Genomic DNA, 113,334 nt, shown 5'->3' with positions numbered 1-113,334 from the left:
GCTGCATCCGGTGACCGACGGCGGACCGCTGCCGTGGGAGTGACCCGGCCGCTGCACCTGCGCTGGTCGTCGCTCGGGCTCGTGGTCGCCGGGGGCGCGATCGGCACGCTCGCCCGCTTCCTCCTCTCGATCGCGTTGCCGGATTCCGACGGCGTGCCGCTCACGATCCTCGCGATCAACGTCGTGGGGGCGTTCCTGCTCGGGTGGCTGCTCGCGTTCCTCGCCGCTGCGGGGCCGGATGCCGGTGCCCGGCGCGGCTGGCGGCTCTTCGCCGGCACCGGGGTGCTCGGCGGGTTCACGACGTATTCGACGTTCGCCGTCGGCGCCGACGGGCTGCTTCTGGCCGACCGGATGTGGATGGGGGTGGTGTACGCGGCGGCGACGGTGCTCGTCGGAGCCGCCGCATCCCTCGCCGGAATCGCCCTCGGATCGCGCTCGCGGCGCGGAGCGGGCGCATGACGGGGTTCGGTGCGCGACGCTGCCCGTGCACCGGGTGCCGGGGATGAGCGGGCTGTGGGTGGCGCTCGCGGTCGCTCTTGCCGGTGGCGTGGGGGCGGCGTGCCGGATGGTGCTCGACGGCGCGGTGAAGTCGTGGACACGGGTGCCGTATCCGCTCGGTACGACGGTGATCAACGTGACCGGGTCGTTCCTGCTCGGGCTCGTCACGGGCCTCGTCGCCGGGCCCTGGGCCGCGATCGTCGGCACCGGTCTGCTCGGCGGGTACACGACGTTCTCGACGGCGAGCTACGAGACCGTGCGGCTCGCGCAGGCGGGGCGATGGCGTGCGGCCGCCCTGAACGCGTTCGGCATGCTCGTGCTCTCCCTCGCCGCCGCCGCCCTCGGCCTCTGGCTCGGTTCCCTCGCCTGAGGGCGCGCCGCCCCCGCCGCGCCGCGCCATCGCCCCGCCTGCCCGGTCGCCGCGCCGGACCCTCGCCGCGCCGGCCGGACCGTTCCCCTGTCGCAAATCGACCTTCCTTCGCACGGGGAAGGTCGATTTGCGACAGGTGAGCGGTCCCTGCGGGGTCCGTGCGACGAGCGGTCGGGGGGCGCTGGCGTCGCGTCGCGACGCGTCAGGAGGCGGGCGGCGTGGGCTCGCCCAGCGAGAGCATGAGCCGGTTCGCCCAGTTGAAGAACCCAGCACTCTGCACGACGTCGACGATCGCCTGGTCGTCGAGTCCGACGGCGCGCAGCGCATCGATGTGCGCGCGGCCGAAGTGCGTCGGCGTCGCGGTCAGCGCCGCCGCGGCCTCCACGATCGCCGTCCACCGCTCGTCCTGCTCCCCGTCGATCCCGAGGTCGAGCAGACGCTGCACGTCATCCCGCCGCGACGGCGCCTGGAGCGACGCGAAGCGAGAGTGCACGCTCGCGCAGAAGAGGCATCCGTTCGTCCGTGACGTCGCCGCCGCCGACAGCTCGCGCTCGGCGCGCGCGAGACCGGCATCCGTGTTGTAGAAGATGTCGTTGTCGGCGCGCGTGCGGGCGCCGAGCACGACCGGGTCGCGCACGAGCAGCCGGAAGTACGGGCTCCCGGCCCGCGACCGCTCTACGAGGGCCGTGTAGTCGTCGTCGGTCAGCTCCTCGACGGGTTTCGGCTCGAGCCACGGCACCCAGCCGAGCTCCTCCTGCGTGAACGCGTTCGGCGGCACGAGATCGGGGTAGCGGATCACCTGTTCTGCCATTCAGATCGCCTCCTTGAGGGCGCCGAGTCCCGCGACGACGCGCAGCTGGAAATGAGTGAAGGCCACGAGCTGCGACACGGTGACCACTCCGTCGGTGCTCCAGCCCGCGTCGAGCAGCGCCTGCAGCGCGTCGGGGCTCGCGTCGCGTGGCCGGAACGTGAGCAGATGCGCGTGCTCGAGCGCCGCGGCGAGGCGCTCGCCGACGGCATCCCGCAGGGACAGAGCCGCAGTGAAGCGCAGCCCTTCCTCGTCCTCGACGCTCAGCGGTCCTTCGGGGTACGCGCCGTACGGCCCGGTGGTCGTCGCCGCGGGGAGCGCGACGTCGATCGCGTCGGCGACGGATGCGTCGAGGTCGGCGAGAAGCCCGCGGTAGTGGTGTGCGAGCTGCTCGGCGCGACTGAGCCCCGCGACCCAGTATCCGATCGCGACGCGCTCGACGGCGCTCGCGCGCTGCAGGTCGGCCGGATCCGTGATGAGCGCGTCGTACGTGGTCTGCGCGTCGCCGCGGGCGACCGGCCGCTTGCGGCGCAGGTCGTCGAGCGCGCTTCCGGGCGCCGCGCCCACGAGCGTGTCGATGAGGTCAGACATGGCTCTCCTGGAGGCTCGCGGCGGGGTGCCAGCCGAGTGCCGGAGCCACCTCGGTCGCGATGAGCTCGATCGATCGCAGCAGCAGCTCGTGCGGAGGATCGACCGGATGCGCCTGGAACACGATGTCGGTCGCATCGGCGAGCACGTGATCCTCTGCAAGCTCGGCGATGATCTGCTCCGGAGTGCCGACGTGCAGATCGAGCAGCGTGCGCAGCTCGTGCGTGCCGGCATCGGCCGGGATGTCGATCCCGAAGATGCGCGCGCCCGTCCTCGAGCGGTCGATCCCGCGCTCGAGGAGCCGTTCGGCGGTCGCGTCGTCGTCGACCACGACGAGGTTGCGGGATGCGAAGACCCGCGGTGCGATCGCCGGGGGGAGGTTCTCGCGGTAGGCGTCCACGACGAGGCGCTGCGTGTCGGCGAGCGCCGAGAATCCGCTGCCGACGGTGTGCGGCTGCGACTTGGAGAGCATGAGGCCCGAGCCGGCGGCGCCGATGCGGGCGGCGCCCTCGGGCGAGAACGTCGCCTGCCAGATCGTGTCGACGAGGTCGGGCGCCGCCGGGTACAGCGCACCGCCGTCGCTCGTCAGCACGTCGCCGCGCAGCGCGGAGGTGAGCTGGTCGAGATGACGGGCGAAGATCGCGGGGCGGTCCTTCGGGTCGTGGCCGAACGGCGGGAACGAGCTCGGCGTGCCTCCGCTGCCCACCCCGAGTTCGAGCCGGCCGCCGGAGAGCAGCGACAGCACCGCAGCATCCTCCGCCACCCGCAGCGGGGCCTCGAGCGGAAGGGTGATGATGCTCGTGCCGAGCACGATCCGGGAGGTCAGCAGCGCCGCCTGCGAGAGGAGGACGAACGGCGAGGGGAGCCCGCCCTCCGCCTCGTGGAAGTGATGCTGCGCGACCCACGCGGTGTCGAAGCCGGCCGACTCCGCCGCCGAGATCTGCGCGAGTGCGAGGCGGTAGCGCTCGGCGGCGGGCACGTCGTCGAGCACCCGCGTGAAGAAGCCCAGTCGCTGTCGTTCGGTCATCGGTCACCGCTCTTTCCCAGGTACGCCTCCTGGATCCTCGGATCGCCGAGCAGCTCCTGCGCGGAGCCGGTGACGGCGATCTCTCCGGTCGCGAGGACGTACCCTCGACTCGCGATCGACAGGGCGAGCTCGGCCTGCTGCTCGACGAGGAGCACGGCGACGCCGAGTTCGGAGTTCAGACGCGCGATCTCGTCGAGCACCTGGTCGACGAGCTTCGGCGAGAGCCCCATCGTGGGCTCGTCCATGCAGATGAGGCGTGGCCGGCTCATCAGCGCTCGAGCGAACGCCAGCATCTGCTGCTCGCCGCCCGACAGCGTGCCCGCCTCCTGCCGGCGCCGTTCGGCGAGACGCGGGAAGTGCGCACGCATCCGCTCGATGTCCTCCGCGATGCCGGCGCGGTCCCGCCGGGTGTGGGCACCGGCGTAGAGGTTCTCGTCCACCGTCATCTGCGGGAAGACCCGCCGGGCCTCCGGCACGCTCGCGATCCCCGAGCGGATGCGCTTGGCGGTCGCACGGTGCGTGATGTCGTCGTCGGCGAACGAGATCGTCCCCGCCTTGACCCGGTTGAGCCCGAGGATCGTCTTCATCGTCGTCGACTTCCCCGACGCGTTCCCGCCGAGCAGCGACACGATCTCCCCCTCGCCGACCTCGATCGACACGCCGCGCAGTGCATGGAAGGGTCCGTAGTACACGTCGACGGCGTCGACGGCGAGCAGGGCGTTCACTCGGCAGCCTCTCCGTCGACGCGGCCGGCGCCGGCCGGCTGGTCGGCGTCGTCGTGCCGCCGCCGCCCGAGGTACGCCTCGATCACCGCCGGGTCACGCCGCACCGACTGCGGGTCGCCCTCGGCGATGATCCGTCCGCCGTCCATCACGATCACGCGGTCGGAGACCGTCATCACCAGGTCGAGCTTGTGCTCCACGAGCAGGATGGTCTGCCCCTCGGCCTTCAGCTCCAGCAGCTGGGCGAGCACCTCGGCCGTCTCGGACTGGTTCATCCCGGCCGTGGGCTCGTCGAGCACCAGCAGCTTGGGACCCAGGGCGAGAGCGCGGGCGATCTCGGTGCGTCGGCGGTTCGCGTAACTGAGCGTGTAGGCAGGTTCGTCGCGCCGAGGCCCCAGGCGTGCCTCGAACCGGTCGATCTCGGTCTCGATCACCGCGTCGATCCGTGCACGCTCGCGCCGTGCTGCCGGCGTGCCGAACAGCGCCACGAAGAGTTCGCCAAGCAACGGGATCCAGCGCAGGAGGAACACGTGCGACAGCCCGCGGAACGGCCGGTGCGCACGCAGCGTGGGGTGGAGGCCGACCTCGATGTTGTCGGCGACCGAGAGAGTCGCGAACACCCGGCCGTTCTGAAACGTGCGCGCGATGCCGTGTTCGGCGATGTCGACGCTGCGGGCCCGGTCGATGCGCGCGCCGTCGAGCGTGATGGTCCCGCCGTTCGGGCGCAGCGCCCCGGTCACGAGGTTCAGCGTCGTGGTCTTCCCCGAGCCGTTCGGGCCGATGATCGACACGACCTCGCCGGCGGCCACGCGGAACGAGATGCCGTCGACGGCCCTGAGCCCCTCGAAGTGGCGCTCGAGATCCGCGACATCCAGCAGTGCCTGACTCATGAGTTCCTCACCAGGATCCCTCCCGGCCGGAAGCGCACCACGAGGATGAGCACGAGGCCGTAGACGATGATCCGCCACTCCGGAGCGAAGCGCAGAAGCTCCATCGCGCCGATCAGGATGATCGATCCGACGACGGCGCCGTACGGCAGGCTGATCCCGCCGAGGATCACGATCGTGACGACGAGGAGCGACATCAGCATCGTGAAGATCGTCGTGTCGATGTACGTGTACTGGTGGGCCAGCAGCGAACCGCCCACTCCCGCGAAGAACGCCGACACGGCGAACGCGAGCGCCTTGTAGTCGCGCACCCGCACGCCCGATGCGAGGGCGGCCACCTCGTCGGAGCCCACTGATGAGATGACCCGGCCGAGGTGCGAGCGGCGCAGCCGCCACATCACGAGCAGCGTCAGCATCAGCAGAACGAAGTCGATGAGGTAGTACGCGAGGGGAGTGTTCAGCGGGATGCCGGCGAACTGCGGCACCGGGATGTCGTAGATCGCCTGCGGCGCCAGCAGCTGGATGACCGCGACGATCGCGATCCCGAGGCCGAGCGTCGCGATCGAGATGTAGTGCCCCTTCACGCCCCAGATGGGGGATGCCAGCACCGACGCGATGACGGCGGCGGCGAGCCCGGCGAGGGGGAGCGCCGCCCAGAACGGGATGTGCGCGTACACGCTCAGCACCGCCGAGGTGTAGGCGCCGATGGCGATCGGGCCCGCCTGGCCGAGTGCGAGAACGCCGGCCTGCCCCGCCGTGACCGTGAAGCCCGCCGCGACGATTGCGTAGATGAGCACCTGTGTGCCGGTCGTGAGGAGGTAGTTGTCGGCGACGAGCGGGATGACGACGCCGCCGACCCCGAGCGCCGCCCACCATACCCAGCGGGGGATGCGCAGCGGCCGCCCCTTGCCGAGGAACGTGCCGGTGAGCGGCTCGGTGGAGATGAGCGGCACTTTGCCGAGCAGGCCGCCGGGGCGCACGATCAGCACGACGATCAGGATGACGAAGACGATGATCTGGCGGGCGGCATCGCCGAACGCGTAGATCCCGAATGCCTCGAAGATGCCGAGGACGAATCCGCCGATCACGGCCCCGACGAGCGAGCCCAGCCCGCCGAGCGTGGCCGCCACGAACGACGTCATTCCGATGTTGAGACCGGATGTCGGATTCACGACCCCGATGTACAGCGAGAAGAAGATGCCGGCGAGCCCCCCGAGCGCCGAGGCGATGACGAACGACAGGTTCTGCACCGGTCCGACCGGGATGCCCATCTGCAGGGCCGCTTCCTGGTCCTGCGCCGTCGCGCGGATCGCCCTGCCGGTCTTGCCGTACTTGAGGAACAGCGACATCGCGATCATCACGGCGGCGGTGACGCCGAGCATGACGATGTCGGACGTGCCGACGCGCATGTTGCCGATGTGCAGATTCGAGGTGGGAAGCACCTCGGGGAAGACCCGGAACTGCGCCGTGAATGCGAGCTGCGAAGCGCTGTCGAGGATCTGCGCGACGGCGTACGTCGACAGCATGGCGGCCAGCGGCAGGTACTTCGCCAGCGGCCGCACCACCGAGATGTTGATGACGAGCCCGAGCGCCGAGCAGATCACGAGGACGAGCGGCAGCGCGATCCAGAACGAGAGCTCCAGCTTGACGACGAAGAACCACGCGAGCATCGCGCCGAGTCCGAAGAACGAGAACTGGGCGAAGTTGACGACGTTCATGACGCCGAACACGAGGGAGACACCGACCGCTCCGAGGGCGTACACATTCCCCCGGAGCAGGCCGGCGATCAGAGTATCGAGCATGTGCGTTGTGTCAGCGCCGCCGGCTCAGCCGTTGTACGCGACCCACTTCCCGTCGCTGAGGATCGTCGGGGTGAACTGCGGGTTCAGGATGCGGCGCGTGGCCGGGTCGAACGTGATCTTCCCGTAGACGACGCTCGGCACGTCCTTGATCTCGGAGAACCCCTTGAGGATGCCGGCTCGCGTCGTGCCGCCGGCCTTGGCCGCCGCGACGGCGATGTTCAGCGCGTCGTAGGCGCCGGCCTCGAAGTTCGTCACGTCGGCGTCGTTCGGATACTTCGCCTTGAACGCCTTCACGAACGCCTGCACGGCGGGATCGGTGCTGGTCTCGATGAACTGCGCCCCGATGACCGCGCCCTCCGCGTCAGGAGTCTCGTCGAACGACTGCTCGTCCTGGCCGCCGTAGAACGTGCCGTCGTAGCCGATCGCGCGCAGCTGGGTGACGAGCTTCGCGGCGTCGGGACCATAGCCGATGTGCACGAACGCGTCAGGGTGACCGGCGACGGCCTTGGTGAGCGACGGGCGGTAGTCGTCCGACGTCGGGTCGACGGCCTCCGCGTCGGTGACCTTCAGCCCGATCTTGTCGGCCTCGGCCTTGAACGCCTGGTAGGCCGGGATGCCCCAGTCCGAGGTGTTCAGGTACGTGAGGCCGACCGAGTCGACGCCCTGCTTCTTGATGTAGTCGGCCGTCCACACGTAGCTGTCGCTGGTCGTAGTCGAACTCGACCACTGATACTCGGTGCCCTTGTCGGTGAACTCCGGGTTGGAGTTGTTGAATCCGTACTGCAGGAGCTTTCCGGCGGTGTAGATGGGGGAGGCGGGGATGGACGCCGCCGACGAGTAGTCGCCGAACACGAGCACGACGTCGGAGTCGCTGACGAACTTCTGCGCGACGGTGACCGACTGCTTCGGATCGGACTGCGAGTCCTCGTACTTCAGGGCGACGGGGTGGCCGTTGATGCCGCCGGCGGCGTTGACCTGCTCGACCGCGAGGTCGAACGCCTGCTTGAACTGCTCGCCGTACTGTGCGTACTGGCCGGTCTGCGCGGCGGAGACGCCGAAGTAGACGGTGCTGTCCGCCGAGTCGGAGCCGCGGTCGGCGGCATCGGCGCCGGCGAGGCTGCAGCCCGCGAGCGTCATGACGGCCAGACCCGCGACGGCGGTCGTGAGCAGCGTGCGTCGGATGATGCGTGACATGGGAACTCCTTCTCGGGTGTTCCCACACCGTGCCAGGACACGGCGAAGGTCTGCTCGTGTGTGTCGCACCGCGACGCCGTGTGACGCTGGACGACGTCGTGTGACCGTTTGCGTCGTCATGCGGTGTCACGCGGGGGCGCACGCCGAGCGACGACCGGGGGGCCGGGTGTAGTGGAGGTCCAGCCGCTCGAGATCAGATCGGGGTGTAGAGGACGATCTGCAGATCGGGTCGGTCGGACGGCCGCAGCTGATGGTGCTCGTACGTCACGCTCGAGCCGTCGGGCAGGTGGAAGACCCGCTCGCGCGATTCGAATCCGCCGATGTCATACGACTCCCAACCGGCGCGGAACTCCGGGCTCGCCTCGCTCAGCGCCGCCACGAGGTGGGCGACCTCCGGCTCTCGCACCGCTTCGGCGCGGAACTCGGCGAGGAAGCGCCGGCTCGTGACATCCCAGTCGTCGAGCAGCGTGCGCACGTACGGATCGGTGAACACGAGCCAGAGGAGGTTCCGCTCGCCTGCCGGCGCGTCGGCGATGCGCGGATACAGCCGCTCGTACGCGGCGTTCCATCCCGCGAGCCCCCAGTCGGGTGCGAGGGCATAGGCGGGATCCGGCAGGGCGTCCATGAGCCGCTGCACGTGCGCCGGCGCCGGCTCGACGCGCGCCGGGCGCGGGGGCGCGTAGCCGGCCAGGGACAGGACGTACCGGCGCTCGGCATCCGTCAGCCGCAGCGCGTCGGCCACGGCGGAGAGCACCTGGCGGGACGGATGGATGTCGCGGCCCTGCTCGAGCCACGTGTACCACGTGATGCTCACCCCGGAGGAGACGGCGACCTCCTCGCGGCGCAGCCCACTCGTGCGGCCCCGCGCCGCCGGGGGAAGGCCGAGTGCGCGGCGGTCGAGCCGTTCGCGGCGTGAGCGCAGGAACGCGCCGAGCTCCTGGCGACGGGGGTCGGACATCTTCCCAGGGTAGTACTCGCAGTACCAGTACCAGCGCCGTCTGGTGACGCATCCCACTACCACCCGAGAATCGGATCATGCCCGTACTGCGTTCCCGCACCGTGACCCATGGCCGCAACATGGCCGGCGCACGCGCGCTCATGCGCGCCTCCGGCGTCGACGCCGCCGACTTCGGCAAGCCCATCGTCGCGGTGGCCAACAGCTTCACCGAGTTCGTGCCCGGTCACACCCATCTGCAGCCCGTCGGCCGCATCGTGAGCGAGGCGATCCACGCGGCCGGCGGCATCGCCCGGGAGTTCAACACGATCGCCGTCGACGACGGCATCGCAATGGGCCACTCCGGCATGCTCTACTCGCTGCCGAGCCGCGACATCATCGCCGACTCGGTCGAGTACATGGCGAACGCGCACCAGGCCGACGCGCTCGTGTGCATCTCGAACTGCGACAAGATCACGCCCGGCATGCTCATGGCGGCGCTCCGCCTGAACATCCCGACCGTGTTCGTCTCGGGCGGGCCGATGGAGTCGGGTCGTGCGGTGCTGCAGGACGGGACCGTGCGCACGCTCGACCTCGTCGATGCGATCAGCGAGGCCGTGAACGAGAACGTGTCGGATGCCGACATCCTCCGCATCGAGGAGTCGGCGTGCCCCACGTGCGGGTCGTGCTCGGGCATGTTCACCGCGAACTCGATGAACTGCCTCACCGAGGCGATCGGCCTGGCGCTGCCCGGCAACGGCTCGGTGCTCGCGACGCACACCGCGCGCCGGGCGCTGTACGAGCGGGCGGGGGCGCTCGTCGTCGACATCGCTCATCGCTACTACGACGGCGACGACGCGTCGGTGCTGCCCCGCAACGTCGCGACGCCTGCGGCCTTCGCCAACGCGATGGCGCTCGACATCGCGATGGGCGGGTCGACCAACACGATCCTGCACCTGCTCGCCGCCGCGCACGAGGCGGGCGTCGACTTCGGCCTCGACGACATCGACGCGGTTTCGCGGCGGGTGCCGTGCCTGGCGAAGGTCGCCCCGAACGTCGCCGGCGACCGCACCTATTACATGGAGGATGTGCATCGCGCCGGCGGCATCCCGGCGATCCTCGGCGAACTGCGCCGCGGGGGGATGCTCGACGAGGGCGTGCATGCGGTGCACGCGCCGTCGCTGGCCGAATGGCTCGACGCGTGGGACATCCGCGGGGGAGCCGCCTGTGACGAAGCGCGCGATGTGTGGTTCGCGGCTCCCGGCGGGGTCCGCTCCTCGTCGGCGTTCAGCCAGTCGGAGCGCTGGCTGGCGCTGGACGAGGATGCGGCGGCCGGCTGCATCCGCGATGTCGAGCACGCCTACTCGGTCGACGGCGGGCTCGCCGTGCTGCGCGGGAACATCGCGGTCGACGGCGCCGTCGTGAAGACGGCCGGTGTGGATCCGTCGATCTGGACGTTCTCGGGCCCCGCGGTCGTGTGCGAGTCGCAGGAGGAGGCCGTCGAGAAGATCCTGCACAAGCAGATCGGTGAGGGCGACGTCGTCGTCATCCGGTACGAAGGCCCCAAGGGTGGGCCGGGAATGCAGGAGATGCTCTACCCGACCTCGTTCCTCAAGGGCCGCGGCCTCGGCAAGAAGTGCGCGCTCATCACCGACGGGCGGTTCTCGGGCGGCACGTCGGGTCTGTCGATCGGACACATCTCCCCCGAGGCGGCGTCGGGCGGCGTCATCGCGCTCGTCGAGGACGGCGACATCGTGTCGATCGACATCCCGACCCGGTCGCTGACGCTGGACGTGCCCGACGAGGTGCTCGCAGAGCGCCGGGAGGCGCTGCTGGCAGCGGCCGGGTACAAGCCCCGCACCCGTGTACGGCACGTGTCGGCCGCGCTGCGCGCGTACGCGGTGCTCGCGCAGTCGGCCGACAAGGGGGCGGTGCGCGACGTCGACGCCGTCGAGCGTGCGATGGCGCGTGCGGCGGAGGTCGACGCGACTGCCGTCCCCGCCCGGGTCTGACCCAGGTCCCTGAGCGAGGACGCTTCGACTCGCTACGCTCGCTCAGCGCGGGTCTGCGCGACGAGTCGAAGGGCGCGCGCGGGCGCAGCGCCCTACCCTGAGCGTGTGCGTGTTCGGCTCCTTGCTCTCCCGCTGCTGGGGGTGGCGGCGGTGCTCGCCTGGGGCGAGTGGGTGAACTGGCGCGCGAGCCGGCGGGAGCTCGGCAGACGCGGCTGGGCACCCGGCTCCGAAGCCGTCGTCGTGCTGGGCTTCGGCAATCGCGGCGGCCGCGCCAACCTCGTCAACCGGTATCGCGTTCGTGCGGGCATCCGCTCTCGCGACCCACGGGCCATCCGCAGCACTCTCGTCCTGTGCGGGGGAGCCGTCGCCGGGCGCGTGCCCGAAGCGCAGATCATGGCCCGTTACGCCCGCGACGAGTGCGGTTACAGCGGACCGCTGCTGCTCGAGAGCGAGAGCACGACCACGCGGGAGAACGTCGAGCGTGCGATCCCGCTGATCGAGGCGGCGGGCAGCATCAAGATCGTCTCCGACCCGCTGCACGCCGAGAAGGGCAGACGGTACCTGAGGATGCTGCGGCCCGACCTCGCCGCACGGCTCGTCCGCGGCCGCGACTACCGGTTCGGCGAGCTGATGCTGCTGGGGCCGGTCGCCGCGGTCGCTGGGCTCGTCGGTCTGCGAAGAGTGCCGGCGCACGCCGGTCAGTGACCGGCGTGCGGACCGTGACCGCCGGTCGGCGTGTGGGTCATCTGCGCCGCGCCATCCGTCGTCGACAGCGCGGGGGTCACCAGACCCGCGACGAGCAGCGCGCCCGTGGCCATGCCCACCACCGCCGTCCACGGTCGCCCCGCAGCCGAACGTCGCAGCCTGCGGCGGCCGGCGATGGCCGCACCGGCGACGTCGAGAGCGGTCGCCGCCGCCGCGGCGAGCGGTGAGCAGCCCACCGCGATCGCGGCCGCTGCCAGCATGGTGCCGGCGACGGCGGCGACAGCGGCCGTCCGCGGAGCCACGGCGCGCCCGGTACGGAGGCTCACCGCGCCCCACGCCAGCTCGCCCGCGCCCTGCGCCATCAGCGCTCCCATCACGAGCAGCGCCAGCCATTGCGGTCGACCGACCGCGATCGACGCGCCGAGTGCGATGTGCAGGAGGCCGGCCCCCCAGGCGAACAGCGCCGGCCAGGTGCGGCCGAGGGCGTTCATCGTCACGCCAGGGCTTCGCGGGCGGTGTCGCGCTCGGCTCCCAGCCCCACGGCCAGCAGCAGGATGGCGCTGGCGAGGTGCAGGAAGTGGTCGAACGTGTTCAGCGCCAGGATGTTCGCCGCGGTGCCGACGAGGAAGAACCCGACGATTCCCAGCAGCAGATAGGCGGCGCCGATCACGACGTTCGTGATCTTCGCGGCCCTGACCGAGACCAGCCCGAAGATGACCAGCGCGGCACCGATCAGCAGATGCGCAACGTTGTGCAGCGGGTTCACCATGAAGATGCCGAGCAGCATCCCGCCCTTCGTGGCGAGGAACGAGACACCGCCGGTCACGGCGAAGCCGAGAAGGCCGACGAGGATGTAGACGGCGCCGAAGATCACGGCGATGAGGCGGTTCGGGGACGTGCGCATGGCTTCCTCCTTCTTCACGGCGGCGGTTGCCGCTCAGAAGGACATTCGGAGCCCTGTCGGAATCGGATTGCCCCGTCGGAATCGGATTCCGTCGGTCGGCGCGAATCGGATCGGCCCCGGCCGAAATGCGGAGAAGCCTGGAGGCGGATCAGTTCGCGGGTTCGACGGTGAGCTGCTCGGGCTCGGGGATGAGGCGGAGGCCCGAGAGTCCGTTCGCGATGGTGGCGAGCGCTTCGAGCCATTCGCGGTTGATGCTCGGCTGCCTGCTGCCGTGGTACTTGAAGACGAGCGTCGAGTTGCGGTTGATCCACACCGACGTGCGGCCTTCACCGGTGCTGCGGTCCTCACGCCACGTGAAGGGGAACGGCTCGTCGCGCCGCAGCTTGTCGGCGATCACGATCTGAAGGTGCGCGAGAGTGCGGTCCTCGATCTCGAATTTCACTCGGCCGTCGTAGCTCAGGTAGCCCATCAGTTGTCGCCGCTCTTTCGGGTGGGGGCGCTCGGCCGGAAGCCGTGGTCGATCCCCCACAGCACGGCGTTCGCGCGGTTGCTCACTCCGATCCGGCGATAGCAGGTGCGGATATGCGTCTTGACGGAGTTGACCGACAGATGCATGCGTTCGGCGATCTCATCGTTCGACAGACCCTGCGTGATCAGCGCGAGCACCTCGCTCTCGCGGAGCGTGAGGCCCTCCTCGCGACCGGGCCAGTCGTTCCCGACGGGCGAGACGGCACGACGCGGACGCGGATCCTCCGGCTGCCTTCCGGTGTGCACCGCAATCAGCGCTTCCACGAGCTCTGCAGCGGGCAGCTCTTTAGAGAGGTACGCGTCCGCGCCGTTGTCAAGAGAGGCCTCCACGAGGTCGGGATCGAGATTCCAGCTGTAGACGGCGACACGACTCACTCGGCCGTCCCTGACGAGGGTGCGGACGTCCTCGCCATCGCCGGGGAGCGCGGCGAACGTGTCGTACAGCGCGATGTCGACGGGTTCGCCCACCCCTTGCTGCACGTCCAGCTCGACGACCGCGACATGGTCGGAGTAGTTCCGCAGCATCGCGGCGACGCCCTCGACAACGACCTCATAGTCGTTGAGGACGGCAACCCGGATTTGGTCCATGGTGCCACTGTAGGCTGCGGGACCTCACCCGCCGGGGTGAAATCTGCGCGGGCGCCGGCTGACACGCGAGCGCAGGATGGTAATCCCGTGTTCGGCCTCCTGACAAGCCCCGCCACGCCGCTGCTTCTCGCCTCTATCGTGGACGCTCTCGGACACCAAGGAGTCGCCATGACCAGCACCACATCATCCCGGCATGGCGACGGAGCGAAGGGCCGGAGCGCGGGCGCCGACCAGCTCGTGGCCGAAGCCCCCCGCCTCCCACGAGTCGAGCAACCCGCGAAGGACCCCGACATCGACGCCGATCAGGGCTACGAGCTCGTCGACTTCGACCGCTATGTCGTGACGCACGAGAGCCGACCCGTCGGATACGTGGAGGTCGTCCCGCCCGTCTTCGTCTGCTACCTCGGGGCCCACTATCCGTTCGCGGTCGAGATCGCGCAGGCTTACGACTTCGCGGTGGCCGTCGAGACGGTGCGCAGCGCCGCCCTCGGCGCCGACTCCGCGGGCTCCGCCCCCGAGCAGCCGCGCGTTCGGTGACGGCCACCGAGGCCTGGCCCGGGGCCGCCTACCCGCTCGGCGCGCGCTTCGACGGTCAGGGCACCAACTTCGCGCTCTTCAGCGAGAACGCCGAGCGGGTCGAGCTGTGCCTGTTCGACGACGACGGAACCGAGGAACGCATCCCGCTGCGTGATGTCGACGGCTTCGTCTGGCATGCCTACCTGCCGACCGTGCGAGCCGGCCAGTTGTACGGATACCGCGTGCACGGCGCCTACGACCCGGCGACCGGGCTGCGGTTCAATCCGAACAAGCTCCTCCTCGACCCGTACGCGATGGCGGTCCAGGGGCACCCCGACTGGGGCCAGCCGCTGTTCGGCTACACGTTCGGCGACCCCGACTCGCGCAACGACGACGACTCGGCGACCGTCATGGTCAAGGGCGTCGTCGTCAACCCGTTCTTCGAATGGGGAGCCGACCGCGCGCCGCAGACTCCGTACGCGGAATCGCTCATCTACGAAGCGCACGTCAAGGGCCTCACGATGCGGCATCCCGAGATCCCGCCCTCGCAGCAGGGAACCTACGCGGGCGTCGCGCATCCCGCCGTCATCGACCACCTCCAGCGGCTCGGCGTCACGGCGCTCGAGCTCATGCCGGTGCACCAGTTCGTCGACGACGGCGTGCTGCGCGAGCGCGGGCTGTCGAACTACTGGGGCTACAACACCCTGGCGTTCTTCGCCCCCCACAACGCGTACTCGTCGGGCGGCGACCAGGGCGAGCAGGTGCAGGAGTTCAAGGCCATGGTGCGCGCCCTCCACGAGGCCGGCATCGAGGTGATCCTCGACGTCGTGTACAACCACACCGCGGAGGGCAACCATCTGGGGCCGACGCTGTCGATGAAGGGCATCGAGAACCCGGCGTACTACCGGCTGGAGGAAGACGACCCCCGCTACTACACCGATTACACCGGAACCGGAAACAGCCTCAACGTGCGCAGCCCGCACGTCCTGCAGCTCATCATGGACTCGCTGCGGTACTGGGTCACCGAGATGCACGTCGACGGGTTCCGGTTCGACCTCGCCGCGACGCTCGCGCGGGAGTTCTACGACGTCGACCGCCTCGCGACGTTCTTCGAGGTCGTGCAGCAGGACCCGGTCGTCTCGCAGGTGAAGCTCATCGCCGAGCCGTGGGACGTCGGCCCCGGCGGCTACCAGGTCGGGAACTTCCCGCCGCAGTGGACCGAGTGGAACGGCAAGTACCGCGACACCGTGCGCGACTTCTGGCGTGGCGAACCCCAGGCGCTCGCCGAGTTCGCGGCGCGATTGACCGGCAGCGCCGACCTCTATGAGAACTCGGGGCGCAAGCCCGCGGCATCGATCAACTTCGTCACCGCCCACGACGGCTTCACGCTGCGCGACCTCGTGTCGTACAGCGAGAAGCACAACGAGGCCAACGGCGAAGGCGGTGCCGACGGGGAGTCTCACAACCGGTCCGACAACATGGGCGCGGAGGGAGACACCGACGACCCGCAGATCCTGCGCGCCCGGGCTCGTCAGCAGCGGAATCTCCTCGCCACGCTGCTGCTCAGCCAGGGCGTGCCGATGATCTCACACGGCGACGAGCTGGGCCGCACCCAGCACGGCAACAACAACGGCTACGCGCAGGACAACGAGACGACCTGGATCGACTGGGATGCCGCCGACCTGCCGCTCCTCGAGTTCACGGCCGCGCTCGCCCAGTTGCGCCGCGAACACCCCGCCTTCCGGCGCAGCCGGTTCTTCGACGGCCGACCCGTGCGGACGGAGGAGGGCGCCCCGCTGCCCGACATCGTGTGGCTGCGGCCGGACGCTAGCCCCATGCAGCCCGAGGATTGGGACAGCGGATTCGGCCGCGCGATCGGCGTGTTCCTCAACGGTCAGGGGATCCGCGAGCGCGACCGGCGCGGGCAGCCCGTCGTCGACCAGGACTTCATCGTGCTGTTCAACGCGGGCGACGAGCCGCTCGAGTTCCACCTGCCCGACGCGCGGTACGGCGAACGGTGGGACGTCGTCGTCGACACGGCCGGCGAGCTCGACAGCGCCCTCCCCGTCGACGCGAGTACCGCGGTCACTCTGCCCGCGAAGGCGCTGCTCGTTCTCCGGGCCGCCGGCGCCGGCGATGAGGAGGTCGATGTGTCGGTGGATGCGTCGCTGCGCGAGAATGCTGCGTCGCTCCGCGAGAATACGCAGCGAAGCGGCGACACCGGTTCGCCCGAGGAGGGACGTCGGGCATGACGCAGCGACCCGCGAGCACGTATCGGCTGCAGGTGAACGGCGCGTTCACCCTCGACGACGCGGCGGAGGTCACCGGCTACCTGCGAGAACTCGGCGTGTCGTGGGCGTACCTCTCGCCGCTGCTCGCGTCGACGCCCGGCTCCGACCACGGGTACGACGTGGTGGACACCTCGCGCGTCGACGAGGCGCGCGGCGGTGCCGACGGGCTGCGCCGGTTCGCGGCCGCCGCGCACGAGGCGGGCCTCGGCGTCCTCGTCGACATCGTGCCCAACCACATGGGAGTGGCCGTGCCCCGCACGAACCCGTGGTGGTGGGATGTGCTGCGCCGCGGCCGCGATTCGCCCCACGCCGCGGCGTTCGACATCGACTGGGATCGCGGCGCCGGCCGCGTGCGTCTTCCCGTCCTCGGCACGAGTCTCGCGGAGGCGCTCCAGCGCGGCGAGATCCGCATCGACCTCGCTGGATCCGACGACGCGCCGGATGGCACGCTCCACTATTTCGACCACGTCCTCCCGCTCGCCCCGGGATCGAGCGGGAGCGAGGACGATGTCGCCGCCGTGCTCGACCGTCAGCACTACGAGCTGCGCTTCTGGCGGGATGAGGCGACCGACCTGAACTACCGGCGCTTCTTCGCCGTATCGGGGCTCGCCGCCGTGAAGGTGGAGGACCCCGACGTCTTCGACGCCAGTCACCGCGAGATCCTCCGCTGGGTGCGGGAGGGCCTCGCCGACGGGCTCCGCGTGGATCATCCCGACGGCCTCGCCGACCCGGGCGGGTATCTCGACCGGCTCGCGGATAAGACCGACGGCGCGTACGTGCTCGTCGAGAAGATCCTGGAACCGGGGGAGCAGCTGCCGGCCTGGTGGCGCACCGATGGCACGACCGGCTACGACGCGCTCGGCGAGATCGACCGCGTGCTCACCGATCCCGCCGGGCAGGGACCGCTCGACGAGCTCGACGCCCGGCTGCGAGAGGAGTCGGGTCTGCCGCCGACGCCGTCGTGGGCCGACCTCATCCACCAGACGAAGCGGATGGTGGCCGACACGATCCTCCGCTCCGAGGTTCTGCGGCTGGCGCGTTGCGTGCCCGAGGTGATCCCGCACGCCGACGACGCACTCGCTGAGATCCTCGCGTGCTTCCCGGTGTACCGCTCCTACCTGCCGGCGGGACGGGAGCGCCTGCGCGCCGCGGTGAGCGAGGCGACACGGCGCCGCCCCGAGCTCGCGGCGCCGCTCAGCGCTCTCGAGCCGCTGCTCGCCGACCCGGCGCTCGAGCTCGCGCGCCGGTTCGAGCAGACGAGCGGCGCCGTCATGGCGAAGGGGGTCGAGGACACCGCGTTCTACCGGTTCACCCGGCTCGGATCGCTCACCGAGGTCGGCGGCGACCCGTCACTCTTCTCCCTCTCCGTCGAGGCTTTCCACGCCGCGCGCCGCAGCCGCGAGGCGTCGTGGCCGTTCGCGATGACGACGCTGTCCACCCACGACACGAAGCGCTCCGAGGACGTGCGGGCGCGGCTGACGGTGCTCTCCGAGATCCCCGTGCGGTGGGGGCAGACGCTCGCCGAGCTCCGCGCCGTCGCCTCCACCGGCCACGGGCCGATGGACGCCCTGCTCTGGCAAGCCGTGATCGGCGCGTGGCCCGCATCGGCGGAGCGCCTCCAGGCCTACGCCGTCAAGGCCGCCCGCGAGGCGGCGGAGTCGACCGGATGGTGGGATCCCGACCTCGACTGGGAGGCCGGGCTGACCGACGTGGTCGAGGCGGCCCACGGCGATGCGCGCGCCGCCGTGGAGCGGTTCGTGCAGGAGATCCGGCCGGCCGGATGGTCCAACGGGTTGTCGGCGAAGATCCTGCAGCTGACAGGTCCCGGCGTTCCCGACGTGTACCAGGGGACCGAGCTGTGGGATGCGTCGCTCGTCGACCCCGACAACCGGCGCGCCGTCGACTTCGCGCTGCGCCGACGCATGCTCGGCGAGATCGACGCGGATCTCGCGCGCGGCGTCACGCCGCCGGTCGACGAATCCGGCGCCGCGAAGCTGCTGATCACCGCCCAGGCGCTCCGCCTGCGGCGCGACCGGCCGGAGCTGTTCCGGCTGTACCGCCCGCTCCCGGCCTGCGGTTCGGCCTCCGCCCACGTCGTGGCGGTAGACCGCGGCGGCGCCGTCGGCGTCGCCACCCGGCTCCCGGTCGGGCTCCAGCGGCGCGGAGGCTGGGGCGACACGGTGCTGATGATGCGCGACGTGCCGATGACCGACGTGCTGACCGGCCGCCGATTCACGGGCGGCGCCGTGCCGGTGGCGGAGCTGCTGGCGGTGTACCCGGTCGTGCTGCTCGCGGAGGAGCCGTGATCGAGGTCTGGGCGCCGCAGGCGCACCGGATGCGTGTGCGCCGTGTCGATCCCGACGGCAGGGCCGTGACGGAGGAGGAGTTGACGCCCACCGGCTCGGACGGATGGTGGCGGTGCGCGATGCGCCTCGCGGACGGCGACCGTTACGGCTTCCTCATCGACGAGGATGACCGGCTGCGCCCCGACCCGCGGTCGCGGCGGCAGCCCGACGGCGTGCACGGGGCATCCGCGGCCTTCGACCCCGGCGCGTTCGCCTGGACCGACGCATCCTGGACCGGCCGGCAGCTCGCAGGCGGTCTGATCTACGAACTGCACGTCGGGACGTACACGCCCGAGGGCACCCTCGATGCGCTGGGCGAGCGGCTCGACCACCTCGTCGACCTGGGCGTCACCCACGTCGAACTGCTGCCGGTGAACGCGTTCAACGGGGCATGGAACTGGGGCTACGACGGTGTGCTCTGGTACGCGGTGCACGAGCCGTACGGCGGCCCGCGCGCGTACCAGCGGTTCGTCGACGCGGCGCACGCGGTCGGGCTCGCGGTGATCCAGGACGTCGTCTACAACCACCTCGGGCCGAGCGGGAACTACCTTCCCGAGTTCGGCCCCTACCTGCGCACCGGGCGGCGCAACACCTGGGGCGACTCCGTCAACCTCGACGAGCCGGCCGTGCGCGAGTACATCATCGAGAACGCGCTGATGTGGCTGCGCGACTTCCACGTCGACGGACTGCGCCTGGATGCCGTGCACGCGCTGCACGACGATTCGCCCGTGCACATCCTCGAGGAGCTCGCGATGCGAGTCGACGCGCTGTCGGCGCAGCAGAACCGGCCGATCAGCCTCATCGCGGAGTCTGATCTCAACGACCCGCGGCTGATCCTCCCGCGCGAAGCCGGCGGCTACGGTCTGACCGCCCAGTGGTCGGACGACTGGCATCACGCCGTGCACGTCGCGCTGACCGGCGAGACGTCGGGGTACTACGCCGACTTCGCCGCCCCCGATGCCGTGGGCAAAGTGTCGGAGCGTGGGTTCTTCCACGACGGCGGCTACTCGAGCTTCCGCGGGAGGCGACACGGGAGTGTCATGCCGCCGGAAGTGCCCGCCTGGCGGCTCGTGACGTTCGCCCAGGATCACGACCAGATCGGCAATCGCGCAGCCGGCGACCGGCTGAGCGCGCAGCTGTCGCCACGGCGGCTCGCCGTCGCGGCGGTGCTGACGCTCACCGCGCCCGGCACCCCGATGCTGTTCATGGGGGAGGAGTGGGGCGCGTCGACCCCATGGCAGTTCTTCACGTCGCATCCCGAACCGGAGCTCGGCCGGGCGACGGCCGAGGGACGCATCGCGGAGTTCGCGAAGATGGGCTGGGATGCGGCACAGGTGCCCGACCCGCAGGATCCGGCGACGTTCGAGCGGTCGAAGCTCGACTGGGACGAGCCGGCGCAGCCCGCTCACGCCGACCTGCTGACGCTGTACCGGAAGCTGGCCGCATTGCGCCGGGCGCGGCCGGAGCTGACCGATCCCGACATGGCGGCCACCAGTGTGGAGGTGCTGCACGCCGAGAACCCATCCGACGAGCGGGTCTACCGCATCCGTCGCAGGGGCCTTTCCGTGCTGGTGAACCTGTCGCGCGAGCCCATGGATTTCGAGCTCGCGGCGGGCGACGTCGTGCTGCTGGCGACGGATCCGCCGGCGTCGAGCGCGGCCGACGCCGTGACGGTGTCGGCCGAGTCGGCGATCATCGTCGGGCCGCCGCAGGCAGGGACAGGGGGAACGGCCGATGAAGACTGATGCCAAGAAGTCGACGCCCGCCGGCGGCGCAAAGCGGCAGGACGACAAGAAGAAGAACCCGATCACGCGGTTCTTCTCCATCCTCGGTCCCGGCGTGGTCACGGGGGCGGCCGACGACGATCCCTCCGGCGTCGCGACGTACGCGCAGGCCGGTGCGACGTACAGCAACGGGCTGCTGTGGACCGTACCGGCGAGCCTGCCGCTGATGATGGCGGTGCAGGAGATCTGCGACCGCATGGCGCTCGCGAGCGGGGACAGCCTCGGCAAGCTCATCCGTCGGCGCTTCTCGCGCGCTGCCCGCATCGTGATCGGTGTGCTCGTGGTCGCGCTGATCTTCGCGAACGTGCTCAATCTGTCGGCCGACCTGATGGCGATCGGCGCGGGGATGAAGCTCGTGGGCGCGGGGCCGGCACCGCTGTGGGCGGCGATCGCGGGGGTCGCGATCGGGATCGCGGTGGTGTTCGGCTCGTTCGACTGGATCGCGCGCATCTTCAAGTGGCTGTGCCTGGCGCTGTTCGTCTACGTCGTGGTGCTTTTCGTCTCGCACGTGAACTGGGCGGATGTCGCGGCCGGGTTCATCGGGGCGCGGATCACGTTCGGCAGCACGGCGTACTGGGGGCTCGCGGTGGCGGTGCTCGGGACGACGATCAGCCCGTACATGTTCTTCTGGCAGACCGCGCAGCGCATCGAGGAGCTGCGGGAGGAGCCCGGCGGCGGCGATGACCATGCGGAATCGCTGAAGCAGCGCCCGCCGCGCAAGGCCCACCGACGTCTGCGCAGCGGCAGGGTGGACGTCTTCACCGGAATGGTCTTCTCGGTGCTGATCATGTTCGCGATCATCGTGGCGACCGCCGCCACCCTGGGCGCGCACCACAAGCAGGTGTCGAGCGCGGCCGAGGCGGCGAAGGCCCTCGAGCCGGTCGCCGGCAGTTACGCCGGCGTCCTGTTCGCCATCGGTTTCATCGGCTCGGGCATCCTCGCCGTTCCGGTGCTGGCAGCCGCCGGCGCCACCGGGATGGCGGCGCTGCTCGACAAACCGTGGGGTTTCGAGAAGTCGCCGCGCCGCGCGCCGCTGTTCTACATCCTGCTGGGCGTCGGGATGCTGGCGGGCACGGCGCTCGCGATCTTCGTGCACAACCCGATCCAGATTCTCGTGCTGTCAGCGATGGTGAACGGGATCGCGGCGGGGCCGTTCCTCATCATCATCATGCTGATCTCGTCGAATCGGTCGATCATGGGGAAGTACCGGAACGGCCACCTCGCGCAGACGGTGGGTTGGATCGCCACGGTCGTGATGTGCGTCGCCGGCGTCTACGGCACATGGTTCGCCATCACCGGCGGGTAGCGCTCCCCGAGGCGCGCACTATCGTCGGAGCGGAGGCTGGTTCTGCCGTTCGTCGGAGGGGGAAGGCGTGGCGCGCGTCGACACGATCATCGTCGGTGCCGGCGTGGCAGGGCTCACCGCCGCTCGGCTGCTCCAGGACGGCGGCCGCCGCGTCGTCGTTCTCGAGGCGCGGGACAGGGTCGGCGGTCGCGTGCACACCGACCGCGCCACCGGAGTCACAGACCTGGGTGCCTCGTGGATCCACGGTGTCGACGGCAGTCCGGTCGCGGCTGCCGCCGAGGCGTTGGGGATGCACACGGTGGAGTTCACCGTGGGCGGATACCAGCCCGACAGCCGGCCGATCGCGTACTACGCGCCGGATGGGCGGCGACTGTCCGACCAGGAGACAGGAGAATTCGCGGCAGACGTGCACCGGCTCGACGCGGTGCTTCCGGGGCTGATCGCGAAGTCGAGGGCGGACGACTCCTATCGAGACGTGACGGACGCCGCGCTCGCTCTGCTCGGGTGGGAGCCGGAACGCGAACAGCGGGTCCGGGAGTATCTGGAGCACCGTTCCGAGGAGCAGTACGGTGCGTGGATCGAGGATCTCGCCGCCCACGGCCTCGACGACGACGCGATCGACGGCGACGAGGTGGTGTTCCCCGATGGTTACGACGTGCTGCCGGCGCGTCTGGCCGAAGGGCTGGAAGTGCGTCTTGAGCATGTCGTCACCGTGATCGATTGGACGGATGGTGTCCGGGTGACGACGTCGCGGGGCGTGTTCGTCGGCGACACGGCGGTCGTGACGCTGCCGGTGGGGGTGCTGCAGGACGGCTCCGTCGAGATCGGGCCTGACCTGCCCGCCGTGAACGCCGAGGCACTGGGGCGACTGGAGATGAACGCGTTCGAGAAGATCGTCCTGCGCTTCCCGGCCCGGTTCTGGGACGACGACGTCTACGCGATCCGTCAGCAGGGTCAGGAGGGCCGGTGGTGGCACTCCTGGTACGACCTCACGGCCGTGCATGGAGAGCCCACTCTGCTGACGTTCGCTGCCGGGCCGGCCGCCCGCGGCATCCGGCGCTGGTCCGATGAACAGGTGGTCGAATCGGTCATGGCACAGCTGCGGCGGCTCTATGGCGACCGCGTCGTTCCGCCGATCCGCCTTCACCGGACGAGGTGGCAGGACGATCCGTATTCGCGCGGTTCGTACGCGTTCATGAAGGTCGGTGGGAAGACCGCGGATCACGACGACCTCGCGACACCCATCGGCGACGTTCTGCACCTGGCCGGCGAGGCGACCTGGACAGACGACCCCGCGACCGTCGCCGGGGCGATGTTCTCCGGCCACCGCGCCGCCGAGCGCATCCTCGGCCGGGCGGTCCCGATCGAGCGCATCTGGGGAGCGGATCGCTTACAAGTCGGTCCGTGAGTCGCTGTCACCTGTCGCAATGGCTGTACGTCCCTCATGCCCGGCGACCTTTGCGAGAAGAGTCGTCTCGGCAAGTTGCGCGATGCGCCTCGTGGCAGGGGAGAGGTAAGCCCCTTCCCGGTGGACGAGAGCGAGCGTGTCGTAGAAGGGTTCAGCCATCGGCATCACATTGATCCCCGGGGGGAAGGTGGGACCCTCCGCGATGGTGCGACTAACGATGGTGTCGGCCGCGCCGGTCGCCACCAAGCTGAGGGCGGTCTCAACGTGTTCCACCTCGATTGCGGGGTCGATCTGCAGTCCCTTCAACCGAGCGCGTTCGAGAAGCTGCTTCCGAGTGGGGTCCGACCATCCCGCGTAGGCGTCGTAGAGGACGAGCTTGGCTCTCGCAATCTCCTCGATCGTCACCGGACCCTCGCCTGCTGTGCGCTTGGTGGATGCGTAAAGCACCTCGTCCCGAAATAGTGGGCGGACGGTGAGCCCAGTCTCAGCGATCGGTAGGACCACAAGACCAGCCTCGATCTCCCCAGCGGCAATCGACTCGGCAACCAGAGCCGAGTTCAAACCCACGAGACGCACCTTGACGTTCGGGTGCTTGCGATGAAAGCGCTGGACGAGGTCGGAGAGGTCGTAATAGGCCGCATTGCGCAGCACGCCGAACGTGCAGGTGCCACCTGCTAAGGAGTTGAGAGCTTGTATTGCGTCCAAACCATTGCTGATGGCCGAGACCGCCTGAAGGGCGTGGCTTCGCAACTCGAGAGCGGCAGCAGTGGGAACAAGTCGACGGCTCCCCCGGGTGAAGAGCTTCAGCCCGAGTTCACGCTCTAGCCTGGCCACCAACTCCGAGATGGAAGCTTGCGTCGTCGCGAGTTCCCCGGCCGCGGCCGTAAATGAGCCGAGTTCAAGAGCGGCGAGGAAGGCCCGCAGCTGCGCCAGAGTCATAGGGACACCCTAGAGCAAACGTAGCCACGTACCATCCAAGCTTGTAATATCCGCTGGGCCTGCCGCTCTGCCGTCCTTGCATACCGCCCTGGCGACCCACAGGTGCGCACAGCGCTTGGCTTCTCCGGGTTGAGCAAAATCTCCCTCAATCGGGGGTTTCCCATGAGATGGAAGCGATCCAATTGGGTTCTCCTGTGTGGCGCATCGTGACATATCGGGTTGTGGAATGGGTCGCAGGTGGCTAACTTCCTCTGTAAACCCGCGGCTGGACATTCCGCTGACGGGCCAGACAGAAAGGCTCCTCATGAAGCTCCACACAGCGCTGACCCGAGTGGTGACTGCAACTGCAGTGGTGGCCGCCAGTGTGCTCGCCCTCTCGGCGTGTGCCGGCTCGGCTTCGGGTCCGAGCACCGGATCGAAGACGATCACGGTCATCAACTCCAACGACGCCCCGTTCGCCTTCAATGACAGAGCGGGCAATCTGACCGGCATCGACGGCGACATGATCAATTGGATCGCGAAGAAGAACGGCTGGAAAGTCAAGGTCTTCAACACCGAGTTCAGCACCATGATCGCGGCGTTGAAGGCGAAGAAGGGCGATGTCATCGCGGACGGAATGTACGCGACGGATGAGAGAAAGAAGGAAGTGACCTTCACCGACACCTGGTACACACAGGGTGAAGGCATGGTGGTTCCTGCCGACTCGACGATGACCTCACGCGAGGACGTCAAGGGCAAGGTGGTTGGTGCACAGACCGGAACCACGTTCCAGGAGTGGATCAAGACCCTCGGTCCCTCTGACACCAAGTTCTTCGACTCCCAAGCAGCGCTCGTGCAGGCCGTAGCCAATAAGCAGGTTGACGCCGCCTTCACTGACACCGCCGTGGTCGCTTACAGCCTGGTGCAGAACCCCAACGACAAGGTGAAGCTCGTAGAGCCCTACAAGCCCTACTTCCCGGGCGTGATTGCTGCTGCCGTACGGAAGGACGATTCGGAGCTCCTCAAGGAACTGAACGAAGGGCTGAAGGAGCTGCAGGCCAGCCCCGACTACCTGAAGATCCTCGAGAAGTACGGCCTCACCGACGCGAACGCCGTCGCCAAGTAGCGCTCACGGTGCGGGGCGCTCGCCCGGTGCCCCGCACCCTCAATGAGAGATCATCATGGACTTCATCACCACCACGCTGGGGTACATCCCCGTGCTACTGGCGGCGGTACCGATCGTGCTGTGGCTCGCTCTGGGCGGCATGTTCGTCGGTCTCGTCCTCGGCCTGCTGATCGCGCTGGCCCGCATCTCGAAGAGCAAGATCTTGAACGGCATTGCTGCGTTCTACGTCGAGGTCATCCGAGGGACACCGCTGCTGGTGCAGCTTGTCTACATCTTCTTCGTCTTGCCCGTTTTCGGAGTCAGCATCGACCCGATAACGGCAGGGATTGCCGGCCTGGGTTTGAACTACGCCGCGTATCTGTCGGAGGTATACCGGACCGCGATCCTCTCCGTTGAGCACGGTCAAACCGAGGCGGCGCTGTCGCTCGGCTACACGCCGACGAAGACTCTCTGGCGAATCGTGATTCCGCAGTCATTCATCGTCTCGCTCGGGCCGATCGGCAATTACTTCATCGCCATGGTCAAGGACACTGCTCTGACGTCTGTGATCGCTGTTCCGGAGATCTTGAAGACCGCCAACAATCTGAACAGCCAGACGTTCCAGACCACCGAAATCTACACCGCGGCGGCATTGCTCTACCTGGTCATCAGCCTGCCGCTTTCGAGGCTGGTCATCGGCCTCGAAAGGAGGGCGCGTGCTCGTGTCTGACACTGCCGTCATCAGCATTCAGGGTGTCCACAAGACGTTTATCGTCGGCAAGAAGCCGGGAATCTGGGCCCGAATCTTCCGACGCGGAGTGGATCCGCGTCGACTTGAGGTGCTCAAAGGCGTCGATCTCACTGTCAAGAAGGGGGAGGTCGTCGCGCTCCTAGGCTCCAGCGGCTCTGGCAAGAGCACGTTGTTGCGTTGCATCAACAAGCTCGAAACGGTCGACGTCGGGCGGATTCTCGTCGATGGTCACCTCGTCGGATATACCGATCGTGATGGCACCCTCGTGGAGGAGAAGGCCGTCGCGACAGCGCAAAAGCGCCGTGATATCGGCTTCGTGTTCCAGCATTTCAATCTGTTCTTGAACAAATCTGCCCTCGGCAACGTCATGGCACCGCTCCGTGATGTGAAGAAGATCCCCGAAGCAGAAGCTCGTCGCCTCGCCGAAGAAGCTCTGACACAGGTTGGCCTTGCGGACCGGATGGAGAACTACCCCAGCCGTCTGTCCGGAGGACAGAAGCAGCGCGTCGCCATTGCCCGGGCACTGGCGATGAACCCGTCGGTGATGCTGTTCGATGAACCGACCTCAGCGCTGGATCCGGAACTAGTCGGCGAGGTCCTCTCTGTGATCAAGAAGATCGCAGAGCAAGGCACAACGATGATGATCGTCACCCACGAAATGCAATTCGCCCGGGAGATCGCCGACCGCATCGTCGTGATGGATGAGGGCCGCATCGTCGAGCAGGGGCCGCCGTCTGAGGTGTTCGTAAACCCTCAGCACACGAAGACTCGTGCCCTGCTGCGCCGCTCCGGAGTGCTTAGCACTCCCGAGACAGCAGCCATTGACGCGCTCGACGCCGACCGGCTCGAACGCGATGAGACCAATGGAGCACAAGAGAAGGACGACGCCGCAAGACGCGCGATTCTCGACAGCCCCGCGGCAGGCGTCGTCGAACGACTCGACAACGAATGAACCTAGACCCCGTCAATCAAGAAAGGACAGCGTAGGCCAGAAACATCCCATCAAACACCCCGTATCCAGTCGGCCTATGGGGTGACGGGTTCCGTCCTACCGATTTCACCATGCGCTATTCCACCCCTGTGCTGCAGAGCCTCGAAGGCTCCTACCGGTTCCTCAAGACGCCGCTTGTCGACGCACCAGCCGCACAGCGAGACCCCGCCGTGATCCGCACCGTCACCGAGATGCTCACCGACATCCAGAGCCGTGGCCTCGACGCCGTGCTCGACTACGCTCGCAGGCTCGACAATTACCAGGGCACCGAGATTGAGTTGACGTCGCAGCAGATCGCGAGGAGCGGCGACCGGCTCCCGTCCGACCTGCGAGAGGCGATCGAACTCGGATCGCAGCGCACGAAGGCATTTGCTGCCGCACAGCGCGAGCACCTCACCGACTTCGAAACCGAGCTGGTCCCCGGCCTGATCACCGGAGCTCGGTATGTACCCGTCTCCCGCGTCGGCGCTTACCTCCCGGCCGGTCGGTTCCCGTTGACCGCCTCGGCGTTCATGACCGTCGGTGTCGCAAAGGCGGCCGGCGTTCCCACAGTCGTGGCGTGCACTCCGCCTCAGCCGAACGGAGAGGCAAATGACGCGGTCGTCTATGCTGCGTACCTGTCAGGCGTAGACCGCGTCTTCGTCCTCGGTGGCGTTCAGGCACTCGCTGCGATGGCATACGGCCTGCTCGGTGACCTTCCCGTCGACATGCTCGTCGGCGCGGGAAACGCATTCGTCGCCGAGGCCAAGCGGCAGCTGTTCGGAACAGTAGCGATCGACCTCCTGGCCGGTCCCTCCGAGGTCGCGGTGATCTCCGACGAGACCGCCGACCCGGAGATTGTCGCCGCTGACTTGCTGGGGCAGTCCGAGCACGGGCCTACCTCACCGGCCGCGCTAGTCACGACGTCCGAGGAGCATGGACGCGCCGTAATCGAAGCCGTCGAGCGTCAACTCGGTGGCCTGTCCACGGAGCCGATCGCGGGCCCGGCCTGGCGTGACTACGGTACGGTCACAGTCGCTCGGGATCGCGAGACCGCGGCCGTGCTGATGGACGATCTGGCTCCCGAACACCTGGAGATCATCACCGCCGACGACCAGTGGTACCACGACCGCCTCCGCAACTACGGCTCCATCTTCCTCGGCCCCTGGAGCACGGTCGCCTACTCCGACAAAGGCATGGCAGGTACCAATCACGTCCTACCAACTGCCGGCGGGGCGAAGCACAGCGCCGGCCTGTCCGTCTCCCGGTTCCTCAAGCCACTGACGTATCAGCGCGTCACACGTGAGGCGACCCCTGTCTTGGCGAACGCGGTGCAGGTCATCTCGGACTCAGAGGGCATGGCCGCTCACAGCGCAACGGCAACGCGGCGCTTGGCAAGCTACGAGGACTACGCCGAGACCAAGTGATGTGGCGGGTGCGCAGGGCCATCGCGATCTCCGCACCCGCCTCATCGGCGCGAACTCCCTGAGAAGCGACGATGAAGTCCGCGCCCATAGCGGAACACGGCACCGTTGGTACTCGGGACACCGTGAGGCTCGCGTCACCAGAATCGATCACTCACTCGATGGTCATCCTCGAGACCGAAGGTCATCCACTCCGCGAATTGCGGCCATTCTCGGCCGGGCCGTGCCGATCGAGCGGATCTGGTCCGTGGTCTGATCGGACCAGGTTCAGCCGAACAGCCGCTTGGCGAACCGGCTGACGGCGGGGACCCGGTCGCTGAGCAGGCGACCGCCGACGGCGAACGCCGTGGGCGCATACGGATGGAAGCGGATGTTCGTGGACTCGGGCGCCGAGCCGAACAGCCGAACCAGAACGGGCGTGAGCGCTGCCGCAGTCTTCCGACATTGCCGCGCGCTCAGGTACCAGTCGGTGAGTTCCACCGTGACGTCGGGCCGGTCGGTGCCGGAGGCGACACCTCCGATGAAGAGCTCCTCATCGCTGTGCGGCGTGGAGTGGATCGTGGTGCGCGAACGGATGTCGTCCGCACTGGGACCGCGGAGCGGCGTGAAGAGGCCGACGACCGCGGCCGTCAACTCGACCGCGATCTCCCTTCGCCGCTCGGCGGACAGCGGAGGACACGGCACTCGCAGATAGGGCGTGGGTTCAGCATCCCATCGGGTCAGGTGTCTGGTGTGTTCACCAGGTGAGCGGATCCAGCGCCTGATAGAACCAGAGACGCTCATGGTCCAGCGCCACTCGGTAGCGCCGCGCGAAGTCCTGATCAGCCGCCCGTGCGGCGGATCGGTCGCGCCACGTTTCGCGTGAGTTTCCGAGGAGCAGGGCGAAATCGGCGTAGGGGTCGGCGAGGCCGAGGCGTCCGTGTCGGGGTCGATCACGATGTTGGGCAGGCACAGATCCCCATGGCATACCGCGAGATCGGCATCCTCTTGTGATCCGCGCTCCGCCAGCTGTGCCTCCAGAATGCCGATGATGCGTCGGGGCGGTGTGCTCTGCAGTGCTTCGGGGACGAACTCAACATGCACACGGCCCTCGTCGACGACCCTCCTCGCGATCTCCATCTTCGCGTCAAATCGCATGTCGAATGGGCAGTCGTCGACCGGCAGGTCGTGCAGTTCGCGGAGACGGTCAGCGATCGACCGCCAGGCGCGCCGAAGAGCGTCGGCGTCCACGCGATCCGCTGAGACTCCACGCACCGCGGTCGTCATCAGAGATGCGCCGTCGGCTGTGGAGTGCCAGTCGATCACGCGGGCACCGGGCAGACCGACGCGCTCCAACCAGATGATCCGGTCCCGTTCAGCCGCAAGCTCGGCAGCCGAGCGCGCCGGAACCACCTTGACGAATCGTTGCCGGGCGGCATCGTGGAACACTGCGGCCCCAGACTCGCCGCTTCCTGCCGGCACCCAATCCGAGCGGTTCACACCGACGCTGCGGAGAAGATGGTCGACGTCGGACACATCTTGATCATGCCCTGGCGCATGACCGATGTCACCTCATCAGCGGGATGCCGCCACTCTTTGGGGGCTGACGGGAATCGAACCCGCGCTGTCTGCTTGGGAAGATGGTTCAGGGCACCTCGCGTGAGTGTGGGGTCTGCCCCGAGTCTTGTTGACAGTCGGGGTTTGGGGTGATCAGGCCGCTTCTGCGTCCTTGTAGATCATCTCAAACTCGGCGGGGGTGAGTTTGCCGAGGCCGCGCTGCCGGCGTCGGCGGTTGTACTTCGTCTCGATCCAGGTGACCATCGCGAGGCGGAGATCGGCGCGGGTGTCCCAGCGTCTCGTGTTGAGTACGTTCTTCTGGAGGAGACTGAAGAAGCTCTCCATACTCGCGTTGTCGCCGGCGCCGTAAGACCTGCCCATGGAGCCGACCAGCCCGTTGTTGCGGAGCAGGTTCTGGGTGCGTTTCGCGCGGAACTGGCCGCCTCTGTCGGGGTGGCAGATCGTGCCGTCAGGTGAGCGCAACGCGATCGCGTTGCGCATCGCCGCGCGGGCGAGAGATGACTTCATGCGGGTGTCGATGGAGTAACCGACGATCTTGTTCGACCAGACGTCTTTGATCGCGCAGATGTAGAGCTTGCCTTCTCTGGTCGGGTGTTCCGAGATGTCCCAGAGCCAGACCTTGTTCGCCCCGTCGGCGATGAACTCGTGCCGGATGACGCCGTGCTCGTCGATGACCGCGAGGAGGTCATCGTGCGGCGCAGGTCCCGTGCTGCCGGGCTTGCTGCGCTTGCGGTGGTGCGACGCGTGGATCCCCGCGATCCGGCACAACCGATGCACTCGGTTCTCGCTCGCGGTGATTCCGTGCTCGCTCTCGAGCTCGTCGGTGAGGAACCGGTACCCGAGCGTGACGTCGTCGGCATGGAGGTCGTAGAGCACATCGATCAGGTGCGCGTCGTCCCAGTCCCGCTGGGAGACCGGGTCTTTGAGCCACTGGTAGTACCCCTGCCTGGACAGGCCGAGGACCCGCAACGCCACCGCGACCGGCACCCTCATGGGAGCGCCGGCCGCAGCCATCTCGTGGACGAGCGGGAAGACTATTTTCCCGGCAGGTTCGCCTGCGACAGATACGCCGCGGCCCGCCGCAGCACCTCGTTCTCCTGCTCCAACAGCCGGACCCGCTTATTCGCCTCACGCAGCTGCTTGCGTTCGTCGTCGGTCAGGCCGGCACGCTTGCCGTCCTCGACGTCGGCCTGCTTCATCCAGTTGCTCAACGAGCCTTCGGAGATACCGAAGTCCTTCGCGATCTGCGCCAGCGGCGCTTGACCCTTCCGGGCCACGGCCACGACATCATCGCGGAACTCTCGGGGATAGGGCTTTGCCACAAGAACATCCTTCCAGCGAGGACGAATCCTCACAGTTCAGATGTCAACCAAACTCGGGGCAGACCCATCGCCTCAACTCAGGTGTCCGGGAAACCGGGTCAGGCTCCGAGCCAGTACTGCCCGCGTGAGCAGATCACGTCGAGCTGGGGGCAATCTGGCTCGACTCGTGCTCTAGTGTCGTGCCTATGCTGATGTCTTTCGTGGATGAGGCTGGGGACCGCGGCATTGGCCAGAAGTCGTCGACGTATTTCATCATGGGCGCTGTCACTGCTGATGAGACAGCACGCCAGAACCTCGCACGCGCGGTCGCCCTGATCAAGGAAAAGTTCGGCGTCCCACTCAAGACGCCCCTGCACTGGGTGAACCATTGCCGCGAGTTTCGGAAGCGGCAGTTCGTCGCGCGAACGCTCGCCCAAGTGCAAGGTGTTCAGCTCAACTTCGTAGTGTTCAAGAAGGCGACCATTCCGACCACTTCGGGCATCGGATCGGATCACCGGACGTTCTACAACTACGCGGCCGGCGTGCTGCTCGACAGAATCCTGCTCGGCGCTGAGTACTGGCCGGGCGGCCGTCAGCAGGTGCGAGTGTTCTTCGGTCACGTACGCGGCTTTGATCACCAGAAGACCCTCGAGTACTTTGCGTTGCACAGTCGCCGGCACAGCTACGCAGACAGGTCCCTGCTGGCTACGACACCGAAGTTCATTGCAACGGCGCAGAACTCCGGCGTGCAGGCTGCGGATCAGTATGTCGGCATGCTGCGCGCGGCGATCCGAGAGGACGAGTATGGCGGCTACGAGGAAGGTCACCTGATGCAGATCCGGCATCAAATCCGGCGTGGTCCAGGGAACCAAGCGGTGAACTACGGTCTGAAGTGCTTCGCAGAGCCGGGGTTCCCGATGAGCCTGCCGTGGGTTATAGGCAGAAAAGAGTGGATGGGATCTCGATCTAGCCGCGTGATTCTGCGGTGATCGGGGGATCGTCATGGTCGGCGACCCTTGGCTGTGGACCTTCCCTCGAACTCGGCCTCATGTCTGGTATGCGGATCCCGGCTGGTGAAGAACGGCCGCCATCCCTCGGGAACGCAACGGTGGCGGTGTCGCGAGTGCGGCGCATCGTCAACCCGACGCCGAACGGATGACGCCCAGCGTAAGCAGCTGCACCGGTTCCTTCGCCGGCTGACCGGGAAGAACACGCAGGCTGAGGCCGGTGGCGGCACCGGCCGCTCGTTCCGGCACGAGACCGCATGGTGCTGGGATCTGCAGCCCCGAATGCCGGTCACCGGCGAAGTCCACGACGCGATCCTCGTCGACGGGATCTGGATCGGATCCTGGTGCCTTCTGATCGCCCTCTCCGATACCGGACACGTGATCGCCTGGCAGTGGTCCGGTGGGGAGTCCACCGCCGGCCTGGGAGGCGCTGTTCGAGCAGATCCCGCCACCCGAGGTCGTCGTCACCGACGGGGGCACCGGCATCCGCTCCGCCCTCGCCCGCGCCTGGCCCGGCACCGTCGTGCAACGGTGCATCTTCCATCTGCAGATGAACGTGACCCGCGAACTGACCAGGAGCCCGCGACTCAAGGCCGGGCGCGCACTGCGACAGATCGCGATGCAGCTCAGCGACGTGCACGACGTCGATGCCGCGATCACCTGGCGGTTGCTGCTCGAGGCATGGTGGCAGCAGTTCGGGCACCTCACAAAGGAGCGCACTCTCTACGACAACGGCCAGTTCGGATTCACCCACCTCCGGCTCCGCAAGGCCTGGGCGATCCTTCACCGGGCCGCTGAAGCCGGACACGTGTTCACGTTCCTCGAGCACGGGAACCCGCGGACCACATCCCCGCTCGAGGGCGGGATCAACGCACAGATCCGACACCTGCTGCGCCACCACCGCGGGATGAGCATCGAGCATCGCCGCCGCGCCGTCGAGTGGTTCCTGCTCCTCAAAGAAGTACCGCTCAGCCGCGCCCACCAGCACGCCGACCCGCCACAAACGAAAGCGCCCTCACCGGCCGCGAACGACACCGACGGACCAGCCCTCTACGACACCGGCCTCGACGCACGCGAAGGACTCTGGCTCAGAACAGGATGGGCAGGACGAGCACGACAGACATGACACGCCCGAGCCATCCACTGTTTCTTGCCGATAACCCGGGAATCGTCCCCACGGCCCCTCCACCCCCCGGCTGCGCCGGCGCGCGGAGCCTCCGGCCGCGGGGGCCCACCCGAAGCAGATCGGTTCCGACGGCAACCACGCAGAAGCTCCGATGCACCGCCTGCGGCGGCACCTCGGAGCTTTGGAGGGGCTGACGGGAATCGAACCCGCGCTGTCTGCTTGGGAAGCAGAAGTTCTGCCATTGAACTACAGCCCCACGCGCGCAAAGGCGCGCCCGGCCAGCATAACAGGCCCGCTCGAGCTCACGCCGACTGCGACGCCCGCGCCAGAATGGGGCAGTCACCGACAGACGGGGGATGGATGTGGCGATCGACCTACCCGATCTGAGCGGCAAGACGGCCCTCATCACGGGAGCCAGCGACGGAGTCGGCGTCGAGATCGCGCGCGGGCTCGCCGCATCCGGCGCCCGGCTGCTTCTACCCGTGCGCAACCGCGCCAAGGGCGACACCGCCGTCGCCCGCATCCACCAGGCCGTGCCCGACGCGGTCGTCGAGCTGCGCGACCTCGATCTCGCCCGCCTCGCATCCGTCCGCCGTCTCGTCGACGACCTCGCCCCCGAACCGATCGACATCTTCGTCGCCAACGGCGGCGTCGTCCTCCCCGGCGACCGCACCCGCCACCTCACGAGCGATGGCTACGAGCTGCACTTCCAGACGAACTTCCTCGGCCACGCGCTCCTGACTCGCGGCATCCTGGCGCAGCTGCGCGCCACCCACGCCCACGTCGCGTTCCAGATCAGCATCGATGCCGCGCCGTCGCGCATCCGCTGGGACGACCTGCAGCTCCACCACCGCTACGGCGCCCTCCGCGCCTACGGGCAGGCGAAGCTCGCACTCGGCCTGTTCGGCCTCGAGCTCGCCCGACGCGAACCCGACCTGCACGTGCGGCTGTGCCATCCCGGCATCGCCCCCGACACGGCGATCGCCGACCCGATCCGGCGTCTGTTGCCGTCCGCCGTCGTCGGCTCGGCTGTCCGCCACCTCGGCAACTCGCGGCGCCAGGCCGCCGAACCGGCTCTGCGCGCCGTCACGACAGACACCGCCTCCGGCGGCCTGTTCGGCCCCTCCGGTCTGCTCCAGCTCGCCGGTCCGCCCCGGCAGCTGCACCCGTTCCGCGCCCTCCGCGACGACGCGGAGGCGCGGCGCGTCTGGGAGCTCGCCGCCCTCCTCGATCGCTGAGACGGGGTCGGACACGCCGGACAAGAATGACACTTGCCGCGAACCGCCGCTGCCGCCACAATATGAGAGAACCATCATCGTCGCGCCGGTGGGCGCGAACCGCGTTCTGGGGAGTTCGCGCGGATGGTCGGCCATGGGAACTGGGGGATGACATGACCATCGAGCACGCGCACGACAGCCTGCCTGCCGGCTGGTACCGCGACGGCGACCCGACGCAGCTGCGCTGGTGGGACGGCACCGCCTGGACCGATCGCGTCAAGGCAGCCGTCGCACTCACCCCGTCCGCTCCGCGCAGCGCGCGCATGATGCCCCTCCCCGTCGAGACGTCGCTCCTCGAGCGCAATCGCATCGCCCTGACCGCGCTCATCATCGCGATCGCCGCCCTCGCCGTGGTGGCCGCGGCCTGGCTCGTTCCGACGCCGACCTGGCTCCTGCCGGTCGTCGCGCTCGGCGGCGGCATCCTGTCCCTCGCTCTCGGCGTGAGCGGCGGCCGCCGCGCGGTGCGCATCGCGACCGGTCGCAACGAGGCCATGATCGCCACGGCGCTGAGCGTCGTGCTCGTGATCGTCGGCCTCGGCACCGTCATCCTCCGCCTGATGGCGGCCGGTCAACTCGGCTGAACGACACCCGGCGCGGCGCCGCGACCCGGCGCCGGTAGGCTGACCTCGTGCTGCTCAGCGACCGCGACATCCGCCGGGAGATCACCGAGGCGCGCATCGCGCTCGACCCCTGGGACCCCGCGATGGTCCAGCCGTCGAGCGTCGACGTCAGGCTCGACCGCTACTTCCGGCTCTTCGACAACCACAAGTACCCGTTCATCGACCCTGCCGAGGATCAGCCCGATCTCACCCACCTCATCGAGGTGGCGCCGGATGAGCCCTTCGTGCTCCACCCCGGCGAGTTCGCGCTGGGCTCGACATTCGAGCAGGTGACACTGCCCGACGACATCGCCGCGCGGCTCGAAGGCAAGTCCTCGCTCGGCCGCCTGGGCCTGCTCACCCACTCCACGGCAGGCTTCATCGATCCGGGGTTCTCCGGACACGTCACGCTCGAGCTGTCGAACGTCGCCACCCTGCCGATCAAGCTGTGGCCGGGCATGAAGATCGGCCAGCTCTGCTTCTTCCGCCTCACGTCGTCGGCCGAGTCGCCGTACGGCGCGGGTCAGTACGGCAACCGGTACCAGGGCCAGCGCGGGCCCACCGCATCCCGCTCGTTCCAGAACTTCCATGTGACGGATGTCGGGACCAGCGACGCGGGTTCCCTCGGCCGCTGACCTCCCACCGGGGAGCGCGACGCGCTACGGCACGCTGACGTGCACGCCGGACTTCGACCAGACCAGCGGCGCGACATTCATGCCGCGGTAGATGTGGTCGGCGGCCCACGAATGGAACACGAGGACGTCGCCGTGGTCGGTCGTCACCACGTCCTGACCGCCGGGTCCCTCCCATCGGCCGCCGCTCTCCGCGATCGAAACGACCGGCGTCTTCTGCTTCGTGTAGGGCCCGAAGAGCGAGTCGGACGTCGCCGCGCCCACGGCGTACGACGCACTCGCGTAGTCGTTCGCCGAGTAGAAGAGGACGTACTCGTCGTCGTGGCGGATGAGGGTCGGCGCCTCGACGAGGTTCCCCTCCCACTCCTCCGTCTGCTTGATGATGCGCTTCGCGGGCGCCGCCAGGGTCAGGCCGTCGGGGTCGAGCGGGGCGATCTCGATCCACGTGTCGAGCCCGCAGCAATTGCCGTCGGTCTTGAACAGCAGATACCGCGTTCCGTCGGCGTCGACGAACGTGCTCGGGTCGATCGAGCCGCCGGCATCGAGGGTGCAGACGATCGGCTTGTCGGATGCCGGCGCGAACGTGCCGTCGAGCGACGGCGCCGTCGCCACCCCGATGCACTGGCGGCCCGAGTCGGTGTGCTCTGCGGTGAAGTACATCACCGCCCGTCCGCCGAACTCGGAGACGTCGGGCGCCCACGTGCGCCCCTTCGACGCCCACGCCGGCAGCTCGGGCAGTGCGTCGCGCTGCTCGACGGTCCACGTCTTCAGGTCGGAGGATGACGCGACCTGGATGTTCTCGCCGAAGGAGTTCGTCGCGAACGCCAGGTAGCCGGATTGCGTCGCCACCACGTCTGGGTCGGGAAAGTCGGCATCGATCGCGAAGGCGGGAGCCGACGCATCCGTCGCCGAAGGCGTGTTCGCCGGCTGCCCGGCGGAGCACCCGGCGAACCCCAGCGCACCGGCCACGAGCGTTGCCGCAGCCGTTGCGCCGAGCACGGCGCGCGGCATGGTCATCCCTTCACCGCGGCGCCCGCCACCGAGTCGACGATCTGGCGCTGCGCGATGCCGAACAGGATCAGCACCGGCACCGAGGCGATCACCGCGCCGGCCATCACGATGGCGAAGTGCGTGCGATACGCGCCCTGCAGCATGGCGAGGCCGGGCTGCAGCGTCATGTTCTCGGGCGACAGCAGCACGTACACCGGCCAGAGGAAGTCGTTCCAGTTGTTCAGGAACGACAGCACGGCGAGGGTCGCGAGGGCCGGGCGCGCGAGCGGGAGCACGACCTGCAGGAAGATCCGGAAGTCGCCGGCGCCGTCGATGCGCGCGGCCTCTTCGATCTCCACGGGCAGCCCGACGAAGAACTGCCGCAGGAAGAAGATGCCGAACGCGCCGGCAGCGCCCGGCACCGTGATCGCCAGGATCGTGTCGAGCCAGCCGAGGTTCTGCACGATGAGGTAGTTCGGGATGAGGAACACGACCGGCGGCACGAGCAGCGTCGAGATGATGACGCCGAACACGATCTTCTTGCCCGCGAAGTCGAGCCGGGCGAGCGCGTACGCGCCCATCGACGCGGTGACGAGGATCAGGATCGTCTGCACGCTTGCCGCGGCGAAGCTGTTCCACAGCCACAGGAGGATCGGCTGCTGCCCGCTGGCCAGCGTGACGTACGCGTCGAGGGAGATCGGGTTCGGCAGCGAGTAGGGGTTCCGCACGGCATCCGCATCCGTCTTGAACGACGTGATCAGCGTCCACACGAGGGGCAGCACGATCAGCAGGGCGAGCGCGATCAGCACGATGTAGAGGATCGTGGTGGCGGTGACGCGGCGGGCGGCGGGGCGGCGGCCGGGGACGTCGATGACGGCGCTCATGCGATGGCCTTCTCCTGGCGCTCCCGCTGCACGCGGAAGTTGATGATGCTGATGATGGCGAGGAACGCGAACAGGATGTAGCTCATAGCCGAGGCCGCCGCCATGTTGTTCTGCGACAGACCCTGGTCGGCGATGTACATGATCGCGGTGCGGGTCGCATTGCCCGGGCCGCCGTTGGTGAGCAGATACGACTGGCCGAACATGTTCGCCGAGGCGAGCACCGTGGTCGTCGTGATGAACAGCATCACCGGACGCAGCCCGGGCAGCGTCACGTTGAAGAACGAGCGAACGGCGCCGGCGCCGTCGATCGCGGCGGCCTCGTACAGGTCGCGGTTGATGCCCTTCAGCCCGGCGAGGAAGATCACGGTGTTCAGCCCCATCGTCCACCACACCGTGACGGCCATGAGAGAGACCCACACCCAGGGCACGTCAACGAGCCAGGGGATGTTGCCGGGGAGGCCGAGGAACGACAGCAGGTGGTTGAGGATGCCGGACTGCGTGTCGAGGATGTAACCCCAGATCAGGCCGACGACGGCGACGCCGAGCACATACGGGGCGAAGAAGATCGTGCGGAACACGCCGCCGCCGCGGATGCGGCGGTTCAGGAGGACGGCGATCAGGAGCGGGACGACCACGAGGAACGGGACGCTCGCGAGGGTGAAGATGCCGGTCGCGCCCATCGAGCGCCAGAAATCGCCCGACGTCGTCGTGCCGGGCGTGAACAGGTTGATGTAGTTCTGCAGCCCGATGAAGTGCTGCACGTCGCGGAACGGGCTCCAGTCGGTGAGGCTGATCCACAGGCCGAAGACGGCCGGGGCGACGACGAACGTGAGGAACAGGACGAGGAAGGGCGCCAGGAACAGGTAGGCCGTGAGCGTCCTGCGGCGCGGGGCGGGACGCGAGCGGCGCCCGTCGCGCCCGACGACCGGAGCGGCCGCGGGTGCGACGGGCGCGACGACGGCGTCAGTCGCCATACTTCGCCTGGTTCTGCTTGAGGATCTGGTCGGCCTTCGCCTTCGCGTCGTCGAGAGCCTGCTGCGGGCTCTTCTTGCCGGTCAACGCCTCGCTGAGGGCCGTGGTGATCAGCGCGTTGGCCTCGTTGATGCCCGGCGCCACGGTCTCGTAGTGCGCGTAGTCGAGCTCGCCGATGAACGGCTTCAGGTCCGGGTACTTCTGGACCAGCGACGGGTCGTTGCGCACCGAGTTGGCGCCGGGGAGCTCACCGGTCGAGGCCCAGTCGGCGGAGTTGTCGTTCATCCACTTGACGAACACCGCCGCCGCCTGGGTCTTGTTCTTGTCCTGCCCCTTGTTGGCGGGGAACACCCAGTGCGTCGAGCTCGACCAGACCGCCTTCTGCGTGCCGATCTGCGGGACGGGAGCCGCGGCCCAGTTCAGCCCCTTGAACGCGTCGTTGGTGGTCTGCCAGACGCCGTTCCAGTTGAACGCCGTCTTGCCGGCCAGCAGCGCCTTGATATTGCCGTCCTGCGCGACGTTCGCCGGGCTGTACCCCTTCTTCACGAGGTCGGTCATCCAGGTGAGCGCCTTGACGCCGGCCTCGGAGTTGAACGTCGCCTCGGTGACGTCCTTGTTGTAGAGGTCGCCGCCGAACTGCCACACGAGGCTCTCGAACTCGAACGTGCCGGTGAAGACGAAGCCGTCGACCCATTCGCCCTGCACTCCCGCTGCCTTCAGCTTGTCGAGCGCGGCGAGGTAGGACGCCTGATCGGTCGGGATGTCGGTGACCCCGCCCTTCGCCATCACGTCCTTGTTGACGTACAGGCCGAGGGGCGTCACGCTCCACGGCACGGCGTACTGGGCGCCCTTGTAGTTGCCCTTGTCGAAGACGCCCGGCGGGAAGTCGTCGGCGCCGTAGCCCAGGTTCTTCACGATGTCGTCGGCCTTGAGCAGCAGGCGCTGGGCGGCGTACGTGGCGAGGTCGTCGCCGTGCAGGACCGCGACATCCGGTCCCCTCCCCGCCTTGATGGCCAGCGGCATCTTCGACGCGATGTCGGCCCATTCCTGCGGGACGTCCTTCACGACGATGTTCTTGTGCTCCGAGTTGAACTTCTGGATCATCTTCGGCACGAGCACGGGAGCCGCGCCGCCGGTCCAGCCGTTCCAGAACGTGATCTCGACCTTGGGGCCGTCGTACGAGCCTCCGCCTGACACGGCATCTCCGCCACCACCGCCGGATCCACCGCCGGCACAGCCGGCCATGCCGATTCCGACCGCCAGGGCGAGACCGAGGGCGAGGCCCCGACTCACTGCCTTCTTCATGTGATCGCTCTCCTTCGAGTGAGGGTCCCGGCGCGGATGGCTGCCATCGTCCACGCTGCGTTGACCGCGAATTTACAGCGCTAGAATTTTGCTGTCAAGCATCGGATCGGTAACGCAGCGGTACTAGGGTCGAGCCGAGCGCAGCGAGGGGGAGGCCGTATGGGCGGGGTGCGCCTGCAGGATGTCGCCGACGTCGCCGGGGTCTCGATGAAGACCGTGTCGAACGTCGTCCGGGACTATCCGCACGTCTCGGCGAAGACGCGGGAGCGCGTGCAGCGGGCCATCGACGAGCTCGGCTATCGTCCGAACGCCATGGGTCGGCGCCTCGCGACGGGGCGCACGGGTCTGCTCACGCTCGCGTTCGCGAACGTGGCCATCCCGTATTTCGCCGAGCTCGCCCGGGTGGTGTCTCGCGCCGCGCAGGAGATGGGGTACCGCGTCCTCCTCGAGGAGACCGACGCGACGCTCGAGGGGGAGCGTGCGCTGCTCGCCGGGTCGGAGGCGGGCCTCGTCGATGGCGTGATCTTCCAGCCGAGCGTGATGAGCTCGACCGAGATCGCCCGCCACCGGTCCGACCTGCCGCTCGTGCTCCTCGGCGAGACGGCGGCCCCGCTCACGGTGGACCGGGTCATGATCGATAACGTGGCCGCCGCGCGCGAGGTCACGAAGCACCTGATCGACGCGGGTCGGCGCCGGATCGGATTCGTCGGCCACGAGCCGGCGATGTCGGAGACGTCGCGCCAGCGGATCACCGGGTACCAGGAGGCGCTCGAAGAGGCAGGGCTCCCCGTTGAGCCCGGCCTGCTCTTCTCCTCGGCGGAGATCTCGGCGATGGGATCGGTGGCCGCCGTGCGCGCGGCGCTCGACGCGGGCGCCCGGTTCGACGCGCTCGTGTGCCGCGACGACCTCGCCGCGATCGGGGCGCTCCGGGCCCTGCAGGAGCGGGGGATCGCCGTGCCGGGCGATGTCGCCGTCACCGGATGGGACGACATCAGCCTCAGTGCCGTGACGTTTCCGAGCCTCACGACGGTGTCGCCCGACGTCCCGGCGCTCGCCCGCCGCGCGCTGGAGCTGCTCATCGACCGAGTCGGCGGATACGGCGGCGCGGGACGCCACGAGATCGCGCCGCACACGCTCGTCGCCCGGGAGAGCACGCGCTGACCGCATCGGCGTTCGTGGCGGATTGCTGATTTACAGCGCTGGAAGTTTGCGGCATGCTGGAGGGCATGTTGTTGCGTGATGCCTCGTCTTCGTCCCCGGCGAGCCGGCAGGACGGCACCTATCCGCGACCCCAGCTCGTGCGGCCGCACTGGGCCGATCTCGGTGGTGAGTGGGAGTTCGGCTTCGACGACGCCGATGAGGGCGCCGCCGCGCGCTGGTACGACGGGCGCCCGCTCGACGGGACGATCACCGTGCCGTTCCCGCCCGAGTCGGAGATGTCCGGCGTCGGCGACACGACGCATCACCGCGTCGCGTGGTACGCGCGCACGTTCGGGCCGGAGGAGCTGGCGAGGGCCGGGTTCGGGACGGATGCGTCCGCAGGCGCCGCACCGGGCGGCGCCAGCCGCCTCATCCTGCGCTTCGGCGCGGTGGACTATCGGTGCCGAGTGTGGATCGACGGGCAGTTCGTCGGGGCGCACGAGGGCGGGCACACACCGTTCTCGTTCGATGTCACCGACCTCGTGCGCGCCGACGGTTCGCATCGCGTGGTCGTGCGCACCGAGGACGACCCGCTCGACGTGTCGCAGCCGCGCGGCAAGCAGGACTGGGAGGAGAGCCCCCACGTCATCTGGTATCACCGCACGAGCGGGATCTGGCAGCCGGTGTGGCTCGAGGCGCGGGCGGCGCTGGCGGTGGAGGAGGTGCGATGGAGCGCCGATCCACGCGCCGCGCGGGTCACGGCGCGGGTCACGCTGACCGCTCCCGCGCCGGCCGGTACCGCGGCGCGCATCGTGCTGCGGCGCGGTGACGAGACGATCGCGACGGTGGAGACGGCGGTCGCCGGCCGCGACGTCGAGATCGTGCTGCCGGTCGCGGCGCTGCGCAACGGGCAGGCGAGTGAGGCGCTGCTCTGGTCGCCGGAGAACCCCGTGCTCGTCGACGCCACCGTCACGGTCGGTGCCGACGAGGTGCAGTCGTATCTCGGCATCCGTACGACCGAGGTCGACGGCGGGTGGTTCCTGCTGAACGACCGGCCGTACTACGTGCGCTCGGTGCTGAGCCAGGGGTACTGGCAGGCGTCGCACCTCGCAGCGCCGTCACCCGATGCGCTGCGCCGGGAGGTGGAGCTTGCGAAAGAGCTCGGCTTCAACGCGGCGCGCGTCCACCAGAAGTTCGAGGACCCGCGGTTCCTCTACTGGGCGGATCGACTCGGGCTGCTCGTGTGGGGAGAGGCGCCGGCGAGCTTCGCGTTCGACGCCGACGCGGTCGAACGCACGATGAAGGAGTGGCTGGAGATCGTGCGGCGCGACGTCTCGCACCCGTCGATCGTCACGTGGGTTCCGCTCAACGAGAGCTGGGGGGTGCAGCACATCGCACACGACGAGCGGATGCAGCAGTTCGCGCGCTCGATGGTCGCGATCACGAAGGCGCTCGACGCGACCCGCCCGGTGGTCTCGAACGACGGGTGGGAGCAGGTCGACACCGACATCGTGGCGATCCACGACTATGAAGGCGATCCCGAGATCGTACGCGCCCGATACCGCGACCGCGCGGCGGTCGCCGGCATGCTGACCGGGTACGGGCCGGCGGGCCGACGGCTTCTGCTGAGCGACGCGACCGAGGGGGCGCCCGTCATGCTGACGGAGTTCGGCGGCATCTCGTTCGATGTGGATGCCGTCGCCGGCGCGTGGGGATACACCGCCGCGACGTCACCCGAGGACTTCGAGGCGCGACTGGCCGGGCTGGTCCGGGCCGTGCACAGCAGCCCGGCGCTCGCGGGGTTCTGCTACACCCAGCTCACCGACACGCTGCAGGAGACGAACGGGCTGACCGATGCCGACCGGCGCCCGAAGATCCCGGCCGAGCGCATCCGGTCGATCATCGTGGGCGATAGCCGTCGCCCGGCCTGACGCGCGACGCCGGCCCGGAAGATGCGGGGCGGACGCCCGGCGCTCGACCACGAAAGCCCGCATGGCGGACGAGAGTGCGGGTGTTCCCCGCATCGTCGTCCGCCACGTGGACTCTCGCCGGGTTCGGCGGGGCTTCCGCGAGGCCGCAGCGTCAGGCGGCGTCGGAGCTGGGCTCGGCCGACTGCGCCGCCGATGAACGCTGGGCCGTGCGGAACCCCGCTGTGAATCCGCGCTCGTAGGCGTGCTCGGCGGTCCGGCGCGTGTTCTTGCGGTGGCCGTGGTGCCCGTGACCGCGGTCATGGTCGTGCCGGTGGCCGCCGTGGCCGCACTCGGCGCCACGACCGTACGGGCGGAAATCGCCGTGATCATGGCCGCCGTGGTGAGGTTCGCCCTGTGGGTCGACTCCCCGCGTGTGCGGGCCGAAGCCCGCACGAGGCCCGAGACCCGGCTCGCCGTGCATGCGGGAGGGGAACCCGAAGCGCCGCCCGCGCGGGCCGAACGCGTGGTCGAGCCGGTGCGCGTCGGCTCCGCGAACGAAAAGCCCGCCCCGCGGCATCCACTGCTTCTCGTCCCATCCGAGTTCGCGGGCGATCGCCTCGAGGGATGCGGTCGTGGTCGCCCAGTCGTCGGGTGAGACCGCGCCGGCGACTCTGCGGCGGACATCGGCGACGATCTCGCCGAGGCGAATGCGGGCGTCGTGTCCGGCATCGGTGAGCTGCCAGTGGCCGTCGGTCTGAGTGATCCAGCCCCGCTCGGCCAGCGCCCGCAGCCGCTTGCCCCGCTGCAGGAGACGATCGGCGAGCCCCGGCGCATCGACATCGCCCGACAGGACGTTGAGGAGCATCCAGTCGCGGCGTGAGACGCCCTCCGCCTCGAGCGCAGAAGCGAACTCGTGGCTGATCAGGCCGTCGACGATGCGCAGCCAGTAGCCGAGCGGTCGAGGGTCGGCGGGTGCGCCGCCGGTCGAGGAGTGCTGGTCCGACGAGGCGTGCTCGTCCGGAGGAGTGGGTTCGGTGGTGAAGTCATCGTTCGTCATGGGAAGTCCTTTCGTTGCCGCCGTGCGGCGGCGCCTCGCCAGTCGGGCGAGCGCGGTGCAAGTCATTGTCAGCTCACATGGAAATGTAGTGTGACATGCATTGCGAAAGGTTGTCAAGTGGCATGTAAATTGGGACCATGTCCGAGAACGACCCTGCCGAGGCCATCGCCGCAGCGCTCGCGCGACTGCGCGGGCGGCGCGCGCCACGGCCGGGGGAAGCGCACGACGGGGATGCCCGGCGCGACGGCGCGGGGCCAGGATCTGGACCCTTCGCCGGGCGCGGGCACGGCCCTCACGGCCCGCATTGGTCGCACGGCGGACCGCAAGCGATGGGTCACGGTGCCCCTCCGTGGGCGCCCGGCGGCCACGGACGCTTCGCGGGGCTCGCGCGGCTGCGCCTGCTCGAGGCGCTGGCCGCAGCATCCGGCCCCCTCTCCGTGGGAGAGATCGCGGCGGCGATCGGCGTGGATCAGCCGCGCGCGTCGCGCCTCGTGCAGCAGGCGGTGCACATGGGCCTCGTGCGGCGGGAAGCCGACCCGGATGACGCACGACGCACGCGCATCGCGCTGACGGACGAGGGGATGTCGATCCAGCGTCGGGTGCGGGGCGACCGGCGTGAGGCGATCGCGACGGCGCTCGCCGATTTCAGCGACGCGGAGCGGGCCGAGCTCGCGCGACTCCTCACCAAGCTCGCCGACGCCTGGCCCCACTGAGCCGGGATCATCCTGCCGCGGTTCGGTAGGTCGGTTTGCCCGAACGGGGAGAGAACTCGCGGAACCGGGGGACAACTCGGCGAACGGAGGGACAACTCGACGAACGGAGGGGCAACTCGACGAACGGAGGGACAACTCGGCGAACCGAGGGGCAACTCGGCGAACCGAGGGGCAGCTCGCGCGGGAACGCCGCGCGGGAGCCTCGCGCGGAAGCGCCGCGTGCGAGCGCCGCGTGGGACAGTGAGCGCGGGTCAGGCGCGGTCGGCGAGCTGCTCCTGCCGCGACTTCACGGGGAGCAGCAGCAGGAGGCCGACGAGCAGCACCAGCACGATGCCGAGGATGCCCCAGTACTGCACGCCGCCGATCGTGACGAAGATGCCGAACATCATCGGCGCGAGGAAAACCGCTGCTCGGCCGGTCGTGGCATACAGACCGAACACCTCTCCTTCGCGTCCGGCCGGGATGAGCCGCGCGAGGAATGTGCGGGATGCCGACTGCGCCGGTCCGACGAAGAGGCACAGAATGAGGCCGAACGTCCAGAACACCGTCTGTCCGCCGTCGTGGAAGACGAACACGAGTGTGCCGCTGACGACGAGGCCCACCAGCGACGTCACGATCAGCGGCTTGGGCCCGATCCGGTCGTCGAACGCTCCGCAGGCGATCGTCGCGATGCCGGCGACGACGTTCGCCGCGATCGCGAAGATGATGACCTGGCCCTTGCTGAACCCGAACGACCCGGCGGCGAGCACGCCGCCGAACGTGAAGACCCCGGTCAGGCCGTCGCGGAAGATCGCCGAGGCGAGCAGGAAGTACACCGTGTGCCGGCTGTCGCGCCACAGCCGTGCGATGTCGCGGAACAGCAGCCCGTACGAGGCGAAGAGGCCCACCCGCGTGCGGCCGGGCGCGGGCTTGTTCTCCGGAACGGCCATCAGCACCGGGATCGCGAACACCGCGAACCAGACGGCGGCGACGAGCATCGCGATGCGCACGTCCATGCCGTCTTCGCCCGTCACGCCGAACAGGCCCACCTCCGGCTGGATGAAGCCGAAGTACACGATCAGCAGCAGCACGATGCCGCCGAGGTATCCCATCCCCCAGCCGAATCCCGAGACCTTTCCGACGGTCTTAGGCGTCGAGACCTGGGCGAGCATCGCGTTGTAGTTCACCCCGGCGAGCTCGAAGAACACCGTGCCGACGCCCAGCAGAACGAGGCCGAACCACAGGTAGGCGGGATCGGCCCGCACGAACACCATGAGACCGAGCATCACGACGACCACCGCGGTGTTCACCGCGAGCCACAGCTTGCGGTGGGCCGACGCATCCGTGCGCTGGCCGGTGACCGGCGCGATCACGAGCACCACGAGACCGGCGATCGTGAGCGCGAGCGAGAGGGCCTGGCTCGTGGCGGTCTTGTCGCCGAGCGAGCCGCTCGTGAGATACACCGTGAACACGAATGTCGTCGCGACCGCGTTGAACGCCGCCGACCCCCAGTCCCACAGCGCCCACGACAGGATGCGGCGCCTGGGCACGGGTGTCGCGTCGGGACCGACCGCAAGGGCGGCCGTCGAGAAGCGCGGGTCGGGGGCGTCGGTGCCGGTCACGCTCTCACGCTATTGGAGCGATGTGCGCATGTCACGCATGGCACGGCTGCGGCCGGTCGGCGTCGCGGGCGCGCGCGCCGGCCGGCCGCCGTTCGGATTACACGAGCGCCGTGCACTGCCCGACGGCCTTGTGGCCGACGACGTTCACTGCGCCGGGCACGAATCCGCCGGAGACCCCGGGCTTCAGGTCGAAGCAGACGAGGTTGCGCGCGATCTTGTTCTGCACGATGTAGACGCCGGGTGCGCCCGGGTCGGGGTCGTGCAGGGTGATCCCGATCAGCGTCACGTTGCCGCCGACGCGGTTGAACATCACGCCGACCCACTCCGTCGTCTGCCCGGTGACGGTGATGTTGCGGTCGACCACGTTGTTCTTGATCGACCACGGGATCTCGTCGGAGCCGCCGCCGATCGCCGTTACGTTGCCGTGCACCGTGATGCCGTTCAGCAGAACCGCCATGGCGCCGAGCGCGGTGATCTGGCCCTTCACCGTGATGGTGGAGTGTCCGTCGGGATCGGTCGCGCACGGGTGTGCCGAGTTGCCCACCAGGGAGGGCGGCTGGCAGCCCAATCCCAGCATCGAGCCCTTCAGCGCAGTGACGTTGCGTCCGATCGTGATCGTCGCCGGCGCGCTCTGCGCGTCGAGCATCGCACCGCTCTTTACCGTGACGCTGCCGGTCACCGTGATCGTGGCACCGCTCGCGACGCTGCACGGCCCGGCCACCGTGATGCTCGAATACGTGCCAGACGGGATGTCGCCCCCGTTGCACGTGTACGCGCCCCCGCCGGGCGCGGCGAGCGCGGGTGCCGACGAGAGCGCCAGTGCTCCCGCCGTGATGGCGAAGATCGCCAGGATCTTCCCCCGAATGTTCGTCCTCATCAGCCGACCTCTCATTCATGGAGTGCTGGGAGGACTGCGGCCCGACCAGCGTCGGACCGCGTTTCGAACCGCTCAGAGCCGGAGCACCCCCAGCCGTGTGCCCCTGCGCCCGATCCCACTCGGGCGCGTGATGGCTCGGAATATACACCCGGTGCACGCCGGTGGAAAGGGTGAGAGCGGCCGCAGGGTAGCCCAGGGGATGACCAGATGCCAGGCCATCGTCTTCACGACGGGGATGCTGTCGGATGGGGATGCTTCTCGCCGGGCACGGCCAGCCGCTTCTCGCGCCTCTGCGCCAGAGTTGAGGCGCAGCGACTCAACTTTGTTGACGTAAGCGGTGGCTCTGCGTATACTTGAGTCATCACGGCTCAAGATCCCTTCGGGGACAGGGGGCCGCGTACAGACTTCAGAACGACAACCGGGCCGAGGCATCCCGTCTCGACCCCCGGAAAGGAAGAGAACACATGGCACGTGCAGTGGGTATCGACCTCGGTACGACCAACTCGGTCGTGAGCGTCCTCGAGGGCGGCGAGCCGAAGGTCATCGCGAACGCCGAGGGATTCCGCACGACCCCCTCGGTCGTCGCCTTCACGAAGGACGGCGAGGTGCTCGTCGGCGAGACCGCCAAGCGCCAGGCGGTCACGAACGTCGACCGCACCATCACCTCCGTCAAGCGCCACATGGGCACCGACTGGAAGACGCAGGAGATCGACGGCAAGGCGTACACGCCGCAGGAGATCTCGGCGCGTATCCTGCAGAAGCTCAAGCGCGACGCGGAGCAGTACCTCGGCGATGCCGTGACGGACGCCGTCATCACGGTGCCCGCGTACTTCAACGACGCGGAGCGCCAGGCGACCAAGGAGGCCGGCGAGATCGCGGGCCTCAACGTCCTGCGCATCATCAACGAGCCGACGGCCGCGGCGCTCGCCTACGGCCTCGACAAGGGCAAGGAGGACGAGCTCATCCTCGTCTTCGACCTCGGTGGCGGAACGTTCGACGTGTCTCTGCTCGAGGTGGGCAAGGACGAGGACTTCTCCACGATCCAGGTGCGCGCGACCGCCGGTGACAACCGCCTCGGCGGCGACGACTGGGACCAGCGCGTCGTCGAGTGGCTGATCACCCAGTTCAAGAACACCACGGGCGTGGACGTCTCGAACGACAAGATCGCGCTGCAGCGCCTGAAGGAGGCGGCCGAGCAGGCGAAGAAGGAGCTGTCGAGCTCGACCTCGACGAGCATCTCGCTGCCTTACCTCTCCCTCACCGAGCAGGGTCCGGCGAACCTGCAGGAGACGCTGAGCCGCGCCAAGTTCGAGGACCTCACGAAGGACCTCCTCGACCGCACGAAGAAGCCGTTCGACGATGTCATCCGCGAGGCCGGCATCAAGGTGAGCGACATCGACCACGTCGTGCTCGTGGGTGGCTCGACCCGCATGCCCGCCGTGAGCGAGCTCGTCAAGCGCGAGACCGGCAAGGAGCCGAACAAGGGCGTCAACCCGGATGAGGTCGTCGCCGTGGGCGCCGCCCTGCAGGCCGGCGTCCTGAAGGGCGAGCGCAAGGACGTTCTGCTGATCGACGTCACCCCCCTGAGCCTCGGCATCGAGACCAAGGGCGGCATCATGACGAAGCTCATCGAGCGCAACACCGCCATCCCGACCAAGCGCAGCGAGACCTTCACGACCGCCGACGACAACCAGCCGTCGGTCGCGATCCAGGTGTTCCAGGGCGAGCGCGAGTTCACCCGTGACAACAAGCCGCTGGGCACGTTCGAGCTGACCGGCATCGCGCCGGCTCCGCGCGGGATCCCGCAGGTGGAGGTCACCTTCGACATCGACGCGAACGGCATCGTGCACGTCTCGGCGAAGGACAAGGGCACCGGCAAGGAGCAGTCGATGACCATCACCGGTGGCTCGTCGCTGCCCAAGGAGGACATCGACCGCATGGTGCGCGAGGCCGAGGAGCACGCCGCCGAGGACAAGAAGCGCCGCGAGTCGGCCGAGGTCCGCAACCAGGCCGAGACCCTCTCGTACTCGATCGAGAAGCTCATCAAGGACAACGAGGACAAGCTGCCCTCCGATGTCAAGGACAGCGTTCAGGCCGACGTCGACGCGCTGAAGACGGCGCTGGCCGGCGAGGACGACGACGCGGTGAAGAGCGCCTACGAGAAGCTCAGCCAGTCGCAGCAGAAGCTCGGCGAGGCGATCTACCAGTCGGCGCAGGCCGAGGGCGGACAGGGCGACCCCAACGTGGCCGACCCGGGCAACGGCTCGGTGCCGAACCCCGAGGAGGACGTCGTGGACGCCGAGGTCGTCGACGAAGAGGATGAGGCGAAGTAAGACATGACCGGCAAGGACTTCGAAGACGACGAGGTCCGTCCGGGTGGCGAGGGGTCGGAGGCGCACGCCTCCGGCCCCGACGCGCAGGACGGGACGGATGACATGCAGAACCCTACGGGTGCCGAGAGCGCCGAGGGTGGGGACCAGGAGCCCTTCGACGCGGGTGCGTCAGGCGGTGCTCAGGACGAGCCCTTCGACGGTGCTCAGGACGAGCTCACGGTGGACGACATCCTGGGCGCCGCGCAGAACCCCGATGCCGCCGCGGAAGACGCGAAGCTCGCCGATCTGGAGTCGACGCTGCTGAACGACCTCAAGCGGCTGCAGGCGGAGTACGCCAACTACCGCCGGCGCACCGAGGAGCAGCGGCAGACCGAGATCGACCGTGCGAAGGGCGAGGCGGCCAAGGGCCTGCTCCCCGTGCTCGACGACCTCGACCGCGCGCAGAAGCACGGCGACCTCGAGCCAGGCAGCGGATTCGCGGCGGTCGCGGAGAAGATCCGCGGCGTCGTCGAGCGGCTCGGCGTGACCGCCTACGGCGCGGCCGGTGAGGCGTTCGATCCGCAGCAGCACGAGGCGATCTTCCAGCAGCCGACGCCCGGCGTGACCGAGGCCACGATCCTCGAGGTCGTGGAGACGGGCTACCGTCTGGGCGATGTCGAGCTGCGCCCGGCCAAGGTCGTCGTGGCCGTTCCGGTCGACTGAGCCAGAGGAGCATCCATCCATGGCGAGTCAGGACTGGTTCGACAAGGACTTCTACAAGACCCTCGGGGTGTCGAAGGACGTCAGCGAGGCCGACCTGAAGAAGACCTATCGCAAGCTCGCGCGCAAGTATCATCCCGACTCCAATCCGGGCGACAGCGCGGCCGAGGCGAAGTTCAAGGAGATCAGCGAGGCGTACTCGGTGCTCTCCGACAAGGAGCAGCGTGCCGAGTACGACCAGCTTCGGGCCATGGGGTCAGGAGCGCGCTTCACGGCCGGCGGCCAGGGGTCGGGCGGCTTCGAGGACGTGTTCAGCATGTTCGGCCAGGGCGGCCGCCCCGGCGGTGCGCGCTACCAGCAGAACGCGAACTTCGAGGACATCTTCTCGATGTTCGGCCAGCAGGGCGGCACGTTCGGCTCCGGCGGGTTCGGGGAGCCGACCGGCGGGTTCCGCGGCTACGGCGGGCCGCAGCGGGGCGCCGACGTGACGGCGCGCACGACGCTCGACTTCGCGACCGCGGTGCGCGGCGAGACGATCACGCTCGCGGGGGAGGACGGCAAGCCCTTCAAGGTGAAGATCCCGGCAGGGGTCGCGGATGGGCAGAAGATCCGTCTGCGCGGCCGCGGGCGCCCGTCGCCGGATGGCGGCGAGAACGGCGACATCGTCGTGACGGTGACCGTGCGCCCGCATCCGGTGTTCACCCGTGACGGGCTGAACCTGCGCGTCGTCGTGCCCGTGACCTTCACCGAGGCGACGCTGGGTGCGACCATCGAGGTGCCGACGCTGGGCGGCGATCCGGTGCGGCTGAGGGTCGCACCCGGGACTCCTTCGGGACGTGTGCTCCGCGTGAAGGGCCGAGGCGTGGAGAGCAAGAAGGGCACCGGCGATCTGCTGGCCGAGGTGCAGGTCGCGGTGCCGGCGCACCTCGACGACCAGGCGCGGGAGGCGCTCGAGCACTTCGCGTCGCTCGAGCCGAAGGAGAACCCGCGCGCCGAGCTGATGGCGAAGGCTCGGGCCTGACATGTCCGCCGGGACCGCTCACCTGTCGCAAATCGACCTTCGCTGCGGTGAGGAAGGTCGATTTGCGACGGGCGAGCGGGCCCTCTGGACGAGAAGGGGGTGACGGATGATGAATGAGCAGCAGCGGCCGCTGGACGAGGACGCCCCGATCTTCGCGATCGCGGCGGCGTCGGAGCTGGCCGGCATGCATCCCCAGACCCTGCGTCAGTACGACCGGCTGGGGCTCGTCGTTCCCGCGCGCACGCAGGGCGGGTCGCGGCGCTACTCCGTGCGCCACGTGCATCAGCTACGCGAGGTGGCACGGATGTCGGCCGACGGGATGAGTCTGCCGGCGATCGCGCGCATCCTCGAGCTCGAGGACAACGTCCGTGAACTGCACAACCGGGTGCGTGACCTGGAGGAGCGCGTGCGGCTCGAGATGGCGAACCGCCCGGGTGCCCGGGTGTTCGCCGCGGGCGCGACCGGGTCGGTCGTCACATTGCGGCACGGGCGTCGCGTGCGCCGATCCACCGACATCGTGCTCTACCGCCCGCACGTCCGCGACGACGAGGAGCAATGAGCGGGTACGAGCCGTTCACCTATCAGGTGACGAAGGCCGGTGACGTGCTCATCGATCGCGGCGGCCGCACCGTCACGACCGTGCGCGGTGCGGCGGCCGCGCGCCTCTCTGCGCGTCTGGGCCGCGGCGACGCAGCCGACCAGGCCCTCCTGCAGCGCGCCACGGGCAATTATCGCCGCGGCAACGAGCGGTGACCGCGGGCGTCTGCGTGGGGGCCTCGGCATGCGGAGCGCGCTGAAATCGATTTCCCTGCCGGCATCGAACGGCCACGGCGACTCAGGGGCGTGAAGCGCCGCCAGAGGTGGTCCTGCCTGGGGCTGCATCCCGTCCCACAGCCCTTCCATGTCACAGTCGGGTCTCGTCCCGTTGCGGATGAAATCGATTTCGTTTACGCTGGCCTCCGACGAGATCAAGGGTGATCCGCTGCGCCGCCAGGGGCAGCCCGAGACATCCTGCTCGGCGCTCACTCCGGTCAGTGACCGGCCACAGCAACGGCTCGCGGACGAGTCGTGTTCCTGAGGAGGACGAATGCACAAGAGTAAGGGCAGGCTGATCGCGGCTGGCGCCGCGCTGGTCGTGGCAGGCATGGCACTCTCCGCGTGCTCGGGCGGCGGGACGGGCGGACCGGATGCCAACGGCGTCACGACCATCACGTTCTGGCACCGCACGTTCACTCCGCCGGAGAACGCCTGGTACAAGGACATCGTCAAGAAGTTCAACGCATCGCAGGACAAGATCAAGGTCGTCGACACCGAGGTGCCCGCCGACGCCTGGGACCAGAAGATGAAGGCCGCGCAGGCCGCCGGCAAGGCGCCTGACATCTACACCCACTCGGGGCCGATCCAGGACGCGGTCAACGCCGGCCAGCTGTACGACCTCGGCAAGGTCGTCGATCAGAAGGCGCTCGACGAGATCATGCCGTTCGCGCAGTCGGTGTCCAAGCTGAACGGCAAGTTCTACGCCTACCCGCTGCTGATGGAAGCTCAGACCGTCCTCTTCTGGAACAAGGACATGCTGACCGCGGCCGGCGTGGACGCCACGAAGGCGCCCGCCACGTGGGACGACCTGATGGCTGCGTGCGCGAAGATCAAGCCGACGCTGAAGTCCGGTCAGTACTGCATCTCTCCCGCGGCCGACGCAGTCACGTTCGCCTGGTCGACGGTCGGCCAGCAGTACAACTTCGCGGGCCACACGGCGCTCACCGCCGACTGGACCAAGCCCGACATCGACAACCAGGGCTATCGCGATCTGATGAACGAGTACAAGCAGCTCTGGGACAACGGGTACATGCCCAAGCAGGCGCTGGCCGCCTACGTCGAGGGCAAGGACTTCGGCCAGCAGAAGGTGGCGTTCAAGGTCTCGGGCTCGTGGATGATGTCCGAGATCGGCTCGGACTACAAGGACCTGCTGACCAAGACGGGCGTGGGGGCCTTCCCCAACGCTCCGCAGGCCGACGGCCGCACCGCCACGACCCTCGGCAACTTCAAGTGGGTCATCGACGCGCGGTCGAAGAACGCGAAGGCGGCCGGTCAGTTCCTGCAGTGGTCGATCGCGGGTGACCCGGCGAACGTCGTGCCGTTCTTCGTGAACACGCAGTTCACCAAGGTCCCGGTGCGGCAGTCCGTGCAGGATGCCGTCGCGAAGGATGAGCACGCCGCCGACGCCCCGTGGTCGGACATCGTCGTCAACGACATCGCCCCTACGGCGATTCCCGAGCCGACGTATCCCTGGGACGTGTCGCTGGCCGTGGGCACCGCCATGGAGTCCGTCATGAAGGGCGCGGCGTCGCCCGACGCCGCGATCAAGACCGCGAACGCCGCGATCGCGAAGGTCATCCAGCAGAACGATCTGCCCAGCAAGGCGCCCAAGAACTGAGCGCCCACAGCTTCGGGGGCCGGACCCGACCGGCCCCCGAAAGCGTGTGTCGAAAGGTGAGAGCATGACCGTGATGCACCCGACGATGACCGAGACCGAGGTGGTGACGGTGCCCGACGCCCGGGATGCGCGTCGGCGGCATCGCCGCTATCTGTACCGGGACGGCAGGATCGCCTACTGGCTGGTGCTGCCGGCCCTGGTGCTGCTGGGGATCTTCGTGATCTGGCCCGCGATCTACGCGGCGTTCCTGTCCTTCCAGGACTGGAGCTTCTACAAGGACCCCGAGTTCGTCGGATGGCGCAACTACACGAACGTCCTCACCGACCCCCTCTTCTGGGCGGCCATCGGACGCGGCTTCGTGTTCGTCGCGATGACAGTGCCGGCCATGCTGCTACTGGCGTTCGGCTTCTCGAGCCTCGTCGTGGCGGTGTCGCGCCGGTTCGCGAGCGTCCTGAAGGTATCGATCTACCTCCCGACGATCATCTCGACCGTGATCACCTCGATCATCTTCGTCGTCATCTACGACTACTCCGGAGGTCTGCTCAACGCGTTCCTCGGGCTCTTCGGCATCGACCCCATCGCGTGGCTCGGCGACCCGAAGTGGGCGCTGCTGGCGATCGCCATCCCCGCCGTCTGGCTCGGGATGGGCCTCACGTCGCTGATCATGGTGGCCGCCATGATCGACATCCCCACCGAGTACTACGAGGCCGCCGCGATGGAGGGCGCGAACTGGTGGCAGAAGACGTTCTTCATCACGATCCCGCAGATGAAGAACATCATCCTCTACCTGCTTGTCACGGGGTTCGTCGCCGCCATCCAGCAGCTGGACCTGCCGCTGGTCATGACCCAGGGCGGACCGCTCGACTCGACCACGCTGCCGAACCTCTTCATCTTCAACCACTTCACCAACGACGTGAACGTGGGGTACTCGATCGCTGCCGCGCTCCTGCTGTTCGTCGTGCTCGGCACGGTATCGGCCCTGATCTTCCGATTCGTCAACTCCGAGAGGCTGGTGGACTGACATGGCAGTCGTCGCACAGGAGATCGCGCCCGTTCGCCGGCGCCCGCAGCGGACCACGGCATGGTGGCTCTACACGACCGGCAAGGCGATCATCGGAGCGGTGTTCGTCCTCGCCGCGCTCTTTCCGCTGCTGTGGCTGGTCATCGCCGGCTTCAAGTCGAAGACCGAGGTGATCTCGACGCCCTTCCAGTTCTTCCCTGAGGTGTGGAAGTGGCAGAACTACGTCCAGATCCTCGGCGACCCGACGTTCCTCCTCACGATGGGGTGGACGTTCCTCGGAGCAGTACTTTTCACGCTGCTCGCGCTCACCGTCAACTCGCTCGCGGCCTACGCGTTCGCGCGCCTCGACTTCCGGTTCAAGCGCACGCTGTGGACCATCGTCATCACGACGATGTTCATCCCGGGCATGACGATCCTCCTCACGAGCTTCATCGTCGTGACGGATCTGGGCATGCTCGACAGTCTGGCCGTCCTGGTCATCCCGGGGGCCGCCACCGCCGCGATGATCTTCTTCATCCGGCAGTTCTACCTCAGCATCCCGTCCAGCCTGGAAGAAGCGGCGATGCTCGACGGCTGCGGTCGTCTGCGCATCTTCTTCTTCCTGTTCCTGCCGCTGTCCAAGCCGCCGTTCGTGGTCATGGGCATCACCGCGTTCCTCGCGTACTGGAACTCCTACGTCTGGCCCATCCTCACGATCACGAGCCCCGAGAGGTTCGTCGTGCAGCAGTACCTCGCGACGTTCCGCACCGGACGCGGCAGTTCCGAGCTCGGTCTGCTCATGGCAGGGTCGGTCCTCGCTGCAGCGCCGGTGATCATCCTGTTCCTTATCTTCCAGCGCCAGATCATCGGCAACATCAAGATGGCCGGGCTCAAGTAGCACCGGTGCACTACTGCCAGTCCTGCGACGACCCGCACCTCATGGTGCCGGACGCGGGCGGTGCCCGGTGCCCGGTCTGTGGGGGGTTCGACCCGGTGGCGCGCCGGATGCCGCTCTTCATCGTGACCGGGGCATCGGGAGCCGGCAAGAGCACGCTGTTTCCTCTGCTGCTCGAGAGACTGAGCAGTCGCTGCATCGTGTTCGACGTCGACTGGCTCATCGACCCGATGAAAAGTGCAGGGCGCAGCGAAGACGTCGAGTGGGAAGCGTTCCGTGACGCCTGGCTGACTGTCGCGCACGGCGTTGCGCAGAACGGGATGCCGACGGTGCTGCTGTCTCCGTTTCATCCGGGGCAGCTCGACGAGTTGCCGGGGCGAGCGTGGGTGGGCGACATTCACTTCCTCACCCTCGACTGCTCCGACCGCGAGCGAGAGCGCAGGATCCGTGCGCGACCGTCATGGCGGGCGCGTGACATCGAGCAGCAGAACGAGTTCGGCCGCTGGCTGCGTGATCACGTATCGCCTGTCGTCGACACGGAGGAGCTCAGCCCGCAGGCGACGGCAGACGCCGTGACACAGTGGATCGCGAAGTCGCTCGGCCGCTGACGGGCCGGATGTCGAAGCTCAGCGGACGCCGCGAGCAGCGAGCGCGTCGCCGAGGTCGTCGGCGTGCTTGAGCGCCATGACGAGATACGGCACCGCGAACGTGCGGATTGCGGGACGCGCACCGCGCGCGCGCTGAGCCTCCCTGACGTCGTGCGCGATCCGCGCGAGGTTCGGGATGGTGCCCACCGTGACGGTGAGCATCAACGCGACGCGCTGGGGATCCACGCGTGCGAGTGCGAGGGGTGCCAGCGCGCGCTCCAGAGTGTCGAGCAGCGCCGAGACCGGAGTCGTGAGGGCGATGAGCGCGGCGAGCAGCACCGCCGCCGACACGCGCACGGTGTTCATCGCGGCGGGGAGCGGTCCGAGGAAGACGAGCTGCCCGACGGCCATGAGCGCCACGACCCAGCGAAGCGCCCACGCCTGGCGGATCAGTGCGCGCGGTCCCGATGCGCCGAGGCCCGCGAGATACGCCCCGACGCACGTCGCGGCTGCCGCTGCGGCAGCCCAGATCGTCGTCGGCAGGATGGACACGGCCAGCACCGATGCGATGAGCAGCACGAGCTTCGGCCCGGCCGGCATCCGATACAGCGGGCCGCTTCCCGGCCGGTACAGCGTCAGCACGCGAGGACCTCTTCGTATGCCGCGACGACGGCACCCGCCTCTCCGATCGCGCGCACTCCGCCGCGATCGAACAGCACGGCCGCTTCGCACCGCCGAGCCAGCGCGAGATCGTGGGTGACCAAGAGCAGACGATGACCCGCATCGGCGAACAGATGGTCGGCGATTCGGCGGGCGTTCCGGGCATCGAGGTACGCTGTCGGCTCGTCGGCGACGACGAGCTCGGGCTCGCGCACGAACGCGCCGGCCAGGGCGAGCAGCTGCTTCTGGCCGCCTGACAGGTCGTGGGAGGGGTGGTCGGCGAGCGGAGTGAGACCGAAGCGGTCGAGGGATGTCGCGACCCGCGTCGCTTCTGGCGACGGATCGCCCGTCGCCCGGTCTCGCGTCGGGAGGCGGCTGTCGGTCGTGTCCGAGCGGCGCATGTCTCCGCTGCGATCACGCATCGGTCGGCGCCCACGCCGGGGACGAAGGGAGAAGGCGACGTCTTCTGCGACCGTCGGCATGACGATCTGCGCATCGGGATTGCTGAAGACCACCGCGACACGGCGGCGCAGTTCGGCGACGTCACGCCGCGGGTCCAGCCCCAACACGTGCACGACACCCGATGCTGCGGGCACGAGCCCGGCGATCAGTCGCGCGAACGTCGACTTGCCGGAGCCGTTCTCGCCGATGACGGCGATCGTGCGCGCATCGACGTCGAGAGAGACGTCGTGGAGCGCCTCGGCATCGCCGAGACGCACCGACACGTGCTCGAGTCGGATCATCCGCGCGCGACCAGCGGGGTCGGGGTGAAGGTCCGGCCGAACGCCCGCGGATACGCACGCACGAGCGTCATCGTCACCGCGGTGGCGATCAGCGCCTTGATGATGTCCCCCGGGAGGAAGACGAGACTCGTGAGCGCCGTCTCCGGCAGCGGCATCCGGGTCACCAGCGCTTGGATCGGGATGCCGCAGGCATACATCACGCCGATGCCGCCGACGGCGATGCCGAGGGCCGTGCGCCAGAGCACGGGCCGTCGACCGCCCGCGTGCACGATCAGGCCGATGACGAGTGCGCCGAGGACGAAGCCCAGGAGGTAACCGGCCGAGGGGCCGACGAAGACGCCGATTCCGCCGCGCCCGCCCGACAGCAGCGGCAGGCCGACGGCGACGAGAGCCAGGAGCACCGTCATCGACAGCGCGCCGAGCCACGGGCCGAGAATCGCTCCCGCCAGCATGACGCCGAGTGTCTGTGCCGTGATCGGCACGGCGCCGAAGACAGTGAACCCGCCGGGTAGCCCGAGTACCGCGACGAGGGCGGCGAAGACCGCGATGCGGGCGACATCAGTGGCTGCGAGGCGGCGGCCGGTCGCCGGCGCTGTCAGATCGGTCATTGTCATCCTCTACCTGAACATCGTTCACCTGAACGGTGTTCACTATAGTGAGGGGATGAGCTCGAGCGAAACCGCGCGGCGCCACAGCCGTGACGACGTAGCGCGGACGGCGCTGCGGCTGCTCGACGACGTCGGCCTCCCCGATCTCACGATGCGCCGCCTCGCCGCGGCGCTCGATGTGCAGCCGAGCGCGCTCTACCACCACTTCCCCAACAAGCAGACGATGCTCGCCGAGCTCGCCGACCGCATCGTCACCGCACGGCCGGCCGCTGCGGCATCGGGCGACTGGCCCGACGACGTGTACGCCGCCGCCGGTGCTCTGCGCGACGATCTGCTCGCCTACCGCGATGGCGCGGAAGTGGTCGCGAGCACGCTGAGCATGGGACTGGGGGCGGATGCCGCTGGCCGGCGCCTCGCCGACGCCATCGCGGGCGGCGGCTTCGACGAGTCGACTGTCGCACGTGCTTCGACGGCCCTCCTGCACTTCGTGCTCGGGCACACCTCTCACGAGCAGCAACGACTGCAGTTCGACAGTCTGGGCGTCGTGGTCGACGGCCCGGCGGCGACGGATGCGTCGGCCGAGGCGTTCGCCTTCGGCGTCGAGCTGCTGATCGACGGGCTGCGCACGCGGGTTGCCGCGGCATCCCTCGACCCCTGAGCGGAGGGGAATCCGCCGAGAGAAGGGGAATCTCGGCCCTATTGCCCTTCTCTCGACCGAATCCCCTCCTCTCGGGAAGGAGCCTCGGCCCGCTCAAGCGCCGGCTCAGCGCCGCCTCATCGCCGGATGACGGCGACGTCGTCGAGCTGCAGCCAGATGTCGCCGCTGTTCGTCCACACCCCGGCGTACACCTGCACGGCGCTGTTCGCCCCGCTGTCGAAGTCGACGGTGAACCTGGTCCATGGGCCGACCGAGACGAAGTGCGCCTCCGAGATCACCGTCCCGGCGGTCGTGCGGGCGCCGAAGTAGCCGTTGTCGCTGTTCACCGAGGTGCGGATGAACCCGGTCAGGCGGTACTTCGTGCCGGGCTGCACCGCCACGTCCTGCCAGATGTTGCGCCAGCCGCTGTTGTACCGCACGAAGGCGTTGTGGTCGCCGGTGAACGCGCTCGCCGGCGCGGTGTCGATGCCGCAGTTGTCGGAGCATCCCCACGTGCCACCGGTGCCGTCGCCCATCGGAGCTCCGCGTTCGAAGCTCGCGTTCGCCACGAGGTTGGGGTTGACGATCTTCCCCTGCCGGTCGATCTGCATCCGCATCAGGTACGTGTTGTAGGGGCTCCACTGCGACATCGTGAAGTAGATCACTCCATCGCAGTTCCAGGGGTGGAAGAACCCGCCGTACAGCCCGGGATAGTCCGCAGCGCTCGCCACGGTCTGCGGCTGCGACCACGGCCCTTCGGGCTTCGTCGCCGTGCGCAGCATGATGTCGGGCCCGGTGAGCGTCATGAGGAGGTACCGCTTGCTGTAGCTGTCGTACTGCACCGACATCTCGCTCACCGGCGCCTCCACGACGGCAACAGCGGATGCCTCGTCCTTCGCCCAGCGCTTGCCGTCCCAATACCGGTAGGCGCCCTTGTCGAGCAGCTTGTGCGCGGGAACCCGGGCGACGTGCGCCGCGCCGTTGCGCCCGTTGGGAGTGCCGTACACGTACACGAAGCCGCCGTGCCGCACGTACGCCTGCATCTGGAACGGGTCGTCGCCGGCAGCGTTGTTCAGCCACTTCGTCGACGACACCGTCCAGTTCTCGCCGTCGTCGTCGGAGTAGGCGATGCCGGCGTAGTTCGTGTCCCACTCGCCCGGATCGCCCCAGTGCCTGACCGACATGAAGCCCAGGTACTGGCGCTTGCCCACCGAGATCGCCGCCGTCGGAATCGTCGTCATCTCGTCGCCGTCGACCTTCTTCGACGGGATGAGCTGCTTCGCGATGCCCTGCGGCGACTGCGGCGAGCTCTCGAACAGCATGCCGTCGGACAGATCGCGGTCGCTCGAGCGAGCCAGCACATTGCTGCGCCAGTTGCCGTTCGGTCCGGATCCGCCGCCCGGGCCCGTCCACGCGTTGCCGAAGGTGTCGCCGAACGCGGCGAGCACGCGGCCCTGCCCGTCGTCCCACAGGATGCCGAGGTCGGTGGCCTTGATGTCCCATCGGCCCCACGTGTTGTTCGGGGCATCGGGACCGGTGAGCTTCTCCACGACGGTGACCGGCGTGGCTGCGCCGACGGCCCCGACGGCGCGGGGCGACGCATCCGTCACCGCCGATCCTGTCGCAAGCGCCGTCGACGGATGCGCACCGGCCGGTCGCGCCCCGGCATCGGCCGGCAGGGCCGTCACCGTGCACAGCGCGACGAGTGTCGCCCCGGCCGCCAGGGCGGCAAGAGCCCTTCTGTGAAACGCCATCGTCTCTCTCCTTCTGTCGTACCCGCCCTCGTGGCGGGAGCGTCGTGCGTCAGGAGATGTTCGGGTCCATCCGGTGACAGGCTTCGGCGACGGATGCGCCTGTGCGCGTCAGTCTCGCGGCTCCCGCGGGGGAGTCGCGCCGATGTCGGGAACCGGTGCGGTTCCTAGGTGCACCTCCAGATCGTCGGCCGTCGGCGTCTTCGGGCGCCGGGCCGTGGGACGGTCGAGGTAGAACAGGGCCGTCGATGCGATGTCGTCACGCAACGGCAGGTAGCGCCATCCGCTGCGCCAGCCGAGCGCCTGGATGTCGACCTTGGGAAGCCCGGTCGCGAAGTGGATCGGGTCGGCGACGTGCCACCGGTACATTCCGAACCGCTGCTGCGACACGTACAGCCCGTCGGGGCGGATGACCTGCGGCATGCCGAGGTACGGCGTCGAGAACGCCGTGTACCCCTGACCGGGGATGTCGAAGTTCCACGCTCCGCCGAAGTAGTCCTCGGTGCCGGTGCCGCAGATCGTCGGGTACTCGGTGTCGTCGTCGAGGTAGAACTTTATCTCGCCCTCACCCCACCAGCCGTTGGAGTTCACGCCCCACGCGATGTACGTGCCGACGTACTGTCCCTGGCCTTCGACGCCCTCGACGATCGTGTGCGGGACGAGCTCGTCGAGCGGGTTCGACCGGCGCCACTGGGCGTGGAAGTAGCCTTCGCCCGTGTAGTCGCCGCCCGTCTCGTACGTCACCTGGTAGTACACCCGCACGTCGACGACCGAGGTGTTCTCGATCGTCAGGCGCGCCCCGTCTCGGAACGGCATGGGCCAATACGAGTTGAAGCCGCCGTGGGGATTCGCGGCGATCATCTGCGAGTTCACCTGAGCGAACACTCCCCATCCGTTGCAGAAGAAGTCGCCGTACGGCACTTCGACCGCCGGTTCGTCGGCGCCGTCCCAGTACGCGCGCAGGAGCAGGGTGCGCCAGTTGTCGGTGTGAGTGGTGATCCAGATGTGCGTGATCTTCCCGGCGCCCTCGACGTTCGCGAGCTCGAATGTCTCTCCGGCCTTGATGTCGACACTCGGCGAGATCTTCCAGCCCGGGCCGAGGTCGCGGGCGCAGGACGCACCGGTCCCTTCCGTCGCCCTCCCGCCACCTCCGACGGAGCCATCGAAGTTCTCGGGCGAGATCGAGCGGGTCTGCACTGTGCGCAGGGTGCTGATGGTCATGGCGGGGGCGCTTCCTCGTCGCTTCGTCGTGGCTCTCGTTCGGCGCCGGCGCGGTGTGCGGGCTGTGCCGCATCGCTCGCTCTCGGCGTACGGCGAGGGCCGTCTCCGTGGCCGATTCCGACCGATGGTCTGGAATCGATTTCATCACTGTATTCTTGACGCACGTGCGGTGTCAACGCGCGTCGGTGCACGCGCTGTCCGCGTCGGCGCCGCCATACCAGGGGCGGGGGACATGGCCACGATCTACGAGGTGGCGAAGCTCGCCGGCGTCTCGCCGGCGACGGTCTCGCGCGTGTTCAACGGGATGGGCGTCTCGGACGCCCGGGCGAGCGCCGTGCGCGACGCCGCTCGGCAGCTGAAGTTCAGTCCGAACCGCACCGCGCGATCGTTGCGCCGGCAGGAGTCAGAGGTCATCGCCCTCGTTCTCCCGGACATCGAGAATCCGTACTTCACCGAACTCGCCCGCGGAGTCGAGGACGTCGCGCAGAGGGCCGGATACTCGGTCGTGATGTGCAACACCGACGCGCAGATCGAGAAGGAGGCGCGGTACCTGCAGATCGCCATGTCGGAGCACATGGCGGGTGTGATCGTGGCCGCAGCCTCCGACGAGACCGATCTCGGCGACATCCTCGCCGCCGGGCGCCCCGTCGTAGCGGTCGATCGGGGCACGGGCTACGACATCGACGGCGTGGTGATGGCCAACCGGCGGGCCGGACAGGCAGCCACCGAGAACCTCGTACACGCCGGGTACCGCCGTATCGCCTGCATCACCGGGCCCGAGCACGTCGAGACCGCGTCGGAGCGGGCCGAAGGCTGGCGGGCGGTGATGAGCCGCGAGCTGCCCGACGTCGACCTCGACGGGCTGCTCTGCTACTCGACCTTCCGGGTGGATGGCGGGCGCGAGGTCATGTCGGAACTGCTCGCGCTGCCCGAGCCGCCCGATGCCGTGGTCGCGGGCAACAATCTGCTGGGTGTCGGCGCGATCCAGGTGCTGACCGAGCGCGACCTCACGCCGCCGAAGGTCGGCGTGGCCGTGATCGGATCGCTGCCGTTCACGACGCTGTCGCCGAGCGTCGTCACGATCGTGCGGCTCCCCGCGCGGCACATGGGCGTGACGGCGGCGAAGATGCTGCTGGAGCGGATCGGCGGCGACGACCAGCCGGCCCGGACCGTCGTGCTGCGCAACGAGCTGCAGCCTGCCACCGTCACCCGCTGACCGCGGTCCTCCCCGCCTGCGCCCCGCTGCGGCGGATTGTGTATGAAATCGATTTCGGGTAGCGTGATCCGCGTTCTGACAGCGCCAAGGAGGACGCGAATGCTGTGCACGCTCGGTGTCGACATCGGCACCTCCAGCAGCAAGGGCGTGCTGGTCGGCCCCGACGGTCGCATCCTCGCGACCGCGATCGTCGAGCACGACGTGCGGCGCCCGCGGCCCGGCTGGGTCGAGATGGACGGCGACGTCTGGTGGAGCGAGTTCGTCACCCTCGCGCGCGACCTGCGCGCACAGCTGCCCGACGCCGATGTCGCCGCCGTCGGCGTGAGCGGGATGGGCCCGTGCGTCCTGCTCGCCGACGAGGACGACCGGCCGGTGCGTCCGGCGATCCTGTACGGGGTCGACACCCGGGCGGGCGCGCAGATCGAGCGCATCCGGGCGGAGCTGGGCGACGATGAGATCACTCGCGTCGGGGGATCGCATCTGACGTCCCAGGCCGCGGGCCCCAAGATCGCCTGGATCGCCGACGAGGAGCCCGACGCCTACTCACGTGCGCGGCGGCTCTTCATGCCGGCGTCGTTCCTCGTCCGCAAGCTCACCGGCGCGTACGTGCTCGACCACCAGTCGGCCAGCCAGACCTCCCCGCTGTACGACGTGGAGGGGAACTCCTGGCACGAACCGTGGTGGCGCCGCTTCGCCCCCGGAATCGAGGCGCCCGCACTGACGTGGGCCGGTGACATCGCCGGGCGGGTGACCGACGTGGCAGCTGCCGCGGCGGGACTGTCCGCCGGCACGCCGGTCATCGCCGGCACGATCGACGCGTGGACCGAGGCGGTCAGCGTCGGCGCCCACCAGGTCGGCGACCTCATGCTCATGTACGGCACGACGATGTTCCTCATCGCGACCGGCGAGCAGACCCTCCGCACGCCGTCGATGTGGACCACGGTCGGGGCGTTCCCCGGCACCCGCAACCTCGCCGGCGGGCTCGCGACATCCGGCGCCCTCACCTCCTGGCTCAAGGGCCTCACCGCCGCCGACTACCCCGCGCTCCTCGCCGAAGCGGCGGAGTCCGGCCCCGGAGCAGGCGGACTCGTGATGCTCCCGTACTTCGCGGGCGAGCGGACGCCGATCCTCGACCCCGACGCCCGCGGCGTCATCGCGGGCCTCACCCTCAGCCACACCCGCGGCGACCTGTACCGTGCGGCACTCGAGGCCACCGCGCTCGGAGTCCGCCACAACATGGAGACGATGCGCGCCGCCGGTGCCGACATCCGCCGCATCGTCGCCGTCGGCGGCGGCACGCAGGGCTCGCTCTGGCTGCAGATCGTCTCGGATGCGACCGGCCTCGCGCAGGAGGTGCCGCAGACCACGATCGGCGCGAGCTATGGCGCGGCCTTCCTCGCCGCCGCGGCGGTCGCCGAACCCGGGAACGCCCCGCGCATCGCGGAGTGGAACCCGGTGGCCTTCACGATCGAGCCCGACCTCGCGGCATCCGTCGTCTACGACGAGCTGTTCGACAAGTACCTGCGCCTGTACTCGGGCACGAAGGATGTCGTGCACGAGTTGGCGGGGGCGCAGCGGGAGAGTCGTCTCGACCCGCCGCGCTCGCTCGACGACCGGGGTCCGCGCTCGCTCAGCGACGGGGCGTCGGACCGGGAGGTGCCCGCGTGACCCGCCGCGCCCGCGGCATACCGCACACCGCCACGCGCGCAGCGTTCCCCCTCGGGGGCATCGGCACGGGAAACGTGTCGCTCGGTGCGCGCGGCGAGCTGCGCGACTGGGAGATCGAGAACCTTCCCGACAAGGGGCGCCGCAACCCGAACACGTTCTTCGCGATCCATGCGCGGCCGGCCGACGGCGACCCGGTCACCCGCGTGCTCGAGGCGCGGCTGAGCGGTCCCTACGACTGGGACGCCGGTGCGCCGTTCGATGCGCTCGCGGGCCTTCCTCGGCTCCAGGGGGCGACCCTGCACGGCGAGTACCCGGTCGTCGACATCGACTTCGCCGACGCCACCCTTCCCGTGCAGGTGAGCCTCCACGCGTTCACCCCGCTCGTGCCGCTCGCCCCCGACGCCTCGGGCATCCCGGCCGCCGTGCTCCGCTACCGCGTGACGAACCCGGGTGCCGCTCCGGTCGCCGTGACGGTGGTCGGTTCGGTGAGCCACACCGCCGGCCGGGGCGATGGCCCGTTCGGGATGCGCGGAACGCAGAGCGTCGCCTGGCGCGATGACGGCATCGTGCGGGGACTCGACTTCGGCATCGACCTGCCCGAGGACGACTTCGGGTACGGCACGCTCGCGCTGACGACGACGGATGCCGCGACCACCGTGAAACCGCAATGGGTCACGGGATTCTGGCCCGATGGCCCGCGGCTCTTCTGGAACGACCTCACCGCCGACGGGCTGCTCGAGGCCGAGCCGCGGCTCACGCTCGAGGACCGCCCGCGCGGCCTGTTCGCCGAGGGGGACACGGGGCGCCCCATGACGGAGGCCGAGGTGTTCGCCACGCTCCCGCGTGTGCGCACCGGGTCGCTCGGGATCGTGCACGAACTGGCACCTGGCGAGGAACGCGACTTCGAGTTCGTCTTGAGCTGGTCGTTCCCCAACCGTCGGCGCGGCTGGCTCGGCCACATCATCATGAACGACCCGCACGCCGACGAGGTCGTGCGCAATCACTACGCCACGATCTGGCCGGATGCGTGGGCTGCGGCATCCCACCTCCACGCGCAGCTTCCGGTTCTGGAGGCCGCCACCGACGCGTTCGTCGAGGCGCTCTACGGCGGCAGCGTCGACGAGGTCGTCGCCCAGGCGGCCGGCGCGAACATCGCCGCTGCACGGTCGACCACGTGCTTCGTCGTCGAGACTCCCGCTCCGGGGCTCGGCGAGGGGTCGGTGTTCGCGGCGTGGGAGGGGTCGTTCGATCACGGCGGCTCCTGCGAGGGGACGTGCACGCACGTCTGGTCGTACGCGCAGACCGTCGCGTGGCTGTTCCCGCAGCTCGAGCGCACCGCGCGCCGCGTGGAGCACCTGCTCGAGACCGACGAGGCGGGCGCCCAGAAGTTCCGATCCAACCGCGTGTTCGACGGGCCGAGCTGGTTCATGGGTCCCGCCGTCGACGGGCAGCTGGGCACCGTCATCCGTCTGCACCGCGAATGGCGGTTCTCCGGCGACGACGCGTTCCTCCGTGAGTTGTGGCCGGCCGCCGACCGTGCCCTCGCCTACGCGATGCGCGAGTGGGACCGCGACGGGGACGGGCTCCTCGACGGCGAACTGCACAATACCTACGACATCGAGTTCCACGGGATCGAGCCGCTCGCGAACTCCATGCTCATTGCGGCGCTGCGCACGGGTGAGCGGATGGCCCGGCACCTCGGACACGCGGAGCGGGCCGACGAGCTCGCCGCGCAGGCCGACCGCGCCGCCGCTGCGATGGACGCCGTGCTCTGGAACGGACGGTGGTACCGGCAGGTGATCGACGACGTCGACGCGCACCGCTACCAGTACGGAGATGGAGTGCTGTCGGACCAGCTGCTCGGCTGGTTCCACGCCGCGCTGAACGGCCTCGGGCCGATCCTCCCGGTCGACCGGGTGCGCAGCGCGCTGTCTGCCGTCGTGGCACACAACTTCCGGTCCGACCTCACCGCGCACGAGAGCACGCAGCGCGTCTACGCCCTGAACGACGAGGGCGGGCTGCTGCTGGCGTCGTGGCCCGAGGGCGGGCGCCCGGCGATCCCGTTCGTCTACTCCGATGAGGTCTGGACCGGCATCGAGCACCAGGTCGCGGCATCCCTCGCCTCCGTCGGCCTCATCGAGGATGCCCTTCGCATCGAGCGGACGCGGGCGGACCGGTACGACGGCGTCGTGCGCAACCCCTGGAACGAGATCGAGTGCGGCAACCACTACGCGCGCTCACTCGCCTCGTGGGGAGTGCTGCTCGCCTTCACCGGCCAGCAGTGGGATGCGCCGACCCGCGCCCTCTCCTTCCACCCGGCTGACGATTCCACCGCACTGCGCGCACTCTTCACCACCGGGACCGGATGGGGGCGCGTCGAGATCGACGACGACACCCTCACGCTCCGCCTCGACGGCGGCGAGCTCATTCTCGACGAGCTGCGGCTGCGCGGCGCGCTCATCGGCACCGGCATCCACCTCTCAGCGGGCGACGCACACACCGTCCCGCTCGACTGACCACCGGCTGCACCGATCACCCGCCGGCACTGACCCATCCACCAACGGAGACACCATGAGTTACACACTTCCCACTCCCACGGAGCGCCCGACCACGGCGCCGAAGACGGTCTACCTGATCACGTCGGGCGACCTGCGCGAGTCGGCGAACGTCGCCGGCTGGCCGGTGCAGGAGGCGACCGAGGCCGCGGTCACCGCGGCGTTCGAGCAGCTGGGCTGGAACGTCGTGCGCCCGTTCCCCGTCGACGAGGAGCGCGGGCACGGCTACATCCGCAGCCAGCGAATGGGCCTCGAGGTCTTCAAGAACATTCCCGAGGATGCGCCGCTCGTCGTCGCGATCGCGAACTGGCAGTACTCGCACCACGTGCTCGCAGGACTCCGCACCCACCGCGGGCCGATCCTCACGACGGCGAACTTCGCGCCCGACTGGCCGGGGCTCGTCGGCCTGCTCGGTCTGAACGCCGGCCTCACCAAGATGGGCAAGGACTACTCGACGATCTGGTCGGTCGACTTCACCGACGAGTGGTTCCGCAACGGCTTGAAGGAGTGGGTCGAGACCGGTCACATCACGCACGACGCGTCGCACGTGCACGACCTTCCCGCGCTGCCCGACTCGCCCGAGACCCAGTTGGGGCGGGCGCTCGCCGAGCAGCTCCGGGCGGACAAAGCCATCATCGGCGTGTTCGACGAGGGCTGCATGGGGATGTACAACGCCATCTTCGACGACGAGCTGCTGAACCAGACCGGCATCTACAAGGAACGCCTGTCGCAGTCCGCACTGTACGCCGAGATGCTCGAGGTGACGGATGCCGAAGCCGACGCCGCATACGACTGGCTCATCGAGCAGGGGATGACCTTCATGTACGGGGAGGATGCCGCTACCGAGCTCACCCGCGACCAGGTGCAGTGGCAGCTGAAGATGTACATCGCCGCGCTCCGGATCGCCGACGACTTCGGACTCGACGCCGTCGGCATCCAGTATCAGCAGGGGCTGAAGGACCTCGTGCCCGCGTCGGACCTCGCCGAAGGCATCCTGAACTCCACGGAGCGTCCGCCGGTGTTCTCGCGCGACGGCAAGCGTGAACTGCACGCCGGGCGCGCGTTCCCGCACTTCAACGAAGCCGACGAGGGCGTCGCCGTCGACGCGCTCGTGACGAACCGGGTCTGGACGGCGATGGGTCTGAACCCCGACACCACGCTGCACGACGTGCGGTGGGGCGAGGAGCACGACGGCGAGTTCGTGTGGGTCTACGAGATCTCGGGCTCGGTGCCGGCCTCGCACCTCGGCGGCTGGGACAAGGCCGAGGGATGGCGGCAGGGCCACGTGTTCTTCCCCGCCGGCGGCGCCACGATCAACGGCGTCTCGAAGCCCGGCGAGGTCGTGCTGTCGCGGGTGTACATCGCCGACGGGACGCTGCACGCCGACCTGTTCCGCGGTTCGGTCGTGGAGCTTCCGGCCGAGGTGACACAGCGCCGCAAGGACGCGACGAACCCGGAGTGGCCGATCGCGAACGTGGTGCTGCACGGCCAGACCCGCGACCAGTTCATGGCGCGGCACAAGGCCAACCACGCGCAGCTCGCCTACGCCCCCGACGCCGCCACCGCCGACAAGGCGCTCGCGGCGAAAGCGGCGATGTTCGACGGGATGGGCATCACCGTCCACCTCGTCGGCGACGTGACCCTGTGACCTCACGCACTCACCCTCGGCCCTGCTGCTGCGGCTGCGACGGCTGCGGCTGCTGCTGCGGCTGCTGCTGCGGCGAAGTCGTACGATCTCGCCGAATGCACACGAGACTGCGCGCGGATTGATGTGCAGTGGGCGATGTGATGTTCCGTCGCGGGCCGCAGGGCCGCCACGGCCGGTGGCAGGCGACGGGTGCCGCGGCGGCGGCATCGTGAGGCGAGAAGCGGCATCGTGAGGCGGGAGAAGGAGAAGGGATGGAGGATGCGCGAGGCGGAGGTCGACGAGACCGGTTGGCTGCGGCCGCCGGCCGGTTCCGGTGAGCGGGAGCCACGATGGGGACATCCCGACGGGATGCAGATCGGGCTGCACCCCCTCGGCGGACCGCGCGGCCTGATCCGGGTCTTCACGCCGTACCTCGATCACCCGAGAGATCGGCTGGTGAACTTCATCGCGATCGAGCCGATCCCGGCGGGGAAGGAAGAGCGCGGGTACTCCGAGCTCGAACGGTCACGACTCGACGACGTGCCGGGTCTGCGGTTCTGGTCGGCCGACGACCCCTCCGATCCGACACCCCGGAACGGTGCCGACCCCGCGCGGGGCACGGTCGACGGCGCCACCCTGACCGTCCACATCCTGTGCGAACCGTTCGTGAACGGCGCGGACGTGTGGGTGACGGCGACCTTCACCGCCGACCGGCCGCATGAGGTGGCGCTCGCAGCGTGGGCGCGGGAGTCGTCGGTGCCGCTGAAAGCGTGCATCCTCAGCGCCACGATGGGGAACTGGGCGCGCCTGCGCGAGCTCGAGCTCGCCGGGCGCACCGCCCAGGCTGCGCAGCTCTGGCCGGACTACCGTGATACCGCCTTCGCGCCGCACGTGTCCTTCGGCGTCGACGAGCTGATCCACGAGGACGACGGAGTCGTCGTGCGGGCACGACCGGACGAGGACGACCCGGTCGGCGCCGTGTATGTCGAGGGCACCGCCAAGCACTGGCACTATGTCGGGCGGCGCGGCGTACAGGAGTGGCGTGCCGCGGATCCCGACCCGGCGCTGCGCGCACAGGTCAACGGCCGGCACACGTACTGGATGAGCGAGCACCCGCTGCCCGGGGGCATCGCCTTCGAGAACGTGGAGCTCGTCGAGCCGTTCCGACAGGGCCGCGCCCTCACGTTCCGCGTCGAGCCGCTCTAAGGCTGCCGGCGCGATCACCGCTGCTGACGCATCCTGAGCCCGCGCAGCACCCGACGGAAGCGCTCGGCGGAAGCCGCCATCTGGTGTCCTCCGTCGAATGCTGCAGCATCATGCTGATGCGCGTCGATTCTGTGACGTGCTGCACGTTCCTGCTGATGCGGGAGAGAATTCCTGGCGCATCAGCGGAACGGTGCAGCCTCAGCCGCACCCGGAACCGCCTCGAGGGGTAGCGCCCGCAGCCCCAGCCGCATCCCGAACCGCCTCGAGGGGTAGCGCCCGCGGCCCCAGCCGCGTCGGGATGGTGCCCACGTCTCCGCAGCCCCAGCCGCGCGTCCGGAACGCGCGACGTCAGGCAGTCGCGGCGGCGGCGGCCCGCGCCGCGGCGGGCAGCGCCTCGAGCACCCGCGATACCGCCGCGTCGTCGTGCGCGGCGCTGAGGAACCATGCCTCGTACGCGCTCGGCGGCAGGGAGACCCCCGCCTCGAGCATCGCGTGGAAGAACGGCCCGTAGCGGAACGCCTCCTGCCGCTGCGCGCCCGCGTAGTCGGTCGCCAGCGACGGCTGGAACTGGATGCTGAACAGGCTGCCCGCACGAGACACCACGTGGTCCACTCCCGCCGCCGTCAGGGCTTCGGATGTCGCGGACGAGACGACGCCCGCCACCTCGTCGATGCGCCGATACACCGCAGCGTCGGCAGCACGCAGCGTCGCGAGCCCCGCCGCCACCGCGACCGGGTTCCCCGACAGCGTGCCTGCCTGGTACACCGGCCCCAGTGGCGCCAGGTGCTCCATGATCTCCCGCCGCGCGCCCAGCGCCGCCAGCGGCATCCCGCCGCCGACGACCTTGCCGAACGTCACGATGTCGGCCGCGACCGGCTCCAGGCCGAGCCAGCCCTCCGGCGACACCCGGAAGCCGGTCAGCACCTCGTCGACGATCAACAGGGCGCCATGCGAATGGGCCGTCGACGCGACGAACGCGTTGAACCCCGCCTGCGGCGCGACGACGCCCATGTTCGCCGCCGCCGCCTCCACGATCACGGCCGCGATCCGCGGACCGAACTCGGCGAACGCCGCCGACACCGCCGTCCGATCGTTGTACGGCAGCACGAGCGTCTGCGCGGCGATCTCGGCGGGAACCCCCGCCGACGCGGGCAGCGCCAGCGTCGCCAGGCCGCTGCCGGCATCCGCCAGCAGCCCGTCGGAGTGACCGTGGTAGTGCCCGGCGAACTTCACCACGAGCGGCCGCCCCGTCACCCCGCGCGCGAGTCGGATCGCCGTCATCGTCGCCTCGGTGCCCGTCGACACCAGCCGCACCTGCTCGACGACCGGTCGGGTCGCCTCGGTCGTCGAGGGGGCCGTGTGCGGCGAAGCTCCCTCGTCGGGCGACGGCGTCTCGACCCGGTCGCGCGCGGCGCTCCCCCGCTCGACGACCGGAGTGGCGCGCCGGCCGCTCCCTCCCTCGACCGTCGGGACGGCGACCGGTGCCAGCCGCGCGATCACGGCCTCCGCGAGCTCGGTCTCGGCGGGCGTCGACGCCCCGAACGACAGCCCGCGATCGACCGCGGCGTGGACGGCGTCCAGCACCGCCGGATGCGCGTGCCCGAGCAGCAGCGGACCCCACGAGCACACCAGATCGACGTACTCGCGCCCCTCGACATCGGTGACGTACGGCCCGTGCCCCGACACCATGAACCTCGGCGCCCCGCCGACGGAGCGGTACGCCCGCACGGGCGAGTTCACTCCACCCGGGATGACGGCGGATGCCTCAGAGAACGACGACTCGTTGCTCATGCGCTCCGCTCCCACTGCGCCAGCTCGAGCGCCCAGTACGTCAGCACGGCGCCGGCTCCCGCCCGCAGGATCCCCGTGACGCTCTCGCGGATCGCGCGCTCCCGGTCGATCCAGCCGTTCGCCGCGGCGGCCTCGATCATCGCGTACTCGCCCGACACCTGGTACGCCCAGACCGGCACCCGCGCGGTCGCCGCGACGTCGGCCAGCACGTCGAGGTAGCTCATCGCCGGCTTGACCATCAGCACGTCGGCGCCCTCCGCCTCGTCGAGCGCCGCCTCGCGCAGCCCCTCGATGCGGTTCGCCGGGTCCTGCTGGTAGGTGCGGCGGTCGCCCTGCAGCTGCGAATCCACCGCCTCACGGAACGGTCCGTAGAACGCCGACGCGTACTTCGCCGCGTACGCGAGGATCGCCGTGTCGGCGAATCCCTCGCCGTCGAGCGCGTCGCGCACGGCCGCGACCTGGCCGTCCATCATGCCCGACAGGCCGAGCAGGTGCGAACCCGCCCGCGCCTGGGCGAGCGCCATGTCGCGATAGCGCTCCAGCGTCGCATCGTTGTCGACGACACCGCGGGAGTCGAGCACACCGCAGTGCCCGTGGTCGGTGAACTCGTCGAGGCACAGGTCCGTCTGCACGACGAGGGCGTCCCCCGCCTCGGCGACGGCCACCCGGGTCGCCCGGTTCAGGATGCCGTCGGGCGCCGTGGCTCCGGATCCGACGGCATCCCGCACCGCCGGGATGCCGAACAGCATGATCCCGCCGATCCCGGCGGCCGCGGCATCCTGCACCGCCGGCTTGAGGGACTCGAGCGTGTGCTGCACGACGCCCGGCATCGAGCCGATCGGCGCGGGATCGCTGATGTCCTCGCGCACGAAGAGCGGCAGGATCAGCTGCGCCGGGTGGATGCGGGTCTCGGCGACGAGCCGGCGCATCGCCGGGATCGTCCGCAGCCGGCGGGGCCGGATGACGGGGGGAGTGGTCATGATTCCTCCGGGGATGTCGCCGGTCCGACCGGCGCGAGGTCCGCGGCACCGTCGTCCAGCAGCCGCGCGGTCACGACGCGGGCAGCCTCCGCCGCTGCGTCGGGGAGGGCCGCCTCGTCGAGGCCTTCGATGGTGTGGGATGCGGTGACCCGCCGTGCGCCGTCGAGGCTGTACACCGCCGCCGAGAGCGTGAGCGTACCGCCTTCGACGGCGGCCGCGGCACCGACCGGCGCGGCGCAACCCGCCTGCAGCCCGGCGAGCACTCCGCGCTCGGCCGCGGCGCGGGCCGCCGTTGCGGGGTCGTTGACCCGGGCCAGGGCTGCGGCGAGTGCGACGCTGGAGATGCGATCGTCGTTCGACACGGATGCGTCGGCCTCGCGCACCTCGACGGCGAGCGCGCCCTGGGCGGGCGCCGACGGCCAGGCGTCGAGCGGCATGGGCTGCATCGCCATGTCGGTGCGGCCGAGGCGGGACAGACCCGCGGCCGAGAGGATCACGGCGTCCAGCCGATCGTCGCCGGCGGAGGTCAGCCGCCCCAGGCGGGAGTCCACGTTGCCGCGGATGTCGACGACCTCCAGGTCGGGGCGTGCCGCGCGCACCTGGGCGACCCGGCGCGGGGAGCCCGTGCCGACGCGAGCGCCGGCGGGCAGGTCCTCGAGCGGCAGCCCGTCGCGCGCCACCACGACGTCACGCGGGTCCTCGCGGACCGGCACCGCGCCGATGACGAGGCCGGGGCACGGCGCGGTCGGCAGGTCCTTGAACGAGTGCACGACGACATCGCAGTCGCCGGCGAGCAGCGCATCGCGCAGCGCCGTCGCGAACACGCCCGTGCCGCCCAGGCTCGACAGTGACGCGCGGGACGTGTCGCCGTGCGTGGTGATGCGGACGATCTCGACGGTCACGTCGACGCCGTCCGCGGCGAGCGCTGCGGCGAGTGCATCGGCGACGAGCTGGGTCTGGGTGACGGCGAGCGCGCTGCCGCGCGTGCCGACGCGCAGCGTGCTCATCGGGCCACGGCCGGCGCCGGGGCTCCCGTCACGGCGTCGTGGTCGGGCCACGGGCCGAGGTCGGTGAGGTGCGGCCGGTCGGCGTCGGGTATCGAGTTCACGCGCTCCTCGATGAGGTCGACGAGCCCCGCCACGAATGCGGGATGCACGCCCGGCGTCGCGACGCGGGCGAAGCCGATGCCCACCGCCGCGGCGGTCTCGGCGGCCTCGGTGTCGAGGTCCCAGAGGACCTCCATGTGGTCGCTGACGAAACCGATCGGCACGACGATCACGCGCTCCACACCGTCGGCCGCGAGGCGCCGGATCTCGTCGTTCACGTCGGGCTCCAGCCAGGGCGTGCGCGGATCGCCGCTGCGCGACTGGTAGGCGAGCGAGTACGCCAGACCGGGCGCGGCCTGCGCCGCGATGACGTCGGCGACGGCGAGGTGCTGCGCGACGTACGCGCCACCGGGTCCGAAGGAGGGTCCGGATGCGTCGGCCGCCGCTGTCGGGATCGAGTGCGTCACGAACAGGACGTGGGTGCGGGGCGCGCTCGTGGACGCGCCGGATGCTGCGGCGGTCGACGCATCCTGCACCGCGGCACGCAGTCCCTCGACGAACGGCGCGACGAAGCCGGGGTGATCGAAGAACTCGCGCAGCCGGTCGATCGACACGACCCCCTCGAGTCCGGTGTCGGCGAGGGTCTGCTCGAAGTTCTCGCGGTACTGGCCGACACCGGAGTACGAGGTGTACGCGCTCGTGACGACGGCGAGGAGCCGGTCGTGACCGGCCTCGTGCGCGGTACGGACGGCATCCGCGAAGTACGGGCGCCAGTTGCGGTTTCCCCAGTGCACCGGCAGCTCGATGCCGCGGGCCGCGAGCTCGTGCTCGAGGGCGTTCTTCAGGGCGCGGTTCTGCTCGTTGATGGGGCTGGTGCCGCCGAAGTGGCGGTAGTGGACGGCCACCTCCTCGAGCCGTTCGTCGGGCACTCCGCGTCCGCGGGTGACGTTGCGGAGGAACGGGATGACGTCGTCCTGGCCCTCGGGTCCGCCGAAGCTCGCGAGGAGGATCGCATCGAAGGCGCCGGCGGTCACGACAGCACCTCGGCCACGTCGGCCGACGCGATGCGGCGGCCCGTGAAGAACGGCGTCTCGATGACGACGTGACGGCGGGCGTCGACGTAGCGCAGGTCGCGCATCATGTCGACGAGGTCGGTGAGCTCGTCGCCCTCGATCGGCACGACCCACTCGTAGTCGCCGAGCGCGAACGCCGCGACCGTGTTGGTGAGCACCTCCGTGTACGCGGCGCCGGCGCGGCCGTGCTCGGCCAGCATGCGGCTGCGCTCGCCGTCGCGCAGCAGGTACCAGTCCTTGCTGCGCACGAACGGGTACACGGTGATCCAGTCCTTCGGCTCGACGCCGCGCACGAACGCCGGGATGTGCGAGCGGTTGAACTCCGCCTCGCGGTGCGTGCCGACGAGGTTCGTGTGGCCCTCGAGCGCTGCGATGACGCCGACGCGGCGCAGGACGCGCACGGCCGACTGCAGGTCGGACGCGCTGGGGCCGTGCAGCCAGAACATCAGGTCGGTGTCGGCCTTGAATCCGGAGACGTCGTAGATGCCTCGCACCGTGACGCCGGCGGCCTCGATCTCGGCGAGGGCGGCGTCGAGGTCGGATGCCGCGGACGCCAGCAGTTCGGCGGAGACCGGAGCCGACGGGCGCCGGAACACCGCCCAGAGCGTGTAGATCGAGGGAGTGTTCTCGGAGGAGGGGGAGGCTGCGGGGGTCACGCGTTCAGACACGCCTGACATCTTCTCTCCGCCGGATATGAATTCCCAAGGAACCTTCAGTGCCGCTGTATGATCGCGCCGGTTCGGGCGACTCAACGAGCGGGGAGTGACGCGAGCGCGCGGGCCGCGGCATCCTGCGCATCGGGGATCACCGACGCGAGGCCGGTGCCGGCGACCCACGCGCCGGCGACCTCGAGGCCGGCCACCGTGCGCACGGCTTCGCGCACGGCGCGGATGCGGTCGGCCTGCCCGTGCGCGGCGGGCGACACGGAGCTCTCCCACGTCACGTGCGTGAAGCCGACGACCTGATCGGCGTGCAGGGCGGCCCCGAGCAGTGCGGATGCGTCGCTCAGCGCCCGGGCCCGCAGCGCGTCGTCGTCGAGGCCGGCCGCGGGGCTTGCCTGTCCGGTCTTGCCGTACGAGAGTCGCACGACGTGCCGACCCGGGCCGGCCTGCTCGGCGAGCCACTGCCACTTGATCGTCCCGTGCGTCAGCGCCTTGGCAGCCACCCGGTCGTGCGCGTCGTCGGCGACGAGCAGCCCCGTTCCGCGCGGGCCCTCGTCGAGTTCGTGCGCATCGAGCACGAGTGTCGCGAGGTCGACGCGTGTCGGCGACGGCCACTGCGCGGGCGCCGCGATGCGCTGCCGCTCGCCCGAGGCGAGCGCCGCGGACAGCAGGCGCACAGATTCCGGGCCCGACGCGGCCAGCACGACGGCGTCGGCCGTGAGAACGGTGCCGTCCTCGAGGCGGACGCGCCAGGCGGGGGTCGTCCCGGGGACGATCGCGGCGACGGGAGCGTCCAGCCGGATGTCGACGCCGCGTGCCCGCGCGTCGGCGGCGAGACGGCGGATGAGCGTCCACATCCCGCCGCGCAGCCCGCCCGCCGCCGAGCCCGGTCTGCTCGCGGGGGAGGCGGCGCGGCCGTCGGAGAAGCCGGTCGGCGCGCCTGCCGCCGCCTGCCCGGAACGGTCTGGCGACCGCATCGCCGATGCCGCCCGCACCTCCTGCGCGGCCCGTGCGAGCGAGCGCGTGCGCGCGAGAGCGTCGCGGAGGCCCGGTGAGATCGCATCCACATCGAGGTCGTCGGCGGAGCTCGAATACACTCCCGTCGACACCGGCGAGACGAGCCGGTCGAGCACGGAACGGCCCATCCGTCGGCGCACCACGTCGCCGAGCGTGGTGGGGCGGTACCCGCGGCGGGTGGGGATGATCCTGTCGAGCTGCGCGCGCAGCGCGGCCCGACGTCCGATTGCGGCGACGACGTCGGCGGCGAGCGGATCCGAGGGGATGCCGAGCAGCCCTCCCTTCGGCGCCGGAACCGTGCGGTCGGAAAGGTGCAGCCATGCCCCCGCGGCGTTCGGCCACACGACGTCGTCGCTCATCCCGAGGTCGTCGATCAGCCGCGCGACGGCGCCGCCGCGTGTCGCGAAGCTCTCCGCGCCGGCGTCGAGCGTGATCCCGGCCACGTGCTGCGGCGCCACGCTCCCGCCCAGTGTGCGGCCCGCCTCGAGCAGCGTCACTTGCGCACCCGCCGCCGCGCAGGCTCGCGCCGCGACAAGCCCGGCTGCGCCGCCGCCGACGACGACGACGACGACGCGTGGCGACGCGCCCCCGGCTCGCTCTTCGGCGCCCGCTGAGGCGAGGGCATTCCGCTCAGCTGAGGGCCCTTGCGTGTCGGAACCCCTCGTCTCGGCGGCATCCCCTCGTCTCGCAGCCGAGGGGGTCGGGCTCGCGCCAGCCGTCATTCCACGCCGGCTTCGTGCACGAGCCGTACGAGGCGGGTCAGCACGTCGGGGTCGGTGTCGGGCGGTACGCCGTGGCCGAGGTTGACGACGTGTGCGGGTGCCGAGCGGCCGCGGCGCAGCACGTCGCGAGTGTGGTCCTCGAGAACGTGCCACGGCGCCGCCAGCAGCGCCGGGTCGATGTTCCCCTGCAGCGGCACCGTGCCGCCGAGGCGGCGGGATGCCTCGTCCAGCGGGATCCGGTAGTCGATGCCGACCGCGTCGGCGCCGGCATCCCGCATGTCCGCGAGGAACTCGCCGGTCCCCAGGCCGAAGTGCACGAGCGGGACGGCCGCGCCCTCGGGAGTGGTCAGTCCGCGCGCCCAGGAGAGCGCCCGCGCCGAAGCCGGCGCGATGTGCTGGACGTAGTCTGCGCGGGAGAGGGATCCGGCCCACGAGTCGAAAAGCTGACCCGCGCTCGCACCGGCCATGAGCTGCGCCCGCAGGAACGCGCCGGTGACGTCGGCGCACCATGCCATGAGTCGCGCCCACGCCTCGGGGTCGGTGTGCATGAGGCGCCGCGCGGCCAGGTGATCGCGCGACGGCCTCCCCTCGGCGAGATACGCGGCGAGTGTGAACGGCGCGCCGGCGAAGCCGATGAGGGGAGTCGATCCGAGCTCGGCGACCGTGCGGCGCACCCCCTCGCGGATCGGTTCGAGCGCCTCGTCGTCCGACCGGAGCATGCCCGACCCCGTGAGCGCGTCGACATCGGCTGCGGTGCGCACGGCCCGGTCGAAGACGGGACCGGTGCCGGCCTGGATCTCGACATCGACGCCGGCAAGGCGCAGCGGGATCACGATGTCACTGAAGAAGATCGCGGCATCGACGCCGTGGCGCCGTACCGGCTGCAGCGTGATCTCGCTCGCGAGCTCCGGGTCGAGGCACGTGTCGAGCATCCCCTGACCGGTGCGCAGCGCGCGGTACTCCGGCAGCGATCGGCCCGCCTGACGCATGAACCACACGGGTGTCATGGCGCCGCGGGAGCCGCGGTACGAGGCGATCAGGGGTGCGGATGCAGTGGCGCCGCTGGCCAGCGGATGCTCGGTGGGCAGCGGGTGCGGGGCGACGGGCAGGGGAGCGGTCGGGTGGGAACTCACGCGCCGATTGTCCCAGACGGGAATGAGTACGCCCACCAGGGCGCCGTCCCGCCGCAGAGACGGCGCGCGGGCCGGAGACGCTTGTACCACGGTGACGGCCGGATCCCGGCAGCAACTCAGGCTGCGACATCCTGCTCCCGAAGACGAAGCCCGGAACCTCGCGGTCTGTGCTCGCGACCGCATCCGTCCAGCCTGAGTTGTTGCCGGGGAATCGCTCACAGGTCCGTCGCGTATCCTTCCGGCCGTGCTGTTCTGCTATTCCTCAAGCCACCGCACCACGCAGTTCGACAACCTCGGTCGACTCGAGCGCGGTGCGAACGAGGTCATCGGCACCCTCGCCGAGCACGGCGGCATCGTCGCGGGCAGCGTCGTGCTGTCGACGTGCAACCGCTTCGAAACGTACGTCGACATCGTTCTCCCCGACGCGGACGGCCAGGACGCCGAGGGGCAGGATGCGGCGGCGCACGCCGCGCGCGTCGTGACGCAGGCGATCGGGGAGGCGACCGGCATGCCGGCGCACGAGGTGCGCGAGGCCGGGATGCTGCTGCACGGCGACGCCGTCGTCGAGCATGCCTTCGCCGTCGCGAGCGGGCTCGAGTCGGTCGTGGTCGGCGAGGGCGAGATCGCCGGCCAGGTGCGGCGCGCGCTCGAGGGGGCGCGCGAGCGCGGCACCGCGACCCGCGAGCTCGAGCGGGTGTTCCAGCTCGCCGCGCGCACCTCGCGCGGGGTGAAGAACCGCACGGAGCTCTCGAGCGCGGGCCGTTCCGTCGTGCGCCTGGCGCTCGACATGGCCGAGACCCGCATCACCGACTGGGCGGCGGCGAACGTGCTGCTGGTCGGCACCGGCCGCTACGCCGGGGCGAGCCTCGCCGCGCTGCGCGAACGCGGCGTGACGCGGGTGCAGGTGTACTCCCGCACCGGTCGTGCCGCCGGTTTCGCGACGAGTCACGGCATCGTCGCGGCCGAATCGCTCGAGGCGGCGGTCGCCGACAGCGACCTCATCGTCGCCTGCAGCGTGGCGCCGACGGTCATCCTCGACGCCGCGACCGTGGCGGCGGCTCGGGAGCGGCCGGGCGCCCTCATCCGCCGCCTCATCGTCGACCTGGGCCTCCCGCGCAACGTCGATCCGGAGGTCGCTGCCGTCGCCGACACCGAGCTACTCGACCTCGAGACGATCCGCGCCCACGCGCCACTGCCCGAGCTCGGCGCGACCGACGAGGCGCGCGCGCTCGTCGACCACGCCGTGGCCGACTACCGGCGGGCGACGGCGGAGGACGCGGTGACCCCAGCTCTCGTAGCACTGCGCTCGCACATCTTCGACGTGCTCGACGGCGAGATCGCGTGGGCCCGCCGCCGGGGCGACAGCAGTCCCCAGACCGAGGCGGCACTGCGGCACCTCGCCGGAGTCCTGCTCCACGGGCCCTCGGTGCGCGGTCGCGAACTGGCCGCCGAGGGACGCGCCGATGAGTTCGGCGCCGCCGTGTCTGCCCTGTTCGGGGTCGACACGGCACGCATCCGTCCCGTCGCCGAGCTGCGTCCGGCGGACGATGCGGCGGACACCGCCGCCGGCGCCGCATCCTGACGCCGCCGCCGGCGCCGCATCCTGACGCCGCCGCCCCGCGCTGGCGCGTCGGCTGCTGCGCCCGGATACTGAGGTCATGGTGACACTCGACGACGTGCGTGCGATCTGCCTGGGCTTTCCCGGTGTCGTCGAGACGGTCGAGGGCCACCGCGGCGGAGCCAGCTGGCGGGCCGGACGTGCGCAGTTCGTCTGGGAGCGCGGCCCGAGCGGGCGCGACCTCGAGCAGCTTGCCGCCGTCGGCCGCACCTGGCCGCCGGGCACCGTGATCGGCATCCGGACCGACGGGATCGACGTCAAGGAGGCGCTCCTGCAGAGCGATCCCCGCACGTTCTTCACGATCCCGCACTTCGACGGGTGGCCGGCGGTGCTGAGCGCCCTCGACACCGCCGATGCCGCGCTGCTGCGCGAGACGATCACCGAGGCCTGGCTGCTGCGCACCACCGCGACCCGCCGTGCCGAGTGGCTCGCCGCTCACGACCTCTCCTGACCCGCGTTCCTGCTCCGTGAGGTGACAGAAGTGGCGGGAAACACCCGCCGGATACCCGCCACTTCTGTCACCTCACATGTGAGGGGCGGGCAGTCGTCATGCGGATGCGTCGGGTGCCGCGCTCGGAGGGCCTCCCGCCGCCGCGTCGGCCGACGCATCCGCCGCGGCATCGGCGAACACGCGAGACCAGTCGTCACGCACGCTCACGACGGTGTAACCCCTGTCGTCCGCGGCGGCCAGCGCCTGCTCGGCGCCCGCTCCGGCGGGATGCCGTAGCAGTCCTCGGTCATCGGCCGCATGAAGTCACGCTCCCCGCCCGACACGATGTAGCAGCGGAACCCGTGCTCCTCGAGGTAGCGCAGCAGCTCCACCATCGGCACGTACACGGCATCGGCATACGACCTGCCGAGCGTCGGATGCGTCGCATCGCGGAAGAACGCCGACACCGACGCCGCGTAGTCCTCCACGCTCACTCCCTGCACGAGCCCCACCAGGGCGCCGATGAGCACCTTCAGGTCGGAGTCGTCTCCGGCGTAGTGCTTGTCGATCGCACCGCCCAGCCAGGCGAAGTCGCCCGACACCGCCGCGGCATACGGCTGCTCGTCGACCAGCGACGGATCCGCCGCGGCGGCGGCGCGCCACCCCTGCACGATGAAGTGCAGCTGCGTCGGCATGGGCTTCTCGGTCCACAGCGTGCCGTCGTTGTCGAACACCGCGACGCGCTCCGCGGCAGGGATGGTGCGTTCCGCCTCGGCGACGAACCGCTCGATCGTGCGCCGGGTGCCGGTGTCGTTCCACGAAGACAGTGCCGTCATGAGGCCGATCATGGCACCGTTCCGCCGTCGGCGAGCGCCCTCGCATCCGCATCTCACCCGGCACGGGTGAGGTCGACCGATCGGCCGCAGGCACCGCACTTACCGTGGCGGCAACGTCTCGGTAGGAGGAAGCAGCCATGTCCGATTCCACGCCTGAATTCAACGGTGTCATCAAGCTCGACGTCCGCGACTCCGTCGCCGACTGGACCCCGTACGAGTCGCCGAAGGCGCCGAAGGGGGCGCCGAACATCCTGGTGATCCTCTATGACGACACCGGGATGGCATCGTGGTCGCCCTACGGCGGGCGCATCAACATGCCCACGCTCGACCGCCTCGCCGAGAACGGGCTCACCTACACGCAGTGGCACACCACCGCGCTGTGCTCGCCGACCCGCTCGACGTTCCTCACCGGCCGGAACCACCACGCCAACGGCATGGGCAACATCATGGAGGGCACGAAGGGGTTCCCGGGACTCTCCGGTCACGTGCCCCCCGAGTGCGCGACGATCGGTCAGGTGCTCCAGCAGAACGGGTACTCCACGTTCTGGGTGGGCAAGGACCACAACGTCCCCGAGGAGGACATCTCCGCGGGCGGCAGCAAGGAGCAGTGGCCGCTGTCGCAGGGCTTCGACCGGTTCTACGGCTTCCTCGGCGGCGAGACCAACAACTGGTTCCCCGACCTCGTCGAGGACAACGGCTTCATCGAGCAGCCCTACCTGCCCGAGGACGGCTACCACCTGTCGAAGGACCTCGTCGACCAGACGATCCGGATGATCCGCGACCAGAAGGCATCGAACCCGTCGAAGCCCTGGTACACCTCCCGACCGGGGTGAGGGCAGCGGGCGCGGCGGGTGCGGCAGCTCTAGCGTGGGGCCAGACCGACGGGGAGGCGCCATGCTGCGACAGATCGCCGTGCCCGACGCGACCGATGCGGCGGGGCGATGACGACCGCTCCGTCCGCTCCGGCGTCGCGGGTGTGGCTGCTTCCCACGCTGCGGGGCTACCGCCGGGCGTGGATCGCCCGCGACGTCCTGGCGGGATTGTCCGCCGGCGCCGTGGTCATTCCGCAGGCGATGGCCTACGCCACGATCGCGAACCTCCCCGTCCAGGTCGGTCTCTACACGTGCATGGTGCCGATGCTCGTCTACGCCCTGTTGGGCGGTTCACGGGCGATGAGCGTGTCGACGACCTCGACGATCGCCACGCTCACCGCCACGACGATGGTCTCGGCCGGCGTCGCCGCCGATTCGAGCGACCCCATCCCCGACCTCATGGCGCTGACCCTGCTCGTCGGCGTTCTCCTGCTGGTGGCCCGCGTGCTGCGGCTGGGTGGCGTCGTGGAGTACATCTCCAAGTCGACGATCATCGGCGTGCAGGTGGGTGTGGGCGCGACCGTCGCCGTGGGCCAGCTGCCGAAGCTCCTGGGGGTGACGAGCAACTACTCGGGGCACGGCTTCCTCAGGTCGCTCGTCGGGGTCGCCGAGGCGGCGCCGCACGCCAACCTCCCCACGATCCTCGTGTCGCTCTGCTCGATCGCCGTGCTCGTCGTGCTCAAGCGCTACGCGCGTCGCGTACCCGGGCCGTTGATCGTCGTCGCCGGGGGGATCCTGCTCGCCGCGTTCACGCCGATCGCCGGCGCAGGGCTCGAGCTGATCGCTCCCGTCCCGCGAGGCTTCCCGCCTCCCGTCCTGCCGTCGTTCACGCACATCGGCGGCATGGTGCCCGGGGCCCTGGCGATCGCGGTGATGGCGTTCCTCGAGACCACCGCCGTCGCGCGCGGCATCCGCAAGCCCGGAGAGCCCGCGATCGACAGCAACCGCGAGCTGTTCGCCGCAGGGACGGCGAACACCGTCGGCTCGTTCTTCCAGGCGCTTCCCGCTGCCGGGGGCTTCTCGCAGAGCGCCGTGAACCAGGCCACGGGCGCCCGGTCCCAGCTGGCCGGCATCGTCACGGTCGTGCTCGCGGTGCTGGTGGCGCTGTTCCTCGGCCCGGTGCTGAGTCTCATGCCGCAGGCCACTCTCGCCGCGCTCGTGCTCGTCGCGGTGATCGGGCTCATCGACATCCGGAGCCTCGCCCGGCTGTGGCGGCTGAACCGGCCCGACTTCTGGGTCGCCGTGATCACGGCCTTCGTGGGGCTCACGGCCGGCCTGCTGCTCGCGGTGGCGATCGGCATCGTCGGCACGTTCGTCGTGATCTTCCGAGAGCTCAACCGCGTGCGCATCGATGTCGGCGCGCCGCAGCACGGCGTCCTCCCGGTGCGGCTGCTCGGGCCGATGTACACCGCGAACGTGCTGTCGTACGAGACGGCGGTGCTGGGCGCAGCCGGCGCGGCGACCGGCATCCATGCCGTTGCTCTCGAGCTCACGCGCCTCGAGGTGGCGTCGGTCACCGTGCTCGACGCGCTCGCCGACCTCGACGGGGAGCTCGCCGCGGCGGCCGTCGAACTGCGGCTCGCGGCGGTGCCCACCGGCGGCGCGGCAATGGCGCGGAAGGGCTCGTGGTTCGCCGGGCTCGAGGCCGAGGGACGCGTCTACCCGACGCTTGCCGACGCGCTCGCCGCCGACTGAGGCCGGGACGCAGCCGCGGCTCGCTCAGGCGTCGCGCACGCAGCGGAAGCCGATGTGCGACATCCCGGTGTCCTCGGCCTGCGGCGACCGCGCCGCGGGCCGGAACCTCAGGCAGTAGTCCGGCGAGCACAGGTGCGAACCGCCCTTGAGCACCCGCCGGGGGATGTCGGGGAAACCCTCCTGCGCGCTCGCCTGCGCGAGCAGATTCATCCGCTTGCCGGCATCCACAGGACGGTCCGAGAGGTGCAGGTGACGAGGGGTGTAGAAATCCGTCGTCCACTCCCAGACGTTGCCGGTCATGTCGTAGAGTCCGTATCCGTTCGGCGGGTACGACCCCACGGCGGCGGTGCCGCCCACGCCCTGATTGTCGTAGGGGAACCGTCCGAGCCACGAGTTCGCCTGCGGAACGCCCTCCGGGTACGGCTCGTCACCCCAGGCGAAGCGCGCCCCCTCGAGACCGCCGCGCGCCGCATACTCGTGCTCCGCCTCGGTGGGCAGGCGTAGCCCGGCCCACTGCGCGTACGCCTGCGCGTCGGCGAACGCGATGTGCACGACGGGATGCGCCATCCTGTCGCCGATGCCCGAGTCGGGGCCGAAGGGATGGCGCCAGGATGCGCCGGCCTCCCACCGCCACCAGTTCCGCCAGTCGCCGAGATCGGTCGGCCCGGCGGTGGGGGTGAACACCATCGCTCCCGGCACGAGATCCGCCGGATCGGCGCCGGGGAACGCCGCCGGGTCGAGCTCGCGCTCAGCGACCGTCACGTAACCGGTGTCGTCGACGAACGCGGCGTAGTCCTCGTTCGTGACCTCGTACCGGTCGATCCAGAACGGCGCGACGTCTCGCTCGTGCACCGGCCGCTCGTCGGGATAGAAGTCGTCCGACCCCATGCGGAACGTGCCGCCGGGCAGGAGAACCATGTCGCGTTCCGTCACAGACCCCACGGTATCGGGCCTTTCGCCGCCCGCGTCCGTCATCGCACCTGACCGCACCTAGCTCGGGTCGATGCGCAGCACGTTGTGCTCGTCGAGGGTGAGGTCCTCGACGACGCGCAGCGTGCGGGCCAGCTCATCGAGCGCCCCGATCACCGTGCCGAACCGGGTGCGGTCGGAGCAGACGGCCGAGAGCATCACGACCCGGTCGCCCTGATCCCAGAGGTAGCTCGCGAACGGCGGTGTGCGCGGGTTGTCCGGGTCTGCCACGACGAGGCGCTCGCCGACACCGAGGTGCGGGTTGCGGAACCGGGTCGTGTCGTCGTCCTCGATCGGGCGTGACGCCTGCGCCACCCGGAACTCGTGGGTCGCCTCCTGCACCTGCGCCATCGCCACGAGCAGTTCGGGATCGGACTTCCACATCCACACGAGCATGCGGCCCTCGGCGCGCCGCAGCAGGAACGGGGTGACCTGGCTGATCATCCAGGGGAACACCCTGCCCGCGGGCTGCGACATCCCCGTCAGCTGCTTCATCTGCGTCATCAGCATCCGGATGGCGGCCTTGCGGTGCCGGCGCCCCTTCAGGCCGATCGAGCCGGTCATCGCCACCCAGCGATCGGGGGAGGCATCCGCCTGAATCCGCACCATGCCACAACGCTATGCCCGTGTGCGCGCGAGAGCCATCGGTTCCGGGGATTCACACCGGGCGCAGGTAGAGTGGGGCCGGCGCGGCCGACGCCCGCACCACCGCAGAGAGAGGCACCCCCTTCACCGTGACTCCCGCCGCCCCCACCGGTCCGCAGCCGCGAGATCCGCACCAGCCGTCGGAGCCGCAGGCAGCCATGCCCGAGCCGCCAGGACAGACCGCCCCTGAGCCGCAGGCCGCCTCTGAGCCGCAGGCCGCTGTGCCGGAGGCCGCCTCTGAGCCGGAAGCCGTCGTGCCGGAGCCGCAGGAACCGGCCGACGCGGGCGATCGCCGCCCGCTCACCGTCCTCATCGGCGCCGACACCTTCACTCCGCATGTCAACGGCGCCGCCCGCTTCGCCGAGCGCCTCGCCGCCGGACTCGTTGCGCGCGGACACGACGTGCACGTCTCGGCTCCAAGCGTTGGCCACCGCAACCACGGCACGTTCGTCGAGGAGATCGAGGGGCAGGCGGTCACGATGCATCGCCTGCCCTCCTGGCGCTGGCCCCCGCACGACTGGCTCACGTTCGTGCTCCCCTGGCTGAGCAAGCACTACGCGCGGAAGGTGCTCGACGAGGTGAAGCCGGACGTCGTGCACATCCAGTCGCACATCGTGATCGGCCGCGGGCTCGCGCGCGAGGCGCGCAAGCGCGGCATCCCGATCGTGGCGACGAATCATGTGATGGCCGAGAACATCCTCGACTTCACGACGCTGCCGCCGGTCCTCGACAAGGTGCTCGTGAAGCTCGCATGGGACGATGCCGAGCGCACGCTGAAGATGGCCCGTGCCGTCACGACGCCGACCCGCAAGGCCGCCGACTTCCTCGAGGCCACGATCGACATCGACGGCGTCATCCCGGTCTCGTGCGGGATCGACCGGTCCAACTACCGACCCGATCTCACCCCGCGCGACGCGAACCGCATCCTGTTCGTGGGACGCCTCACCACCGAGAAGCAGATCGACGTCGTCCTCAAGGCGATGGCCAAGCTCGAGCCGGCGCTGGACGTGCACTTCGACGTCGTCGGCAGTGGGGACCAGCGCCGCAACCTCGAGCAGCTCGCCCATCAGCTCGGCCTGGACGAGCGGGTCACGTTCCACGGGCACACCTCGGAGGAGCAGCTGCGGGATCTGTACTCGCGCGCGAGCGTGTTCACGATCGCGTCGATCGCCGAGCTGCAGTCGATCGCGACGATGGAGGCGATGGCGTCGGGTCTTCCCATCCTCGCCGCCGACGCCGTGGCGCTGCCGCACCTCGTGCACGACGGCGAGAACGGCTACCTCTTCCCGCCCGGTGACGTGGACGCGCTCGCCGAGCGGCTGACGCAGGTGCTCACCGCCTCGCCGGGCGAGCGGCTGCGTCTGCAGCAGGCGTCGCTCGACGGTGTCGTGATCCACGACATCAACCGCACGCTCGACACCTTCGAGGCGCTCTATCGCGGCGAGCCCCTCCCCGCCTAGAGTCCCCTCGTGCACATCGTCTTCTTCGCCGATCAGCACCTGGAATCGCTCGGCGGCGCCCAGGTCTCGATGGGGCTGCAGAAGCGATACCTCGAACGCGCCGGACACACCGTCACGGTTGTCGCACCGCGGATGCGTGGGCCACGCGCTGCGGCGCTGAGCCGGCGCATTCCAGATCCGGCATACATCGATACCCCCTCGATCGCCATCACCCCCGACCGCGAGTACTCGCTCACGTTCCCCGGCCGGCGCACCGATCGGTTCATCGATCGCGCCCTCAGCGCTCGCGCGCCCGTCGACGTCGTGCACGTGCAGGCGGACTTCTGGGGGGCTGTCACCGGGCACCGGTTCGCCCTCAGGCACGGGCTCCCGGTCGTCCACACGATGCACAACCGGGTCGGCGTCGGACTCGCCGCGACGGTGCCGTTCCCGTCGGCGGTGCTGCGGTTCCTGAACGGCTGGCAGCGCATGATGCTCGGTCCCGCCGCTTCGCGAGCGCCCCGCCGCGGCGACGACGGCTGGTCGTACCTTCGGAGCCTCGCCGCGCATGCGAGCGCCGTGACGGCGCCGTCGGCGCACTTCGCGCGGCGCCTGGAGGAGCACGGCGTGGTGCCCGGCGCCGGAGCACGGCACGTCGTCGACGTGATCTGGAACGGCATCGACGACAGCATCCTCGACGATGCGCTGGCGCTCACCGCGCCCCGCCGACCGGGTCCGCCGCGGCTCATCTGGCTCGGCCGGATGAGCCCCGAGAAGCGCCTACTGCCGTTCCTGCAGGCGCTGTGCGACGCCGGTGTGCGCGCCGACGTGCAGGTGCTCGGCAGCGGCTCCCAGCGGCGTGCCGCGGAGCGACTCATCGAGCGTGCTCGGCCCGAGGCATCCGTCGTCTTCGGTGGGCGGATGAGCTACGCCGAGACGCTGCGGCGCATCGCCGAGGCGGACGCGGTGCTGCAGACCTCGATCGGATTCGAGACCCAGGGGATGACGGTGTTCGAGGGGGCGTCGCTCGGCACGCCCGCGATCATCAGCGACCCCGACATCGCCGCCGAGCTCGAATCGGGGTACTGGCAGGTGCCGGATGCGTCGACCGCCGCGCTCGCACAGACCATCGCCCGCGCCGCGGCGGACATCGCCGGCGGCACCGCTCCCCTGCCGAACCCGGTCGTCGCCGAGCGGTTCCGGCAGTCCTCCCGCACGGCCGCGATGATCGAGGTCTACGAGCGCGTGCGGAGCTGACGGCGTCCGCCCGCACGCGCTGAACGAGGTTCTTCGTCGAGAGTCGCGACCCGGCTCAGCCGACGAACGCGGAGACGAGTCCGCTGTACAGCACGCTCGTCAGGACGCCGACGACGATCGCGATGCCGATGCCCAGGCCGATGCCGGCCGCGCCGCGGGGGCGGGGCCGGCCGACGAGGCCGATGATCCCGAAGACGATCGCGGCGATCGCGATGAGCGCCTCCACGAGGGTGAAGACCGCGTTCGCCGACGCGATGGCGCTGTAGCCGCCCAGGCCGCCGCTGTGCGACAGCTGCGCGATCATCATCCCCTGCACGACGGTGCGGATGAGCCCCAGCACCAGCGCGGCGATGCCGGCGATCAAGGCCACCGTGCCCGGGTTGTTCCGGACGCGCCCGCCGGCGGGCGGAGCAGCCGGATACGGCGGCGCCGGGACGCCGGACGCATCCGTCGGCGCGGCCGTATGGGGCGGCTGCGCCGCGGGTCCGGCGGTAGGCTGCGGCGGCTGCGCCGCGGGTCCCGCCGTCGGATGCGGCGGCTGGGCCGCAGGTTCCGGCGCCGCCTGCGGTGCGGTGGGATCGCCCGACTGCGGTGGTTCCTGCGGGGGATACGGAGCGCTCATCGGTCAACCTCTCGTCGTCGCACCGAGTCTAGGGGAGCGACGTCCACGAACGAGACCGTGGCCCCGTCGACGCCCGCGGCAGCGGCGGAGTCGCGTTCCTCGTCCGATTGCCCATTGCCGCCGCATCCGTCCCCTGGTAAACTTGAGTCAGCAAGGCTCAACTTTGGACGAGAGTTGAGTCGCACAGATTTCAAGGAGACACATGAACGCACAACCGCAGCCCGGGCAGGAGGAACAGCAGAGCGCTCTCGAGCAGTTCGGCATCAACCTCACCGACCGGGCCCGTCAGGGCAAGCTCGACCCCGTCATCGGGCGTGACAACGAGATCCGCCGGGTGAGCCAGGTGCTGACCCGCCGCACCAAGAACAACCCGGTGCTCATCGGCGAACCCGGCGTCGGCAAGACCGCCGTCGTCGAGGGGCTCGCGCAGCGCATCGTCGCGGGCGACGTCGCCGAGTCGCTGAAGGACAAGGAGCTGATCGCTCTCGACATCTCCGCGCTCGTGGCCGGCGCGATGTACCGCGGCCAGTTCGAGGAGCGGCTGAAGAGCGTGCTGAAGGAGATCACCGAATCGGAGGGGCGCGTGATCACCTTCATCGACGAGCTGCACGTGCTGATGGGCGCGGGCGGAGGCGAGGGCTCTGTCGCGGCATCCAACATGCTCAAGCCGATGCTCGCGCGTGGCGAGCTGCGCCTGATCGGCGCGACCACGCTCGACGAATATCGCGAGTTCATCGAGAAGGATGCGGCGCTGGAGCGCCGGTTCCAGCAGGTGTACGTCGGCGAGCCCAGCGTCGAGGACACGATCGCGATTCTGCGCGGGTTGAAGGGCCGTTACGAGGCGCACCACGGGGTGACGATCAGCGACAGCGCGCTCGTCGCCGCCGCGTCGCTGTCGAACCGCTACATCCCCAGCCGGCAGCTGCCCGACAAGGCGATCGACCTGATCGACGAGGCGATGAGCCGGCTGAAGATGGAGATCGACTCGAGCCCGGTCGAGATCGACCAGCTCAAGCGCCAGGTCGACCGGATGCGGCTCGAGGAGCTCGCGCTGAAGAAGGAGAAGGACCAGGCCTCGAAGGAGCGGCTCGCCAAGCTGCGCGAGCAGATGGCCGACGCCGAGCAGGAACTCGCGGGTCTCGAGGAGCGGTGGGCGCGCGAGCGCGCCGGCCTTAATCGCGTGGGCGAGCTGAAGAAGCAGCTCGACCAGGCGGTGACCGACCGCGACCGCGCGCTCCGCGAAGCCGACTACGCCAAAGCGTCGCGGCTCGAGTACGAGACCATCAAGAAGCTGCAGTACCAGCTCGACCAGGCCGAGCAGGCCGAGGCGCAGCCCGATGCCGAGCGGATGGTCAACGAGCAGGTGACGGACGACGACATCGCCGCCGTGATCGCGTCGTGGACGGGCATCCCGGTGGGCCGGCTGCTGCAGGGCGAGACCGAGAAGCTGCTGCATCTCGAGTCGGAGCTGGGCAAGCGCCTGATCGGGCAGAAGGAGGCCGTGCGGGCGGTGTCGGACGCCGTGCGGCGATCCCGCGCGGGCCTGAGCGACCCGAATCGGCCGACCGGGTCGTTCCTGTTCCTCGGCCCGACCGGCGTCGGAAAGACCGAGCTCGCGAAGGCGCTCGCCGAGTTCCTCTTCGACGACGAGCACGCCATGGTGCGCATCGACATGTCCGAGTACGGCGAGAAGCACTCCGTTTCGCGACTGGTCGGCGCCCCTCCCGGCTACATCGGGTACGAGCAGGGCGGCCAGCTCACTGAGGCCGTGCGCCGGCGCCCGTACTCGGTCGTGCTGCTCGACGAGGTCGAGAAGGCGCATCCCGAGGTGTTCGACGTGCTGCTGCAGGTGCTCGACGACGGGCGGCTCACCGACGGTCAGGGCCGCACGGTGGACTTCAAGAACGTCATCCTCATCCTGACCTCGAACCTCGGCTCGCCGATCCTGATCGACCCGCTGCTGTCGAGCGACGAGAAGCGCGAGCAGGTCATGGCCCTCGTGCGGCAGGCGTTCAAGCCGGAGTTCATCAATCGCCTCGACGACATCGTGATGTTCCAGGCGCTCAGCGAGGACGACCTGGCGCAGATCGTGGAGCTGTCGGTCGACCTGCTGCAGCGCCGGCTGCACGACCGCCGGCTGACCCTCGCAGTGACGCCCGACGCGCGGGCCTGGCTCGCGAGCCGCGGGTACGACCCGGTGTTCGGAGCACGTCCGCTGCGCCGGCTCATCCAGAGCGAGATCCAGGACCGCCTCGCGATGGCGATCCTCGCCGGCCGCGTGCACGACGGCGACGTGGTGCGGGTGGATGTCGCGGCGGACGGCTCGCAGCTCGTGCTGACGAGCGACGGCCCGGCCGCCGCATCCGACGACGTCATCGAGGCCGAGCTCGTCGACTGAGCCGGCGTCCCGCGACGGTCGTCTCGACTCGCCTCGCGGTTTCAACGACCGGCGCCGCCGGAACCGGACCGTTGACCTGTCGCAAATCGACCTTCGCACCCGCTCTGAAGGTCGATTCGCGACAGGCGAGCAGTCCCCGGACGGCGAGATGGCGGCGGCGCGGCGCGGGATGCGTCAGGGAGCCGTCACGGTCCGCGACGTCGCCCAGTCGGACGGACCGGTCGACCCGGCGGGATAGTCCTCGAGCGGCACGTCGCCGCGTCGCCATGCGTCGAGCACGGGCTCGATGATCCGCCAGCACTCCTCGGCGGCATCCGCCCGCACCGACAGGGCGACATCGCCGTCGAGCAGCTGCGACAGCACCTCGGTGTAGGCGAGCGCCGTGCTGTTGTCGAGACCGGTCGAGAGGATGTCGCGGCGCAGCGCGAACGGATCCTCGCCGCCGTTCACGTTCAGTTCCAGGTCGATGCGGTCGGGGCTCAGCCCGAAGCGCAGCACCCCGCCGTCGGCGGGCTTCCCCGTCAGACCGTCGGGAATGTGCCGCACCGGTCGGAACGTCACGACGATCTCGGCGCACTTCTCGCCAAGTGCCTTGCCGCTGCGCAGCGTGAACGGCACGCCGGCCCACCGCGAGGTGCGCACCTCGCACACGATCTCGGCGAGCGTCTCGGTGTCCCGCGCGGGGTCCACGCCGTCCTCGTCGACGTACGACGGCAGTGCGCGGTCGCCGATCGTCCCGGCGGTGTAGCGCCCCCGCCGGGAGTACCGCACCGCGTTGTCGTCCCAGATCCGCGTAGCGCGTAGCGCGGCGCTCTTCGCGTCGCGCAGGTCGACCTCATCCAGATCGACGGGCTCCTCCATCGCGAGGATCGCCAGCACTTGCAGCAGGTGGCTCTGGATCATGTCGACGAGGGCGCCGGCCTTGTCGTAGTACCGGGCGCGGCCCTCGAGCGCCAGTGACTCGTCGTATCGCACGAGGACCGACTGCACGTGATCGGCCGACCACACCGGTTCGACGAGCCGGTTCGCGAACCGCACGCCGAGGATGTTCAGCAGCGTCGAGCGGCCGAGGAAGTGGTCGACGCGGAAGATGTGATCCTCGGGAACGAGCCGCTGCAGCGTCTCGTTGAGCTCCCGTGCCCCGTCTTCGTCGCCGCCGAACGGCTTCTCGAGCGCGAGCACCGTGTCGCTCGGCAGGGCCACGTCCTGCAGCGCCTCGCACGCCGCCACCGTCACGGCGGGCGGCACGGCGAAGTACAGCACGACGGAATCGCCCACACCCTCGAGCAGCTTCTTCCAGTCGTCGACCTTGGTGATGTCCGCCTGCAGATACGTCGTCTCGCCGATGCGGTCGATCATGTCGCTGCTGTTCGACGACGCGAACGACTCGGCGATCTGCGCCCTCCACTGCTCCGGCGTCATCGGGTCGGTGGACGACCCGCGCAGGGTGATCTGCCGGTCGGGCTCGCGCTTCAGCAGCTGGCCGAGGGCGGGCAGGAGAAGCCGGGAGGTGAGGTCGCCGGATGCGCCGAGGATGAGGAACGTGGTCGCCTTCGCCATGGCGCCCACCATATGCCGCGGCGGTCACGCCCGCGCAACCCCCTCGCGCCGTGCACATGGACCTGGAAGACTCAGGCGCCATGTCGGTACCCATCGAAGACTACGCACTGCTGAGCAACTGCCGCACGGCGGCGCTCGTCTCCCGGGAGGGCAGCATCGACTGGCTCTGCCTGCCGCGGCTCGACTCGGGCTCGCTGTTCGGTTCGCTCCTGGGCGACGAGGACCACGGATGCTGGAGCCTGCGGCCGAGTGATCCGACCGCCACTTCGACCCGGCGCTACGACGGCGACACGTTCATCCTCATCACGCGCTGGGAGACCTCCAACGGGATCGCGGAGGTGCACGACTGGATGCCGGTCGACCCGCACCGCTACGTCGACCTCGACCGCATCGACGTCGTGCGCCGCATCATCGGCGTGCACGGCCTCGTCGAGTTCGATCACAACGTACGGATGCGGTTCGACTATGCGCGCGCGATGCCGTGGGTCCGGCAGATCGGGAGACCGGATGCTCCCGCGCTCGTGGCCATGGCGGGCCCGGATGCGGTCGCCATCCGCGGCGGGCTGCTGACGGCATCCGATCACGTGCACCGCGGCAAGGTGGCGGTCGAAGCGGGACAGAGTGTCGACCTCGTGCTGACGTGGTTCCCGTCGCACATGCGCACGCCCCAGAAGCTCGACGTCGACCCGGCGCTCGACCAGACTCGGGAGTGGTGGCAGCGTTGGGCCGATCGCATCGAGCACACCGGCCCGCACCGGGCCGAGGTCGTGCGCTCGCTGCTGATCCTGCGCGCGCTCACGAACCATGAGACCGGCGGCATCGCGGCGGCGGCCACGACATCCCTCCCCGAAGATTTCGGCGGGGTGCGCAACTGGGACTACCGCTTCGTCTGGCTGCGCGACGCCGCGCTGACGCTCGAGGCGCTGCTCGACCACGGCTTCGTCGCGCTCGCCGCCCACTGGCGCGAGTGGCTGCTGCGGGCAGTCGCCGGAGACCCCGCCGACCTGCAGATCATGTACGGCCTGGCCGGGGAGCGCGACCTGACCGAGCGCGAGATGCCGAGCCTTCCCGGCTACGCCGGCTCCTCGCCGGTGCGGGTCGGCAACGGCGCGGCCCAGCAGTACCAGGCCGATGTGGTCGGCGAGGTGCTCGTCACGCTGTCGGCCGCGCGCCAGGCGGGCCTCGAGGAGTCCGAGTTCTCCTGGCCGCTCGAGAAGAAGCTGGTCGCGTTCGCCGCGGAGGAGCTGAACCGGCCCGACAACGGCATGTGGGAGATCCGCGGCGACCCGCACATGTTCACCCACTCACGCGTGATGGTGTGGGCGGCGTTCGATCGCGCCGTGCGCGCCGTCGAGGAGCATGGGCTCGACGGTCCGGTCGACAAGTGGCGCGACGTGCGCGATCGGGTGCGGCACGAGGTCGAGACGCAGGGGGTCACGAACGGCCACTTCACCCAGTACTACGGGACCACCGAGGTCGACGCATCCCTGCTGCTGCTGCCCCAGGTGGGCTTCTGCGCCGCGGACGACCCGCGGATGCTGGCCACGGTGTCGAAGATCGAGCACGACCTGATGCAGAACGGGATGCTGCGCCGCTACCGCACGTCGACGGGCGTCGACGGTCTTCCCGGGGCGGAGTACCCGTTCCTCGCGTGCTCGTTCTGGCTCGTGGAGCAGTATGCGGCGACCGACCGGCTCGACGACGCGCGCTCGCTCATGGACCGGCTGTGCAACCTCGCGAACGACGTGGGGATGCTGTCGGAGGAGTACGACGTGGAGGGCAAGCGTCAGGCCGGCAACACGCCGCAGGCCTTCAGCCACCTCGCGCTCGTGCGGGCGGCCGACGCGCTGTCGCGCGCCGGCCAGAAGCCGCGGTGACGCTTACCGCTCGTCGGGCGAGGAACCGTGCTCGGCGGACGACCGGCCCTTCGACTCGGGCGCGCTGCGCGCGACCTCGCTCAGGGACCTAGGGCGCTCACGCCTTGAGCGCCTCCGTCAGCTTCACCCGGGCGCCCATGCGCAGCAGCGAGTTGCGGTAGATCTTCGAGCCGACGAGCACCGCGGCCACGCACGTGGCGACGAGGATCATGAGCGAGAGCAGCGGCTCCCACCATCCCGCATCACCGAGGTACAGGCGCAGCGGCATCGCAACGGGCGCCGAGAACGGCACATACGACATCACACCCAGCACGATCGGGTTGTCGTTGAAGAAGATCACGAGGAAGTACGGCGCGAGCACGAGCATCGTCAGCGGCATCGTGGTCGAGCCGATGTCCTCCTGCCGCGACACCATGGCCGCAGCCCCCGCGAACAGGGCCGCGAGCAGGACGAACCCGAACAGGAAGAACACCGCGAACCACACCATCGGGCCGCCGAGTCCCGCCAGCACTGCGCTCTGACCGCTCACGCTGAGGCCGATCACCGCGATCGCCACGAGGGCGACGATCTGCCCCATCGCGAGGATCGTGTTGCCGATCACCTTGCCGGCCATGAGCGCCCGCACCGGGATGGCCGAGATCAGGATCTCGACGACGCGCGTCTGCTTCTCCTCGACGACCGATTGGGCGATCGTGCCGCCGAACATCGACGCCGACATCAGGAACACGACCCCGAATCCGATCGCGACCAGGTAGCGCAGCAGGGCGTCCTGAGTGCTCGTGTTCAGCAGCTCCACGGTGGGCGCGACGCTGAGCTGCGCGACCAGCTGCTCCGGCACCGAGTCCTTCGCCACGATCTTGACCTTCACCGGGCTCTCACCGTCCGGCACGATCGCGGCGTCGGCCGTGCCGTCCTTGACGAGCGCGATCGCCGCCTCGGGGGAGTCGGCGGTCGTCGCGTCGAGGTTCGACATGTCTGCGACGACGGAGGCGGTCTGGCTCGTCACCGCGACGGGCGTCTTCGAAGGGTTCGCCGCGGCGAAGCCACCCCACACGACGGCGGCCAGCGCGATCGCGAACATGATGGCGGTCGAGATCACGAAGGCCTTGCTCCGCAGCTTCGAGGCGACCTCGCGCTCGGCGACCAGCCAGACGCTCTGGGCCATGGTCGGGCCGGCGGGGGCGGTGGTGGTGCTCACTGGATGACCTCCTTGAAGATCTGGGCGAGGGAGGGACGGCGCGGCGAGAAGCTCTGCACCTGCGCTCCGGCGCCGCCTTGACCGTCCGGCGCGCCGTCGACCGCGCGGCGCAGCACGCGCTGGGCTGTCTCTTCCGCGTCGACGTCGAACACCGCCGAGCCGCCGGCGAAGTCGACGACCGTGACGCCCGGCTCCCCGCGCAGCCAGCCGACGTCGCCGGAGGTGCGCAGTTCGTAGCGCAGCCCCGCGTGCTCGGCACGGAGCGTCTCGCTGGAGCCGGCGGCACGGATCGTGCCTGCCGCGATGATGACGAGGTCGTCGCACAGCCGCTCGACGACGTCGAGCTGGTGGGAGCTGAACAGCACCGACACGCCCTGCGCGGCGCGCTCGGTCAGCACGCCGGCGACCACGTCGACCGCGAGCGGGTCCAGGCCGGAGAACGGCTCGTCGAGAATCAGCACCTCGGGGTCGTGCACCAGTGCGGCGGCGATCTGCGCCCGCTGCTGATTGCCGAGCGACAGCGTCTCGACCTTGTCGTGCAGGCGCTCGCCGAGCCCCAGCTGCTGCAGGAGACGCGTGGCGTTCGCCTCGGCATCCGTCTTCGAGTATCCGTGCAGCCGCGCGAGGTACGCGATCTGCTCGGCGACCTTCATCTTGGGGTACAGGCCGCGCTCCTCGGGCATGTATCCGAAGCGGCGGCGGTCGCCCGTCGTGATCGGGGCGCCGTCGAGCGCGACCTCGCCGGCATCGGCGTCGAGCACTCCCAGCGCGATGCGCATGGTGGTGGTCTTGCCGGCGCCGTTGCCGCCGACGAAGCCGGTGAGCCGGCCGGGGGAGACGTCGAATCCGACGTCGTCGAGCACCCGGCGTCCGCCGTAGCTCTTCGTGATGCCGCGCAGTTCGAGCATCGGTCCTCCTGTCGTGAGTGTGATCCCACGCTACGGACAGACGGATGCCGCCGCCTCCCCCGTGCGACGGGTATCGACGGCTCAGCCGCGCAGGGGAGGGACTCCTGCCCGTCGGAGTCCCGTGCGGATCGTCAGGCGAGGCCGTGCCGGTAGGCCAGGACGACGGCCTGCACCCGATCGCGGGCGCCGAGCTTGGCGAGCACATTCGACACGTGCGTCTTCACGGTCGCCTCGCCGATGAACAGGCGCCGGGCGATCTCGGCGTTGCTCAGGGCGTCGGCGAGCAGCCGCAGCACCTCCGCCTCGCGGTCGGTGAACGGCTCCGCCGGCACGCGCGACTCCGGTCGGTGAGCGAGCGAGGTGCGTCCCCACGCGTCGGCATCGGTCGTCGTTCCGACCCCGCGCTGCGCTCGTCGCGGGGCGACCGCCGGGTCGGGGCGATTCGTCGCGGTCGCCGCGCCTCCCCGCTCGACGGGCTCGGCGCCGGCCGTGAACCGTGCGATGACGCGCCGCGTCACCTCAGGGGCCAGGAGCGCGTCGCCGGCGGCCGCGACGCGGACCGCCCGCGCGAGCTCCTCGGGGCCGGCGTTCTTGAGGAGGAACCCGACGGCGCCGGCCGACAGCGCCGCGAACAGGTAGTCGTCGCGGTCGAACGTCGTGACGATGAGGACGGCGGTGTCGCCCGTCTCGGCAGTGATGCGGCGGGTGGCCTCGAGGCCGTCCATGTCGGGCATCTGCACGTCCATGCAGACGACGTCGGGCCGCAGCGTCCGCACCGCCTCGACCGCTTCGGCACCTGTGGACGCCTCGCCCACGACGACGATGTCGTCGGTCGCCTCCAGCACCATGCGGAACCCCGCGCGCATCATCGCGTGATCGTCGACGAGCAGCACGCGCACCGGCTCACGCATCCGCCATCACCGCCAGGGGAACCGAGACGCGCACGAGGAACCCGCCCTCGTCGCGCGGATGCAGCTCGATCGCGCCGCCGGCCGCCGCGGCCCGCTCCCGCATGCCGACGAGACCGAGGCCGCGTCCGATGCGCACGACACGGCGACCGGTGTTGGCGACCTCGAGCTCCACTCCTTCGGGGCTGTAGCGCAGACGCACGTCGGCCGACGCATCCGTCCCGCCGTGCCGGCGGACGTTCGTGAGCGCCTCCTGCGCGATCCGGTACAGCGACACCTGCACCGTGTCGGGCACCGGGCGCGGCGCGCCGACGACGGTGAGCCGGGCGGGCACACCGCCCGCGGTGGACTGGTCGACGAGAGTCGCGAGCGCGGCGAGCCCGAGGGTCGTCGCGGCGGTGTCGGCGTCGTCGGACCGCAGCGTCTCGAGCAGCTGGCGCAGCTCGCCGAGGGCGCTGCGGGCGGATGCCTCGACCTGCGCGAGAGTGCGCGCTGCGGCATCCGGGTCCTTGCCCATGACAGCCCGCGCGGCTCCTGCCTGCACCCCCATGAGCGACACGTGGTGCGCGACGACGTCGTGCAGCTCCCGCGCGATGCGCACGCGGTCGAGGGCGACGGCCTGCGCCGCCGTGCGCTCGCGCTCCCGCTCGAGCTCCGCGGTGCGCTCCTCGAGGGTGCGGCGCTGCGTCGCGGCCGCGTGGGTGCGCTCGCCGAAGTAATACGCGCCGCCGAAATAGAGCGCGTTGACGAGGATGTTCAGCAGCGCGTAGGCCACGAAGGGCGAGAACGCGCCGGCGTGGGAGAGGCCGTCGGGGTCCGGATCGGTCGCCTGGACGAAGGTGGCGGTGAGCAGCCAGACGAACATGCCGACCGTGATGCCGACGCGCACCCACAGCGCCCGGCGGCGATCGGGCGAGATCGCGCCCACGGTGTAGAAGCCGATGAACATCGCGATGTTCCCGGCGTACAGCTCCGGGACGTGCCACGTGCTCGCCGTGAAGTAGGCGCCGGCCGTGACGATCGCCGCGGTGCTCGGCCAGCGGCGCCGGACCGCGATGGCCACGGTGAGCACCGCGGCATACACGACGGCCACCCACAGCGGCGCCTGCTCGTCGCCGTAGATGCCCGCGACGCTGCCCAGGGCCGTGCTGATCAGCGTGCCGACGCCGATCGCGGCCCCCAGGGCCAGGTCCCGACTGGGCGGACGAAAGTCAGCACGCATCCCTCCACCGTAGAGGCGCGCCGGAGGAGCCGCCTCCGCCGCACGGGGGAGGGGGCTCCCGATGTCACGCAGGTTCATGCACGGGAATAGATCACAGGAAGGGCTGTTTGACTGGGAGGGGCGCCCGCGGGTGCCCGGAAACGACACGTCAAGAACAGGAAGTCCCACCACCGTGACCCAGTACACGATCGGCTACATCGTCGGCAGCATCTCCAGCGCCTCGCTCAACCGCAAGCTGGCGAAGGCGCTCGTCGCCCTCGCGCCCGAGGGGGTCGAGCTCGTCGAGATCCCCATCGCCGACCTGCCGTTCTACTCGCCCGACCACGACGCCGACTACCCGCAGGTCGCTCGTGACTTCAAGAAGGCGATCGCCGATGTCGACGGTGTCATCATCGTCACGCCGGAGTACAGCCGCTCGATCCCGGGTGTGCTGAAGAACGCGCTCGACTGGGCGGCCCGTCCCTACGGCCAGGGCTCGTTCGACGGCAAGCCCACCGCCGTGATCGGCACCTCCGGCGGTGCGATCTCGACCGCCGCCGCACAGCAGCACCTCAAGGCGATCCTCAGCCACTACAACGCCCCGACGCTGGGTCAGCCCGAGGGGTACATCCAGGCCGTTCCGGGTCTGTTCGGTGAGAACGGCGAGGTCTCGAACGACGGCACCGCCGCGTTCCTGCGGGCGTACCTCGACGCGTTCATCGCGCTCGTCGACCGCTTCGCCGACGTCGAGGAGTCCGTCGCCGCCGCGTGACGCCGATTCGCCGGGAGAGGCCGGGGCTCGCGCCCCGGCCTCTCTGCGTCTGCCCGTCCGGTGCTCGCCGGTGCGTCCCGGCGAGGACCGCTCGCCTGTCGCACATCGACCTCTTCGGACACCGGGAAGGTCGATGTGCGACAGGTGAACGGTCCCGCGTCGCGTCGGGCTTGAGCCGACTGCTTGTTCAGAGCAAGCTCGGTTGTGAGGACACCCCCTCAGCGGGGAGCGGGATGTCGCAGCCGCCCTCGAGGCCGGGGACGTCGTCGTCGTGGCCGGCGACCCCGCCCTGCTGCACCGATTCGCCGCGACATTCCACATTCGGCCCGCCGCAGATCGGCGACGGGCACCGCCTCCGCAGCGGACGAGCAGAGGAGCATCGCATGACCGGACGCATCATCATCGACCTGTTCACCACCCTCGACGGAGTGGCGCAGGCGCCGGGCGGACCCGAGGAGGACACGTCGGGCGGCTTCCGGTTCGGCGGATGGCAGGCGCCGCTCGGCGACGAGACCGTGGGCGCGCAGATCATGGCCGGGATGGAGCCGCTCGACGCGCTGCTGCTCGGGCGCCGCACGTACGACATCTTCGCGGGGTACTGGCCGCATCACACCGACGGACCGGAGGGCGCGATCGGGCGCCTGTTCAACCGGGTGCCGAAATACGTCGCGTCGCGGGGGACCCCGCAGCTCGACTGGGCGGGAAGCAGCCTGCTCGGAGCCGACCTCGACGCGGAGATCGCCGCGCTCCGCGAGCAGCATTCCGAGGTGCACGTGATCGGCAGCATCGACTTCGCCCACACGCTGCTGAACCGTCGGCTGTTCGACGAGCTGGTGCTGTGGGTGTACCCGATCGTGCTCGGCGAGGGCAAGAAGGTCTTCCCGGACGGGATGGCGCCGGCGCGGTTGAAGCTCGTCGCGCCGCCGGCACCGTCGCCGGTGGGCGCTGTGCAGCTGCGCTACGCGCCCGACGGGGAGCCGACGACCGGCGACATGACGGCGTGAGTCGGGCTCGCCCGCTCAGCCGAAGATCATCGGCACGTCGTCGTCGGATGCGTCCGACGGAAGATCGACGTCGACGACGACCGGCACGTGGTCGCTCGGGACCTCGCCCTTGCGTTCGTTGCGATGAATCGCTGCGCCGGCCACGGCATCGGCGAACGCGCGTGAGCCGAGGATGAAGTCGATGCGCATGCCCTGGTTGCGGGGGAAGCGCAGCTGCTTGTAGTCCCAGTACGTGAAGCCCTCGGGAACCAGCGGCCGGACGACATCGCTGAGCCCGGCGCCCTCGAGGGCGTGGAACGCCGCCCGCTCGGCCGGCGAGACATGCGTGGACACCCCCTCGACCACGGCCGGGTCGCCGTTGTCCGCGTCGGTCGGGGCGATGTTGAAGTCGCCGACGAGGGTGAGTGGAAGCCCGGGATCGCGCGTCAGCTCGTCGGCGACGTGGGCGCGCAGCGCGTCGAGCCAGTCGAGCTTGTACGCGAAGTGCGGGTCGCGCAGGCTGCGGCCGTTCGGCACGTACAGGCTCCACACTCGCACGCCGTCGATGAGCGCGCTCATCGCGCGGGCCTCCTGCGGCTGATCAGGGCCTTCAACGCCCTTCGCGAACCCCGGCATCCCGGGGAACGCGGTCTGCACGTCCTCGACGGGGAGCCGGCTCGCGATCGCGACGCCGTTCCACTGGTTGAAGCCGTGGGCGTGGACCTCGTATCCCGCTTTCTCGAACGGCTCGTAGGGGAACTGGTCCGGGGTGCACTTGATCTCCTGCATCGCCAGCACGTCGATGTGCTCGCGCTCGGCGAACTCGACGGTGCGGACGACGCGGGCACGGATCGAATTGACGTTCCATGTGGCCAGGCGCATGCATCCAGCCTATGGCCGCCCGCCGACACCCCCGTGTCGTCCGCCCCCACCGGCGGCCGCCGGCCCGGGTCAGTCGGAGGAGGCGGTGCCGGTGAGGATGCCGCGGCCCAGCGAGTGGAAGTGGCGGTTGAAGCCCAGCACGGCGGGGGTGGATCCCGGCGGAATGTCGAGGTGCGAGACATCGAGGGCATCCACTACGAAGAAGTACCGGTGCACACCCGTCGTCTCGGGCGGGGCGGCGCCGTTGTAGCGCTCGTTGCGCGCCTCGTTCGGCAGCGTCACGGCGCCCGACGGCAGCGAACCCGCCGCGCCGTCGCCGGCACCCGCGGGCAGCTCGGTGGTCGACGCATCGATGTCGTACACCGCCCAGTGCCAATACCCCGAGCCCGTCGGGGCGTCGGGATCGAAGCACGACACGGCGAAGCTGCGCGTGCCTTCCGGTGCTCCCGACCAGCTCAGCTGCGGTGAGCGGTCGGCCCCGCCCATGCCGGCACTCCAGCACTCCTTGGGCAGCGCCTGACCCTCTTCGAAATCGGCGCTGGTCAGCGTCATCCGCGGGAAGTCCTTCAGCCGCGCGAGCTCGGCATACGGGTCGTAGTCGAACATCCAGTCCTCCTTCGTCGCAGTCCTGGTGCCCAGGCTACCCGCCGGGGTCCCTCCCCGCGCGGGAGGGCTGCTGCCGTGCGACCCGGATGCGCCGGCCGGCGCTGCTCACAGCGCGGCGAGGATGTCCTGCACCCGCTCCTTCGCGTCGCCGAACAGCATCTGCGCGTTGTCGCGGAAGAACAGGGGATTCGGCACGCCCGCGTATCCCGACGCCATCGACCGCTTGAACACGACGACGTTGCGGGCCTCCCACACCCGCAGCACCGGCATCCCGGCGATCGGGCTGCCCGGGTCCTCCGCCGCCGCGGGGTTCACGGTGTCGTTCGCGCCGATCACGAGCACGACGTCCGTCGACGCGAAGTCGTCGTTGATCTCGTCCATCTCGAGGACGATGTCGTACGGCACCTTCGCCTCGGCGAGCAGCACGTTCATGTGACCGGGGAGGCGGCCGGCGACCGGGTGGATGCCGAACCGCACGTTCACGCCGCGCTCGCGGAGCTTGCGGGTGAGGTCGGCGACCGCCGACTGCGCCTGCGCGACAGCCATGCCGTAGCCGGGAGTGATCACCACGCTCGACGCGCCGGACAGAAGGTCGGCGACGGCCGCCGCATCCGTCTCCCGATGCTCGCCCTGCTCCGCCTCGTCGGAGGAGCGCGGCGCCTCGATGCCGAAGCCGCCGGCGATCACCGACAGGAACGACCTGTTCATCGCCTTGCACATGATGTACGACAGGTACGCACCCGACGATCCGACGAGCGCTCCCGTGACGATCAGCAGGTCGTTGTTCAGCAGGAAGCCCGCCGCGGCGGCCGCCCACCCCGAGTAGCTATTGAGCATCGAGATGACGACCGGCATGTCGCCGCCGCCGATCGATGCCACGAGGTGCCAGCCGAGCGCGAGCGCGAGGACGGTCACCAGGATGAGCAGCCACAGCTCGGGAGTGATGACGTACCAGACGGTCAGGCCCACGAAGACGACGAGGGCGCCGATGTTGAGCGCGTTCTTGCCGGGCAGCATCAGCGGACGCGACGACATGCGTGCGGAGAGCTTGAGGAACGCGACGATCGATCCGGTGAACGTCACGGCGCCGATGAACACCCCGATGAACACCTCGGCGTGATGGATGCCCACGAGGTTCGCGGCGATCCCCTCGGTCTGCAGGGCGCCGTTCCATCCGACGAGCACGGCGGCGAGACCGACGAAGCTGTGGAACAGCGCGATGAGCTCGGGCATCCCGGTCATCTTCACGGTGGCCGCCCGCCACAGGCCGATCGCGGCGCCGACGGCCACGGTGACCACGAGCAGGGTGAGGCCGAGCGGCGCGCTGCGCGTGCCCCAGGCTCCTTCGATCATGAGCCACACCGTCGCGACGAGCGCGACCGCCATCCCGACGATGCCGTAGACGAGACCGCCCCGCGCCCGCTCGGGCCGGCTCAGTCCGGCGAGGCTCAGGATGAACAGCAGCGCCGCGACGATGTACGCCGCGCCGGCGACCGCGCCGGCCACGCTCACGCCGCTCACCGGCGGGCCTCGTTCGCCCCGGCCCGAGCGGCGGATGCGTCCGCCGCGGTGGTGACCGGGTCCTTCACGAACATCGACAGCATCCGCCGGGTCACCGCGAAGCCGCCGAACACGTTGATCGCGGCGAGCAGCACCGCGGCCGCCGCGAGCACCTGCACGATGAGATCCGGTGCGACCAGCTGTGCCATCGCGCCGACGATGATGATGCCGCTGATCGCGTTCGTCACGCTCATGAGCGGCGTGTGCAGGGCGTGCGACACGTTCCCGATGACGTAGAAGCCGACCACCACGGCGAGCGTCAGCACGAGGAAGTGCTGCGGCAGCGGCGGTGGCGCGAAGGCGCATACGGCGAACAGCGCGGCGATGCCCAGCGCGACCAGGCTCGTGCGACCGGCGCGGCCGAGCGTGCGCTTCGGCTTCACGGCGGGGGCGGATGCCGCATCCTGCGCCGGCGTCGTCGGCTGCTGTGCGGCCGACACCTGCACCGGCGGGGGCGGCCAGGTGATCTCGCCCGCGCGCACGACCGTCACCGCCCGCTGCACGACGTCCTCGAGGTCGACGGTCAGTTCGCCGTCCTTGCGCGGAGTGACCAGGGTGAGCAGGTTCACGAGGTTCGTGCCGTACAGCTGCGAGGCCTGTGCGGGGAGGCGCCCGGCGAGATCGGTGTACCCCAGGATGACGACGCCGTTGTCGCTGACGACGCGCTCGCCGGCGACGGAGCCCGCGACGTTGCCGCCCTGGGCGGCCGCCATGTCGACGATAACGCTGCCGGGCTTCATCCGCGCGACATCGTCGGCGGTGATGAGGCGAGGCGCGGGGCGTCCGGGGATCTGCGCCGTCGTGATGATGATGTCGACATCGGCCGCCTGCTCGGAGTAGATCTCGGCCGCGCGCCGGTCGTACGCCTCGCTCGTCGCCTTCGCGTACCCGTCGGTGGACTCCTCCACCGCGACGTCGACGGGCAGGTACTGCCCGCCGATCGACGCGACCTGGTCGGCGACCTCGGGACGGGGATCGGTGGCGCGAACGACCGCGCCGAGGCTCGATGCCGCCCCGATCGCGGCGAGGCCGGCGACCCCGGCGCCCGCGACGAGGACCTTCGCGGGCGGCACCTTGCCGGCCGCCGTCACCTGACCGGTGAAGAAGCGGCCGAACTCGTGCGCCGCCTCGATCACGGCGCGATAGCCGGAGATGTTCGCCATCGAGCTCAGCACGTCCATCGACTGGGCGCGGGAGATGCGCGGCACGGCGTCCATCGCGAGCGCGGTCACACGCTGTGCGGCGAGCTTCTCGAGCAGCTCGGGGCGCAGTGCGGGGCTCAGCAGGCCGATGAGAGTCGCGCCGGGGCGCAGCCGCGAGATCTCGTCGGGCGTGGGCGCCTCGACCTTCAGCACGACATCCGATGCCCAGGCGACGGTGGCGTCGACGACGGATGCGCCGGCGTCGACGTAGGCGTCGTCGGGGAACGAGGATGCCGCCCCGGCCCCGGCCTGCACGACGACGTCGTAGCCGAGCTTGCGGATCTTCGCGACGGTGACAGGGGTTGCGGCGACGCGATTCTCGCTCGCCTGCTCGGCGACGATGCCGATGCGCATAAGCCCTCCGGTGGGTGTTCGGGTTCCCGGTCGGCGGCGGGCGCCGCGCCGGGACATCTGCGACCGACTATAGGGGCGGACGCGGACGGCACCCGGCTCCGCGGCGCCGAGCTGAGCGGAAAGAACGCCGGAATCTTCGGCAGCGTCACTCACGCGACAGTGGGCCGGCGCATCCGCCCCCGTAGAATCGGGGCATGGCCGCCGCATCCACTCCCGCACTCGAAGCCGACCGCCAGACGCTCATCGGTCTCATCAAGGACGAGGCGGTGTTCCACGGCAACTTCACGCTGTCGAGCGGCAAGAAGGCGACCTATTACGTCGACATGCGCAAGCTCACGCTCGACCACCGGGCGGCCCCCGCGATCGGGCGCATCATCCTCGACCTGATCCACGACGTCGACGGCATCGTCGCGGTCGGCGGGCTGACGCTCGGCGCCGACCCGATCGCCAACGCCGTGATGCACGAGTCGGCCCGCACCGACCACCCGCTCGATGCGTTCGTGGTGCGCAAGGAGCCCAAGGACCACGGCCGCGGCCGTCAGATCGAGGGGGCGGATGTCGCGGGCAAGCGCGTCGTCGTCGTCGAGGACACGTCGACCACCGGCCAGTCGGCGCTCAAGGCGGTGGAGGCGCTTCGGCGCGAGGGGGCGGAGCCGGTCGCCGTCGCGGTGATCGTCGACCGCAAGACCGGCGCGCAGGCCGCCGTCGAGGCCGCGGGCCTGCAGTGGCTCGCGGCGATCGACCTCGACGACCTCGGCCTCGCCCCGCAGTAGCGGAGACGCTGACGGGCCGGCAGTCCGGCCCGAGTGGGCCGCGGGTCGACGCATCCGGTAACGTTGCCAAAAAGCGAGATCGGACGCCATGGAAGACGAACCGACGACGGAGCCGAGTCCCCGGCGCGCGACGATGAAGGACGTCGCGGCGCGAGCGGGCGTCGGCCTTTCGACGGTGTCACGCGTCGTCTCGCGCAAGGGCGGCGTCGCTCCGGCGAAGGTCCGCGCCGTCGAGCGTGCCGTGCGCGAGCTCAATTTCAGCCGCAACGACTTCGCGCACACGCTGCGCACCGGCACCTCCGCGACGATCGGCATGGTCGTCACCAACATCTCCGACCCGTTCTTCTCCGCCCTCGTCAGCGGGGTGGAGGAACGCGCCCGCGCCCGCGATCAGCTCGTGCTCGTCGCATCCGTCACCGACGACCCCGAGGAAGCCGAGCGCATCGTGCGCCGCCTCCTGCAGCGACGGCTCGACGGGCTCATCCTCGTCGCCCCCGAAGACGCCGACCTCGGGTTCCTGGAGGACGAGCAGCGCGCGGGAACGCCCGTCGTCTTCGTCGACCAGCCGCCCGCCGGGCTCGACGTCGACGTCGTGCTCGTCGACAACGAGGGGGGCGCGGCGACCGCCGTGCGGCACCTGTTCGCGGCCGGTCATCGCCGCATCGCGTGCTTCGCGCACGTGTCGGGGAGGTTCACGTCGCTGCGCCGAGAGGCCGGCTACTACCAGGGGCTGCGCGAGACCGGGCTGCCCGCCGACCGCGCGCTCGTCGTCTCGGTCGACGACGAGGTCGACGTCTGCGCGGAGGCGCTGCTCGAGCTCTCGCGCCTGCCCGATCCCCCTACGGCGATCTTCTCGACGAACGGCCGCACCACGAAGGCGATCCTCGGAGCGCAGCGGCTGCTCGGCTCCCGCCTCGCGCTCGTCGGCTTCGACGACTTCGACCTCGCCGTGCTGATGGACCCGCCCACGACGACGATCGTGCAGGACCCCGAGGCGATCGGCCGCGCCGCCGCCGACCTCCTGTTCAGCCGGATCGCCGGCCGCGGCGGCCCCGCCCAGCGCATCACGCTCGCGACGAGGCTCGCCGAGCGCGGCTCCGGCGAGCAGCCGCCGCCTGTGGACCGCTCGCCTGTCTGAAATCGACCTTCCGGAGCCCGATCACGGTCGATTTGCGACAGGTGAGCGGTCCCCACTGCTCTGCGCCGCCGGCGCGGGGAACGGCGCGAAGCCGAGGTCGAACCGGTCACGATTAGGTCACAGGTCGGGCGCTGGGTAACCTCTCGTCTTGCGTCTGGCAACGTTTTCAGATTTCATGGCAGACGATCGAAATGAGGCCGGCGAGAGCGCGGCTGAAGACATCCAATGGAGGATCACATGCGTAAAGCACTCGCAGCGGTCGCAGGTCTGGCGGTCGCCGGTCTTGCGCTCGCCGGATGCGCCGGGGGCTCGAACCCCGGAGACAAGGGTGGCGACCCGAACCAGGTCGAGGTGTTCACGTGGTGGGCATCCGGTTCTGAGAAGACCGGCCTCGACGCGCTCGTCAAGGTGTTCAACGAGCAGAACCCCGACATCAAGTTCGTCAACGCCGCCGTCGCCGGCGGCGCCGGCTCGAACGCGAAGAACGCGCTCGCGTCGCGCCTCAAGGCGAACAACCCGCCGGACTCGTTCCAGGCCCACGCCGGTGCCGAGCTCACCGACTACGTCGAGGCGGGCAAGCTCGAAGACCTCACGTCGTTCTATAAGGACAACGGCCTCAACGACGTCTTCCCGTCGACGCTGCTCGACCGCCTCACCCTCGACGGCAAGATCTACTCGGTGCCGAGCAACATCCACCGTGCGAACGTCACGTGGGTGAACACCGAGCTGCTGAAGAAGGCCGGCATCGACCCGACCAAGGCTCCGGCCGACCTCGACGCCTGGCTCGCCGACATGAAGAAGCTCAAGGACTCGGGCGTCGCCACGCCGCTGTCGGTCGCGACAGACTGGACGCAGGTGCAGCTGTTCGAGAATGTGCTGCTCTCGGTGCTCGGCTCCGACGGCTACCAGGGTCTGTGGGACGGCTCGACGAAGTTCGACTCGGCCGACGTCACCAAGGCCATCGACTACTACGGCAAGCTGCTCGCCTACGCGAACACCGACGGCACCGGTCAGGACTGGCCCGTCGCGACCGACATGGTCATCGACGGCACCGCCGCCTACAACGTGATGGGCGACTGGGCGCTCGCCGAGTTCGACGCCAAGGGCAAGACGTACGACAAGGAGTACACCACGTGGCCCACGCCGGGCACCGACGGTGAGTTCGACTTCCTCGCCGACTCGTTCACCCTGCCGGTCGGCGCCCCGCACGCCGACGGCGCCAAGGCGTGGCTGAAGACGATCAGCTCGGCCGACGGGCAGAAGGCGTTCAACCTCGCCAAGGGCTCGATCCCGGCCCGCACCGACGCGAACGCGAGCGACTACCCCGCCTACCAGCAGGGCGCGATGGCCTCGTTCGCCAAGGACACCGTCGTGAGCTCGCTCGCGCACGGCGCCGCCGTCAAGGTGTCGTGGCTGAACGACATCACGTCGGCCATCGGCCAGTACGTCTCGACGAAGGACGCCGGCACCCTGCAGTCGGCGCTCGCCGACGCGCAGAGCAAGGCCCTGGGCAAGTAAGAACCCGTACCCGCCCGGGGCGGACGGATGCCGCGGCATCCGTCGCCTCGGGCGGGTCACCCACGTCTAGGAGGACACCGATGCGCAAGGGCATCCGCAACTGGGGGCCGCCCCTCCTGCTCATCTCGCCGACCATCGTGCTGCTCGGCATCTTCGTCTACGTCCTCATCGGCGTGAACTTCTCCACCGCGATGACGAAGGACTCGGCGCTGTCGGCCTCGCAGTTCGTCGGACCGCAGAACTTCGTCGACCTGCTCACCGAGCCGCGATTCCTGCACTCGCTGGCGAACCTCGGCATCTTCACCGTGTTCTTCATGGTCGGCACGATGCTGTTCGGGTTCCTCTGGGCGTGGATGCTCGACAAGGGCGTGACCGCCGAGGGTGCGTTCCGGTCCATCTACCTCTTCCCGATGGCGGTGTCGTTCGTCGCCTCGGGCGTCGTCTGGCGCTGGCTGCTGAGCTCGGCCAAGGACGACCGGGCCTCGGGCCTGAACCGCATACTCCAGTCCATCGGGCTCGGCGGACTGCAGAACGACTGGTACAACGCTCCGCTGTGGGGCATGGCGGCGATGGCGATGCCCGCGATCTGGCAGCTTGCCGGCTACGTCATGGCGCTGTTCCTCTCCGGCTTCCGCGGCATCCCCGAGGAGCTGCGCGAGGCCGCCCGGATGGACGGCGCGAGCGAGTGGAAGCTGTACCGCCACGTGATCTTCCCGCAGCTGAGCCCGGTGGCGCTGTCGGCGCTCGTGATCGTCGCGCACATGTCGCTCAAGGTGTTCGACCTGATCATGGCGATCACCGGCCCGGTCTACATCACCGAGGTCCCGGCCACCTACATGTGGGTCGCGCTCACCGGCGGCGAGTACGGCAAGGCGTCGGCGATCGCCACCATCCTGCTGCTGCTCGTCTGCATCTTCATCGTGCCGTACCTGATCTACACGGCCCGCGCCGAGCGAAAGGGACACCGATGACCGAGACGATGAGCGTCACCACCGGCATCGAGCGCCGCACGACGCCGGCCACGGGTGCCCCGTCGGGCAGCAGGACCAAGGCGCGCCTGAGCCGCACCGCCAAGTACGTCATCCTGATCCTGTTCGTCGTGATCGTGCTCATGCCGGTCTACGTGCTCGTGGTGACGAGCCTGAAGCCGCCGTCGGATGTCTCGGCCGCCTCGAGCTGGGGGCTGCCGCTGCGCTGGCCGTGGCAGGCCGGGTCTGACGGCGCGACCGGCTTCGACAACTGGGGCGCGGCCTGGGACGCGCTTGCCGTTCCGCTCGGGCGCACGTTCCTGCTCGCGATCCCCGCGGCGCTCATCTCGGCGATGCTCGGGTCGATGAACGGCTTCGTGCTGAGCCGCTGGCGCTTCCCGTACGCGAACATCGTGTTCACGCTGATCCTGTTCGGCATGTTCATCCCGTACCAGGCGATCATGGTGCCGCTCGTGCAGATGAAGACGGCGCTCGGCATGCCGAGCAACATCCTCACACTGCTGATCGTGCACATCATCTACGGTCTGCCGATCTGCACGCTGATCTTCCGCAACTACTACGAGGGCGTGCCGAACGAGCTCATGGAGGCGTCGCGCGTCGACGGCGCCGGAATGCTCGGATCGTACTGGCGCATCATCCTGCCGCTGTCGCTGCCGGGATTCGTCGTGACGATCATCTGGCAGTTCACGTCCGCGTGGAACGACTACCTCTTCGCGCTGTTCCTGTCCGACGCCAACCAGGGGCCGGTGTCGCTGTCGCTCGTGAACCTGTCGCAAGGCGCGCAGCTGTCGAACTACGGGGCGTCGATGGCGGGAGCGCTGATCGCGTCGCTGCCGACCCTCGTCGTCTACATCATCCTCGGCAAGTACTTCATCGGCGGGCTGATGAGCGGCTCGGTCAAGTCGTGACCGGCCTCGCACTCGCGGTCGACCTCGGCGGAACCAAGGTCGCCGCGGCCCTCGTCGACGCATCCGGCGCCGTCATGCCCGACACGCGGCACCGTCGGCCCACCGGCCCCAACGTGACGCCCGAGCAGCTCACCGCGGCACTCGCCGACGTCATCCGCGACGCCGTCGCCGGAGCGCCGGAACGGATCGTCGGGGTGGGCATCGGCAGCGCCGGGCCGATCGACCACGCGGCCGGTGCGATCCTGCCGGTGAACATGCAGGGGCTGCGGGGGATGCCGCTGCGGCAGGCGGTGACGGATGCGGCGGCCGCCGCCGGTCTCACCGATGTGCCGGTCGTGCTCGGGCACGACGGGGGATGCCTCGCCCTGGCCGAATCGTGGGTCGGCGCCACGCGCGATGCGCGCTCGTCGTTCGCGATGGTCGTCTCCACCGGCATCGGCGGCGGGTTCATCGTCGCCGGCCATCTGCTGACGGGTTCGACCGGCAACGCCGGGCACTTCGGGCAGCTGCACTCCGAGGACGGCCAGACCCTCGAGCGGGTGGCGGCGGGCCCTGCGAGCGTGGCGTGGGCGCGCGCCCAGGGATGGAGTGGCCAGACCGGGGAGCAGCTGGCGCAGGCGGCGGCATCCGGCGACGCCGTCGCCCGCACCGCGATCGAGCGATCGGCGCGGGCGCTGGGATGTGCGCTCGCCGACCTCGCAGCGCTCGTCGACGTCGACGTCATCGCGATCGGCGGGGGCTTCTCGCACGTGGCCGACGACTACATCGAGCTCGTGGGAGCGGCGCTGCGCGACGCGGCCGAGCTCGAGTACGCGGCCGCGGTGCCCGTCGTGCCGAGCGCGCTGGGCGGGGACGGGCCCCTGGTCGGCGCCGCCGCCCTCGTCCTGCGCTGAGCCGGGCGGTTCCCCGCCGGACGCTCAGCGGTCGTCGTCGCGGTGTCTGCCGTAGCGGCGGACGTACTGCACGACGAACACGACGAGCGTGACGGCGAGCACCAGCGTCGTGACGGCGTACAGCAGGGTCTGCTCGAGCGTGTTCAGGATGCCTCCACGAGGTCGGCGACCGAGTCGACGATCTCATCGGGGCGGAACGGGTACCGCTCCACCTCGCCGCGGTCGCTGATTCCGGTCAGCACGAGCACGGTGTGCAGGCCCGCTTCGATGCCGGCGATGACGTCGGTGTCCATCCGGTCGCCGATCATCCCGGTGTTCTCGGAGTGCGCCCCGATCTGGTTCATCGCCGAGCGGAACATCATCGGGTTGGGCTTGCCGACCACATACGGCTCGCGCCCGGTCGCCTTCGTGATGAGGGCGGCGAACGATCCGGTCGCCGGAACGACGCCCGACGGCGTCGGGCCGGTCGCGTCGGGGTTCGTCACGATGAACCGCGCCCCGGCGCCTATGAACCGGATGGCCTGCGTGATGGCCTCGAACGAGTACTGACGGGTCTCGCCGACCACGACGTAGTCGGGCTGCGTCTCCGTCATGATGAAGCCGGCCTCGTGCAGGGCGGTCGTGAGCCCCGCCTCGCCGATGACGAACGCCGAGCCGCCCGGCAGCTGCGTCTTCAGGAACTGCGCCGTGGCGAGCGCCGAGGTCCAGATGCGGTCCTCGGGCACGTCCAGGCCCGACCGGGCGAGGCGAGCGGCCAGGTCACGACGCGTGAAGATCGGGTTGTTCGTGAGGACGAGGAACGGGATGTCGTTCCTCCGCCATTGGGCGAGCAGCTCGGCCGCGCCGGGGATGGGCGCGTTGTCGTGGACGAGGACGCCGTCCATGTCGGTCAGCCAGCAGTCGATGTCGGCTCGCGTGCGCATGGGGCCAGCGTACCCACACGGGATAATCGGGAGATGTCATCCGACCGCGTCGTCCGTGAGCCCCGGCAGCAGCGCACGCGAGCTGCGTGGAACCGCGTGCTCGATGTGGGACTGGAACTGTTCACAGAGGGCGGCATCGATGCCCTCACCGTGAGCGAGGTGTGTCGGCGCGCCGGAGTGTCGCCGCCCTCGCTGTACGCCCGAGTCGACGGCAGATCGGGGCTGATCGCGGCCGTGTACGAGCGCGCCATGACGGACGTGCGGGCGTCCGATGCGCGGCTGCTCGCCGAGGCATCCGTTGCCGACGCATCCCGCGACCACCGCATCGTGGCGGCCGTCGACGTGCTCGCCCGCCAGTTCGAGGCGAACGCCCCCGTACTGCGGGCTGCGATCGCCGCGTCGCTTCAGGACGAGTGGGTTCACCGGCGGGGAGTGGAGGAGGCCCAGCGCGTCATCGAGAGACTGGCGGACCTGCTCGACATCGACGCCGAGGCGGGTCGCGATATCGCGACGATGCTGTTCACGGAGCAGGTGGTGCGCACCATGTACGGAAGTGACTTCGCATCGCCCTTCGCCCCTGATGACGACGCGTTCCGCGCGCGCCTGGTCCGGATGGCGATCGCCCGCGCCGACGCCGGCCGTGGCGCGGGCGACTGAGGGTTCAGGCGCCGACCCGAATCCCGTCCCCCATCTCCTCGAGCTGGGCGACGATCTCGCCGGGACTGCGCTCGCCGATCTGATTCTGGAGCAACCGCGTGTGATCGAGCACCAGGTCGCGGATC

At 69.8% G+C, this 113,334-nt stretch carries 105 protein-coding genes, 1 tRNA gene and 2 pseudogenes (2 of these 108 only partly in view); 56 read left to right on the top strand and 52 right to left on the bottom strand.

Annotated features, from left to right (window positions below):
- The 3 genes in view from AC3RX1_RS04380 to AC3RX1_RS04370 are tightly spaced (at most 43 nt apart) and all read left to right on the top strand, a layout consistent with a single transcriptional unit that may run on beyond the window.
- Positions 1-43: the 3' portion of a universal stress protein gene (locus tag AC3RX1_RS04380; protein ID WP_491500024.1), read on the top strand. It extends 467 nt beyond the left edge of the window; 43 of the gene's 510 nt are visible here — the last part of the coding sequence; its start codon lies off the left edge, out of view; the stop codon is at positions 41-43.
- Positions 34-459: a fluoride efflux transporter FluC gene (locus AC3RX1_RS04375; RefSeq protein WP_491500023.1), complete on the top strand. Its 426-nt coding sequence runs from the start codon at positions 34-36 to the stop codon at positions 457-459. The genes AC3RX1_RS04380 and AC3RX1_RS04375 overlap by 10 nt, the downstream gene beginning before the upstream one ends.
- A 43-nt stretch (positions 460-502) precedes the next feature.
- Positions 503-868 (top strand): fluoride efflux transporter FluC, encoded by a 366-nt coding sequence (locus AC3RX1_RS04370; protein WP_491500022.1) that lies wholly within the window; start codon positions 503-505, stop codon positions 866-868.
- A 202-nt stretch (positions 869-1,070) separates the two neighbouring features.
- On the opposite strand, the gene AC3RX1_RS04365 is transcribed toward AC3RX1_RS04370, so the two are convergent.
- From AC3RX1_RS04365 to AC3RX1_RS04330, 8 genes are all read right to left on the bottom strand, one after another.
- The gene (locus AC3RX1_RS04365) at positions 1,071-1,679 is read right to left on the bottom strand and encodes an alkylhydroperoxidase domain protein (RefSeq protein ID WP_491500021.1); all 609 of its coding nucleotides are present in this window, start codon (positions 1,677-1,679) and stop codon (positions 1,071-1,073) included.
- Positions 1,680-2,267 (bottom strand): CMD domain protein, encoded by a 588-nt coding sequence (locus AC3RX1_RS04360; RefSeq protein WP_491500020.1) that lies wholly within the window; start codon positions 2,265-2,267, stop codon positions 1,680-1,682. It abuts the gene before it with no gap.
- A complete protein-coding gene (locus AC3RX1_RS04355) occupies positions 2,260-3,291 on the bottom strand; it encodes a putative FMN-dependent luciferase-like monooxygenase (RefSeq protein ID WP_491500019.1) in 1,032 nt (343 codons plus the stop codon). The genes AC3RX1_RS04360 and AC3RX1_RS04355 overlap by 8 nt, the downstream gene beginning before the upstream one ends.
- Positions 3,288-4,016, bottom strand: a complete 729-nt coding sequence (locus AC3RX1_RS04350; protein ID WP_491500018.1) for an ABC transporter ATP-binding protein — start codon at positions 4,014-4,016, stop codon at positions 3,288-3,290. The genes AC3RX1_RS04355 and AC3RX1_RS04350 overlap by 4 nt, the downstream gene beginning before the upstream one ends.
- Complete coding sequence (locus tag AC3RX1_RS04345) at positions 4,013-4,903, bottom strand: ABC transporter ATP-binding protein (protein ID WP_491500017.1); 891 nt, start codon at positions 4,901-4,903, stop codon at positions 4,013-4,015. Before AC3RX1_RS04345 ends, AC3RX1_RS04350 begins: the two co-directional genes overlap by 4 nt.
- Complete coding sequence (locus tag AC3RX1_RS04340; protein ID WP_491500016.1) at positions 4,900-6,702, bottom strand: ABC transporter permease; 1,803 nt, start codon at positions 6,700-6,702, stop codon at positions 4,900-4,902. The genes AC3RX1_RS04345 and AC3RX1_RS04340 overlap by 4 nt, the downstream gene beginning before the upstream one ends.
- Positions 6,703-6,726: 24 nt before the next feature.
- Positions 6,727-7,896: an ABC transporter substrate-binding protein gene (locus AC3RX1_RS04335; protein ID WP_491500015.1), complete on the bottom strand. Its 1,170-nt coding sequence runs from the start codon at positions 7,894-7,896 to the stop codon at positions 6,727-6,729.
- Between the two features lie 193 nt (positions 7,897-8,089).
- A complete protein-coding gene (locus AC3RX1_RS04330; RefSeq protein WP_491500014.1) occupies positions 8,090-8,854 on the bottom strand; it encodes a helix-turn-helix transcriptional regulator in 765 nt (254 codons plus the stop codon).
- 77 nt (positions 8,855-8,931) lie between these two features.
- On the opposite strand from AC3RX1_RS04330, the gene ilvD reads away from it, so the two are divergent.
- Positions 8,932-10,842: a dihydroxy-acid dehydratase gene (ilvD, locus tag AC3RX1_RS04325; RefSeq protein WP_491500013.1), complete on the top strand. Its 1,911-nt coding sequence runs from the start codon at positions 8,932-8,934 to the stop codon at positions 10,840-10,842.
- 105 nt (positions 10,843-10,947) lie between these two features.
- Positions 10,948-11,547: a YdcF family protein gene (locus AC3RX1_RS04320; protein WP_491500012.1), complete on the top strand. Its 600-nt coding sequence runs from the start codon at positions 10,948-10,950 to the stop codon at positions 11,545-11,547.
- Here AC3RX1_RS04320 and AC3RX1_RS04315 read toward each other — a convergent pair.
- The 4 genes from AC3RX1_RS04315 to AC3RX1_RS04300 form a co-directional block, all read right to left on the bottom strand.
- The gene (locus AC3RX1_RS04315) at positions 11,541-12,044 is read right to left on the bottom strand and encodes a hypothetical protein (protein ID WP_491500011.1); all 504 of its coding nucleotides are present in this window, start codon (positions 12,042-12,044) and stop codon (positions 11,541-11,543) included. The genes AC3RX1_RS04320 and AC3RX1_RS04315 overlap by 7 nt on opposite strands.
- Positions 12,041-12,451: a DUF4383 domain-containing protein gene (locus AC3RX1_RS04310; protein WP_491500010.1), complete on the bottom strand. Its 411-nt coding sequence runs from the start codon at positions 12,449-12,451 to the stop codon at positions 12,041-12,043. Before AC3RX1_RS04310 ends, AC3RX1_RS04315 begins: the two co-directional genes overlap by 4 nt.
- A gap of 148 nt (positions 12,452-12,599) precedes the next feature.
- Complete coding sequence (locus tag AC3RX1_RS04305; RefSeq protein ID WP_491500009.1) at positions 12,600-12,920, bottom strand: DUF7882 family protein; 321 nt, start codon at positions 12,918-12,920, stop codon at positions 12,600-12,602.
- Positions 12,920-13,567: a response regulator transcription factor gene (locus AC3RX1_RS04300; protein ID WP_491500008.1), complete on the bottom strand. Its 648-nt coding sequence runs from the start codon at positions 13,565-13,567 to the stop codon at positions 12,920-12,922. Before AC3RX1_RS04300 ends, AC3RX1_RS04305 begins: the two co-directional genes overlap by 1 nt.
- A 168-nt stretch (positions 13,568-13,735) precedes the next feature.
- Between AC3RX1_RS04300 and AC3RX1_RS04295 the strand changes: the two genes are divergently transcribed.
- The 6 genes from AC3RX1_RS04295 (at position 13,736) to AC3RX1_RS04270 (ending at position 23,217) form a co-directional block, all read left to right on the top strand.
- Positions 13,736-14,104 (top strand): hypothetical protein, encoded by a 369-nt coding sequence (locus AC3RX1_RS04295; RefSeq protein ID WP_491500007.1) that lies wholly within the window; start codon positions 13,736-13,738, stop codon positions 14,102-14,104.
- Complete coding sequence (glgX, locus tag AC3RX1_RS04290; protein ID WP_491500006.1) at positions 14,101-16,335, top strand: glycogen debranching protein GlgX; 2,235 nt, start codon at positions 14,101-14,103, stop codon at positions 16,333-16,335. Before AC3RX1_RS04295 ends, glgX begins: the two co-directional genes overlap by 4 nt.
- On the top strand, positions 16,332-18,680 hold the full coding sequence (gene treY, locus AC3RX1_RS04285; protein WP_491500005.1) for a malto-oligosyltrehalose synthase: 2,349 nt from the start codon (positions 16,332-16,334) through the stop codon (positions 18,678-18,680). Before glgX ends, treY begins: the two co-directional genes overlap by 4 nt.
- A gap of 29 nt (positions 18,681-18,709) precedes the next feature.
- Positions 18,710-20,464 (top strand): malto-oligosyltrehalose trehalohydrolase, encoded by a 1,755-nt coding sequence (gene treZ / locus AC3RX1_RS04280; protein ID WP_491500091.1) that lies wholly within the window; start codon positions 18,710-18,712, stop codon positions 20,462-20,464.
- Positions 20,454-21,809 (top strand): Nramp family divalent metal transporter, encoded by a 1,356-nt coding sequence (locus tag AC3RX1_RS04275; protein ID WP_491500004.1) that lies wholly within the window; start codon positions 20,454-20,456, stop codon positions 21,807-21,809. The genes treZ and AC3RX1_RS04275 overlap by 11 nt, the downstream gene beginning before the upstream one ends.
- Positions 21,810-21,876: 67 nt before the next feature.
- Positions 21,877-23,217: a flavin monoamine oxidase family protein gene (locus tag AC3RX1_RS04270; protein ID WP_491500003.1), complete on the top strand. Its 1,341-nt coding sequence runs from the start codon at positions 21,877-21,879 to the stop codon at positions 23,215-23,217.
- Here the strand turns inward: AC3RX1_RS04270 and AC3RX1_RS04265 are convergent.
- Positions 23,200-24,156 (bottom strand): LysR family transcriptional regulator, encoded by a 957-nt coding sequence (locus tag AC3RX1_RS04265; protein WP_491500002.1) that lies wholly within the window; start codon positions 24,154-24,156, stop codon positions 23,200-23,202. The genes AC3RX1_RS04270 and AC3RX1_RS04265 overlap by 18 nt on opposite strands.
- Positions 24,157-24,460: 304 nt before the next feature.
- On the opposite strand from AC3RX1_RS04265, the gene AC3RX1_RS04260 reads away from it, so the two are divergent.
- The 4 genes from AC3RX1_RS04260 to hisD all read left to right on the top strand — a co-directional run bounded on the left by AC3RX1_RS04260 (position 24,461) and on the right by hisD (position 28,388).
- Positions 24,461-25,261: an ABC transporter substrate-binding protein gene (locus AC3RX1_RS04260; protein ID WP_491500001.1), complete on the top strand. Its 801-nt coding sequence runs from the start codon at positions 24,461-24,463 to the stop codon at positions 25,259-25,261.
- A gap of 55 nt (positions 25,262-25,316) precedes the next feature.
- The gene (locus AC3RX1_RS04255) at positions 25,317-25,970 is read left to right on the top strand and encodes an amino acid ABC transporter permease (protein WP_491500000.1); all 654 of its coding nucleotides are present in this window, start codon (positions 25,317-25,319) and stop codon (positions 25,968-25,970) included.
- Positions 25,963-26,943 (top strand): amino acid ABC transporter ATP-binding protein, encoded by a 981-nt coding sequence (locus AC3RX1_RS04250; RefSeq protein WP_498239100.1) that lies wholly within the window; start codon positions 25,963-25,965, stop codon positions 26,941-26,943. Before AC3RX1_RS04255 ends, AC3RX1_RS04250 begins: the two co-directional genes overlap by 8 nt.
- A 110-nt stretch (positions 26,944-27,053) precedes the next feature.
- Positions 27,054-28,388 (top strand): histidinol dehydrogenase, encoded by a 1,335-nt coding sequence (gene hisD / locus AC3RX1_RS04245; RefSeq protein WP_491499998.1) that lies wholly within the window; start codon positions 27,054-27,056, stop codon positions 28,386-28,388.
- A 264-nt stretch (positions 28,389-28,652) separates the two neighbouring features.
- Here the strand turns inward: hisD and AC3RX1_RS04240 are convergent, their stop codons facing one another.
- The 3 genes and pseudogenes from AC3RX1_RS04240 to AC3RX1_RS04230 all read right to left on the bottom strand — a co-directional run bounded on the left by AC3RX1_RS04240 (position 28,653) and on the right by AC3RX1_RS04230 (position 31,264).
- On the bottom strand, positions 28,653-29,018 hold the full coding sequence (locus tag AC3RX1_RS04240) for a tautomerase family protein (protein ID WP_491499997.1): 366 nt from the start codon (positions 29,016-29,018) through the stop codon (positions 28,653-28,655).
- 103 nt (positions 29,019-29,121) lie between these two features.
- Positions 29,122-29,900 (bottom strand): annotated as a pseudogene (locus AC3RX1_RS04235) (phosphotransferase).
- Between the two features lie 174 nt (positions 29,901-30,074).
- Positions 30,075-31,264 (bottom strand): IS3 family transposase gene (locus AC3RX1_RS04230; protein ID WP_491499996.1). Its coding sequence is split into 2 segments (ribosomal slippage): positions 30,075-30,983 and positions 30,986-31,264, totalling 1,188 coding nucleotides; the frame shifts between segments, so codons are not numbered across the junction.
- A 185-nt stretch (positions 31,265-31,449) separates the two neighbouring features.
- On the opposite strand from AC3RX1_RS04230, the gene AC3RX1_RS04225 reads away from it, so the two are divergent.
- Together AC3RX1_RS04225 and AC3RX1_RS04220 are read left to right on the top strand one after the other, a co-directional pair.
- Positions 31,450-32,232 (top strand): DUF3800 domain-containing protein, encoded by a 783-nt coding sequence (locus tag AC3RX1_RS04225; RefSeq protein ID WP_491499995.1) that lies wholly within the window; start codon positions 31,450-31,452, stop codon positions 32,230-32,232.
- A 33-nt stretch (positions 32,233-32,265) separates the two neighbouring features.
- Positions 32,266-32,367 (top strand): annotated as a pseudogene (locus tag AC3RX1_RS04220) (IS1/IS1595 family N-terminal zinc-binding domain-containing protein); the annotation flags it as partial.
- A 12-nt stretch (positions 32,368-32,379) separates the two neighbouring features.
- On the opposite strand, the gene AC3RX1_RS04215 reads toward AC3RX1_RS04220, so the two are convergent.
- Entirely contained in the window at positions 32,380-32,628 is a 249-nt protein-coding gene (locus AC3RX1_RS04215) for a hypothetical protein (RefSeq protein ID WP_491499994.1), read from the bottom strand.
- Positions 32,629-32,650: 22 nt separating this feature from the next.
- Here AC3RX1_RS04215 and AC3RX1_RS04210 point away from each other — a divergent pair, with 22 nt between their 5' ends.
- Positions 32,651-33,376: a transposase gene (locus tag AC3RX1_RS04210; RefSeq protein WP_491499993.1), complete on the top strand. Its 726-nt coding sequence runs from the start codon at positions 32,651-32,653 to the stop codon at positions 33,374-33,376.
- 182 nt (positions 33,377-33,558) lie between these two features.
- Here AC3RX1_RS04210 and AC3RX1_RS04205 read toward each other — a convergent pair.
- Positions 33,559-33,632, bottom strand: a tRNA-Gly gene (locus AC3RX1_RS04205).
- 100 nt (positions 33,633-33,732) lie between these two features.
- Between AC3RX1_RS04205 and AC3RX1_RS04200 the strand changes: the two genes are divergently transcribed.
- The 3 genes from AC3RX1_RS04200 (at position 33,733) to dcd (ending at position 35,887) form a co-directional block, all read left to right on the top strand.
- A complete protein-coding gene (locus tag AC3RX1_RS04200) occupies positions 33,733-34,614 on the top strand; it encodes an SDR family NAD(P)-dependent oxidoreductase (protein ID WP_491499992.1) in 882 nt (293 codons plus the stop codon).
- Positions 34,615-34,766: 152 nt separating this feature from the next.
- Positions 34,767-35,234 carry a DUF2510 domain-containing protein gene (locus AC3RX1_RS04195; RefSeq protein WP_491499991.1) on the top strand — a complete coding sequence of 156 codons (468 nt, stop codon included), beginning with the start codon at positions 34,767-34,769 and terminating at the stop codon, positions 35,232-35,234.
- 47 nt (positions 35,235-35,281) lie between these two features.
- Positions 35,282-35,887 carry a dCTP deaminase gene (gene dcd / locus AC3RX1_RS04190; protein ID WP_491499990.1) on the top strand — a complete coding sequence of 202 codons (606 nt, stop codon included), beginning with the start codon at positions 35,282-35,284 and terminating at the stop codon, positions 35,885-35,887.
- A 24-nt stretch (positions 35,888-35,911) separates the two neighbouring features.
- On the opposite strand, the gene AC3RX1_RS04185 is transcribed toward dcd, so the two are convergent.
- From AC3RX1_RS04185 to AC3RX1_RS04170, 4 genes are read right to left on the bottom strand one after another with little or no spacing between them, the layout of a single operon-like run.
- Entirely contained in the window at positions 35,912-36,901 is a 990-nt protein-coding gene (locus AC3RX1_RS04185; RefSeq protein ID WP_491499989.1) for a glycoside hydrolase family 43 protein, read from the bottom strand.
- On the bottom strand, positions 36,898-37,758 hold the full coding sequence (locus AC3RX1_RS04180; protein WP_491499988.1) for a carbohydrate ABC transporter permease: 861 nt from the start codon (positions 37,756-37,758) through the stop codon (positions 36,898-36,900). The genes AC3RX1_RS04185 and AC3RX1_RS04180 overlap by 4 nt, the downstream gene beginning before the upstream one ends.
- The gene (locus tag AC3RX1_RS04175) at positions 37,755-38,732 is read right to left on the bottom strand and encodes a carbohydrate ABC transporter permease (protein ID WP_491499987.1); all 978 of its coding nucleotides are present in this window, start codon (positions 38,730-38,732) and stop codon (positions 37,755-37,757) included. The genes AC3RX1_RS04180 and AC3RX1_RS04175 overlap by 4 nt, the downstream gene beginning before the upstream one ends.
- Positions 38,722-40,035, bottom strand: a complete 1,314-nt coding sequence (locus AC3RX1_RS04170; RefSeq protein WP_491499986.1) for an ABC transporter substrate-binding protein — start codon at positions 40,033-40,035, stop codon at positions 38,722-38,724. Before AC3RX1_RS04170 ends, AC3RX1_RS04175 begins: the two co-directional genes overlap by 11 nt.
- A gap of 159 nt (positions 40,036-40,194) precedes the next feature.
- Between AC3RX1_RS04170 and AC3RX1_RS04165 the strand changes: the two genes are divergently transcribed.
- The gene (locus AC3RX1_RS04165; protein ID WP_491499985.1) at positions 40,195-41,196 is read left to right on the top strand and encodes a LacI family DNA-binding transcriptional regulator; all 1,002 of its coding nucleotides are present in this window, start codon (positions 40,195-40,197) and stop codon (positions 41,194-41,196) included.
- Between the two features lie 53 nt (positions 41,197-41,249).
- Positions 41,250-43,106, top strand: a complete 1,857-nt coding sequence (locus AC3RX1_RS04160; RefSeq protein ID WP_491499984.1) for a glycoside hydrolase family 2 protein — start codon at positions 41,250-41,252, stop codon at positions 43,104-43,106.
- Positions 43,107-43,257: 151 nt separating this feature from the next.
- Here the strand turns inward: AC3RX1_RS04160 and AC3RX1_RS04155 are convergent, their stop codons facing one another.
- Positions 43,258-44,142: a MarR family winged helix-turn-helix transcriptional regulator gene (locus AC3RX1_RS04155; protein ID WP_491499983.1), complete on the bottom strand. Its 885-nt coding sequence runs from the start codon at positions 44,140-44,142 to the stop codon at positions 43,258-43,260.
- Positions 44,143-44,279: 137 nt separating this feature from the next.
- Between AC3RX1_RS04155 and AC3RX1_RS04150 the strand changes: the two genes are divergently transcribed.
- Positions 44,280-44,855, top strand: coding sequence for a MarR family winged helix-turn-helix transcriptional regulator (locus AC3RX1_RS04150; RefSeq protein WP_491499982.1), 576 nt, complete (start codon positions 44,280-44,282; stop codon positions 44,853-44,855).
- A gap of 251 nt (positions 44,856-45,106) precedes the next feature.
- Here AC3RX1_RS04150 and AC3RX1_RS04145 read toward each other — a convergent pair whose 3' ends face one another.
- Together AC3RX1_RS04145 and AC3RX1_RS04140 are read right to left on the bottom strand one after the other, a co-directional pair.
- Positions 45,107-46,456, bottom strand: a complete 1,350-nt coding sequence (locus tag AC3RX1_RS04145) for an MFS transporter (protein ID WP_491499981.1) — start codon at positions 46,454-46,456, stop codon at positions 45,107-45,109.
- A gap of 97 nt (positions 46,457-46,553) precedes the next feature.
- Complete coding sequence (locus AC3RX1_RS04140) at positions 46,554-47,333, bottom strand: hypothetical protein (RefSeq protein WP_491499980.1); 780 nt, start codon at positions 47,331-47,333, stop codon at positions 46,554-46,556.
- A gap of 464 nt (positions 47,334-47,797) precedes the next feature.
- Here AC3RX1_RS04140 and dnaK point away from each other — a divergent pair, with 464 nt between their 5' ends.
- The 9 genes from dnaK to AC3RX1_RS04095 all read left to right on the top strand — a co-directional run bounded on the left by dnaK (position 47,798) and on the right by AC3RX1_RS04095 (position 56,323).
- On the top strand, positions 47,798-49,666 hold the full coding sequence (gene dnaK, locus AC3RX1_RS04135; RefSeq protein WP_491499979.1) for a molecular chaperone DnaK: 1,869 nt from the start codon (positions 47,798-47,800) through the stop codon (positions 49,664-49,666).
- 3 nt (positions 49,667-49,669) lie between these two features.
- Entirely contained in the window at positions 49,670-50,368 is a 699-nt protein-coding gene (locus AC3RX1_RS04130) for a nucleotide exchange factor GrpE (RefSeq protein WP_491499978.1), read from the top strand.
- Between the two features lie 19 nt (positions 50,369-50,387).
- Positions 50,388-51,386, top strand: a complete 999-nt coding sequence (locus AC3RX1_RS04125; RefSeq protein ID WP_491499977.1) for a DnaJ C-terminal domain-containing protein — start codon at positions 50,388-50,390, stop codon at positions 51,384-51,386.
- Positions 51,387-51,492: 106 nt separating this feature from the next.
- Positions 51,493-51,945 (top strand): heat shock protein transcriptional repressor HspR, encoded by a 453-nt coding sequence (locus AC3RX1_RS04120; RefSeq protein WP_491499976.1) that lies wholly within the window; start codon positions 51,493-51,495, stop codon positions 51,943-51,945.
- Positions 51,942-52,139, top strand: coding sequence for a hypothetical protein (locus tag AC3RX1_RS04115; RefSeq protein WP_491499975.1), 198 nt, complete (start codon positions 51,942-51,944; stop codon positions 52,137-52,139). Before AC3RX1_RS04120 ends, AC3RX1_RS04115 begins: the two co-directional genes overlap by 4 nt.
- Positions 52,140-52,473: 334 nt before the next feature.
- Entirely contained in the window at positions 52,474-53,820 is a 1,347-nt protein-coding gene (locus AC3RX1_RS04110; protein WP_491499974.1) for an ABC transporter substrate-binding protein, read from the top strand.
- Between the two features lie 64 nt (positions 53,821-53,884).
- Positions 53,885-54,841, top strand: coding sequence for a carbohydrate ABC transporter permease (locus AC3RX1_RS04105; protein WP_491499973.1), 957 nt, complete (start codon positions 53,885-53,887; stop codon positions 54,839-54,841).
- Position 54,842: 1 nt separating this feature from the next.
- Entirely contained in the window at positions 54,843-55,718 is an 876-nt protein-coding gene (locus AC3RX1_RS04100) for a carbohydrate ABC transporter permease (RefSeq protein WP_491499972.1), read from the top strand.
- 107 nt (positions 55,719-55,825) lie between these two features.
- Positions 55,826-56,323 carry a DEAD/DEAH box helicase family protein gene (locus AC3RX1_RS04095; protein WP_491499971.1) on the top strand — a complete coding sequence of 166 codons (498 nt, stop codon included), beginning with the start codon at positions 55,826-55,828 and terminating at the stop codon, positions 56,321-56,323.
- An 18-nt stretch (positions 56,324-56,341) separates the two neighbouring features.
- On the opposite strand, the gene AC3RX1_RS04090 is transcribed toward AC3RX1_RS04095, so the two are convergent.
- Genes AC3RX1_RS04090 through AC3RX1_RS04080 form a run of 3 tightly spaced genes read right to left on the bottom strand, consistent with a single transcriptional unit; the run spans position 56,342 to position 58,319 of the window.
- Positions 56,342-56,944 (bottom strand): energy-coupling factor transporter transmembrane component T family protein, encoded by a 603-nt coding sequence (locus AC3RX1_RS04090; RefSeq protein WP_491499970.1) that lies wholly within the window; start codon positions 56,942-56,944, stop codon positions 56,342-56,344.
- Positions 56,938-57,705, bottom strand: a complete 768-nt coding sequence (locus AC3RX1_RS04085; RefSeq protein ID WP_491499969.1) for an energy-coupling factor ABC transporter ATP-binding protein — start codon at positions 57,703-57,705, stop codon at positions 56,938-56,940. The genes AC3RX1_RS04090 and AC3RX1_RS04085 overlap by 7 nt, the downstream gene beginning before the upstream one ends.
- Entirely contained in the window at positions 57,702-58,319 is a 618-nt protein-coding gene (locus tag AC3RX1_RS04080; RefSeq protein WP_491499968.1) for a biotin transporter BioY, read from the bottom strand. The genes AC3RX1_RS04085 and AC3RX1_RS04080 overlap by 4 nt, the downstream gene beginning before the upstream one ends.
- Positions 58,320-58,368: 49 nt before the next feature.
- Here AC3RX1_RS04080 and AC3RX1_RS04075 point away from each other — a divergent pair, with 49 nt between their 5' ends.
- On the top strand, positions 58,369-58,971 hold the full coding sequence (locus AC3RX1_RS04075) for a TetR/AcrR family transcriptional regulator C-terminal domain-containing protein (RefSeq protein ID WP_491499967.1): 603 nt from the start codon (positions 58,369-58,371) through the stop codon (positions 58,969-58,971).
- 116 nt (positions 58,972-59,087) lie between these two features.
- On the opposite strand, the gene AC3RX1_RS04070 is transcribed toward AC3RX1_RS04075, so the two are convergent.
- Positions 59,088-60,704, bottom strand: a complete 1,617-nt coding sequence (locus AC3RX1_RS04070; protein WP_491499966.1) for a glycoside hydrolase family 183 protein — start codon at positions 60,702-60,704, stop codon at positions 59,088-59,090.
- A 108-nt stretch (positions 60,705-60,812) separates the two neighbouring features.
- A complete protein-coding gene (locus AC3RX1_RS04065; protein ID WP_491499965.1) occupies positions 60,813-61,922 on the bottom strand; it encodes a glycoside hydrolase family 172 protein in 1,110 nt (369 codons plus the stop codon).
- Between the two features lie 232 nt (positions 61,923-62,154).
- Here AC3RX1_RS04065 and AC3RX1_RS04060 point away from each other — a divergent pair, with 232 nt between their 5' ends.
- The 5 genes from AC3RX1_RS04060 to AC3RX1_RS04040 all read left to right on the top strand — a co-directional run bounded on the left by AC3RX1_RS04060 (position 62,155) and on the right by AC3RX1_RS04040 (position 70,194).
- Positions 62,155-63,138 carry a LacI family DNA-binding transcriptional regulator gene (locus AC3RX1_RS04060; RefSeq protein ID WP_491499964.1) on the top strand — a complete coding sequence of 328 codons (984 nt, stop codon included), beginning with the start codon at positions 62,155-62,157 and terminating at the stop codon, positions 63,136-63,138.
- Between the two features lie 99 nt (positions 63,139-63,237).
- Positions 63,238-64,806, top strand: coding sequence for an FGGY-family carbohydrate kinase (locus AC3RX1_RS04055; protein ID WP_491499963.1), 1,569 nt, complete (start codon positions 63,238-63,240; stop codon positions 64,804-64,806).
- Positions 64,803-67,322 carry a GH116 family glycosyl hydrolase gene (locus tag AC3RX1_RS04050; protein ID WP_491499962.1) on the top strand — a complete coding sequence of 840 codons (2,520 nt, stop codon included), beginning with the start codon at positions 64,803-64,805 and terminating at the stop codon, positions 67,320-67,322. Before AC3RX1_RS04055 ends, AC3RX1_RS04050 begins: the two co-directional genes overlap by 4 nt.
- A 55-nt stretch (positions 67,323-67,377) precedes the next feature.
- Entirely contained in the window at positions 67,378-69,009 is a 1,632-nt protein-coding gene (locus tag AC3RX1_RS04045; protein WP_491499961.1) for a fucose isomerase, read from the top strand.
- A gap of 228 nt (positions 69,010-69,237) precedes the next feature.
- Positions 69,238-70,194, top strand: a complete 957-nt coding sequence (locus tag AC3RX1_RS04040; RefSeq protein WP_491499960.1) for a hypothetical protein — start codon at positions 69,238-69,240, stop codon at positions 70,192-70,194.
- A 348-nt stretch (positions 70,195-70,542) separates the two neighbouring features.
- Here the strand turns inward: AC3RX1_RS04040 and AC3RX1_RS04035 are convergent, their stop codons facing one another.
- From AC3RX1_RS04035 to hemE, 7 genes are all read right to left on the bottom strand, one after another.
- Positions 70,543-71,985 (bottom strand): glutamate-1-semialdehyde 2,1-aminomutase, encoded by a 1,443-nt coding sequence (locus AC3RX1_RS04035; RefSeq protein ID WP_491499959.1) that lies wholly within the window; start codon positions 71,983-71,985, stop codon positions 70,543-70,545.
- Positions 71,982-72,965, bottom strand: coding sequence for a porphobilinogen synthase (gene hemB, locus AC3RX1_RS04030; RefSeq protein ID WP_491499958.1), 984 nt, complete (start codon positions 72,963-72,965; stop codon positions 71,982-71,984). The genes AC3RX1_RS04035 and hemB overlap by 4 nt, the downstream gene beginning before the upstream one ends.
- Positions 72,962-73,972: a hydroxymethylbilane synthase gene (hemC, locus tag AC3RX1_RS04025; protein ID WP_491499957.1), complete on the bottom strand. Its 1,011-nt coding sequence runs from the start codon at positions 73,970-73,972 to the stop codon at positions 72,962-72,964. The genes hemB and hemC overlap by 4 nt, the downstream gene beginning before the upstream one ends.
- Positions 73,969-75,045 carry a ferrochelatase gene (locus tag AC3RX1_RS04020; protein ID WP_491499956.1) on the bottom strand — a complete coding sequence of 359 codons (1,077 nt, stop codon included), beginning with the start codon at positions 75,043-75,045 and terminating at the stop codon, positions 73,969-73,971. Before AC3RX1_RS04020 ends, hemC begins: the two co-directional genes overlap by 4 nt.
- Positions 75,042-75,761, bottom strand: a complete 720-nt coding sequence (gene hemQ / locus AC3RX1_RS04015) for a hydrogen peroxide-dependent heme synthase (protein WP_491499955.1) — start codon at positions 75,759-75,761, stop codon at positions 75,042-75,044. The genes AC3RX1_RS04020 and hemQ overlap by 4 nt, the downstream gene beginning before the upstream one ends.
- 71 nt (positions 75,762-75,832) lie before the next feature.
- Entirely contained in the window at positions 75,833-77,485 is a 1,653-nt protein-coding gene (locus AC3RX1_RS04010; RefSeq protein WP_491499954.1) for a protoporphyrinogen/coproporphyrinogen oxidase, read from the bottom strand.
- Positions 77,482-78,618 carry a uroporphyrinogen decarboxylase gene (hemE, locus tag AC3RX1_RS04005; protein WP_491499953.1) on the bottom strand — a complete coding sequence of 379 codons (1,137 nt, stop codon included), beginning with the start codon at positions 78,616-78,618 and terminating at the stop codon, positions 77,482-77,484. The genes AC3RX1_RS04010 and hemE overlap by 4 nt, the downstream gene beginning before the upstream one ends.
- Positions 78,619-78,862: 244 nt before the next feature.
- Here hemE and AC3RX1_RS04000 point away from each other — a divergent pair, with 244 nt between their 5' ends.
- The gene (locus tag AC3RX1_RS04000; RefSeq protein WP_491499952.1) at positions 78,863-80,200 is read left to right on the top strand and encodes a glutamyl-tRNA reductase; all 1,338 of its coding nucleotides are present in this window, start codon (positions 78,863-78,865) and stop codon (positions 80,198-80,200) included.
- Between the two features lie 76 nt (positions 80,201-80,276).
- Positions 80,277-80,687, top strand: coding sequence for an MmcQ/YjbR family DNA-binding protein (locus tag AC3RX1_RS03995; protein ID WP_491499951.1), 411 nt, complete (start codon positions 80,277-80,279; stop codon positions 80,685-80,687).
- Positions 80,688-80,890: 203 nt separating this feature from the next.
- Here the strand turns inward: AC3RX1_RS03995 and AC3RX1_RS03990 are convergent, their stop codons facing one another.
- Positions 80,891-81,502 (bottom strand): haloacid dehalogenase-like hydrolase, encoded by a 612-nt coding sequence (locus AC3RX1_RS03990; protein ID WP_491499950.1) that lies wholly within the window; start codon positions 81,500-81,502, stop codon positions 80,891-80,893.
- 137 nt (positions 81,503-81,639) lie between these two features.
- Here AC3RX1_RS03990 and AC3RX1_RS03985 point away from each other — a divergent pair, with 137 nt between their 5' ends.
- Together AC3RX1_RS03985 and AC3RX1_RS03980 are read left to right on the top strand one after the other, a co-directional pair.
- Positions 81,640-82,335 (top strand): sulfatase-like hydrolase/transferase, encoded by a 696-nt coding sequence (locus AC3RX1_RS03985; protein ID WP_491499949.1) that lies wholly within the window; start codon positions 81,640-81,642, stop codon positions 82,333-82,335.
- Positions 82,336-82,443: 108 nt separating this feature from the next.
- Positions 82,444-84,069 carry a SulP family inorganic anion transporter gene (locus tag AC3RX1_RS03980; RefSeq protein ID WP_491499948.1) on the top strand — a complete coding sequence of 542 codons (1,626 nt, stop codon included), beginning with the start codon at positions 82,444-82,446 and terminating at the stop codon, positions 84,067-84,069.
- 24 nt (positions 84,070-84,093) lie between these two features.
- Here AC3RX1_RS03980 and AC3RX1_RS03975 read toward each other — a convergent pair whose 3' ends face one another.
- Complete coding sequence (locus AC3RX1_RS03975) at positions 84,094-84,987, bottom strand: formylglycine-generating enzyme family protein (protein WP_491500090.1); 894 nt, start codon at positions 84,985-84,987, stop codon at positions 84,094-84,096.
- Positions 84,988-85,059: 72 nt separating this feature from the next.
- On the bottom strand, positions 85,060-85,647 hold the full coding sequence (locus AC3RX1_RS03970; protein WP_491499947.1) for a hypothetical protein: 588 nt from the start codon (positions 85,645-85,647) through the stop codon (positions 85,060-85,062).
- Between the two features lie 194 nt (positions 85,648-85,841).
- Here AC3RX1_RS03970 and AC3RX1_RS03965 point away from each other — a divergent pair, with 194 nt between their 5' ends.
- A complete protein-coding gene (locus AC3RX1_RS03965; RefSeq protein ID WP_491499946.1) occupies positions 85,842-87,143 on the top strand; it encodes a glycosyltransferase in 1,302 nt (433 codons plus the stop codon).
- A 9-nt stretch (positions 87,144-87,152) separates the two neighbouring features.
- Positions 87,153-88,379, top strand: a complete 1,227-nt coding sequence (locus AC3RX1_RS03960; protein ID WP_491499945.1) for a glycosyltransferase — start codon at positions 87,153-87,155, stop codon at positions 88,377-88,379.
- Between the two features lie 55 nt (positions 88,380-88,434).
- Here the strand turns inward: AC3RX1_RS03960 and AC3RX1_RS03955 are convergent, their stop codons facing one another.
- Positions 88,435-89,001: a hypothetical protein gene (locus AC3RX1_RS03955; RefSeq protein ID WP_491499944.1), complete on the bottom strand. Its 567-nt coding sequence runs from the start codon at positions 88,999-89,001 to the stop codon at positions 88,435-88,437.
- 202 nt (positions 89,002-89,203) lie between these two features.
- Between AC3RX1_RS03955 and AC3RX1_RS03950 the strand changes: the two genes are divergently transcribed.
- Positions 89,204-91,399 carry an ATP-dependent Clp protease ATP-binding subunit gene (locus tag AC3RX1_RS03950; RefSeq protein WP_491499943.1) on the top strand — a complete coding sequence of 732 codons (2,196 nt, stop codon included), beginning with the start codon at positions 89,204-89,206 and terminating at the stop codon, positions 91,397-91,399.
- A 174-nt stretch (positions 91,400-91,573) separates the two neighbouring features.
- Here the strand turns inward: AC3RX1_RS03950 and AC3RX1_RS03945 are convergent, their stop codons facing one another.
- Positions 91,574-92,959 carry a glucose-6-phosphate dehydrogenase gene (locus tag AC3RX1_RS03945; protein WP_491499942.1) on the bottom strand — a complete coding sequence of 462 codons (1,386 nt, stop codon included), beginning with the start codon at positions 92,957-92,959 and terminating at the stop codon, positions 91,574-91,576.
- A gap of 80 nt (positions 92,960-93,039) precedes the next feature.
- Between AC3RX1_RS03945 and AC3RX1_RS03940 the strand changes: the two genes are divergently transcribed.
- Complete coding sequence (locus AC3RX1_RS03940) at positions 93,040-94,836, top strand: glycoside hydrolase family 15 protein (RefSeq protein ID WP_491499941.1); 1,797 nt, start codon at positions 93,040-93,042, stop codon at positions 94,834-94,836.
- A gap of 97 nt (positions 94,837-94,933) precedes the next feature.
- On the opposite strand, the gene AC3RX1_RS03935 is transcribed toward AC3RX1_RS03940, so the two are convergent.
- The 4 genes from AC3RX1_RS03935 to AC3RX1_RS03920 all read right to left on the bottom strand — a co-directional run bounded on the left by AC3RX1_RS03935 (position 94,934) and on the right by AC3RX1_RS03920 (position 99,072).
- Positions 94,934-96,034, bottom strand: coding sequence for an ABC transporter permease (locus AC3RX1_RS03935; protein WP_491499940.1), 1,101 nt, complete (start codon positions 96,032-96,034; stop codon positions 94,934-94,936).
- Positions 96,031-96,942 carry an ABC transporter ATP-binding protein gene (locus AC3RX1_RS03930; protein WP_491499939.1) on the bottom strand — a complete coding sequence of 304 codons (912 nt, stop codon included), beginning with the start codon at positions 96,940-96,942 and terminating at the stop codon, positions 96,031-96,033. Before AC3RX1_RS03930 ends, AC3RX1_RS03935 begins: the two co-directional genes overlap by 4 nt.
- Before the next feature lie 131 nt (positions 96,943-97,073).
- The gene (locus AC3RX1_RS03925) at positions 97,074-97,853 is read right to left on the bottom strand and encodes a response regulator (protein ID WP_491499938.1); all 780 of its coding nucleotides are present in this window, start codon (positions 97,851-97,853) and stop codon (positions 97,074-97,076) included.
- Positions 97,846-99,072, bottom strand: a complete 1,227-nt coding sequence (locus tag AC3RX1_RS03920; RefSeq protein ID WP_491499937.1) for a sensor histidine kinase — start codon at positions 99,070-99,072, stop codon at positions 97,846-97,848. The genes AC3RX1_RS03925 and AC3RX1_RS03920 overlap by 8 nt, the downstream gene beginning before the upstream one ends.
- A 172-nt stretch (positions 99,073-99,244) precedes the next feature.
- Here AC3RX1_RS03920 and AC3RX1_RS03915 point away from each other — a divergent pair, with 172 nt between their 5' ends.
- Entirely contained in the window at positions 99,245-99,823 is a 579-nt protein-coding gene (locus tag AC3RX1_RS03915) for an NADPH-dependent FMN reductase (RefSeq protein WP_491499936.1), read from the top strand.
- Positions 99,824-100,206: 383 nt separating this feature from the next.
- Entirely contained in the window at positions 100,207-100,827 is a 621-nt protein-coding gene (locus AC3RX1_RS03910; RefSeq protein ID WP_491499935.1) for a dihydrofolate reductase family protein, read from the top strand.
- A gap of 15 nt (positions 100,828-100,842) precedes the next feature.
- Here the strand turns inward: AC3RX1_RS03910 and AC3RX1_RS03905 are convergent, their stop codons facing one another.
- The 4 genes from AC3RX1_RS03905 to AC3RX1_RS03890 all read right to left on the bottom strand — a co-directional run bounded on the left by AC3RX1_RS03905 (position 100,843) and on the right by AC3RX1_RS03890 (position 105,410).
- Complete coding sequence (locus AC3RX1_RS03905) at positions 100,843-101,688, bottom strand: exodeoxyribonuclease III (RefSeq protein ID WP_491499934.1); 846 nt, start codon at positions 101,686-101,688, stop codon at positions 100,843-100,845.
- 69 nt (positions 101,689-101,757) lie between these two features.
- Positions 101,758-102,294: a YbhB/YbcL family Raf kinase inhibitor-like protein gene (locus AC3RX1_RS03900; protein ID WP_491499933.1), complete on the bottom strand. Its 537-nt coding sequence runs from the start codon at positions 102,292-102,294 to the stop codon at positions 101,758-101,760.
- Positions 102,295-102,399: 105 nt separating this feature from the next.
- Complete coding sequence (gene pntB / locus AC3RX1_RS03895) at positions 102,400-103,815, bottom strand: Re/Si-specific NAD(P)(+) transhydrogenase subunit beta (protein ID WP_491499932.1); 1,416 nt, start codon at positions 103,813-103,815, stop codon at positions 102,400-102,402.
- Entirely contained in the window at positions 103,812-105,410 is a 1,599-nt protein-coding gene (locus AC3RX1_RS03890) for a Re/Si-specific NAD(P)(+) transhydrogenase subunit alpha (protein WP_491499931.1), read from the bottom strand. Before AC3RX1_RS03890 ends, pntB begins: the two co-directional genes overlap by 4 nt.
- 194 nt (positions 105,411-105,604) lie before the next feature.
- On the opposite strand from AC3RX1_RS03890, the gene pyrE reads away from it, so the two are divergent.
- The 6 genes from pyrE to AC3RX1_RS03860 all read left to right on the top strand — a co-directional run bounded on the left by pyrE (position 105,605) and on the right by AC3RX1_RS03860 (position 111,629).
- Positions 105,605-106,183, top strand: coding sequence for an orotate phosphoribosyltransferase (pyrE, locus tag AC3RX1_RS03885; RefSeq protein WP_491499930.1), 579 nt, complete (start codon positions 105,605-105,607; stop codon positions 106,181-106,183).
- A gap of 88 nt (positions 106,184-106,271) precedes the next feature.
- Positions 106,272-107,321, top strand: coding sequence for a LacI family DNA-binding transcriptional regulator (locus tag AC3RX1_RS03880; RefSeq protein ID WP_491499929.1), 1,050 nt, complete (start codon positions 106,272-106,274; stop codon positions 107,319-107,321).
- A 237-nt stretch (positions 107,322-107,558) separates the two neighbouring features.
- On the top strand, positions 107,559-108,839 hold the full coding sequence (locus AC3RX1_RS03875) for an ABC transporter substrate-binding protein (RefSeq protein ID WP_491499928.1): 1,281 nt from the start codon (positions 107,559-107,561) through the stop codon (positions 108,837-108,839).
- 80 nt (positions 108,840-108,919) lie between these two features.
- Positions 108,920-109,810, top strand: coding sequence for a carbohydrate ABC transporter permease (locus AC3RX1_RS03870; protein ID WP_491499927.1), 891 nt, complete (start codon positions 108,920-108,922; stop codon positions 109,808-109,810).
- The gene (locus AC3RX1_RS03865) at positions 109,807-110,736 is read left to right on the top strand and encodes a carbohydrate ABC transporter permease (RefSeq protein WP_491499926.1); all 930 of its coding nucleotides are present in this window, start codon (positions 109,807-109,809) and stop codon (positions 110,734-110,736) included. Before AC3RX1_RS03870 ends, AC3RX1_RS03865 begins: the two co-directional genes overlap by 4 nt.
- Positions 110,733-111,629: an ROK family protein gene (locus AC3RX1_RS03860; protein WP_491499925.1), complete on the top strand. Its 897-nt coding sequence runs from the start codon at positions 110,733-110,735 to the stop codon at positions 111,627-111,629. Before AC3RX1_RS03865 ends, AC3RX1_RS03860 begins: the two co-directional genes overlap by 4 nt.
- Before the next feature lie 143 nt (positions 111,630-111,772).
- On the opposite strand, the gene AC3RX1_RS03855 is transcribed toward AC3RX1_RS03860, so the two are convergent.
- Entirely contained in the window at positions 111,773-112,552 is a 780-nt protein-coding gene (locus AC3RX1_RS03855) for an HAD-IIA family hydrolase (protein ID WP_491499924.1), read from the bottom strand.
- Between the two features lie 33 nt (positions 112,553-112,585).
- On the opposite strand from AC3RX1_RS03855, the gene AC3RX1_RS03850 reads away from it, so the two are divergent.
- Positions 112,586-113,209 (top strand): TetR/AcrR family transcriptional regulator, encoded by a 624-nt coding sequence (locus AC3RX1_RS03850; protein ID WP_491499923.1) that lies wholly within the window; start codon positions 112,586-112,588, stop codon positions 113,207-113,209.
- 4 nt (positions 113,210-113,213) lie between these two features.
- Here AC3RX1_RS03850 and AC3RX1_RS03845 read toward each other — a convergent pair whose 3' ends face one another.
- Positions 113,214-113,334 carry the end of an FAD-dependent oxidoreductase gene (locus AC3RX1_RS03845; RefSeq protein ID WP_491499922.1) on the bottom strand. Its footprint extends 1,085 nt past the window's final position, so 121 of the gene's 1,206 nt are visible here — the last part of the coding sequence; its start codon lies off the right edge, out of view — the gene reads right to left on this strand; the stop codon is at positions 113,214-113,216.

The organism is Microbacterium altimontanum (assembly GCF_058349865.2).
This window is presented reverse-complemented; position numbering and strand designations above follow the sequence as displayed.

Coding starts and splice junctions, on each gene's coding strand:
- AC3RX1_RS04125 (WP_491499977.1), top strand. CDS start 50,388: ATGGCGAGTCAGGACTGGTTCGACAAGGACTTCTACAAGACCCTCGGG.
- treY (WP_491500005.1), top strand. CDS start 16,332: ATGACGCAGCGACCCGCGAGCACGTATCGGCTGCAGGTGAACGGCGCG.
- AC3RX1_RS04130 (WP_491499978.1), top strand. CDS start 49,670: ATGACCGGCAAGGACTTCGAAGACGACGAGGTCCGTCCGGGTGGCGAG.
- AC3RX1_RS03970 (WP_491499947.1), bottom strand. CDS start 85,647: ATGGTGCGGATTCAGGCGGATGCCTCCCCCGATCGCTGGGTGGCGATG.
- AC3RX1_RS03930 (WP_491499939.1), bottom strand. CDS start 96,942: ATGCTCGAACTGCGCGGCATCACGAAGAGCTACGGCGGACGCCGGGTG.
- AC3RX1_RS03870 (WP_491499927.1), top strand. CDS start 108,920: ATGCGCAAGGGCATCCGCAACTGGGGGCCGCCCCTCCTGCTCATCTCG.
- AC3RX1_RS03875 (WP_491499928.1), top strand. CDS start 107,559: ATGCGTAAAGCACTCGCAGCGGTCGCAGGTCTGGCGGTCGCCGGTCTT.
- AC3RX1_RS04120 (WP_491499976.1), top strand. CDS start 51,493: ATGATGAATGAGCAGCAGCGGCCGCTGGACGAGGACGCCCCGATCTTC.
- AC3RX1_RS03925 (WP_491499938.1), bottom strand. CDS start 97,853: ATGCGTGAGCCGGTGCGCGTGCTGCTCGTCGACGATCACGCGATGATG.
- AC3RX1_RS04150 (WP_491499982.1), top strand. CDS start 44,280: ATGTCCGAGAACGACCCTGCCGAGGCCATCGCCGCAGCGCTCGCGCGA.
- AC3RX1_RS04055 (WP_491499963.1), top strand. CDS start 63,238: ATGCTGTGCACGCTCGGTGTCGACATCGGCACCTCCAGCAGCAAGGGC.
- AC3RX1_RS03980 (WP_491499948.1), top strand. CDS start 82,444: ATGACGACCGCTCCGTCCGCTCCGGCGTCGCGGGTGTGGCTGCTTCCC.
- AC3RX1_RS03865 (WP_491499926.1), top strand. CDS start 109,807: ATGACCGAGACGATGAGCGTCACCACCGGCATCGAGCGCCGCACGACG.
- hemB (WP_491499958.1), bottom strand. CDS start 72,965: ATGACCACTCCCCCCGTCATCCGGCCCCGCCGGCTGCGGACGATCCCG.
- AC3RX1_RS04045 (WP_491499961.1), top strand. CDS start 67,378: ATGAGTTACACACTTCCCACTCCCACGGAGCGCCCGACCACGGCGCCG.
- AC3RX1_RS04115 (WP_491499975.1), top strand. CDS start 51,942: ATGAGCGGGTACGAGCCGTTCACCTATCAGGTGACGAAGGCCGGTGAC.
- AC3RX1_RS03990 (WP_491499950.1), bottom strand. CDS start 81,502: ATGACGGCACTGTCTTCGTGGAACGACACCGGCACCCGGCGCACGATC.
- AC3RX1_RS04085 (WP_491499969.1), bottom strand. CDS start 57,705: ATGATCCGACTCGAGCACGTGTCGGTGCGTCTCGGCGATGCCGAGGCG.
- AC3RX1_RS03965 (WP_491499946.1), top strand. CDS start 85,842: ATGCCCGAGCCGCCAGGACAGACCGCCCCTGAGCCGCAGGCCGCCTCT.
- AC3RX1_RS03975 (WP_491500090.1), bottom strand. CDS start 84,987: ATGGTTCTCCTGCCCGGCGGCACGTTCCGCATGGGGTCGGACGACTTC.
- AC3RX1_RS03945 (WP_491499942.1), bottom strand. CDS start 92,959: ATGGCGAAGGCGACCACGTTCCTCATCCTCGGCGCATCCGGCGACCTC.
- AC3RX1_RS04295 (WP_491500007.1), top strand. CDS start 13,736: ATGACCAGCACCACATCATCCCGGCATGGCGACGGAGCGAAGGGCCGG.
- AC3RX1_RS04110 (WP_491499974.1), top strand. CDS start 52,474: ATGCACAAGAGTAAGGGCAGGCTGATCGCGGCTGGCGCCGCGCTGGTC.
- AC3RX1_RS03850 (WP_491499923.1), top strand. CDS start 112,586: ATGTCATCCGACCGCGTCGTCCGTGAGCCCCGGCAGCAGCGCACGCGA.
- AC3RX1_RS04305 (WP_491500009.1), bottom strand. CDS start 12,920: ATGGGCTACCTGAGCTACGACGGCCGAGTGAAATTCGAGATCGAGGAC.
- AC3RX1_RS04360 (WP_491500020.1), bottom strand. CDS start 2,267: ATGTCTGACCTCATCGACACGCTCGTGGGCGCGGCGCCCGGAAGCGCG.
- treZ (WP_491500091.1), top strand. CDS start 18,710: ATGCGTGTGCGCCGTGTCGATCCCGACGGCAGGGCCGTGACGGAGGAG.
- AC3RX1_RS04355 (WP_491500019.1), bottom strand. CDS start 3,291: ATGACCGAACGACAGCGACTGGGCTTCTTCACGCGGGTGCTCGACGAC.
- AC3RX1_RS04100 (WP_491499972.1), top strand. CDS start 54,843: ATGGCAGTCGTCGCACAGGAGATCGCGCCCGTTCGCCGGCGCCCGCAG.
- AC3RX1_RS04165 (WP_491499985.1), top strand. CDS start 40,195: ATGGGCGGGGTGCGCCTGCAGGATGTCGCCGACGTCGCCGGGGTCTCG.
- AC3RX1_RS03855 (WP_491499924.1), bottom strand. CDS start 112,552: ATGCGCACGCGAGCCGACATCGACTGCTGGCTGACCGACATGGACGGC.
- AC3RX1_RS04300 (WP_491500008.1), bottom strand. CDS start 13,567: ATGGACCAAATCCGGGTTGCCGTCCTCAACGACTATGAGGTCGTTGTC.
- AC3RX1_RS04345 (WP_491500017.1), bottom strand. CDS start 4,903: ATGAGTCAGGCACTGCTGGATGTCGCGGATCTCGAGCGCCACTTCGAG.
- AC3RX1_RS04175 (WP_491499987.1), bottom strand. CDS start 38,732: ATGGCGACTGACGCCGTCGTCGCGCCCGTCGCACCCGCGGCCGCTCCG.
- hisD (WP_491499998.1), top strand. CDS start 27,054: ATGCGCTATTCCACCCCTGTGCTGCAGAGCCTCGAAGGCTCCTACCGG.
- AC3RX1_RS04260 (WP_491500001.1), top strand. CDS start 24,461: ATGAAGCTCCACACAGCGCTGACCCGAGTGGTGACTGCAACTGCAGTG.
- ilvD (WP_491500013.1), top strand. CDS start 8,932: ATGCCCGTACTGCGTTCCCGCACCGTGACCCATGGCCGCAACATGGCC.
- AC3RX1_RS04365 (WP_491500021.1), bottom strand. CDS start 1,679: ATGGCAGAACAGGTGATCCGCTACCCCGATCTCGTGCCGCCGAACGCG.
- AC3RX1_RS03985 (WP_491499949.1), top strand. CDS start 81,640: ATGTCCGATTCCACGCCTGAATTCAACGGTGTCATCAAGCTCGACGTC.
- AC3RX1_RS03900 (WP_491499933.1), bottom strand. CDS start 102,294: ATGTTCGACTACGACCCGTATGCCGAGCTCGCGCGGCTGAAGGACTTC.
- AC3RX1_RS03955 (WP_491499944.1), bottom strand. CDS start 89,001: ATGAGCGCTCCGTATCCCCCGCAGGAACCACCGCAGTCGGGCGATCCC.
- AC3RX1_RS04140 (WP_491499980.1), bottom strand. CDS start 47,333: ATGAGGACGAACATTCGGGGGAAGATCCTGGCGATCTTCGCCATCACG.
- AC3RX1_RS04095 (WP_491499971.1), top strand. CDS start 55,826: ATGCCGCTCTTCATCGTGACCGGGGCATCGGGAGCCGGCAAGAGCACG.
- AC3RX1_RS04035 (WP_491499959.1), bottom strand. CDS start 71,985: ATGAGCAACGAGTCGTCGTTCTCTGAGGCATCCGCCGTCATCCCGGGT.
- hemQ (WP_491499955.1), bottom strand. CDS start 75,761: ATGTCAGGCGTGTCTGAACGCGTGACCCCCGCAGCCTCCCCCTCCTCC.
- AC3RX1_RS04080 (WP_491499968.1), bottom strand. CDS start 58,319: ATGACAATGACCGATCTGACAGCGCCGGCGACCGGCCGCCGCCTCGCA.
- AC3RX1_RS03995 (WP_491499951.1), top strand. CDS start 80,277: ATGGTGACACTCGACGACGTGCGTGCGATCTGCCTGGGCTTTCCCGGT.
- AC3RX1_RS03890 (WP_491499931.1), bottom strand. CDS start 105,410: ATGCGCATCGGCATCGTCGCCGAGCAGGCGAGCGAGAATCGCGTCGCC.
- AC3RX1_RS04335 (WP_491500015.1), bottom strand. CDS start 7,896: ATGTCACGCATCATCCGACGCACGCTGCTCACGACCGCCGTCGCGGGT.
- AC3RX1_RS04275 (WP_491500004.1), top strand. CDS start 20,454: ATGAAGACTGATGCCAAGAAGTCGACGCCCGCCGGCGGCGCAAAGCGG.
- AC3RX1_RS04065 (WP_491499965.1), bottom strand. CDS start 61,922: ATGACCATCAGCACCCTGCGCACAGTGCAGACCCGCTCGATCTCGCCC.
- AC3RX1_RS03905 (WP_491499934.1), bottom strand. CDS start 101,688: ATGCGCCTGGCCACATGGAACGTCAATTCGATCCGTGCCCGCGTCGTC.
- hemC (WP_491499957.1), bottom strand. CDS start 73,972: ATGAGCACGCTGCGCGTCGGCACGCGCGGCAGCGCGCTCGCCGTCACC.
- AC3RX1_RS04340 (WP_491500016.1), bottom strand. CDS start 6,702: ATGCTCGATACTCTGATCGCCGGCCTGCTCCGGGGGAATGTGTACGCC.
- AC3RX1_RS04185 (WP_491499989.1), bottom strand. CDS start 36,901: ATGACCATGCCGCGCGCCGTGCTCGGCGCAACGGCTGCGGCAACGCTC.
- AC3RX1_RS04060 (WP_491499964.1), top strand. CDS start 62,155: ATGGCCACGATCTACGAGGTGGCGAAGCTCGCCGGCGTCTCGCCGGCG.
- AC3RX1_RS04370 (WP_491500022.1), top strand. CDS start 503: ATGAGCGGGCTGTGGGTGGCGCTCGCGGTCGCTCTTGCCGGTGGCGTG.
- AC3RX1_RS04075 (WP_491499967.1), top strand. CDS start 58,369: ATGAGCTCGAGCGAAACCGCGCGGCGCCACAGCCGTGACGACGTAGCG.
- AC3RX1_RS04330 (WP_491500014.1), bottom strand. CDS start 8,854: ATGTCCGACCCCCGTCGCCAGGAGCTCGGCGCGTTCCTGCGCTCACGC.
- AC3RX1_RS04255 (WP_491500000.1), top strand. CDS start 25,317: ATGGACTTCATCACCACCACGCTGGGGTACATCCCCGTGCTACTGGCG.
- AC3RX1_RS04070 (WP_491499966.1), bottom strand. CDS start 60,704: ATGGCGTTTCACAGAAGGGCTCTTGCCGCCCTGGCGGCCGGGGCGACA.
- AC3RX1_RS03950 (WP_491499943.1), top strand. CDS start 89,204: ATGAACGCACAACCGCAGCCCGGGCAGGAGGAACAGCAGAGCGCTCTC.
- AC3RX1_RS03940 (WP_491499941.1), top strand. CDS start 93,040: ATGTCGGTACCCATCGAAGACTACGCACTGCTGAGCAACTGCCGCACG.
- AC3RX1_RS03920 (WP_491499937.1), bottom strand. CDS start 99,072: ATGCGTGCTGACTTTCGTCCGCCCAGTCGGGACCTGGCCCTGGGGGCC.
- AC3RX1_RS04155 (WP_491499983.1), bottom strand. CDS start 44,142: ATGACGAACGATGACTTCACCACCGAACCCACTCCTCCGGACGAGCAC.
- AC3RX1_RS04225 (WP_491499995.1), top strand. CDS start 31,450: ATGCTGATGTCTTTCGTGGATGAGGCTGGGGACCGCGGCATTGGCCAG.
- AC3RX1_RS04195 (WP_491499991.1), top strand. CDS start 34,767: ATGACCATCGAGCACGCGCACGACAGCCTGCCTGCCGGCTGGTACCGC.
- AC3RX1_RS04105 (WP_491499973.1), top strand. CDS start 53,885: ATGACCGTGATGCACCCGACGATGACCGAGACCGAGGTGGTGACGGTG.
- AC3RX1_RS04010 (WP_491499954.1), bottom strand. CDS start 77,485: ATGACGGCTGGCGCGAGCCCGACCCCCTCGGCTGCGAGACGAGGGGAT.
- AC3RX1_RS04170 (WP_491499986.1), bottom strand. CDS start 40,035: ATGAAGAAGGCAGTGAGTCGGGGCCTCGCCCTCGGTCTCGCCCTGGCG.
- AC3RX1_RS03910 (WP_491499935.1), top strand. CDS start 100,207: ATGACCGGACGCATCATCATCGACCTGTTCACCACCCTCGACGGAGTG.
- AC3RX1_RS03880 (WP_491499929.1), top strand. CDS start 106,272: ATGGAAGACGAACCGACGACGGAGCCGAGTCCCCGGCGCGCGACGATG.
- AC3RX1_RS04200 (WP_491499992.1), top strand. CDS start 33,733: ATGGATGTGGCGATCGACCTACCCGATCTGAGCGGCAAGACGGCCCTC.
- AC3RX1_RS04265 (WP_491500002.1), bottom strand. CDS start 24,156: ATGACTCTGGCGCAGCTGCGGGCCTTCCTCGCCGCTCTTGAACTCGGC.
- AC3RX1_RS04160 (WP_491499984.1), top strand. CDS start 41,250: ATGCTGGAGGGCATGTTGTTGCGTGATGCCTCGTCTTCGTCCCCGGCG.
- AC3RX1_RS04310 (WP_491500010.1), bottom strand. CDS start 12,451: ATGCGCACGTCCCCGAACCGCCTCATCGCCGTGATCTTCGGCGCCGTC.
- AC3RX1_RS04180 (WP_491499988.1), bottom strand. CDS start 37,758: ATGAGCGCCGTCATCGACGTCCCCGGCCGCCGCCCCGCCGCCCGCCGC.
- dnaK (WP_491499979.1), top strand. CDS start 47,798: ATGGCACGTGCAGTGGGTATCGACCTCGGTACGACCAACTCGGTCGTG.
- pyrE (WP_491499930.1), top strand. CDS start 105,605: ATGGCCGCCGCATCCACTCCCGCACTCGAAGCCGACCGCCAGACGCTC.